Origin of the sequence: Rhodococcus sp. B7740 (genome assembly GCF_000954115.1) — a bacterium.
GTDB lineage: Bacteria > Actinomycetota > Actinomycetes > Mycobacteriales > Mycobacteriaceae > Rhodococcoides.
The window spans coordinates 3391159-3506501 of the sequence record NZ_CP010797.1; the positions used below are offsets into that span (position 1 = coordinate 3391159).

Genomic DNA, 115343 nt, shown 5'->3' on the forward strand with positions numbered 1-115343 from the left:
GTTCGGCCGGGAAGCGATCCTCCGGTGTCGTTGCCTTCGGCGTCGTAGAACCGGCCGCCGATCTCACCGACCGCACCGAGTCGACGCAGTTCGTCGAGCACCTCGAGGTCGATGAAGCTGCCCTCGAACAACGTGGTGGACGTGGAAACGGGACCGATGCCGTACATCATCACATCGGCATCGGTCCCGGCCTTGAGGGCGCGTGAGATCACCGAATCCTGCTCCAACGCAACAACCGTCGCCTGATCTGCGTACAGCGGCGCATTGAGCCTGATGGGTGTCGCCTGCAGGTACGCAGCACACCGCCCGAGCGTGTATTCGACGCCGGTCTGGTAGTCGGCCGAGGTGATGGAACCGTCGAGTTGCACCACCGCAGCACATTTGGTGGATCGCGTCTTCAAAGAGCTCGCAACCGCCACCGTCTCGGGTCCCCAGGTGAAGCCGAGAACGTCCTGATCCTTGAGGCGACGCGAGAGCAACGTCGCCGCCGCGCGACCCAGGGACCCGTAGCCGGCATCGGTGCCGTCGATGACGTCCGATACGACGAGCACCTCGGTCAATCCGAACTGCGCCTCGAGTTCCCGTTCGAGTTCGGCGTGGACGGTGCCCTGGAGATCGTCGGGAACGTTGATCTCGATCGTCACCAGACCCTGGGTGCGAGCCCGTGCAACGAGCCGGCCTGCTGTCGGGCGCGAGACGCCGAGCTTCACGGCGATCTCGGCCTGAGTCGCGCCTTCGAGGTGGTACATGGTTGCGGCGCGCAGAGCCAGGCGTAGATCCTCTCCGGACCGCGAAGGCTTCGCTCCCCCGGTGCCGGACGTCGATCCGTCCATGTCCGCCTCCCTGAAATATGAGCAGATGCTCAACTCGTGTTCATCTGCTCACTAAGCTAACATTAAGGTGTGATCTACACAACACCCCCTCGCCACCAGCGACCCGTGCCACAATCCATGCAGGCCAGCGTCCTGACCGGAGTGCAGGAGATACGACTCGAAGAACGGCCCGTCCCCACGCCCGCGCACGACGAGGTCCTCGTGCAGGTCACGGCAGTCGGAGTGTGCGGTTCCGACGCGCACTACTACCGCGAAGGGCACATCGGCGACTACGTCGTCGACGGTCCGCTCGTACTCGGGCACGAAGCAGCGGGCGTCATCGTGGCCGTGGGCTCCGAGGTCTCCGACACCCGCGTCGGGCAGCGCGTGTCCATCGAGCCGCAGCGCCCCGATCCCACCAGCGCACCGTCCCGGGCAGGCCGCTACAACCTGTGCCCGGCCATGGAGTTCTTCGCGACGCCGCCCATCGACGGCGCGCTCGCGGAGTACGTGCTGATCCAGTCGACCTTCGCCCACGACGTCCCCGACGACATCTCCGACGAGGCCGCAGCCCTTTTCGAGCCACTGTCGGTCGGCATCGCATCGGCCCAGAAGGCACGCATCTCCGCAGGCTCGAGCGTGCTCATCGCGGGCGCGGGTCCCGTCGGGCTCGTCACCGCGCAGGTCGCGCGCGCATTCGGTGCCACCGAGGTGATCGTCACCGATATCGACGCTTCCCGCCGCGCCAACGCCGAGAGATTCGGCGCGACGCGCGTACTCGACCCAGCCGCCGAGGACGTGCGCGCACTGACGGTCGACGCCTTCGTCGACGCCTCCGGTGCGGCCCGAGCGGTGGTCGACGGCATCCACGCTGTCCGACCCGCAGGCACGGTCGTCCTCGTCGGCATGGGCGGGTCGGATTATCCGCTGCCGATCTCGCGGATCCAGAACCGAGAACTGCTGCTCACCGGCGTCTTTCGCTACGCCAACACATGGCCGATCGCACGCGCGCTGGTGGCGTCGGGCATGGTTGATCTCGACGCGATGGTGACGGCGCGGTTCGGACTCGACGGCGTCGAGGATGCACTGAACGCCGACCGACAACCCGGAAGCATCAAAGCCGTAGTGATTCCAGGACTTTCGAAGGAGACCAACGCATGAAGTTGAACTCGCAGAACCTCGCCGACTTCATCGAGGACGTCGCCGTCCCGACGTACGACCGGTCCGAGGTGACGGTGGGCATCGTGCATTTCGGCGTCGGCGGCTTCCATCGAGCGCACCAGGCGATGTACGTCGATCGTCTGCTCCAGCAGGGGCAGGCGATGGACTGGGGAATCTGCGGCGTCGGGGTACTGCCCGGCGACCGGCGAATGAACGACGTCATGCACGCTCAGGACTGCCTGTACACGTTGGCGCTCAAGCATTCCGACGGCACGTGGGACACCCGAGTCATCGGTTCCATCGTCGAGTACCTGTTCGCGCCGGACGACGCCGAGGCCGTGATCGAGAAGATGGCCGCCGAAACGACCAAGATCGTCTCGCTCACCATCACCGAGGGTGGCTACAACTTCTCCGCAACGACGGGCGAGTTCGACGCGGAGAATCCGGCGATCGTCGCCGATCTTGCCGAGGGTGCTGTACCCGCAACGACATTCGGGCTCGTCACCGAGGCGTTGGCTCGACGCAAGGAACGCGGCATGACGCCCTTCACCATCATGTCCTGCGACAACATCGAGGGCAACGGCCATATGGCGCAGTCGACGTTCACGACGTTCGCGCGACTGAAGGATCCGGCGTTGGCCGACTGGATCCGGGCAGAAGGCGCGTTCCCCAATTCGATGGTCGATCGCATCACACCGGTCACGACACCGGAAGTGACCGAACAGCTTTCGCTGCGGTACGCCATCGACGACCAGTGGCCCGTCGCGGGCGAGCCGTTCACGCAGTGGGTGCTCGAGGACAACTTCACCCTCGGCCGTCCGCAGCTGGAAGATGTGGGCGTGCAGGTGGTCGAGGACGTCACCCCCTACGAGCTGATGAAGCTGCGGTTGCTCAATGCCAGTCATCAGGCGCTCGCGTACTTCGGTTACCTCAGTGGCTATCGCCTCGTCCACGACGTGTGCCAGGATTCGCTGTTCTCGGAGTTCCTGCTCGCCTACATGGACGAGGAGGCAACCCCGACGCTGCAGCCGGTCCCCGGCATCGATCTGACCGACTACAAGAGGACGCTGATCGAGCGGTTCTCCAATCCCGAGATCCGCGATACCGTCGCGCGCCTGTGTGCCGAGTCCTCGGACCGAATTCCCAAGTGGCTCTTGCCTGTCATCCGCAAGAATCTCGAGACCGGCGGTGAGATCGCCCGCTCCACCGCAGTGGTGGCCAGTTGGGCTCGCTACGCCGAGGCCGTCGACGAGTCCGGCGAGCCCATCGAGATCGTCGACCAGTTGAAGGATTCACTGGTGCCGATCGCGCAGAGTCAGCGCGAGAACCCCACGGCCTTCATCGCGAACCGCGCAGTGTTCGGGGATCTGATCGACAACGAGCGCTTCGTCGCCGAGTACACGAAACAACTGTCGTCTCTGCAGGAGCAGGGCGCGCGAGCGACACTGGAATCACTCAGGTCGACTCACTGAATCGCTCGGCGTCTCGAACCTGACCGGAGACGATGACGGTATCGCCTGCGCCGATCACCGTGTCTGCCGTGGCGTAGGTGAATCCTTCGCCCTGACGCTTGACCGCGACGACGGTGACACGGTGCTTGGTGCGTATCCCGCTCTCGCCCAATTTCTTTCCGATGATGGAAGCGGGCGGAGAGGTCTTGATCATGGCGAAACCGTCGTCGAATTCGATGTAGTCCATCATTCGGCCACGGACCAGGTGGGCGACGCGCTTGCCCATGTCGTGCTCGGGCCTGACCACATGGTGCACGCCGATCTGGGTGAGAATCTTGGCGTGCGCGTTGCTGAGCGCTTTGGCCCAGATGGTCGGCAGCGACAGATTCACCAGTGCCGATGCGGTGAGCAGGCTGGCCTCGAGGTTGGACCCGATGCCCACGACGGCACGGTCGTACTCGTGCACCGACAGCTGTCGAAGAGACTCCTCGTCGGTGGTATCGGCCACCACAGCGTGAGTCAAACGGTCTGCCACGCGTTGTACAACGGCGTCGTCACTGTCGACGCCGAGCACCTCGACCCCCTGGTCCATCAGTTCCAGAGCGAGCGACTTACCGAAGCGGCCGAGACCGAGAACGACAACGACGTCGGAGGATGGTTTCCTAGCCAATGAACGGCCTTTCCGTGGGGAGCGTGTAGCGCCGGCCGCGGTCGCGGGCGGCCAGAGCGCTGACCAGGGTGATGGAACCGATGCGACCCAGATACATCAAGGCGATCAGAATCACCTGACCCCAGCCGGGCAATTGTGCGGTGATTCCGGTGGACAGGCCTACCGTCGCGAACGCCGACACGACCTCGAACAGCAGGACGTCGAGGTCGAAGTTCGTGCCCGCGAGCAATGCGACGACCGGCAGCATGACCAATGCGACCCCGATCAGCGCGACGGTCAGTGCCTGTCGCTGCACTCGCGCGTCGATCCGACGATCGAACACCGTCACCTCACGATCACCGCGAATCTCGGCGAGGATGACGAACAGCAGGAGGGCGAACGTGGTGACCTTGATGCCGCCCGCTGTGCCGCCGCTGCCACCGCCGATGAACATCAGGACGTCGGTGACGAGCAAGGTCGCGTTGTCGACGTCGGCGTAGTCGACACTGTTGAACCCTGCGGTACGGGGCATGACGCCCTGGAACGTCGCGACCAGCATCTTGTCCCAGAGCCCGAATTCGCCCAGGGTTCTGGACCACTCGAAGAGCAGCACGACTGCCGGTCCGAGAATCAACAGAATCCCGGTGACGGTCAGCGTCATGCGAGTGTGCAGCGACCATCTCTTACGTGCCCGAACGCCGCCTGCACGTGCGCGGAGGTGGCGGGCGATCTCGAAGAGAACCGGAAATCCGATGCCGCCCAACACGACCGCGATCAACAGAGGAATGCAGATCCACGGATCGGTGGCGAACCCGATCATGTTGTCGCTGAACAAGGCGAAGCCGGCGTTGTTGAACGCGGAGACCGCATGAAAGGTCCCCAGCCAGAGTGCGCGCCCGAGAGGCTCGTCGTATCCGATGAAGAAGCGCGCCGCCAGGGCGATCGCGACGACACTCTCGATGATCAGACTGGTACGGAACACCCCGACGACGACGCTACGAACGTCGCCCAGCCCCGATGTACGAACCTCTGCGGCTGCGTTGAGCCTGCCTCGAAGTCCTATTCGGTCGGCCAGAACCAGACCGACCAGGGACGCGATCGTCATGATTCCGAAGCCGCCGATCTGGATCAGACCGAGGATCACGCCCTGCCCGAAACCCGACCAGTACACCGGGGTGTCCACCACGATCAGACCGGTCAGACTGACAGCCGAGGTGGACGTGAACAACGCCTGCAGAAAACCGGTCTCGCTGCCGGGGACGGTGGCCGCCGGCAGCATCAGCACACCCGCACCCAACGCGATGGCGAGCGCGAATCCCGTGGCCATGACCCGGACCGGGGTGGGCCGGAAGATTGCGGACCAACGCGATGCCTGGTGAGCGTCTGTCACCCAGGAGACAGTACCGGTGGGACGAGCCGCTTCGCGGCACGTGCACGAAACTTCGTAGCAGGGGTCGAGTTTCCGCTCACCTGCGCGTCAGCGCACCACAGCCTTCGCAACGGTCCACGCACGACCCTGCTCACTGAGCGTGAAGCCCAATCCCGGACGTGCAGACAGATGCATGCGCCCGTCTCGGGTCTCGAGGTGCTCGTCGAACAGTGGGTCCAACCAGTCGAAGTGCTCCACCCACGTCTGCAGTGGATACACCGCCGCGAGATGCAGGTGGATCTCCATGGCGAAATGCGGCGCGAGCTGCAGATTGTGATGCTCGGCCAGCGACGCCAATTTCAGGAACTGCGTGATTCCGCCGATACGCGGAGCGTCGGGCTGCAGGATGTCCACCGAACCGGCCTCGATGAGGCGGACGTGCTCGCCGACGCTGGCCAACATCTCGCCCGTCGCAATGGAGGTGTCGAGGCTGCGAGCGAGCTGCGCATGCCCCTCGGCGTCGTAAGCGTCGAGGGGCTCCTCGATCCAGACGAGATCGAACTCTTCGAGTATGCGGCCCATCCGCTGCGCCGTCGGCCGATCCCATTGCTGGTTGGCGTCGACCATCAGTGGGACGTCGTCGCCGAGAAACTCACGCACCGCAGTGACGCGGGCGATGTCGGTACGCCAATCCGGCTGTCCCACCTTCAGTTTGATACCCCCGATCCCGTTCGCCAGCGACATGGCAGCGTTCTCCATGACCTCCTCGATCGGCGTGTGCAGGAACCCGCCCGAGGTGTTGTACGTCTGCACCGAATCTCGTGACGACCCGATCAGCTTGGCCAGCGGCAACCCAGCGCGCTTGGCCTTGAGATCCCACAGCGCGATGTCGATCGCCGCAATCGCCTGCGTGGCAACGCCACTGCGGCCCACCGAGGCACCGGCCCACACCAGCTTGGTCCAGATCTTGCCGATGTCGTTCGGATCTTCTCCGATGAGAGCCGGGGCGATCTCCTGGGCATGTGCGAACTGGGCAGGTCCGCCGGCGCGCTTGGAGTATCCGAACCCGATTCCCTCATGGCCCTGTTCGGTACGAATCTCGGCGAACAGGAAGACCACCTCGGTCATCGCCTTCTGCCGACCGGTGAGCACCTTGGCGTCGCTGATCGGATTCTTCAGCGGTAGCACGATCGAGGACAGCGTCACCTCCGCGATGCGGTCGATGCTCGCGGCCCCGGGGGCCAGCGCCGTGATCGCTGCATTCGGGGCAGAGAGTCCGGTGGTGGGCTTGTCGACGTCTACGGTCATCTGCAACTCCTGAAATCGTCGATTACGTTGCTTCACAGACTATTTCGACGCGAAATATACGTCCAACACCGTTTACCGGCGGATCGATGCCGCCAGTGCATCGATGTTCGACGCGATGTCGGCAACCCGGCCGACGAACGTGTGATGCGTGACGCCCGACGAGTGGGGTGTCATCAGCACGTTGTCGAGATCGCGGAAAGGCAACGAGCTCGGCTCTCCCAACCCGTCGAGACCCGGGTAGCGGTACCAGACGTCGATCGCGGCCGCGGCAATCCGTTTGCGTGACAACGCGTCGAACAGCGGCTGTTCCTGCACCAGGGGACCACGACCGACATTGACGAGTACCCCGTCGGCGCCGAGCCTTCCCAGTTCGTCGGCACCGATCATGCCGCGGGTGTGCTCGTTCAGCGGTGCAGAGACCACGAGGACATCGGCGAAGTCGGCCAGCTTCCCCAGATCATCTGTCGTGGAGTGCCACTCAAGACCCTCGTCCGGTGCGTGTCCACTACCGGTGACTGCTGCCCCCACCGCCCCGTAGGTCCGGAACAACTGCCACGTCCGCCTACCGATGTGTCCGAAACCGACGAATCCGATACGAGCACCGCTCAGCGAGAGAGGTTGCGCGATTCTCGGGTCGTAGACCGAGGTGGCGAACACTCCCGAGCGGAGTGCGCGGTCCTGCTGCAGGAACTGTCGCCGCAGCATCACCGTCGCCGACACGACGTACTCGGCGATCGACTGCTCGTGGTGAAAGGTGTTGCACACCTGCACATCGCGCCCCAATCCGGAGCGGTCGACATTGTCCGTTCCCGCGCCGGCAACGTGCACCATCCGCAGCCTCGGCGCAGCGGCACCCATGGCCGCACTGAACTTGCCGCCGACGTACACGTCCGCATCGGCAAGCTCCTCGACGACGCGACTCTCGTCGAACGGAACACACCAGACGACCTCGGTGCCGACGGGTAGCCCGGCCTCGAACTGCTCACGATGCGGCAGAACGTTGCGATCGCCGACAACGATCTTCATCGCACCAGAGCCGGTCGCTTGCTGTCGAACGTCCATCCCTCGATCAGGTACTGCATGCCGATGGCGTCGTCGCGGGCACCGAGCCCCTCCTTCTGGTACAGCTCGTGTGCCGCGTCGATCCGTTCGAAGTCGAGTTCCACTCCGAGGCCGGGCTTGTCGGGGACTGTGAGGTAGCCGTCCTCGATGGTGAACGGCTCATTGGTGACTCGTTGCCCGTCCTGCCAGATCCAGTGAGTGTCGATGGCGGTGATCGTGCCAGGAGCTGCGGCGGCGACATGGGTGAACATGGCCAGTGAGACGTCGAAGTGATTGTTGGAGTGCGAACCCCACGTCAGGCCCCAGGCGTCACACAGTTGCGCTACGCGCACCGAACCGGCCATCGTCCAGAAGTGCGGGTCGGCCAACGGAATGTCCACGGCACCGGACCGGATGGTGTGGCCCATCTCGCGCCAGTCGGTGGCGATCATGTTGGTCGCTGTCTGTAGACCGGTGGCGCGCTTGAACTCCGTCATCACCTCACGTCCGGAGAAGCCGCCCTCGGGTCCCACGGGATCCTCGGCGTAGGCGAGCACATCGCGCAGTCCGCGGCAGGTCTCGATCGCATCCTTCAGCAACCACCCGCCGTTGGGATCCAACGTGATTCGCGCCTCCGGGAACCGTTCGGCAAGGGCACGTACCGCAGCGGCTTCCTCGGCCGCCGGCAGCGCTCCACCCTTGAGCTTGAAGTCCTGGAATCCGTACCGCGCCTGCGCGGCCTCGGCAAGGCGCACGATCGACTCGGGATCCATGGCCTCCTCGTGCCGGATGCGCATCCAGTCGTCGGCTCCGGCGGCCTCGTCGTCCGCACCGCGGTAGGCGAGGTCGGTCTTGTTCCGGTCGGCGACGAAGAACAGGTAGCCCAGAGCCTGCACCTTCTCGCGCTGCTGCCCGTCCCCCAACAGTGCTGCGACACTGACACCGAGGTGCTGTCCGAGCAGATCCAACAGCGCCGATTCCACTGCGGTCACCGCATGGATCGCAATCCGCAGATCGAACGTCTGCGCCCCGCGGCCACCGGAATCCCGATCGGCGAACGCGCGACGCATCTCGGCGAGAATCGCGTTGTAGTGGCCGACGCCCTTGCCCTCGACCAGCACGCGCGCATCCTCGAGAGTCTTCCGAATCGCCTCTCCTCCCGGCACTTCGCCGACGCCGGTGCGCCCGTCCGAGTCGGTGAGCACCACCAGATTGCGAGTGAAGTACGGTGCATGCGCACCGCTGAGATTGAGCAGCATGTCGTCGTGGCCCGCGATGGGTACCACGCGCATCTCGCTGACGACGGGGGTGCTGGTGTGGACGCTCATGTCCGACCTTTCCTCACATACTTCCGGTGACTCTGCTCACAGGAAACACTAGGGCCGCGGATCGATGCATGTCCAAGACCATCTACGCATCGACCGATGCAGTAGAGGTATCGGCATCCGCAGCCGGTGCTCATCGGGCCTGGCAGCAACATCGATACCGAGACTGAATCAAATGCGACTTTTTTCGACTTGGACATGTATCGATCGGCCTTCTAGCGTGGTGATCTATGAGCCAGGTCACGCCCTGGTGTCAGCGCACGTACCGCACCACAGCCCTAGGAGTCACCCCATGACAGCGTCGACGACACAGTCCACCAACCTCACCGGCCGGATGATCATCGCCGGCGTCCCGGTCTTCGGTGCCGGCACGCAGATTCACGGAGTCGACCCAAGCACCGGCGAGGATCTCGAACCCGCCTACGGTCACGGCAACGACACCGACGTCGAGAAGGCCTGTGCCGCAGCAGCCGAGGCGTTCGCCGACTACCGCGCCACGTCCTCGGAGACCCGCGCTCAGTTCCTAGAGACCATCGCCGACAACATCGCCGCCCTCGGCGACACTCTGATCGAGCGCACCGTTGCCGAGTCAGGACTCCCGTTGGCCCGCATCACCGGCGAGGTCGGCCGCACCACCGGACAACTGCGCCTGTTCGCTTCGGTTCTGCGCGAGGGCAGTTGGAACGGTGCCCGCATCGATCCGGCACTGCCCGAGCGCACGCCACTGCCCCGCCCCGACATCCGCCAGCGGCAGATTCCGTTGGGCCCGGTTGCGGTGTTCGGGGCCAGCAACTTCCCGCTCGCCTTCTCCGTTGCCGGCGGCGACACCGCTTCTGCGCTCGCGGCAGGCTGCCCCGTGGTGGTCAAGGCCCACGATGCCCATCCCGGAACGTCCGAGCTGGTCGGTCGAGCAATCGCCGACGCTGTGGCCTCCACCGGAATGCCCTCGGGCACATTCTCACTCCTGTTCGGCTCCGGCCGCGGACTCGGTACCGATCTGGTGACCGATCCGCGCATCAAAGCCGTCGGATTCACCGGATCCCGTTCGGGTGGAACGGCCCTCGTGGCCGCGGCGGCCGGTCGTCGCGAGCCCATCCCGGTGTACGCGGAGATGAGTTCAATCAACCCGGTGTTCGTCATGGACGGCGCACTCGCCTCCCGCGGGGCCGAACTCGGCCGCGCCTTCGTCGCATCGCTCACGATGGGCTCGGGGCAGTTCTGCACCAACCCCGGCCTCGTGATCGCCGTCGACGGCCCGGGCCTGCAGTCCTTCACCGACGCGGCCACCACAGCGGTGCAGGAATCGACCCCCACCACGATGTTGACCCCGAACATCGCGTCGAGTTACGCGGACGGTGTCGCCACGCTGTCCGGTTCGGTCACCGAGATCGCCCGTGGTACCGAAACGGACGCTCCGAATGCCTGCCGCGCAGCACTGTTCGACACCGACGCCGACACGTTCCTCACCTCCGAGGCCGCGCAGGCCGAGGTCTTCGGCTCGTCGAGCCTCATCGTTCGCTGCACCGATGCACAGCAGGTCCGGGATGTCGCCGCGCTGCTCGAAGGCCAGCTGACCGCGACCGTGCACGCCGACGAGTCCGATCATGCCGAGGCAGGCAAGCTCCTCTCGGTTCTCGAACTCAAGGCCGGGCGCATCCTGTTCGACGGATGGCCCACCGGCGTCGAGGTCGGCCACGCGATGGTGCACGGCGGCCCCTTCCCCGCCACGTCCAACTCCCGCACGACATCGGTCGGATCGCTCGCCATCGAACGCTTTCTGCGTCCTGTCTCCTACCAGGACGTACCGAATTCCCTGCTGCCCAGCGCAATTGCGGACGGCAATCCCGACGGGATCTTCCGCCGCATCGACGGCCGGCTCACCCAAGACTGATCCACCCCACCCACATTCTCGAGGAGATCCCCATGCTCGACGGCGTCCTGTTCTTCCCCGTCACCCCGTTCACCGCTTCCGGTGAAGTCGATTACGACCTGCTGGCCGCTCATATCGCGAAGGGTGTCGACGCGGGACCCGGTGGAGTGTTCATCGCCTGCGGCACCGGCGAATTCCACGCCCTCGAAACCGAGGAGTTCGGCAAGATCGTGCGCACCGCAGTCGACGTCGTCGCGGGTCGCGTGCCGGTCTACGCCGGTGCGGGCGGATCCGTCGCCCAGGCAAAGGCATTCGCGGCGAGCGCGAAGTCGAACGGTGCTGACGGCATCCTGCTGCTCCCTCCCTACCTGGTGACGATGCCGCAGGCCGGTCTGGTCAATTACACCAAGGCCGTTGCCGGTGCATCGGATCTGCCGCTGATCGTCTACAACCGCGGCAACGCCCGCTTCACCGAGGACTCGGCCGTCGAGGTGGCGCAGCTGCCTACTGTCGTCGGATTCAAGGACGGCACAGGGGATCTCGATCAGGTCGGCCGCATCGTCCGCGCGGTGCTGGACGCGCTGGAACCGTCGGGCAAGTCTTTCCAGTTCTTCAACGGTCTGCCCACCGCGGAGGTCTCGCAGCAGGCATACCGCGCGATCGGGGTCACGCTGTACTCGTCTGCGACGTTCGCGTTCGCACCCGAACTGGCCCTGGCGTTCTATCGTTCGCTCGACAGCGGCAACGACGAGCTCACTGCCGCACTGCTTCGCGAGTTCTTCCACCCGCTGGTTCGCCTGCGCGACAAGGTTCCCGGCTACGCCGTCTCTCTCATCAAGGCGGGCGTGACGATGGAAGGGATCGAGGCAGGCCCGGTTCGTCCGCCACTGGTGGACATCAGTGCCCCGCACCTCGAGGAACTGACCGCGATCGTCGCCGCCGGCCGGGCCGTGTTGGCCGACGAGCTCGCGGTGCACTGATGCAGGATCCGGTCCTGATCACCGGCGCTCGGATCACCCCGATCGCCTTCGTCGATCCTCCGTTGCTCAACACCGTCGGCGTGCACCAGCCCTACGCACTGCGCGCGATCATTCAGCTCGACACCGATGCCGGTGTCGTCGGCCTCGGTGAGACCTACGCCGACACTGCGCATCTCGCCCGACTCGACGCGGCCGCGCAGGCCATCACCGGCCTGGATGTGTTCGCACTCAACGCCGTTCGAGACGCTGTCGACACCGTACTGGGGACGCTGTCGATCACCGGCGGAGACGGCGTTGCAGGAATGATCACCACTGCCAGCACCACCGACCGAGTGTTCTCACCGTTCGAGATCGCCTGCCTGGACGTGCAGGGGAAAGTGCTCGGTCGGCCGGTGTCGGATCTGCTCGGCGGGAAGGTTCGCGATTCGGTTCCGTTCAGTGCGTATCTGTTCTACAAGTGGGCAGCGCATCCCGGTGGACAGCCGGACGAGTGGGGCGAGGCAGTCGACCCGGCCGGTCTGGTACGGCAGGCCCGAAAGATGATCGACGAGTACGGCTTCGAGGCCATCAAGGTCAAGGGTGGTGTCTTTCCGCCCGACGAAGAGATCGCCGGAATCAAGGCACTACGGGAAGCGTTCCCCGAGCTGCCGCTTCGGCTCGACCCCAACGCGGCGTGGACGGTCGACACGTCCATCCGCGTCGCGGCCGAACTCGACGGCATCGTCCAATATCTGGAAGACCCGACTCCGGGGCTGGAGGGTATGGCAGAAGTCGCGCGGGAGGCGAAGATGCCTTTGGCGACCAACATGTGCGTCGTCGCATTCGATCACCTGAAGCCGGCCGTACGGAAGGACTCGGTTCAGGTGGTGCTGTCCGACCACCACTACTGGGGAGGTCTGCAGCGTTCGAGGCTGCTCGCCGGAATCTGCGAGACCTTCGAGATGGGCTTGTCGATGCACTCCAACAGCCACCTCGGCATCAGCCTGGCCGCGATGGTGCACCTCGCTGCGGCAACGCCCAACCTCACCTACGCCTGCGACACTCACTGGCCGTGGAAGGACGAGGATGTCATCGTTCCGGGTGTCCTGAACTTCGTCGACGGGGCAGTGGCCGTTCCTACGGCCCCGGGTCTGGGCGTCGAGATCGACGAGGATGCTCTGGCGGCGCTGCATCAGCAGTACCTCGATTGCGGGATCCGGGATCGCGACGACACCGGATACATGCAGAGCATCTATCCGAGCTTCCAGAACACCTGCCCGCGCTGGTAACGCGAGTCCCTGCACCCGCACAGCGCTAAACTCGCCCGAGGTCGTGGGGATCTGTGCGAGAGGTTAGTCCTGTGAACAGTGGCTGGCAGTATTCCCCTGCCTCGGTGGCTCGTACGTCCGGAGTCAACTGTCTGGTCAGCGGCCTTGTCGGTGTCACCTCGATCGCGACAGAAGGTCCTCGGGCCGCTCCGATCCTGCTCGCACTTGCGGTGTCGTGGTGCGGACTGGGCGTGTACATGATCGCCGCGGCACCGGTGCTCTCCCGTCGCCTGTATCTGATGATGCACCTGTCGGGACTGACCAGTATCGCGCTGTTCTGCACCGCAGCGGGCGGGCACACCGTCGCACTGTCCGGAATCTTTCTGCAACTGCTGCTGGTGACGCCCGCCTTCATCGTGCTTCCTCATCGCGTCGCACGTCGGACGACCGTGCTCAATGCGCTCTACATCGCATATCTGGGCATCGTGGTGGGAGAGATCGATCCTGCGCTGGTGATCAACGCCGAGCTCGTGTTGATCGCGATCGCCATTTCTGCGGCGTGGGTACAGAGCGTGGCGTCGAACTCCGAGATCGACCACCTCACCGGGCTCTCGAATCAGCGACGGCTCAGCCGTGAACTGGATGCGCGGCCCGGCACCAGAGGCAGTTCGAGAATCGATGCGATCGCTGTCGTGGACATCGATCGGTTCAAGGTGATCAACGACGACTTCGGGTACGCGGCAGGCGATCACGCACTCGAGCTCGTCTCGTCCGCTCTCCGCACGTGCCTGCCTCGGCAGTACCTGCTCAGCCGCTCCGGCGGCGACGAGTTCACGGTGCTGTGTACGTCGGGCTCGATCGCGGAGTTGAGCGCCGCCGTCGACTGCGTCCGGGCCGAGCTGCCGTCGGATCTGACGATCTCGGTGGGAGTGGCGGGTAGGCAGGGCACCGAGTCCGCCCGCACCACTCTCGGCCGAGCCGATCGGGCGCTGTACGAATCGAAGAACCTCGGCCGAAATCGCACGACCGTCCACGACTAGGTCAGCTCGAAGCACCGACCTTGCGGAACAGCAGATCGATCATCGTCCGTTTCGATGCCTCGTCCTGCGGGTGTGTCAACATGGCCTCGATGACGAAGACGATCATGCGGGTCGCCGGCTCGATGTCGGTGTCGGCGACCCCGTCGTTGCGCAGTTCGACGGCGATCCACTGCTCCCACAGCGCATGAAAGTCGTTGTGCCACTTGTCAATATAGGCCGAGACCGAAGTGCGCGAGTGGACCGTGTCGACCAGTCGGTGATATCTCTCCAGCTCGTCCACGACCCAGAGAACCTGCTCGGTCACCGACTTGTCGGCGAGGGCAACGAACCGGCTCAGTGCGTCGGCATGGATCTCGTCCAGCACGCCGACCAGTAGCTCGTCCTTGTCACCGAAGTACCAATAGATCGTATTGGTCGTCACTCCGGCAGCGGTGGCGATCCGCCCCATCGGGGTGTGCTCGTAACCGTCGTCGACGAACAGCGACCGAGCTGCGTTCACGATCTCGGAACGCTTCTCGGCGCGATCGACGGGTCGACGGTTGCGCGGCATTCCACGATCCTATCTTGATCGACATTCAAGAGGCTGCTAGCTTCTTGAATGCCGATCAAGAATCCGAAAAAGGGACGACCGACATGAGTGCCGACAACCAGACCGGATACACCCGAACCGACGAATGGTTCGACTCGGAAGGGGTCCGTTGCGCCGTCGCGGTGTACCGACCCGCCGAATCCAGCGGGGATACCCCTGCCGTCGTCATGGCCCACGGCTTCGGCACCCCACGCGTCATTCGCCTCTTCGCTTACGCAGAGGTCTTCGCCCGCGCCGGTTACACCGTTCTCGTCTTCGACTACCGGCACTTCGGTGACAGCGACGGGGAGCCGCGACAGCTGCTCGACATCGGCAAGCAACTCGTCGACTGGCGCAACGCCGTCGCCTACGCACGAACACTCGAGGGCGTCGACTCGGATCGCATCGTCGGTTGGGGTACTTCCTTCGCAGGCGGACACGTGCTCACTCGGGCCGGCGCAGGCGAGAACTTCGCGGCGGTCATCGCCCAGATCCCACACGTGGACGGAATCGCGGCCGTGCGCGCGACCGGGCCTCGGCGCACTCTCCAGCTGGCCCCGTCAGCGGTGATCGACCGGATCCGCGCACTGCGCGGACGATCACCCCGATACGTGGACTCGGTCGGCAATCCCGGTGACCTGGCTGTCATGACCTCACCCGACGCCGTTCCCGGACGCGACCGACTCCTCCTCGAATCAGGCCTGAGCGAGGGCGACTACCCGGAAAACGTTGCCGCACGGATACTCCTGCGCATCGGGCTGTACTCACCCGGCCGCACCGCGTCGTCCATCCGATGCCCGGTGCTGTTGCAGATCATGTCCGACGACGTGGTCACACCGGCGTACGTCACCGTGAAGGTCGCAGCGAGAATTCCCGACGCCACCGTGCACATCCACAAGGGCGGACACTTCGATCCCTATGTGCAACCGTTGTTCCCCACCATCGTCGACGAGCAGCTCGCGTTCCTGAAAAGAGTTGTGCCGGTGCAGTAGAGCTACCGCTCGGCAGGGTCGGTGTTCGTCAACGGGGCGACGATATTGGCGAGCATGGTCGCGATGGTGGCGACGACGATGCGTCGTTCCGCGGCGTAACCGCTCTGGTACCAGGTCATTGCGGTGTGGCTGATGCCGCCGATCGCGGCGGTGGCGAGCAGGTCGATATCCACATCGGGCCCCGACTCCACGTCGCCCGCGAACGTGCGGAGGTAACCGAGCAACAGCGTCCCGAATTGCTGCATCACCGTCAGATACGTCTGCTCGACGCGCGGACTGACCCCGAGCACCTCCATCCACACCACCCGAGCCAGGTGTGGGTCCTCGACGACCCGAAAGAAGGGATCGAGCAACTGTTCGGCGGCGGCTCTGAGGTCGCCGTCGGAATCGATATCCGCCATCGTGTCGGACACCGAGTCGGTCAGGTGTGCAATGCATTCCGCGTACACGGCAAGCAGGAGATCCTCGGTCCTGTCGAAGTACTGATAGAAGTGCCGGTCGGCGATCTTGGCCTCGCGGCACAGTCCGCGCACGGTGGCCGCTCGGTATCCGACGCTGCCGAACACCCGCAGTCCGGCATCCAGCAGTTGCCGCCGCCTTCGGTCGTCGCGGTCGGCGGCACTCTCACCGCCGTAGGCCCGACCGGCCGCTTCGGACACCGAGCTCATGACCGTCGGGCATCCAGTTCGGCAGTCAGACGGATCAATTCGGCGTCCCGCTCCATCGTGGCGTCCATGATCGGGTTCACGATGCCGCGCAGTATCGAGATCGGAATCCAGCGGCCGGGTACGGAAATGCGCGCAGCTCTTCGTCCGATCCCTCGAACGGCGACCCGGGCGAGCTTGTCCGGGGTGATCGGGCGGAGCAGCGGCGTGGGGAAGGCGCGGTCGATCATGGCTGTCGCGACGTCGTCGCCGCCGAATGCGACCTCGGCGATCGGCGTCGCGACCCATCCCGGATACAGCACTCCCGCTGTCGCTTTCGTGCCCGCAAGTTCCGCGCGCAGAGCACGCCCGAGCTGTTCGACCGCTGCCTTCGATGCCGCGTACGGTGCATTCGCCAGGCCGTTGAGGTACGCGTACGTGGACGAGGTGATCAATACGTAGCCGCCTGACTCGACGATGTGTGGGAGGGCGGCACGCACCGTGTTCCACACGCCGATCAGGTTGACGCCGATGACGCGCTCGAAAACTCCGTCTTCGACGGACCGTATGGTCGATGCCTGTGCACCGCTGGAGATTCCGGCGTTGGCCATCACGATGTCGAGCGTGCCGAAGGTCTCGATCGCGGTGGCGACGGCCGCGTCGAGCTGCTCCCGCACGGTGACGTCGGCGTAGGCGATCGCCACGCGCTGGTTGCCCAGTTTCGCCGCCACAGACTCGAGGTCGGTCGATTTCATGTCTACGAGGACGATCGACGCACCGCGTCGATGCAGCGCCGACGCAACGGCGGAACCGATGCCGCCTGCTGCTCCCGTGATCAGCGCTACCTGGCCCGAGTGATCCTTCATGCCGACACCTCGTCTTTCGCGGTCGCCTCGGTGGGCGAGAAGTGAATGTGGTGTTCCTGCGGACGAAATCGCTTGGCCCACCGGCGGAAGGTGAAGCTGAAGCCGGGGAACATCGCCACGACGTGCCCGGATTTGGATTGATACCAGCTGTGGCAGCCACCGTCCTTCCAGACGGTGCCCTCCATCTCACGGTGAATCTTGTCGGTGTAGGCCTGTTCTGCATCTGCAGCGACCTCGATCGCCAGCGCCCCACTGTGCCTGACGGCGTCGATCGCCCGCACGATGTACTCCATCTGCGCCTCGATGAGGAAGATGGCGGAGGTGTGACCGATACCGGTGTTCGGTCCGGTGACGACGAAGAGATTGGGAAAGCCGGGAATCGTGGTGCCGAGGTAGGCGCGCGGGTACGGATCCCAGACCTCGGACAGGGCCCGGCCGTCGCGTCCGATCACCGGGTACGAGATGACGCCGTCGGTGGCGTCGTATCCGGTGGACCACACCAGCAGATCGACATCGACGTGTTCGCCGGTGGTGGTGACGATTCCGGTTTCGGTGATCTCGGCGATACCGTCGTTCCTGTCGTGCAGAGTGACGTTCGATTTCCCGAGTGCCGGATAGAGCGTGTTGGACAGCAGCACTCGCTTGCAACCGATGGTGAAGTCCGGGGTGACCTTGGCCCGAAGTTCGGTGTCCGGAACCTGAGACTCGATGTGTTTCAGAGCAGTTCGCTGGGCTACGGCTTTGAGCATTCGCCGCGAGTACTTGAAGCCGATGATGCGGGTCTCGAGGGTCCAGTAGATGCCGGCGCGAACCGCCCTTCGAATCGGTTCGATGCGCAACAGCTTTCGCTGGATCGCCGTGAATTCACGATCGTGGCGCGGCATCACCCAGTGCGGGGTGCGCTGAAAGACGTGCAGCTGCTCCACGTCGGGTTGGATCGCGGGGATCACCTGTGCGGCGCTGGCACCGCTGCCTACGATCGCCACTCTCTTGCCGGCGTGGTCGTACTCGGTGTGCCAGTCGTTGGTGTGGAACTGGGTGCCCTGGAACTTCTCTCGCCCGGGGAACGGCGGTACGACGGGTGTACTGAGTGGTCCCGACGCGTTGACGACGAACTTCGCCGCGTAGTCACCCCGCGAGGTGGTGATGGTCCAGTGGTCTCCCGCCCATTCGATCTTCCGGACGTCGGTGTCGACATGCGTACGAGCCGGCAGACCGTTCGATTCGAGCACGTGGTCGGTGTATCGCTCCAGTTCCTCGCGTTCGGCGAACATGCGCGACCACTCGAACGGCTCGGAGGCGATCGAGTACAGCGGACTCTGCACGTCGACGGCTGCGCCCGGGTAGCGGTTCTGCTTCCACGTGCCGCCGAGGAAAGGACGCCTCTCGAGAATGACGAAGTCGTCGATCCCGCGATCGAGCAAGGCCTTGGCGGCGCACTGGCCACCGAAGCCGCTGCCGATGATGACCACACTGTGCATCTGCATATCGACTGACCCCTCCCACGGGCGCGGCATCCGATGACGCGCGTCATCACTTTAAAGTGATGACGCGTGATTCCGCAATGGAATCGAGTCGACCCGCGACAGGTCACCGACGGGCCGCGTACCGCACCAGGGACGCCCCCGACGGAAATGCTCTGCACTCCAGGAGGCGCAACCACTGCGACGGAGTTCCGTCGAACAATCGTTCGCCGTGCCCGCGCACGTAAGGGAACTGGAACAACCGGTATTCGTCCACGAGGTCCAACGCGATCAACTCCCGACACAGGGTGATACTCCCCGTGCAGACGATGTCCGATCCGCTCGAATTCTTGATCCTCGTGACCTCGTCGATCAGTCGGCCGGACAGCACGGTCGAGTTCACCCACCCGGGGTCCGTCAGCGTCGAGGACACGACGTACTTCGCGACGCGGTTCAGGTGATCGGTCACACCGGTTGTGTCATCGGTTTTCGGACCCCAGTAGTCGCGCATACTCTCGAAGGTCGAGCGCCCCACCAAGAATCCATCCGACTCGTCTCTCTGCGCGGCCAGCGCCGCGTCGAGCTCGGGGTCCCCGCCTGCCCGGGCGAACCAGTCGTCGGTCGCCTCGATGACTCCGTCGACAGTGATGTTCTGTGTGATCACCAGTGAGCGCATGCTCGACGTGTACCACCTCAACCGCACGTCCGAATCACGATCGCCCGAAAATGGTCGAAGACTGCGCCTCCGCGCGTGCGCAACCGTTGGTGTGCGGACCGGGGTCGACGCAGGTCGAGACCCACCCGTAGCGTTGGACGCATGTCGCGATCACCACGTAACCGGAAATCCCCCGCCGCTCCGAGAAAGCGAGCCTCTTCCGCACTCCAGGCCGGGCACCTTCGCGTGATCGCAACCGGCGGTCTGGGCGAGATCGGCCGGAACATGACCGTGTTCGAGTTCGACGGAAAACTGCTCATCGTCGACTGTGGTGTGTTGTTCCCCGAGGAGCACCAGCCCGGCGTCGACGTCATCCTGCCCGACTGGAGTTGCATTCGGGATCGCCTCGACGACGTCGTGGCGATCGTCCTGACGCACGGACACGAGGACCACATCGGCGGCGTCCCGTACCTGCTGCGCGAGCGCGGTGACATTCCCGTCATCGCGTCGCGGCTGACGCTGCACTTCCTGGCCGCCAAGTTCGACGAGTTCAAGGTCTCGACGACGCTGATCGAGGTCGAAGCGGGGCAGACGCGTCAGGAAGGTCCGTTCGAGCTCGAGTTCGTCGCCGTCAACCATTCGATCCCCGACGGCCTCGCTATCGCCATCCGTACCGACGCAGGCCTGGTGCTGCACACCGGCGACTTCAAGATGGATCAGTTCCCGCTCGACGGTCGCATCACCGACCTGCGTAGCTTCGCGCGCCTCGGCGAGGAAGGGCTCGATCTTCTCCTCGTCGACTCGACCAACGCCGAGGTTCCCGGGTTCATGGTCTCGGAACGTGATCTGGTCCCGGCCATCGAGAAGGTGTTCCGCGAAACGTCGGGACGCGTGATCGTCTCGAGCTTCGCCAGTCACGTCCACCGCATTCAGCAGGTGCTCGACGCCGCGCATGCGCAGGGCCGCAAGGTTGCGTTCGTGGGGCGATCGATGGTGCGCAACATGAAGATCGCGACCGATCTGAGCTACCTCGACGTACCCGACGGGCTCGTGGTCGATCTGCCGAAGCTCAACCGGCTTCCGGCGCACAAGATCACGCTGATCTGCACCGGATCGCAGGGCGAGCCCCTCGCCGCCCTCTCGCGGATGGCGTCGGGCGAACACCAGATCAAGGTGGGCGACGGCGACACCGTACTGATGGCCAGCAGCTTGATCCCCGGTAACGAGAACGCGATCTACCGCGTCATCAACGGTCTCGTCGAGAAGGGTGCACGCGTGGTGCACAAGGGAAATGCCAAGGTGCACGTCTCCGGCCACGCCAGCGCAGGCGAGCTCGTCTACTGCTACAACATCCTCGAACCCGCCAATGTGCTTCCCGTCCACGGTGAAGCGCGACACCTACGCGCCAATGCCGATCTCGCGATCAGGACCGGCGTACCGCGTGATCGTGTGCTGATCGCCGAGAACGGAAGCGTCATCGACCTGTTCGACGGCGTCGCTCAGATCACCGGAAGTGTCCCCATCGAACTGATCTACGTCGACGGCAGTGCCGTCGGTGGGGTGACCGAGGATTCGTTGGCCGAGCGCCGGCTGCTCGCCAACGAGGGCGTCCTGACCGTCATCGCCATCGTCGATCCCGATACCGGCCTGCTGGTCGACGACGTCGACTTCATCGGACGCGGATTCGCGCACGAGGCCAACGCTTTCGACTCGTTGGCCAAGGCGATCGGCAAGACCCTCACCCGCGAGAGCGACGTGAACGTGGCCTCCCGCGAGCACATCGAAAAGCGCATCGTGCAGGAGTCGGCGCGCTGGGCCAAGCAGACCCTGGGCCGTCAGCCCCTCATCGTTCCGGTCGTCGTCGACGGCTAGAGCACGTCTTCTCGGTGACGAGGTGAGTGACCACAGGAAAGCCGCGCGTGGAACGGCTGCTGCCCGGTACGCCAGGGTCGGTCTGTCGTGCCGGGTCGCCGGTCCCCGCCCGATCCGAGCAAATTGTGCGTTCGGCCCCTGTGGATGGTTCCTGCCCCTAGAGTCGTGTGAATAGCTCCGGTAACGATCCGGAACGTCGACCGGGGGGTCTCGATGGGGAAGTACGCGAAGTTCGGCCGTCGGTATGCGGCGGTGGTGGCTGCGGTGTCACTGGTGGTGTCGGGCGGGCAATGGTCGGCGGCTGCCGATCCACTCGGCGATTTCCAGAATCCACCGCGCACCGCCGAATCGATCGCCGCGACACCGCTCGACGATCCGTGGGTCGTGCCGCCGCCCGGATACGAAACAGCCGCTCCCGGAACAGTTCTACGGACCCGTAGCGTCACCGTCGGACCACTTGTCACCCCGGTCACCACCACCCAACTGCTGGTCGCCTCGACCGACGCGAAGGACCGCCCCGCTGCCATCGTCACCAGCGTCATCGTCCCGACCGCGCCCTGGACCTCGCCCGGTCCGCGCCCTGTTGTCGCCTACAACATGGCCATCGATTCGCTCGGTGCCACGTGCGAGCCATCGTGGACCATGCAACGCGGCATCGCTCCGGAATTGGCACCCGTGCAGCTGCTTCTGGCGCGGGGCTACGCCGTCGTCGTCACCGACCATCAGGGGCCGCGCCATGCGTACGCCGTCGGACCGATGGCGGCACATGCCGTACTCGACGGTCTGCGCGGAGCGGTCACGACCGCCGCGATCGGCCTCGATCCGACTGCGCCCCTGGGCATCACGGGCTATTCGGGCGGGGCGATCGCATCGGGCTGGGCCGTGCAGGAGGCTCCGGCCTACGCCCCCGAACTGAACATCGTCGGCGCAGCGTTCGGCGGAACGCCCACCGACTTCGCGCTGCTCCGTCAGTCCATGAACGGCAACGCCGCGTCGGCGGTGTTCCTCGCGGCAGCGATGGGCGTTGCGCGCGAATACCCCGAGATGCTCTCGCTCTACAACGACGACGGGTGGCGGCTCGCACAGGCGTCGAAGGACCTGTGCATCGTCGGGATCGCTCCGTTCGGAATCGTTGCTCCGATCCGTATCGAGTCACTGTCCATCACTCCCGATGCGTTCAATTCGCCGCTGGCGCTCGCGATTGCCGATCGGAATCGATTGGGAGACGGCGGAACTCCGACGGCACCGGTGTTCATATATCACGGACAGCAGGAGTTCTGGATTCCGAAGGAAGGTCCGGAGGCCGTGTTCGACAAGTGGTGTTCACGCGGAGCCGACGTCCGCCTCGAGGAATACCTGGGTGAACACAGCATCGTGGCCGGCACCGGAGCTCCCGCTGCGTTCGCGTGGTTGGACGACCGCCTGGCGGGAATTCCGGTTCGACCCGGATGCAGTAGCTTCGGCCGCTAGAGCCGAACCTACTCGCTCCGGACTGCTGCTCCGCGAGTCGACAGCACCTCGGTCAGCTCCTCGGCGTAGGCGAGCTGCCGCCGCAGCGTGCGGCAGCTGTCCTCGGCCTTGGTATGACATTCACGAACGAAGGCCGCGGCCGACGACCTCGCGTCGTCGGCCGCGTTCTCGTCTCCGAGGATGTCGAGGGATTCCAGGAGCTGTTTCATCTCGGCCAGGGTGAAGTCGAGCGGCTTCATCCGGCGGATGACGAGCAGACGCTCGACGTCGGTCTCGGTGTACAGCCGAAAACCACCGGCCGAGCGAGCAGAGGGGGTGACCAGGCCGACGTCGTCGTAATGACGAACCGTGCGGATGGACAGCTCGGTGCGTTGAGCCACCTGTCCGATCTGCATGTGTGTGCCGTCGTCTGCCATGTGCCGCCTCTCCTCGCCCGAGCGTCCACCCTAGTCAGTGCTCGCCGCCCAGGTTTCCACTGAGACGATCGTGCCGCTCGACCGACGGCGCGTTCATACCGACGATCTTCACCGTCTTGCCCTTCGCCGCGTACTTGGTGGTGATGGCGTCGAGAGTCGCCACGGTCGAGGCGTCCCAGATGTGCGACTCGGACATGTCGATGACGACGTTCTTCGGATCTCCGACGTAGTCGAACTGATAGATCAGATCGTTGCTCGACGCGAAGAACAGCTCGCCCTTCACCGCGTAGACGCGCGTGTCCTCGTCCGGATGAGCCACATCGACCACCTCGGTCAGGTGCGCAACCCTCCTGGCGAACAGCACCATCGCGGTGACGACACCGACGACGACGCCGTAGGCCAGGTTGTGGGTGACCACGGTGACAGCGACCGTGACAACCATGACGAGAGTTTCGCTCTTGGGCATGCGCCGCAACGTCTTCGGGTGAATGCTGTGCCAGTCGAAGGTGCCGACCGACACCATGATCATCACGGCGACCAGCGCGGCCATCGGAATGAGCGCGACGATGTCACCGAGCCCGACCACCAGGATCAGCAGGAAGGTGCCGGCGAGGAATGTCGAGATACGGGTTCGAGCACCGGAGACCTTGACGTTGATCATGGTCTGGCCGATCATCGCGCAGCCGCCCATACCGCCGGTGAACCCGGTGACCAGATTCGCCACACCCTGACCCCATCCCTCACGAGTCTTGTCGGAGTGCGAATCGGTGATGTCGTCGACGAGCTTGGCCGTCATCAGTGATTCGAGCAGACCGACCAAAGCGATCGCGAGCGCGAACGGCGCGATGATCGACAGCGTGTCGAACGTGAAGGGCACGTCCGGTATCAGGAACGACGGCAGCGAGGACGGCAGCTCGCCCTCGTCGCCCACGTCCGGGACGGCCAGCGCGAAGACGAGAGTGACAGCGGTGAGTATCACGATCGCGATCAGAGGTGCAGGCACGACGGAGGTGAGCTTCGGTAGGAAGAACATGACGAGCAGTCCGGCCGCGACCATCGGGTACACCAACCACGGCACCCCGATCAGGTACGGCACCTGCGAGGTGAAGATCAGGATCGCCAGCGCGTTGACGAATCCGACCATGACGCTGCGCGGGATGAACCGCATGAGTTTGGCGACACCGAGGACGCTCAACACGATCTGCAGGACGCCGCCGAGAATCACCGCGGCGATGAGGTAGTCGAGGCCGTATTCACGGGCCAACGGAGCGACAACCAGGGCGATCGCACCGGTGGCCGCAGAGATCATCGCCGGTCGGCCACCGACGATGGAGATGGTGACGGCCATCGTGAACGACGCGAACAGCCCGACGCGCGGATCGACACCGGCGATGATCGAGAACGAAATGGCTTCCGGGATCAACGCCAGCGCCACCACCAGCCCAGCGGGAACCTCGGTTTTCAGTCGCCTCGGTGAGCGCAACGCACCCAGCACCGAGACGTCTTCGACAGCGGTGGCAGGCACCTGGGCAGCTCGAGACACGACAACTCCGTTCGATGGGTGCGAGGGACTGCGACAGGTACAGCGTCCGCTCCGCCGGCAACTCTACTCTTACCGGAGAGAAGGTTGTCAATCGTCGGGGTTTCCACGAGGTGCGCTAGATTCATACGAGAAACACGCCGAAACTCCCCAGCGCGATGCAAGGAATGAATGGATGTTCTCGCTCAACAGGCTGTCCTGCTTCATCGCTGTCGCCGAGGAGTTGCACTTCGGCCGGGCTGCCGAGCGGCTGCACATGACACAACCGCCGCTGAGCAGGCAGATTCAACAACTCGAGAGCGAAGTGGGAGTGCAGCTCATCGACCGCACGAGCCGGTCGGTCACCCTGACCGCCGCGGGCCTGGCGTTCCTTCCCGAGGCTCGACGCATCCTCGACCTCGCCGAGGGCGCATTGCTGACGGTGCGACGTGTGCCCACCGGAGACTTGGGGACCGTGGTCGTCGGATTCACCGGCGCATCGGCGCACGCGGTGCTGCCGCAGTTGCTCGACGCCGCACGCGACAAACTTCCCGACGTGAAACTTGTTCTGCGCGAGATGGTCTCGTCGGTGCAGATGGAATCCTTGGCCGTCGGCGATCTGGATCTCGGATTGGCCAGGCCACCACTCAAGCGGCCGGGTATCGCATCGCGGCCGGTGCTGCACGAGTCGTTGATCGCCGCCATGCCCCACGACCACCCTCTTGCCGAGAAGGCCGAACTGACGGTGGAGGACTTCGACGAGCAGCCGATCATCATGTACTCACCCGTCGATGCGCGGTACTTCCACGAACTGCTGATCAGCACGTTCACCATCGTCGGCGTCACCCCGCGCTACGTGCAGTACGTGACCCAGGTCCACACCATGCTGGTCCTCGTTCGCTCGGGCATCGGATTGGCACTGGTGCCGGAGTCCGCGTCGACCATGCGTCCGAAAGGTGTTGTGTTTCGGCCGGTTCGGACCGTCAAGGAACGGCCTGTCGAGCTCGACGCAGCCTGGCGGGTGGACAACGACAACCCGGCGCTGCACCGTTTCATGACCGATGTACTGCCGACGCGTGAGTGGTCGTGATGCGCCGCTGATCGAGTTGCCGAGCGTGCCCGAAACCGCAAGTGAGCGCCCTTTTTACCGACTGCGCGCCCCCGATCAGGTCATAGCGGGGGCGCACAGTCGATAAAAGCGGTGTGAGGTCCCCGTTTGCGTGATCGATGTGATTCGACACGGCAGGACCCGCCGATGACGCGCACTCAGCGCGGCAACCCCACCGGCGGCTTGACGGCCGTCACCGGGCAGTGGGCCTCGAGCAGTACACGCTGAGAGATGCTGCCCATGAACAATTTTCCGACGGGTGATCGACGCCGGATGCCGATGACGACGAGCTGAACCTGCTCGTCGAACGAGAGGTCGATCAGATTGTCGGCATGCGAGCGGCCTGCTTCGTTGTCGTGGATCTTCGTCGTGACACCGAGCGCCGACGCCTCCTCGCGAGCCGATTCGACGGTGGCAGCGAAGTCCGCCTCGCCTGCGCTGTCGTTCTCGGCCACGATGAGCAAGTCCGTTTCGCGCATGAGTGCCTCACGAAACGCGAAGGGCAGTGCGCCTTTTCCTTCGATGGTCGGCGAGTAGCCGACGACGACGGTCACTTCGTCACCGGTGTGACGAGGGTGCCGTCGGCCAGGAAGCGATCGAGGTTCTCGAGCGTGAGCGCTTCCATCGCGGCGCGGGTCTCCACCGTCGCGCTACCCACGTGCGGCAGCAGCACCACGTTGTCCATCGCCACCAGAGCGTCGGGCACGTTCGGTTCGTGGGCAAAGACGTCCAGGCCGGCACCGGCGAGCTGCCCCGCTGCAAGCAACTCGATCAGCGCTTCCTCGTCGACGACGCTTCCGCGCGCCACGTTGATCAAATAACCCTGCGGCCCCAGCGCTTCGAGCACAGCTCGGTCGACCAGATGCGCAGTTCCCGAGCCGCCGGACGCGGCGATGATCAGCACGTCGACGTTCTCTGCGAGCGCTCTCGGGCCGGCAGCGTAGACATACGGCGAACCGTCGATCTCGTTACGATTGTGGTACGAGATCTCGCAGCGAAACCCTCTGAGCCGATCGGCAATTGCCGAACCGATGCGGCCGAGTCCGATGATTCCGACGCGCGTGCCGGTGACCTGACGCGTCAGTGGCGTGTTGCCCTCGGCGGGCCAGCGGCCGGCACGCACGAATCGCTCGGCGGACGAGAGCCCGCGCACGGTATCGATCAGCAAGCCGACAGCCAGGTCCGCCACGCAATCGGTCAGCACGTCGGGGGTGTTGCTCACGGCGATTCCGCGTTCGGCTGCGGCGTCGACGTCGGTGGTGTCGTAGCCGACACCGAAGTTGACGACGGCTCCGAGCTGGGGCAACCGGTCCATCAGCGCAGCATCGACTCCGGTCCGGCCGGAGGTGACGACCGCGGTGATCGAACTGCCGTGTGCGGCCAGAAAGTCCTCGCGCTCGTCGCCCTCGGGAAGAACCAGCGCGTCGTACTCGGAAACCAAGGTGTCCATCAACGACGGTTTGAGTGGTCCCACTCGGAGCACTCGACCGCCCTGTTGCGAATCCTGCTGCGACACAGAGGTTTTCTCTGAGCTGACGGTGACCATTGTTCTCCTCGCGAGATGGTGGAACGTGCGCGTTTCCTGTACGGTATGCCGCTTCTCGAATACCTGTCCAACACGGAAATAACATGGACCGATACCCAAACGGCATGAACGACGCATTGCCGATGCCGCCTCGACTACCCCGACCTGCATCGGGCCTGGTCAGTCCCCCATGCCTGTGACCCAAACCCCATCGAAGCGTCCGGTGTGACCCACGAAACTGCTCGAAAACCGGTTTTCGTCCGGTTGACGATGAAGATCGCACGCTCCTACCGTGTGTCTACCGTCACAGATTCGGCTGCGACATGCAGACGCGGATCCTTTTTCCCACTGGAGGCCACCATGAGCCCTGCACTCTTCGTGCAGCAGGGACGGAACCATCGCGTCATCGCATCAGCCGTTGGCGCACTGTCACTTTCGTTGATCGTGAGCGGCTGCACAGTCGCCAACTCCAACAACGGTGGAGCCGCTCGCGCCGACACCCTGCGCATCGTTCTGCCGCAGGAACCGCCGACCCTCGAGGCGTGCGATGTCTCGCTCACGTCGGTCGGGGTCGTCACCCGCTCGAACATCACCGAGCCCCTCATGGAACGCAACCCCAGCACCGGCGATCTCGAGCCCAAGCTCGCCGACTCGTGGGAACAGACCTCCGACACGGAGTGGACGTTCGCGATCCACCCCGGCGTGACCTTCAGCGACGGCAGTCCCTTCGAAGCCGAGGACGCCGCGTTCTCCATCGACCGCACGGTCAATTCGGAACTGGGCTGCAACGTCGAAGGTTATGTGTTCGGTGACGCGAACCTGGTGGTGAACGCGGTCGATCCGATGACACTGACTGTGCAGTCCCCGGAACCCGACCCCATCCTGCCGCTACGTCTGTCGTTCGTCGAGATGGTCCCACGCACAGCCAGCTACACCGAGCGCGTGCGTGAACCGATCGGAACGGGACCGTTCGCGATCGAACGCTGGGACTACGGACAGAAGCTCTCGCTCGTACGCAACGAGACCTACTGGGGTCCGAAGCCCGAGTACGCCAGGGCCGAATACCAGTGGCGCAGCGAGGGAAGCGTCCGCGCCTCGATGGTGACCAACGGCGAGGCCGAGATCGCGACATCGGTCGGCCCGGAGGACGGGGCAGGTGACCTGGGAGTCGCTTACCCCAACAACGAGACGACGGCGCTCCGCATCCAGGCGGCGCAACCGCCGCTGGACGACATGCGGGTGCGGCAGGCGATCAACTACGCGATCAACCGCGGCGGCATCGTCAAAGCGCTGTTCCGCGGACTCGGCTCGCCCGCAGCACAACTCATCTCCGAGGGCGTCGTGGGATTCAACGAGGACTTGACGCCGTGGCCCTACGACATGGACCGGGCCCGCACGCTGATCGACGAGGCCCGCGCCGACGGCGTACCCGTGGACACCGAGATTCGACTCATCGGGCGCACCGGACAGTTCCCCAAGATCAACGAAACAGTCGAGGTGATCCAGAACTCGCTGTCCAAGATCGGCATGAACGTCAAGATCGAAATGATGGATGCCGCCGGCACTGCCGAATATCAGGAACGCCCGTTTCCGGACGTCGGGCCCTACCTGCTGGTCATTCAGCACGGTAACCAGGCCGGCGACTCGGCCTTCACCGTCGACCAGTACTTCACCAGCGACGGATTCCAGAGCGCCTACGGCACAGCGGAATTCGACAGAGAGATCGCCGCGGCGGGCGCACTGACCGGAGAAGACAGGCAGGACGCGTACGCGCAGGTGTTCGCCGACGAACCGAAGGACATCATGCAGATGGCCTACATCGCGCACATGAACGGTGTGCTCGCCAAGGCGTCCTCGGTCGACTACACCCCCAACTCGGCCACGGTCGACGAAATGCATCTCGCCGCGATGACTCGCGCCGATACCGAGAGGCCCTGACATGTTCAGATTTCTCCGCAGACGGATCTACACCAGCCTCGTTCCGCTGTTCGTCGTCCTGCTCGGCGTGTTCTTCCTCGCTCGGCTCACCGGCGACCCCACCAGCCTGTACCTACCCGAGTCGGCAACTCAGGCCCAGCGCGAGGCGTTCCGCGCCACCAACGGCTTCGATCAGCCGGTGCTGACGCAGCTGCTGGACTACTTCAAGGGCGTCGTGCAACTCGACTTCGGGCAGTCGCTCCGTACCGGCGAGGACGCGTCGGCGATGGCACTGCGCGCATTCCCGGCGACACTGCAGCTGGCGTTCGCGACGATGTTCCTCGCGATCCTCGGCGCCGTGATCATCGGCTGCTGGGCCGCGTACCGGCCCAACTCGCTGGCCGATCGCATCTCGAGCCTGCTGTCGATGACCGCAGCCAGCATTCCCGATTTCTGGTTCGCCATCATGGGCGTCTACGTCTTCGCCATCCTGTTCGGCTGGCTGCCCACCTCCGGTGTCGACAACGGAATGCTCTCCTGGATACTGCCGATCGCGACTCTGCTCATTCGTCCCCTCGGAGTCCTCACCCAGGTGGTGCGCGGCGCAATGGTCTCGGCACTGTCGGCACCGTACGTGCGACTCGCGAGAAGCAAAGGGGCAGGCGATCTCCGGGTCGTCACCCACCACGCCCTGCGTAACGCAGCCGCACCGGCGCTCACGGTCGCAGGCGACCTGATGGTGGGTCTCGTCAACGGAGCGGTGGTCGTCGAGGCCATCTTCGGCTGGCCGGGCATCGGAAAACTGATGATCGACGCCATCCTGCAGCGCGACTTCGCGGTTCTCCAGGCGGCCGTGCTGTTGACGGCGGTGTCCATCTTCGTGCTCAACATCGTCATCGACGCCTGCTATGCACTGCTCGACGCCCGGGTTCGCGACAAGGTGAAGGTCTAGGAGAAACTGATGTCACTCGACTTCGAAGCACCGAAAACGTCCGAGCCCGAGGATGTTCCACCCCAGAGTCCGGTGGAAGCCCGCAAGGCGTCGGCCCCGCTGTGGAAGCTGCTGCTACGCGACAGGGTCGCCACCGTCGCCGCCGCGATCCTGGTGCTGGTCTTCCTCACCGCGGTCTTCGGCCCGATGCTGGTCGGCGACTCGGCGACCGATCAGGACCTCGACCGCTCCAACCTGCCACCGTTCACCCTCGACACCGGGTGGATGAACATCCTCGGCACCGATCCACTGGGCCGCAGCATGCTCGCCCGGTTGATCGTGGCCAGTAGAACCACACTCTCGGTTGCCGTTCCGGCCGTCATCCTCTCGGCGATCATCGGCTCGTTCATCGGTATGTGGGCCGGCTTCCATCGAGGCTGGCGCGAGACCGCGGCGATGCGCGTTGCCGACGTGATCCTGAGCTTCCCGTCCCTGCTGATGGCGGTCGTCGTGCTCTACGTGTTCTCCCCCAGCGCCGCCAACATCGTTCTGGTCCTGACGGTCACCCGCATCCCGATCTACCTGCGCACCGCCCGCGCGGAGTCGGCCGAGCTGCAGAGTCGGTTGTTCGTCGATGCCGCACGAACATTCGGCGCGAAGAGCGGATCGGTGATCAGACGCCACGTGGCCCCCATCCTGCTACCGACCCTGCTCACCGTCGCGACCCTGGACTTCTGCTTCGTCATTCTCGCCGAGTCGTCACTGAGCTTCCTCGGCATCGGCATTCAGCCGCCGGACGTCTCGTGGGGCCTGATGGTCTCGCAGGGCCGCACCTACCTGCAGACCGCGTGGTGGCTCTCGTTCTTCCCCGGTCTGGCCATCGTGCTGACCACCGTCTCGGCCACCGTGCTCGCCGCCTGGGCGCGCATCGCCACCGATCCAGCGCAGCGCTGGCGACTCAATGTGCCCCGCTCCAAGCGATCTCGCCTGCTCCCCGTACGAAAGGTCGTCTCATGAGCGCACCGGCAACCGCACCTCGACGCGCCGATACCGGCAGCGTGGCCCTGGACGTGCGTGGACTGACCGTCGATCTGCGGACCCCGTCCGGCGTCATCCGCGCCGTGGACGACGTCACCTTCACCGCCCGCCGCGGCGAAACCCTGGCCCTGCTGGGTGAATCCGGCTGCGGCAAGTCCATGACGGCACAAGCCATCGTCGGGTTGCTCGAACCGATCGCAGACATCACCGGCGGTTCGGTCGAGATGGGCGAGATCGACCTGGTGACGGCCAAGACCAAGGTGCGACGCACGGTCGCGGCCACCGAACTGGCCATCGTCTTCCAGGACGCACTGACCGCCCTCAATCCGGTCTACACCGTGGGAACCCAACTGGCCGAACCGTTTCGGATCCATCGCGGCATGTCCGGCAAGCAGGCACGAGCGGAGGCCATCGCGCTGATGGCCCGCGTGGGTATTCCCGAGCCCGAATCCCGTGCCGACTCCTATCCCCACCAGTTCTCCGGCGGCATGCGTCAACGCCTGCTGATCGCGATGGCCGTCGCACTGAGTCCGTCGGTACTGCTCGCCGACGAACCGACCACCGCCCTCGACGTGACGGTGCAGGCACAGATCATGGCGCTGCTCAAGGAACTACGCACCGAACACGACATGGCCGTCGTACTCATCACCCACGATCTCGCCCTGGTGGCCGAGGAGGCCGACCGAGTCGCGATCATGTACGCGGGCAACGTCGTCGAGACCGGACCGGTGTCCGAGGTGTTCGGCGCACCGCGACACCCGTACACCAAAGGCCTGTTGGATTCGGTACCCGTCCAGGCAGTCCGCGGTGAGGATCTGAAGTCGATCGGCGGCACCCCACCGGACCTGCACTCCATTCCCGACGGGTGCGTCTATCAGGCCCGCTGCCCGTTGGCCCGCGAGATCTGCATCAGTACTCGTCCCCCGCTCGAATCCGTCGGCAGCGGCCGGATGTCGGCATGCCACTTCCCGAACGAGGTATCCAGCCATGTCTGAGCAACTGTTGACCGTCCGCGGCCTGAACAAGACCTTCGACGTCGGCCGCGGCAAGCTCCGCGCCCTCGACGCCATCGACCTGGACCTGCGACGCGGTGAAACCCTCGGCCTCGTCGGCGAATCCGGCTGCGGCAAGTCCACTCTCGCGCGCACCCTCATGATGCTCGAACGACCCGACTCGGGCACCGTCGCGTTCGACGGCACGGATCCGTTCGCGCTGCGCGGCAAGGAACTGCTCGCGTGGCGTCGGCGGGTACAGATGGTCTTCCAGGACCCGTACGGTTCGCTCAACTCGCGAATGACCGCCGGGGACATCATCGGCGAGCCATGGCGAACCCACAAGAGCCTGTACAGGACTCGACGCGACCGCTCCGCGCGCGTACGTGAGCTGCTGCATCTGGTGGGTCTTCGGCCGAGCGACGAGAACCGCTTCCCGCAGGAATTCTCCGGCGGTCAACGACAACGCCTCGGCATCGCGCGCGCTCTGGCACTGAACCCCGACGTGATCATCTGCGACGAGCCGGTCTCCGCACTCGACCTCTCGGTACAGGCGCAGGTGCTCAACCTGCTCAACGACCTGCAGAAGCAACTCGGCATCTCGTACGTGTTCATCTCGCACGACCTGTCGGTCGTCCGACACGTCGCCGACCGCGTCGCGGTGATGTACCTCGGCCGCATCGTCGAATCCGGGCCCACCGAAGCAGTGTTCGACCGTCCGGCTCACCCGTACACAGCGGCATTGATGTCGGCCGCACCCACACTCGACGCGTCGACGCGCGGGACGAAGATCCTGCTGAAGGGCGAGGTACCGTCGCCGCTGAACCCGCCGTCGGGATGCCGATTCCGCACGCGCTGCTGGAAGGCGACCGAGCTGTGCGCCAGTGAGGCACCCCCGGTGGCGCTCGACGCCGACGAGGCCGATCACATCGCCGAATGCCATTACCCGCTCGCAGCAGGCAATCTCGGCCTCGTCGCTGCCGGGACGTGATGTCGACACACCTGAGCATCACCGGCTTCGTCGTCGTCGCCCTGGCCATCTTTTTCGCATCGGCGATGCAGGCGTCGATCGGATTCGGCATGGGCATGCTCGCCGCGCCGATCGTGGCGATCGTCGACCCCGGCCTCATCCCGGCAACCCTGATCATGCTCGCCGTCGTCGTCAGTGTGCTCGTGCTGGTTCGCGATCGCACTGCCCTCGACCTCTCGGGTGCCGGGTGGGCGCTCGCCGGTCGCCTCCCCGGTTCGGCGGTGGGCGCATTGCTGCTCGTCCTGCTGCCCGAACGCGGACTGGCGATTCTGCTGGCACTGGTGGTGCTGGGCGGTGTCGCACTGACGTCGTTCGGCTGGGTCCCCCTGCCGCACAGACGAAATCTGATGGTGGCCGGGGCCGCGTCGGGAATTCTGGGAACGGCCACCTCCATCGGCGGGCCGCCGATGGCGCTGGTGTGGCAACGCAACACCGGGGCCGAGCTGCGCAGCACCATGAGCTGCTTCTTCCTCGTCGGCTCACTCATCTCGCTGGCGGTGCTGGCAGTGGCCGGGGCAGTGGACACCCACACCGCCACGCTGTTCGTGTTCCTGGCCCCGGCGACTGTTCTCGGCTTTCTGCTGTCGCGGGTGGTCAATCGAGTTCTCGATCGCCGACGCCTGCGGATCATCGCGATCACCGTCTCCGCCGTCGGCGCGCTCGTGCTCGTCGCCCAGCAAGTTCTCACCCTGTTGTGAGACTCGACGCGTCACGTGTCGCATCGGCTCCATTGGGTAGTCGGTCCGAATGACTACGAACAACACGCGCGCGCTGATCGTCGGTGCCACCGGTATTTCCGGGCAGGCCCTGTGCCGCGCCGCACTCGATGCAGGCTGGACCACCTACGGACTGAGCCGCAGCGGCAGTGTCCCCATCGACGGCGTCGTCCCCGTGGCGGCCGATCTGCTCGACCCGGCCTCGCTCGAGGAAGCACTGAAGGACGTCCGCCCCGAGGTCGTGTTCTTCACCGCCTGGATGAAGAAGGACTCGGAGCAGGAGAACATCGAGGTCAACTCGGCAACTCTGCGCAACGTGCTGAACGTGCTCGGCCCCCTCGACTCGGTGAAGCACGTCGCGTTGATGACCGGACTCAAGCACTACCTCGGACCGTTCGACGCCTACGGCGAGTCCGTGATGGCCGAGACCCCGTTCCACGAGACCGAGGATCGACTCGACACCCCCAACTTCTACTACGCGCAGGAGGACGAACTGTTCGCCGGTGCCGAGAAGTTCGGATTCGGCTGGAGTGTGCACCGCGCCCACACCATCTCCGGCTTCGCCGTCGGCAACGCGATGAACATGATGCTCACGCTGTCCGTGTACGCGTCGATCTGCAAGGAACTCGGCGAGAAGTTCGTCTTCCCCGGCTCCGAGACACAGTGGAACGGGCTCACCGACCTCACCGATGCCGACCTGCTCGCCGAGCAGATGGTGTGGGCCGCAACCGACGACAACGGACACAACGAGGCGTTCAACATCGCCAACGGTGACGTCTTCCGCTGGCGCTGGCTGTGGCCGCAGTTCGCCGCGCACTTCGGCGTCGAGCCCGAGGGCTTCGACACCGAGCCGCGCCCCCTCGAACCCCGCATGTCCGACGCGGCCGCCGCGTGGAAGCGCATCGCCGACAAGCACGATCTGGCCGAAAGCGACGTCACCCGGCTGGCGTCGTGGTGGCACACCGACGGTGACCTCGGCCGCGACATGGAATGCCTGACCGACATGAACAAGTCCAAGAAGGCAGGGTTCCTGGGCTTCCGATCCACCCCGGATGCCATCGCCTCGGTGATCCAGCGTTACCGGGATGCGCGCCTGATTCCCTGAATGCCTGCGGCAGTGGTGCGGTTAAGTGCTCTCTGCGGCATTCAACCGCGCCACTGCGGCTCCGCCGCATACTCGGCGTAGCGCTCCCGCACCGCCGGGGTCGGGTCGGCCTCGTAGGACTGGGACGGTGCCTGTGCCCAGGTCGGCGGCTCAGTGGTGCCGGCCAACGTCCACGCGGCCTGACGCGCGGCACCGTCGGCGACGTATTCACCCGGCTCGGGCACGGTCACCGGAACTCCGAGAATCGCCGGAGCCAATGCCCGCAACGCGGCGGACTTCGCGCCGCCGCCGATGAGTAGCACCCGTTTCGTCTCCACACCTTGTGCACGCAGGTGGTCGATACCGTCGGCCAAACCGCACAGCAGTCCCTCGATTGCGGCGCGCGCCAGGTGGCCGGGCGTCGAATTGTTCAGTCGCAGGCCGTGAATCGCGCCGGATGCATCGGGACGGTTGGGGGTGCGCTCACCCTCGAGGTACGGCACCAACACCAGGGCATCGCTGGTCGTCGACAGCGCCAACCGAGACAGTTCGTCGTGGTCGACGCCCAGTAGACGCGCTGTCGCATCGAGCACCCGGGCAGCGTTGAGGGTGCATACCAACGGCAACTGCCGGCCGGTGGCGTCGGCGAATCCGGCGACCAGACCCGAACCATCGGCTGCCGCAACCGATGTCACGGCCGATACGACACCGGAAGTGCCCACCGAGACCACCACGTCACCGGGCTGGGCATCGAGGGCGAGGGCCGCGGCGGCGTTGTCTCCGGTACCCGGTCCGATCAGTGCACCGCTGCGGAGTCGGCCGATGGTCTCGTTCGGTGCCGCGACCCGCGGAAGCTGCGGGTTGCGGCCACGAAAACCCAACTGCAACAGATCGGTTCGATACTCGTTCGAGGCGGCGGAGAAGTACCCGGTGCCGCTGGCGTCGCCCCGATCCGTGGCCAGGGAATCGAGCCCCGATGCGCCGCCGAGCTCCCAGCTGAGCCAATCGTGCGGAAGACACACGGCCGCAGTGCGATCGGCGTTCTCCGGCTCGTGATCGGCGAGCCAGCGCAGCTTGGCTACGGTGATCGAGGCCAACGGAACCACTCCGACGGCGTCGGCCCACGCCTGCCCGCCGTCGACGCCGGTCTCCTTCCCCAACTCCGACACCAAGTCGGTTGCGGCCTGCGCCGACCGAGTGTCGTTCCACAGCAGAGCGTTACGGACCACAGTTCCCGTCTCGTCGAGACACACCATGCCGTGTTGCTGCGCACCGACCGATACTGCGTCCACATCGTCGAGTCCGCCTGCTGCCGCCACTGCCTCGTCGAGCGCATCCTTCCAGCGCTGCGGGTCGATCTCGGTGCCGTCGGGATGGGAGGCTCGCCCCTGGCGCACCAACTCTCCCGATTCGGCATCACGAACGAATACTTTGCACGATTGGGTGGAGGAGTCGATTCCTGCAACGAGAGCCACGATGAGCGGTCCTTTCCTACGCAAGTGTGACTTGGACCCTACCCGCGGTGTTCGGCTGCCTCGGTCACGACGGTGCGTGCATAGGCGATGGCCTGCGGGGTGGTCTCGAAAACACGGCGCGCCTCGTCGTCCTTGGTGGTGAACACACCCAGCGCAGTCAGCGGTCGCAGGTGTTCGGGTTTGGCCGCGGAGATCAGGACGGTGATGTGGCGGTGTTCGAGTTCGGTGATCGTGTCCTTGAGCACGATGGCTCCTGTGGCATCGATCGTGGTCACTCGTGACATGCGCAGGATCACCACTTTCACGTCCGACACGTCGGCGAGCTCGAGCAGAAAGCTGTGCGCGGCTCCGAAGAACAACGCGCCGTCGATCCGATAGGCGACGATGTGTTCGCGAAGCAGATTGCCTTCTTCCTCCGAGACCGCGTCGAGTGCATCCAGAGGCACCTGCTCGACCGTGGCCGATCGCGCGACCGCGCGCAGTGCGAGCACCGCAGCGAACCCGACGCCGACCGCCACGGCCGTCACCAGGTCGAAGACGACCGTGACGAGAAAAGTCGACGCCATCACCACGGTGTCCCCACGACCGGCGCGGGAAATTGCTCGGATGGAGGCAGTTTCGACCATGCGTACCGTCGTCGCCAGGAGCACCCCGGCCAGAGCCGCGAGTGGAATGTCGGCCACCAATCCCGCGGCGGAGTACATGATCGCGGCGAGAATCACGGCGTGAGTGAGCGCGGCGAGCCTGGTGCGCGCTCCGGATCGGACGTTGACGGCGGTGCGGGCGATGGCACCGGTGGCCGGGATCCCGCCGAACAACGGCGCGGCGATGTTCGCCAGGCCTTGCCCGAACAGTTCACGGTCCGGGTTGTGCCGGGCACCGACGCCCATCGAGTCCGCCGCGGTCGCGGACAGCAGCGATTCCAGGGCCGCCAGCGCTGCGACGGCCAGCGCCGGAGCCAACAACGCCGTCACGTCACCGAGGTGGAAGAAGCTCAGGTTCGGAGCGGAAAGCGACGACGGGATGGTGCCGATGCGGGCGATGTCGAGGTCGAACAATCGGGTGACGACCGTTGCTCCGGCGACCGCGACCAGAGAGAACGGGATCTTCGGAGCCAGTCGGCCTCCGACGAGCATGACGATCGCGACGGTGACGGCCACGGCGGGTGTCAGGACGCTCGCGTGCGAGACGAACGAGCGCGCCGCGTCGAACGCGGATTGCCACACCTTCTCACCCTCGGCGTCGGTGATACCGAGGGCCGACGGAACCTGTTGCAGCGCAATGACGACGGCGATGCCTGCGGTGAACCCTTCGATGACGGGTGCCGGCATGTACCGGACGGCTCGACCGACGCCGGCCGCGGCGAGCACGAGCAGGATGACCCCGGCCATCAGCCCGACGGCGAGTACGCCGGTCGGACCGTACTCGGCGACGATCGGGACGAGCACCACCGTCATGGCACCGGTCGGTCCGGACACCTGGAACCGGGATCCGCCGAACACCGCGGCGACGACTCCCGCGATGATCGCCGTGGTCAGGCCGGCCGCGGCCCCCAGCCCGGTACTGACGCCGAAGCCGAGCGCCAAAGGCAGCGCGACCAGGGCCACGATCAGACCCGCCAGCAGATCCGCACCGGGCGCGCGGAAGGCGGGTTTCCACTCGCTCCATCTGGGCAAGAGGGCCGTCAGAGCCCTGGAGGCGTCGGTCTTACGGTCGGATTTCGTCGGTTCGGACATGTGACGCTCTCTGAGAACTCATCGATCCTGGTCCAGTTGATTGCTAAGTTTAGCAAGTAATGAATCAGGTGAACAGCAACGTGAGCCAGACCATCCGAGACCGTCGAGTCAGGTGCGCGCCCCGGACTCGCCCTCCAGCAACTCGGCCTGGTTGGCCACCACTCCCGTGAGTATCTCCCGCGCAACGAGCAACAGGTCGGCCACCTTGGGCGACGTCAGCGTGTAGGACACCGACAGGCCTTCCCGAGTGCCTTCGATGAGACCGGCGCGCCGCAGGATGGACAACTGCTGAGACAGATTGGCCGGCTCGATGCCGATTTCCGGAAGCAGCTCGGAGACGGCATGCTCGCGCTCGCTCAGCAACTCCAGTACCCGAATGCGCGCAGGATGCGCCAATGTCTTGAAGAAGTCGGCTTTCATTCTGTACAGCGGCCGGCTCGATTCCGTGGCCATGAAGTCCTCCCGTGGCACCCGCCGCCGCGCAGCAGGCTACTTGCGAACACTAGCAACCAACGCACGGAAGAGAACGTCCTCCCTGCTCGTCCCGAAACTCGGCTACCTTCTCTCCCATGAGCGGAGAACCCGAAGAATCCACCGACTTCAGGCTCACCGTGGCCACCGCGGCCCTCGACCTGTTCTCCGTCAAGGGCTACGAGTCGACGACGGTGGACGACATAGCCGGTGCCGCCGGAATCTCGCGTCGGACATTCTTTCGCCAGTTCCGCGCCAAGGAAGACGTCGTCTTCGCCGATCACGAAATTCTACTGGAGCAGGCCGGTGCGTTTCTCGAATCGAACGAGGGCGATCCGTGGCGGGCCGTGTGCGATGCCGCGCAGTTGGTGTACGAGCGGTTTTCCGAGTGGCGGGACATGTCGCGCCTGCGTTACCAGGTGGTCCACAAGATCCCCGCCCTGCGTGACCGAGAAATCGTCACCGTGTTTCGCTACGACAGACTCTTCGTCGAATATCTGCAGCGCGTTCTGCCCGATCACCCGCACCTGGAAATCCTGCAGTTCTCGGCCACGGTGACCGCAACGCACAACTACATCCTTCGTCGGATGATTCGCGACGGCCTGCCGACGTCGGTCGAGGATCTGCGTTCGGCACTCGCGCAGGTACGCGCGCAGTTCTCCGGTGAGATCGTCGTCGCGTCATTCCCCCGAGGCACGTCCGTCACGAAAGTCGTCGACGCGTTGGCCGATCACACAAGCGCCTGATCGATCCGGACCGAATGGCACTGAGTGCCGGATGTCGAAGACCCGGCCTTGATCAGGTCCGCATTCGGTCGTACACTGGGGTAACCCTTGGCACTGAGTGCCCCCTCCGGGCAGTGCTACCCCCGACACACCGAGGAGCGTGGCCGACATGGCCGGAAATCCCGACTTCGATCTGTATCAATCGCCCGAAGAGCACGACGAACTGCGCGCGGCCATTCGGGCCCTCTCGGAGAAGGAGATCGCTCCGTACGCCAAAGAGGTCGACGAGGACTCCCGCTTCCCCGAGGAAGCACTCAAAGCGCTGAACGCCTCGGGCTTCAACGCCATCCACGTTCCCGAGGAATACGACGGCCAGGGTGCCGATTCCGTCGCCGCCTGCATCGTCATCGAAGAGGTCGCCCGCGTCTGCGGCTCGTCCTCACTGATCCCCGCGGTCAACAAGCTCGGCACGATGGGGCTGATCCTCAAGGGCTCCGAGGAACTCAAGAAGCAGGTTCTGCCGTCCCTGGCCGGCGGCGCGATGGCGTCGTACGCCCTGTCCGAGCGCGAAGCGGGATCCGACGCGGCCAGCATGCGCACCCGCGCCAAGGCCGACGGTGACGACTGGATCCTCAACGGCTCCAAGTGTTGGATCACCAACGGCGGCAAGTCCGAGTGGTACACCGTGATGGCCGTGACCGATCCCGACAAGGGTGCCAACGGCATCTCGTCGTTCATCGTGCACAAGGACGACGAAGGATTCGTCGTCGGACCCAAGGAGAAGAAGCTCGGCATCAAGGGCTCACCCACCGCCGAGCTGTACTTCGAGAACTGCAAGATTCCCGGCGATCGCATCATCGGCGAGCCAGGTACCGGCTTCAAGACCGCGCTGGAAACGCTCGACCACACTCGCCCCACCATCGGCGCGCAGGCCGTCGGCCTGGCACAGGGCGCCCTCGACGCAGCCATCGCATACACCAAGGACCGCAAGCAGTTCGGTACCTCGATCTCGAGCTTCCAAGCAGTGCAGTTCATGCTCGCCGACATGGCGATGAAGGTCGAAGCGGCTCGACTGATGGTCTACAGCTCCGCAGCCCGCGCCGAGCGCGGCGAGAAGAACCTCGGGTTCATCTCCGCGGCAGCGAAGTGCTTCGCCTCGGACGTGGCCATGGAGGTCACCACCGACGCCGTGCAGCTCTTCGGCGGAGCCGGTTACACCACCGACTTCCCGGTCGAGCGCATGATGCGCGACGCCAAGATCACCCAGATCTACGAGGGCACCAACCAGATTCAGCGTGTCGTCATGTCGCGGGCGCTGCTCAAATGAGCGACATCGACCTGGTAGGCGTCATCGGTGGCGGCACCATGGGAGCCGGCATCGCCGAGATGTGCGCTCGCTCCGGCAGTTCGGTACTGATCCTGGAGACGAGCCAGGCGACGGCCGACGCCGCCGAAGCCCGTCTCGACAAGTCCTTCGCCCGCGCCGTCAAATCCGGTCGCATCGACGCCGACGCAGCCGAGAAGGCCCGGGCCGCAATCACGTTGACACTCGACATGAACGACTTCGCCGACCGCGACCTCGTGGTGGAGGCGGCACCGGAGATCGAATCGCTCAAGCTCGATCTGTTCGGCAAGCTCGATTCCATCGTCAAGCCCGAGGGAATCCTGGCGACCAACACCTCGTCGATCCCGGTCATCAAGATGGCCAACGCGACCAAGCGTCCCGACAAGGTCGTCGGAGTGCACTTCTTCAACCCGGTGCCGGTACTGCCGTTGGTCGAGATCGTCGTCAGCCTGCTCACCAGCGAAGAGACAGTGTCCGCGGTGACGGATTACGCCGGCAACACGCTGGGCAAGAAGACGATTCGCGCAGGCGATCGCGCCGGATTCATCGTCAACGCGTTGCTCATCCCGTACATGGTCTCGGCCATCCGCATGCTCGAGTCCGGCTTCGCCAGTGCCGAGGACATCGACGAGGGCATGGTCAACGGTTGTGCACACCCCATGGGCCCGTTGCGCCTGACGGACACCGTCGGCCTCGACGTCACCCTCGCGGTCGCCGAGTCGCTCTACGCGGAATTCCGCGAGCCGCACTACGCCCCGCCGCCGCTGCTGCAGCGCATGGTGGACGCCGGAATGCTGGGCCGCAAAACCGGTAAGGGTTTCTACACGTATTCGTAGTAGGCCCCCGCGTCTGCGTGAATGGTCCATTCACCCCCATCAGGGCCGGTGAATGGACCATTCACGTCTTCCGAAAGGCGCACACTGGAGTCGTTCCACGACACTGGGAGGCTTCATGAACATCGATCTCGACGGCCGGACCGCATTGATCTCCGGCTCCAGCCAAGGCATCGGTCTGGCCATTGCCACCGAATTGGCCCGCGCGGGTGCACGCGTCGTCCTCAACGGCCGCAGCGCGTCGGCGCTCGATTCGGCCGAGGAACAGTTGCTGAAGGACGTGCCCGGTGCGCGGGTGATCGTCGTGCCTGCCGATCTGGCGACGGCCGACGGGGTGGAGACGCTGGTCGAGAAGGTCCCCGTTGTCGACATTCTGGTGAACAACCTCGGCATCTTCGGAGCCAAACCCGCCCTCGACATCGACGACGACGAATGGCGACGTTATTTCGAGGTCAATGTGCTCTCGGCCATTCGACTCATCCGCACGTATCTGCCTGCAATGACCGAGGCAGGCTGGGGCCGAATTCAGAACATCTGCAGCGATTCCGCGGTCGTCATTCCCGAGGAGATGATCCATTACGGAATGACCAAGACCGCCCTGCTCGCGGTGACCCGTGGATTCGCGAAAGCTGCTGCAGGAACCGGCGTTACGGTCAATTCCGTCATCGTCGGACCCACCCACACCGAGGGTGTCGAGAAGTTCGTCGGCGAACTCGTCGGTGACGAACTGCCCTGGGACGAGGCACAGGCGCAATTCATGAAGGAACACCGGCCCCAATCGCTCATCGGACGCCTGATCGAGCCGAAGGAAATCGGCAACATGATCGTGTATCTGAGCTCGGAACAGGCTTCCGCAACCACAGGTGGCGCACTGCGCGTCGACGGCGGCTACGTCGACTCGATCCTGCCCTGAGACCGGACACGCTCCCCCTCCGAACCCTGTCCGGTCGGTCACAGTTTGTGGCCGACCGCATCGGGGCATGCGTCGATCACACGGAATCGAGCAGAGGTTCCTCACGCAGTACGTTGCACTCGAAGGACGATTCCCCAGTGAGCGATCAGTACACCTTCACCAACCCCGTCACGCAATACAGTCAGGACGGCTTCCCCGAACAGCACCAGGATCCGCCCGGTCTCGCGGCAGATCTTCGGCCCCTCGCCGACCACGGTGAGCAGACGTACCGTGGATCCGGCCGACTGACCGGCCGCAAGGCCCTGATCACCGGTGCCGATTCCGGAATCGGACGTGCAGCAGCGATTGCCGTCGCACGCGAGGGTGCCGACGTGGTGCTCAACTACCTGCCGTCGGAGGAAAAGGACGCGCAGGAAGTTGCGCAGTCGATCCGCGACGCCGGCCGAACCGCGGTCCTGGCACCGGCAGATATCACCGACGAACAGGCCGCGCGCGGAATCGTGCGCACCACCGTCGACGAGCTCGGTGGCCTCGACCTGCTGATCAACGTGGCCGGTAAGCAGCAGTTCGTCGAAGACCTGGCCGACCTGACGTCCGAGCAATTCGACCAGACGTTCAAAACCAACGTCTACGCACTGTTCTGGATCATCCAGGAAGCGGTGCCCCATATGCCCGCTGGGTCCACCATCGTCAACACCAGTTCGATCCAGGCGTACACACCCTCACCCGGTCTGGTGGATTACGCGACCACGAAGATGGCCATCAACACCATCAGCAAGGCGCTCGCGCAGCAGTTGGCACCCAAGGGAATTCGCGTCAATGTCGTTGCGCCGGGACCGTTCTGGACACCGCTGCAGGCCGCCGGCGGGCAGCCGACCTCGGCACTGCCGGACTTCGGCAAGGAAACACCGCTGGGACGCGCCGGGCAGCCCGCCGAGATCGCCGGTGCCTACGTCTACCTGTCTTCGGCCGAATCGGGCTACGTCTCCGGCGAGACATTGAACGTCAACGGTGGCATGCCGACGCCGTAGTCGACATCCGTTCTGCGTGAATGGACCATTCACACCCGTCTGGGCTCGTGAATGGTCCATTCACGCATCTGGAGAGGTCAGTCCTTCGGCCCACCGGCGGCGTAGACGACCTGACCCGAGATGAAGCCGGCGCCCTCGCTGACGAAGAACGATGCCAGATGCGCGATGTCGTCGGGGTGACCGACGCGATTGACCGGAATCTGTGACGCCGCAGCAGCTTTGAAGTCCTCGAAAGGCATGCCGACACGTTCTGCGGTGGCCGCCGTCATCTCCGTCTCGATGAACCCGGGGGCGATGGCGTTGGCGGTGACACCGAACTTGCCGAGTTCGATGGCGAGGGTCTTGGTGAAGCCCTGCATTCCGGCCTTGGCGGCGGAGTAATTGGCCTGGCCGCGGTTGCCGAGGGCGGACGTGCTCGACAGGTTGACGATGCGACCCCATTTGGCGTCGATCATGTGCTTCTGGACCGCGCGGGTCATCAGGAACGATCCACGCAGGTGTACGCCGAGAACGGAATCCCAGTCCTGCACCGTCATCTTGAACAGCAGGTTGTCGCGGGTGATGCCTGCGTTGTTGATCAGTACGGTCGGCGCACCGAACTCGCTCGCGATGCGATCGACCGCAGTCTGGACCGATTCTTCGTCGGCGACGTTCGCACCGATGGCCACTGCCTGCCCACCGGCAGCCTGGATCGCGCCGACGGTGTCGCTGCACGCGGCCTCGTCGAGGTCCACCACGGCGACTCCGAAACCATCCTTGGCCAGCCGCTTCGCCACCGCAGCGCCGATTCCACGCGCACTACCGGTGACTACGGCCGTCTTGATCTGATCACTCACGAATATCTCCTGACGAACGCCGAATCGAATTACCTGTCATCTGTTTCTACCAACCCCGCCGGCGCAGTCAGTACGCAGCCACCGCACCGTCGAGCGCCTTCTGCATTCCTTGCGCCACCACCCGCGTGATGTCGATCGGCTTCTCGGGCAGTTCGGTGATAGGTGAATCGATGTAGACGCTCGCCCGCTTCACTCTCGGCGCACCGGGGCCGTAGCTCAGACCGATGCAGATCAGCACCGGCTCGACTCCGAGCTTGCGCGCCCGCATCGCGATGTGTCCGATACCGCTGCCGACGTGCTGCACCGTCGTCGGATCCTCGAGGTTGCAGGTCCCCTCGGGGAACACTGCGAGGTCGTCGCCCCGCTTCATGCGCTCGGCGCTGACATCCATCATGCGGCTGCCCGCAGCGCTGACCGCGCGCATTCCGTGATTCTTGCCGCGGAAGACAGGGATTCCACCCATCATGTCGATTCGCTTGCGCTGCTTGGGTTCCTGGAACAGCTCGTCCTTGGCCAGTACCCGAGTGCGGCCGATGACCGGACGCAGCGGCGACGACCATGCCGCCGCTGCGAGCGTGTACGGATCGTTCTCGGTCAGATGATTGACCGCGATGAGCAGACGCGTGTTGTCGTAGACGAGACGACGCAGCTCCTCACGGGCACCGTCGGGATACGACACCCGCGGGCGGAAGCGTCGGGCAAGGGTGGCATAGGCCAACCTCGCGACCTGACGATTCTGCTGGTGACGCAGGTAGAAGTCGTACACGGTCACATCGTTTTCGAGAATTACCGCAGGCCGATCCATGACGCGAGCTTAGCCTCACACCTGCTTCGAGCCCATAGCCCGGATCCCGACGGCAAGTCCGACCACCGCAGTGGCCGCGGCCGCGACGACACCTGCCGGCACCGTCGAACTCGCGAAGTCGCCGGCGAACAGAGCACGTTCGGCGTCCACGAGATATCCGAGAGGGTTGATGTCGACCAGGAACTGCATCCACCCCGGTGCGGCCGTCAGCGGCAGCATCGTGCCCGACAGTATGAGCAGTGGGAACATCAGTGTCTGCTGGATGGACCAGAACACCCAATCCTGTCCGCGCACAGCCAGAGCCAATGCATAGGACAGAGCGCCGAGTCCGACGCCGAACACACCGAGCAGCACGATTCCGACGGCGGCACCGATCGGATTCACGGACAGGCCGAGCGGCAATGCCACCAGAACGATCAGCACGGCCTGAGCGGCCAGCGGCACCATTTCCTTGAACGCGCGCCCGACCAGCAGCGCCGATCGCGGCAACGGTGTCACCAACATTCGTTCGTGAGACCCCTGCTGCAATTCGGCCAACAGATTCGAGCCCGTCATGGACGTTCCGAAGATGGTGATCATCGCAAGCACACCGGGAACGAACCAGTCCCACACACTTCCGGCCCCGAGACCGGGAACATCGGTGAGCAGCGGGCCGAACAATGCCAGGAGAATCAGCGGTTGGACGAGACTGAAGATGACGGTGAACGGATCGCGAACCATCGGCCGCAGTTCGCGGCCCATCACCAACGTGCTTCCGGAGAGTACGTTCATCGGAGTTCTCCTGCCGTGCCGGCGCTTTCGAGTGAAGGCGTGGCCGCCGCAGCGCTCTCGCGAAGGCTGCGCCCGGTGAGACCGAGGAACACGTCGTCGAGGGTCGGCCGCGTCATGTCGGCGGTCATTACTTCGATACCGTGGGATTGACTCAGACGCACTATCTGCGGCAGAACCACCTCGGCGCGCTCGACTCGGATATTCAACCGCGAACCCGCAACCGTCACGTCTCTGACTCCGGCCACACCGCCGATCAACGCAGCCAGCGCCGACGCGTCGGACACGGTGAGGACCACCAGATCGCCTGCCAGTTCGGACTTGAGCGCCGTGGCGGTGTCATCGGCGATGACGGTGCCGCGGTCGACGACGATCACCCGCTCGGCCATGGAATCGGCCTCGTCGAGATAGTGCGTGGTGAGTACGATGGTGGTACCCATCTCGCGTCTGAGCCGGAGAATGTGGTCCCACAGGTTCGCTCGGCTCTGCGGATCCATTCCGGTGGTCGGCTCGTCGAGGAACAACAGGGGCGGTCGATGCACCAGCCCCAGCGCGATGTCGAGCCGGCGACGCTGCCCGCCGGAAAGGGTCGAGACCGTACGGGCAGCGAGCTCGCCGAGCTCGAGCGCCTCGATCAATTCGTCTGCGCGACTGCGTGATCGGGGACGTGACATGCCGTAGCACAGGCCCTGCACGACGAGCTCGTCGCGGACGCGTTGATTGTGGCCCGCGCCGTTGCCCTGCCCCACGTAGCCGAGGCTGCGCCGGACGCGATCTCGATCCTTCGTCACGTCGAATCCGGCGATTCGCGCCGAGCCCGAAGTCGGTGACAACAGGGTGGTCAGCATGCGCAGCGTGGTCGACTTGCCGGCCCCGTTGGGTCCGAGCAGCGCCACCAGTTCTCCCTCACCGATCGCCAGATCGATGCCGCGCACCGCCTCCACGGTCTTCTTGCCTTGCCGGAAAGTCTTGGTCAGTCCCGATGTTTCGATCATGTGTGACGCCCCTCGTCGTAGCGGTGAATCCCTACGACGGAGACGCTAGAAACGATCGCGGTCAGGTTCGGTCCGTGTTGCCGGGCCGACGAGAAATCAACCGAATACGGGAAACTTTCGCTTGCTGGCGAGGGCGTCCATCCCGGACTGGATGCTCGCACGTACCTCGTCGTACTTGGCGTCGACGTACGCCTCGTCCTCGCACCGAGCCGGATCGTGGTCCAGTTCCACCGGCGGCATGAAACGCGTACGAATCTTCGCGGGCAACGGAATCTGCGGCAACGCGGCGGGCGCGATGATCCACGGAAGAGAGATCGCGATCGGGAACACCTTCAACCGTGCGATCTTGTCCAGCTTGAGCACCTTCGCCAGCTTGTCACCGCGGATCAGCACCGGCATCGCGTCGGCCCCACCCACGGTCGCCACCGGCACGATGGGTACACCCGTCCGGATGGCGAGCTTGATGAAGCCGGTTCGGCCGCCCAGCGTCGCCTCGTCTCGCTTGCTCCAGGGCCGCAACGAATCGACCTCACCACCCGGCCACACGATGACGTCCCGGCCCTCGGCCAACGCCGTCGACATCGAGTCCGGTGCCGCGGGCAGCACGCCCATGGATCGAAAGACTTTGCCGATCAACGGGAACGCCATCAGTGCATCGTGCGCAGTGCCGTGCAGAATCCGCTTCTCGCCGAAGTGTCGCCACCATTGCGCGCCGACCGTCCACGCGTCCCACACGAACGGCGCACCCGAGTGCACCCCCACGACCAGCACCGGCGGCTCGGGGATGGTCTCCCAACCGTCGATCTCCATTCGGAAGTACCGATCCATCACCCCGTTCCACAGCCGCTGCTGACGGTCCATCGCGACGGTGTTCTGGTCGTCGAGGTCCCAGCCGCCTGCACGTTCGGCAACAACGGCTCCGAGACCACCGGACGAGTTCGCCCGTCGCTCCTTCATCTTCATCCGCGCAGCGGCGGCGTACCGCTGCGCTTGCTCGCGCAACTGCTCCTTCGTCGGCTCCCCCGTCGAATCTCCGGCGCCGTCCCCACCCGTTACGTGATCCCCATCACTCATACTCGCACCGTACTCCACAGCACCCGAGTCGACCGACGACCGGAGCTCGTAACCCCACGCGGCTTGCAGACTGTCCGATATGGTCGAAATTCGAGCCGAACGAACGAGGTAACCCCCATGGATCCGATCGAACCGGCATACGGAACGACTGTCTTGCTGCTGATCGCAGCCGCAGCTGTAGCAATCTTGCTGTTCCTCATCATGAAGGTGAAGCTGCACGCCTTCGTCTCACTCGTCCTGGTCAGCGCGGTCACCGCTGTCGCGGCGGGAATTCCGCTGGCGGACGTGCCGTCGGCCCTGCTCTCGGGCTTCAGTTCCACACTCGGATCTGTTGCCCTACTCGTCGCCTTGGGTGTGATGGTCGGCAGACTGCTCGAAATCACCGGTGGCGCACAGGTATTGGCGGATACCCTGATCAACCGATTCGGGGCCAAGCGCGCACCGCTCGCCCTCGGTGTCGCCGCACTGATCTTCGGCTTCCCCATCTTCTTCGACGCCGGCCTGGTCGTCTTCCTGCCGATCATCTTCACCGTCGCCAGACGGTTCGGCGGATCCGTGCTGCTGTACGCCCTCCCGACGGCAGGCGCTTTCGCCGCGATGCACGCCATCGTTCCCCCACACCCCGGTCCCGTCGCAGCCACCGAACTTCTCGGCGGCGACATCGGATCGGTGCTGCTGGTCGGCGTCCCCGTCGCCGTCGTCTCCTGGTTCGTCGGCTCCTACCTCGTCGGCACGCAGCTCGGCAAGCGGTTCCACACCCTGCCCGCCGACCTCTTCTCCGACGGCGCAGCCGACACCGAGGAACACGACAAGGAAATGGCCGGCCTCCGAGACCCCGCGCCGAAGTTCGGTGCGGTGCTGTTCATCCTGCTGACGCCGCTCGTGCTGATCTCGCTCAACACGGTCGTGAACACGTTGACCACCTCGGGTGTGCTGACCGGGGACGAGACCTGGGCGGCGGCGCTGACGCTCATCGGTCAGACCCCGATAGCGCTGCTCATCACCCTGCTGCTGGCCCTGTTCATCCTCGCGCCGGGACGCTTCCCCGTAGCCGACGGTGCCAAGTACATGGACCAGGCTCTCGGACCCATCTGCTCGATCATCCTGATCACCGGTGCCGGCGGCATGTTCGGTGGAGTACTGCGCGCCAGTGGCATCGGGCAATCCCTCACCGCCTCGTTGTCCGACATCGGGTTGCCGATTCTGCTGCAGGCCTTCCTGATCGCCACCGCACTACGCGTCGCGCAGGGTTCGGCGACCGTGGCATTGACCACCACAGCCGGGCTGATCTCGGTGCAGGTGGCCGAGCTGGATCTGAGCAACTTCAAGATCGCACTGTTGGTGTTCGCACTGGCCGCCGGAGCGACCGTCCTCTCTCACGTCAACGATTCCGGCTTCTGGCTCGTCAGCCGCTTCTTCGGCATGGACGAGAAGACGACCCTCAAGACCTGGACCGTCATGGAAACCACGCTCGGATTGGCGATCTTCGCACTCGCGTCGCTGCTGTGGGTGGTGTTCTAGCGGGGCGAGACGTGACCCGATGATCGACACTCGGCTCACTCATCGGTGGCGCACTCCGTCACTGTCGATCGCGCTTGGGTTGCCAACGAGCTGCGCGCTCGCCGATCGATGCGAGCCGAGCAGTCTCGTGCACTCGAGCGGCACGGGTCTCCGGCCGCTTGGCTGTGGCGATCCACTCCAGAATGCCGCGACGCGCGGACGGAGGGAATCGGTTCCAATTGTTCTCCGCGTCAACGTATTCGGAGAATGCAGCCGCAAGGTCGTCGGGAACGATCAGATCCTCGACTTCGTCGAGTACGGTCCACGATCCGTTGGCCACGGCAGCCTCGACGGCGCGCTCCCCCGCCGGGAGCATCAGACCTGCTTCACGGAGGGCTTCGACGCGAATCTTGTTCGGACGGGACCACGCGCTCGCGGGTTTCCGGGGCGAGAAATACAACATGGTTCGCTGGTCGTCGAGCTTGCGGGGTCGACTGTCGACCCACCCCACCGCAAGGGCTTCCGACACGGCGTCGTCGTAGCTGATCGCCGGCTTTCCGGTGGCCTTCTTCCACGACACCAGCCACGCAGATTGCACCGTCGCGTGATGTTCGGTCAGCCATGTCCGCCACTGCGCACGTGTCTCGGCATGCACTCTCGGTGCGTCGTCCATGACGGCCATGCGTACCCCTTCCCTCACTGTCTTGAAGGTCCGTCATCGGCTCGAAGACTTTGCACTCGATTATGCTGCGATCGTGGGCGACATTCCCTTCGGTGTCGTGTCGACGGCGCGAGGCATCGGTGAGTGACCGCATCCGGTTCGACGGAGTGCTCGAGCCGATGACGTGGGGTAAGAACACGTACACCATCATTCGTGTACCGACTCGTTTGGTCGAGGCGGCGGAACGGTGGCCGACTCGCCGGATCGACGGTTCGATCGAGGGCTCGAGTCTCAATCTCGGTCTCAACAAGGCAGATTCGAATGTGATGCCCGGGTCCTTCGTCTACATCGGTGTAGGTCTTCAACGCCGGTTGGGCATTCGCCCCGGTGATCTGGTCTCGTGCGAGTTCGAGCCGGCCGACCCCGATCTGGTGCCGGTTCCGAAGGACGTCGCGGAAGCGATGGAGGCGGCACACTGCACATCCGCGTGGGAGCGGAAGCGGCCGAGCGAGCGACGTCAGTTGTTGATGCCGATCGACAACGCGGCGCGCGAGCAGACCCGAGCGGCCCGAGTCGCGTGACTTGTGAAGCTGCTGACCGACAGTTCGTAGACGGGTCCCAGCTGTGGATTAGGGTCCACCGCAGTCGTTACAGCAGGCGGATGGTCGAGCACGTGCGACCGCCGTTTCGTGCCGATTGCGGACCCTGACCGTCGTACACAGGTGCGGAGGACGCGCAAGCAAATGCCCGTGCTGTTCAGTTCACTCGTCGGCCTCGAGCACGCATCCCCCTGGCGGAAGCTCGAGGACGATGACGTCGTGTCCCTCTCCGGTGACGATTGCTGTGAAGACCGTTTCCGCTCCATCCATCCACACCCACCAATTCATGTTCGCACCCCGCAGGCGCGGCACCTGACGATAGACCGCTCGGGCGTCCTCGACCACGGCACTCGGGTGCAGCCTCCGAGCGGTATCGATGACGGTGCGGCGCACGTAGTCCAGATCGATCAGATCGTCGTCGCCCGACAGCTGGGATGGCCGAAAATCGATGAGCGGGAATGGTACTCGAACGACGGGAAGAGTAGTGGCGTAGGCCATCGACCCCTCCGAGAACGCGGGGTCGCCCCATTCGAGCACGCCGTCCACGAACGAGGGCGTCACGTCGTCGTAGATCGCCGATCCCGTCTCGACGCTGCGGTGCAACGCTGCAATGAATTCGGCCAACGAGTCGAACCATGGCGCACCCTGGTCAGCGGAGTCGTATGAGAAGCTGCGAATACAACCTCGCCGGGCACCCGGGCGTGTGTCGATGTAAAGTGTTCCGCCCGAACCGTCTTCGGCGAACGGAACATACGCCGGGACGAACATCTCCGCCGTCTCACCTGCCTCCTGGGCAAGGACTTCGGCCGGCCAGTCCTCACCCAGATCGTCGATCGGATGCGGATTTTCGAGACTGAACCTGTGCCGATCCACCGCTCGGTCGAGCGAGTACAGAGTGAAGTCCGGCAATACGGATCCGGCCGGCACATACTCCTCGCCGTAGGTTTCGTGCTGCCCGTCGTGCAACCCGTAGAACTCGCGCAACTCCTCCGTCCACGGCGTCGTCGCGCGTTCAGCGGCCTCGCGCTCACTCACAGACCTTGGCGGCCGAATCGACGCAGCGGTGATCGGCGCGCGTTCACGAAGCGTCGCCATGTACGCCGTCCATATGTCGGTGAGGTTCACGACTCGAACCTAGACGAGCATCACTGCACCGGCATCAGAATTCGCCACGCGCCCAATGCCAATGAGCCGACGGTGACGAGCAGGAACAGCCCGACCCACACGATGCCGGGCAGGAAGGTCAGTCGGGCCAGCTGATCGGCGTCGGAGTCCCGAGCCCGTCCTGCGCTGCGCGATTTCTGCAGTTCGAGCACGGGACGCGGACCGGCGATCAGCAGGAAGAACGTGATGAAGTACGCCGCGGCGACCTGTTGCTCTCCGGTGCCCCACCAGGACACGACGAACAGGGCGGCCCCGACGGTGACCAGGGAGAGCAATCCGTAGATGTTGCGAATCATCAACAGCATCAACGCGATCGAGACGATACCGATCCACAGCACCGCGGACGCATGCTGAGTCCCGAGCACGAACGCGGCACCGAGACCGAGTAGCGACGGCCCCACGTAGCCCGCGAAGGTCATGGCGATGACGCCGAGCCCGGTGGGCTTGCCCTTCGAGATCGCGACGCCCGAGGTGTCCGAATGCAAGCGCAGGCCCATCAGCTGACGACCGGTGATCAGTGCGACGAACAGGTGCGCACCCTCGTGCGCGATGGTCACCACGTTGCGCGCGATCCGCCACGTCTGCGGCAACACGACGATGACGAGTGCAATCACAGCAGCAACTTGGACGATCCATACCGGCGGATCAGGACTCACCGCGGAGATGCGGTCCCAGAATTCGTTCACACCCAAGTATGCGGCTTCGCCGCAGTGACATGGTTATGTGCCGCTGAGGGCACATAACCGCACCACTGCCGCAGGCACTACGACGCGCGCGACTCGGCCTTCGCACGTTCGCGGGCGAAGGAGCGATCACGCATCTCCTCGAACTTGGTGGCCTGACGCTCGAGGTCTTCGAGGAACGCGGCGAGTTCCTCGCGCTTGTTCTCGCCGCGGCCGGTGAAGTCATTGCGCTCGAACACGCTCCACTTGCGCAGGACCGGCCAGACGACGTCCTCGAGGTGCTGACGCAGGTCGTAGATGCCGTGCTTTGCCATCAACACACCGTTGCGGCGGAAGTTCGGCATACCGGCACCGGGCATGACGAAGTTCATCACGATGTCCGAGACCGCCTGCAACGTCTGATCGGGCGAGATGTCCATCGCCGCGCCGGTGATGTTGCGGTAGAAGATCATGTGCAGGTTCTCGTCGGCGGCGATGCGCTGGAGCATGCGGTCGGCGATCGGATCGTCGCAGACCTTGCCGGTGTTGCGATGCGAGACGCGGGTGGCCAGCTCCTGGAACGTCACGTAGGCGACGGAGTGCAGCAGACCCACCCCTGCACCGGCAGGCGACGCATATCCGTTGGTCATGTGGATCATGCGGGCTTCTTCGAGGGCGACGGGATCGACGCCGCGGGTGACGACGAGGTAGTCGCGCATGACGATGCCGTGCCGGTTCTCCTCGGCGGTCCACCGGCCGACCCAGGTGCCCCAGGCACCGTCCTGGGAGAAGTTCTCGGCAATCTCCCGGTGGTAGGACGGCAGGTTGTCCTCGGTGAGGAGGTTGGTGATCATCGCGGCCTGTGCGACGTCGGAGAGCTTGGACTGCTCCGGGTCGTAGTCCTGGCCGCCGAGTGCGGCGAAGTTGCGACCTTCGTCCCACGGCACGTAATCGTGAGGGTGCCACTCCCGAGCCATGGACAGGTGACGGTTCACATTGTCCTCGGCAGTGGGCACCAGCTCTTGCAGAAGCTCGAGCTGTGTCAGATCCCTGGCCATCGACATGCCTCCTCGCGTTGACGTCGGCTCGCCAGCCTAGGGCGATCGATGCGTCGTGCGGGGTGCCTTGCCCGGATTCTGTTAGAGGTCGCAATCACCGGCGAGGCCGAGTGGTGCGATTTCACAGCTCACCGAGTGGCGAGATTCGATACGGGGGTTGCGAGAGTCGGTGAACGGAACACCCAGCCACGAAGAGCGAGGAATCGGGCAGCTCCGAAGATGCCACTCACGGCGACCACGACCAGAACCTGTACGTACGTCGGTGCCGCCGGGAACAGGATGTGCATTGCGGCCAGTGAGGCGGTGCTCAGACCGAGCCCGATCAGGGCCAGTCCTCCGGCTTCCCACTGAGTCTGGAACCAACCGACTCGACCGGTCGCATGGAAGGTGTGACGGCGGTGCAGTTCGTTGGCCAGGACGGTACTTGCGGCCACACCCGCGAGGTTGGCGGTGAACGATCCGAGGGAAGCGAGCGCGACGAACAACAGGGCGTACACACCGTTGCTCGACACCCCGACGATCACGAACCGCGTGAACTGAGCGAGCACCGACTCCCCGAGCATCCGCGACCTGATGCGGGGCGCACAGCCCGACGAACCGGACGCAGCTGGAGCTTTCAGGGAAATGCTCACGAGGACTCCAGTTGTAGAACCGGAAGCGTCGGTCGGCGCTTCGACTCGATACAACTCCGCGCACCGACGAATCGGTCTCGGGCGTGACGGAAGTCTCAGGCTTTCGTGGAACTTTCTTCCCGGGCGCGCTTCTTGCGGTCCAGGTCGATGTTGAGGCTGTCGGGCTTGATCGATGCGACGAACAACACCGCAACGAGCACGACCACTACGACGATGGTGACGACGACCACCGCGATGCCGAAAATTGCCAAAATACCGTTCATGTCCTGCCTCCCGTGTCAGGCAATACGGTACTTGTCGTAGACGGGCCGGTCGACGTCGCCCCTCGTGCGTCGCAGTTCAACTCACCAGGCGCGCTACGGCCCGCATCGGCAACGACAGCCAGGTGGGCCGATTGCGCGCCTCGTACAGAACTTCGTACACGGCCTTGTCCAGTTCGTATGCACGCAACAGGTCGGCCTCCTCACGGGGATCGTGCCCGGCCACCGAGGCGTATCCGTCGAAGAACGCCGAGATGCTCCGCGCCGCCCACTGCTCGGCCCGCTCACGCGCCGACTCGTCCTCGGGGCGGTCGACCAGCAGGTGATTGGCGGCGTAGTCGAACGAGCGCAGCATTCCTGCGACGTCACGCAGCGCGCTGTCCATCTGCCTACGCTCGGCCAGGGTCTTGGCCGGCTCACCCTCGAAATCGATGAGCAGCCACCGTTCGGGAGTGCCCAGCACCTGACCCAGATGCAGGTCGCCGTGGATGCGCTGCACCGTGGTGCTGTTCGACGCCTCCGCCCGCGAGATCAGCGCGGTCGCCGCCGGGATGTACTGCGCGATCTCCGGCACCACCCGTGCCACTCCCGAGATGCGGGCGAGGATCTCCTCGACGGCAGTGGATTCAACCGTCCGCTCGGCGGTGCCCAACTTCGATGCCAAATCATGGTGTACCTGCGCCACAGCTGCTCCGATTCGATGCGCGTCCGAGGCGAAATCGGCCGGCAGTTCTTCGATCGGTGTCTGCGGGGAATCGAACACCTCCTGCACGCTGGCCAGCGCCGCAGTCCAGCCTTCGGCGGAGTTCGCGGCGAAATCCTGGGCCATGCCGAGCGTCGTGGGTTCACCGCCGACTTCGGCTTCGAGCCAGCCGCGAAGCGGCGCGACGTTGACGCTCCCCGCCGCCGCCAACGCGCGATGCAGTTCCACATCGGGGCTGATTCCCGGCGGCACCTGACGAAACAGCTTGAGCAACAGCAGATCACCGAGAATCACCGAGGTGTTGGACTGCTCTGCCCCCAGAACCCGACCGCGCAGACCGCTCGGCACACTCGAACCGTCGACGATCTTGAATTCGATGCTGCCAGTGGCTTTCCCGGCGGCAAGCGCATCGCCGTACAGGGCGATGATCTCGGGGTCGCGTAAACCGTCGAACACGGCCACCTCGCCTGCCACGGGCAGGGTCCACGGTCGGAGATCGTCGGTCAGCTCGGTGCGGAACCCCAATGGCACCTGGTAGGTCTGCGTCACGGCGGTGCCGTCCTGCGTCAGCTGCACCTCCACCAGCAGATGCTCGGCCGCGAAATGCGGCTCGTCCAGGAGCACGTCGCGCGCGACGATGCGCACCGCTCCGACCGTCGAACCCTTTGCGCCGAACCACCGTTGACCTGGCAACCACGCCGCCAGAGCATCCTCGAGCTGGGGTTCGATCGTGCGTGCCACACTCGAGCTGGAACCGACCATGAGAATCTCTCGCCGCCTTCGGGGGAGTTTGCGGAGCTTGTGACCGTACTCAGCGAAACCTACCCACTCCCGGCGACGCTCACACACCGACCGCAAAGACACCCGAACGTTATGCAGGTCGTACGCCGGTGCACGGACATACTCGTAGAGTGGTCACATGTCCGCTCCACTGACCGCCCACATCGACGTACACCGTGCCGGTGATCGATCGAAAACCCGTGTGTCCTGGCTGGACTCGAAACATTCGTTCTCCTTCGGCCAGCACTACGACCCCGACAACACCCATCACGGACTGTTGCTGGTCAACAACGACGACATCGTCACCGCCGGTCAGGGTTTCGAGACACATCCGCATCGCGACATGGAGATCGTCACGTGGGTGATGCAGGGTTCACTGGTGCATCAGGATTCCATCGGACACTCCGGAATCATCCATCCCGGCCTCGCGCAACGAATGACCGCGGGCAAGGGCATCATGCACTCCGAGAAGAACGACTCCTGGAGCATCGACGGCAACAGGCACACCGAACCCGTTCGCTTCGTGCAGATGTGGGTGCTCCCGGACAGCCCCGGTGCCACACCCGGATACGAACAGCTCGAGATCGGCGACGAACTACTGCGCGGCGGGTTGGTCACCGTCGCGTCGGGAATGCACAAGCACCGTGATCGGGCAGCGATCACCATCGGCCAGAAGTCGGCTGCACTGCACGCGGCAAGGTTGTTGCCCGGAGCCTCCGTGACCGTGCCCGACGCCCCGTTCGTGCACCTGTTCGTCGCGCGCGGCACCGTCACGCTCGAGGGGGTGGGCGAGCTCTGGGAGGGTGATGCAGTCCGCATGAGTTCCACTGGCGGACAACGTGTTACCGCGACCGAATCGGCCGAGGTACTCATCTGGGAGATGCATTCGCGGCTCGGCGGGTGACTCACCCGTTCGATGACAAGTTGATCACGGGAGCACGTGGCTCCTGTGTGCACCGGGCCCACCCACATACACTCCGAGCGTTCACGATCGCCGATATCGGAGGTACTCAACGTGTCGAATCAGAATCCGCCGCCCGGAAACTATCCCCCGCCCGGAAACTACCCTTCACCCGGTGAGTACCCCCAGCAGGGCGGCTACCAACAACAGCCACCGGCACCGAAGAACACCGTCGGCACGGTGGCTCTGGTCCTGGCGATTCTGGGTGTGTTGTTCTCCTGGACCATCGTCGGCGGCATTCTTCTCGGCCTGATCGCCATCGTTCTCGGCTTCGTCGGACGTTCCAGGTACAAGAAGCGCACCGCCACCAACGGCACCGTGTCACTCATCGCGATCGTTCTGGGTTTCGTGGCCGCAGCGCTGTCGATCGTTCTCGTCGTCGTCGGGGTCGGCCTGTTCAACGCAGTCGGTGGACAGGACTTCACCGACTGCCTCAGCAACGCAGGCAGCGATACTGCCGCACAACAGCAATGTGCCGACGAATTCCAGCAGAACGTCGAGAACCAGTACGACGACTCCACACCGAACTGAGCCGCCGCGTCAGGCACTCAGGTCTCGGTGCCTGACGGAGACCGATCACGTCGAGGCGTCGAGCCCGCCACGACCACCTGATTGCCGCCCTGCTGCTTGGCTTCGTACATCGCCGCGTCGGCTCGCCGCAACAGCAGCGTGGTGAGTTCCACGATGTCGAAATCGATGTCCTCGGAAATCGGATACGTGCAGTGCGCGACGCCGATGCTCACCGTCAGGGGTGCGGGGTCCTCCGCGGAATGCGCGGCGCAGCGATACTTCTCGGCCAGTGCGAGGGCCTGGTTCTCGGCCGATTTGGTCACCACGGCGAACTCTTCACCGCCCACCCGCGCAACCAGCACACCGTCCGTCGTCAACCGACGTGCGACGAGTTGCAGGGCCGCGTCCCCCTGGTGGTGACCGAATCTGTCGTTGATCGACTTGAATCGGTCCACGTCGACGACCATCACCGACACATCGTTCGCCCCCAGGAAATACACCGGTAGTGCCTCGTCGAGCCCGCGCCGGTTGCGCACTTGAGTGAGCGGATCGAAGTTGGCCGCCTGCGCCTGTACCTGCAGTTTGAGAAGCAGGTACTGGAAGAACGTGGGGCCCATGAACGTGATGGGCAACAGCACCACCAGTTGCGCGACGGCCAATCCGGGATCGGTGTCGGGTGAGAGCAGGATCAGCACGAAGAAGAGCGTCACGGCCGTCCCGGCCCACAGCAAGTGCAGCGCCATGACTTTCGGACTGTGGAAGAGCTGGACGTACACGCTGTTGGCTGCGAGCATCGCGAGGGCCAGGAAGGTGGTCTGGGGCGATCCGTAGGACAACAGAACCAGCGTCACTCCGACGTCCGAGTACACGGCGAACAACAGAGACACCCGCTTCGATGGCCAGGGAGCTTTCAGCCAGGCGACACCGACCGCGAGCGTCGACACGATCGCAACCACGATGATCGACCGGCCGACAGGCGAGGTCGGCGGGGAATCGGTGAGCAACAACAGTGCGGCAGCGGCGAGTCCGTACGAGAACGTACTCAAGGATGCGGCAAGGCGATAAGGAGCGAGCGCACCGTGCAGCCCGAGGTAGCTCACCACCGACTCGTAGCTGTGCGGCTGGTTCCACCATGTGCGCAGGAATGTCGAGTGCACGTAACCTCCATGCGCGTTCGGCTCAGAGATCACGGACCCGACAGGACGCCACCATGTCGGACCGGGCCGGACAAATCGGCCACACCCGATGCTATCGGACGCACATCACCCTCGGATGCCTCTTTGTCGGAACGCTGTGAAACCTCCCATACCGACGACGATGGCGATCACGACGAGCCATCCGATCGGCGCGAATTCGACTGCCGCTCCCGGCAATCGCGGAACATGAGTGAAGGGCGAGAGATCGAGCCACGGCTGAGGCAGGCCCACGACCGACCCGACCTGGCCGACGGCGACGAAGCCGCCCAGAACGGCCCACAGGACGGTCGCGAATCGGGGGACAGCGCCGAACAGGGCAAGGCCGATGGCCGTCACCACCCATACGGCCGGGAGCTGACCCAGTGCGCCGCCGACGACGGACGGCAGTTCACCCGAGACATCGCCGGTCGCCGACCCGTACGTCAGCCCGATGGTGAGGCCGACGACCAGCAGCAGCCACGCCGGGCCGAGAACGGCCAGGAGTAGGTGCCCTGCCAGCCAGCGGATCCGCGAGACGCCGGTGGCGAGAACGATCTCGGCCAGACCTGCCTCTTCCTCGGCGTGGAGCCGCAGCAGGGCCGACACCGAGTAAGCCGCCACCATGATGCCGACGATGCTCAGCACGGCCGCAACGAACGATTGTTCGAGTGTGGTGCCGCCGAATTTTCCGAGCGCGTCGCCGATAGCAGTACTGCTGCCGAGCTGGTCGTCGATCCCGTCCGTGGACGCTCCGACGACAGTGCCGAACAGGGCGAGCCCGACGGTCCAGACGACGATGGTTCCGCGAGAGAGTCGCCAGGCGAGAGCGACGGGACCGGACAGTGACGGAGCGGCGGCCACCCGCCCGCGGCGCTCGGCCCGCAGCCCACTGCCGAGATCGCGTCGACTCGCTGCCACGAATGCCGTGGCACAGAATGCGGCTGCCGCCGCCGGCGACAGCAACAGCGGCCACCACCTCTCGTCGGCGAACGGCCGCACCTGCGCCGACCACCCGATCGGCGAGAACCACGACAGGGTTCCCGAGCCGATGTCGCCGACAGCTCTGAGAACGAACGCTGCGGCCAGCACGCCGAGGGCGTAACCGCGAGCCACCCGAGCTCCCGACGCCACCTGCGCCGATACTGCCGCACAGCCGACGAAGACGATCCCCACCACGGCGACCGACGCCCCGTACGCGACGCTCCCGGCCACCGGCAGGCCGAACGCCCACAGCGAGAGAGACGACAACATTCCCGTCGTCGCCACCGCGCCGCCCGCCAACGCGATCGCCGCGGCCAACCCGGCGTAGCGACCCACCGCCGTCGATCCGATCAGCTCGGTTCGACCCGCATCCTCCTCACCTCGGGTGTGACGAACCACAGTGAGGATCGCCGCCAGCGGAACCAGCGCCAGCACCAACCCCGAACGCCAGGACACCAGAGCTCCCAGGTCACTACCGAAGATCGGGCCGACGAGCGCTGCCTGCGCGGGCGCCGACAGAGTCCCGAGGTAGAACGCCTGACGATCCGCCGCCGTCGGATACAGGCCCTCGAAGCTGACCGCGTACAGCAGCGGCAACGCCCCGAGCAGAACGATCCACACCGGTGCCACCAGACGATCGCGACGCAGATACAACCGCAGCAACGCGCCGGTTCCTGTCAGAGCCTTCATGCGTAGTACCTCAGGAACAGTTCTTCGAGTGTCGGAGCGGAGCTGACCAGGCTGCGGACTCCGGCGTCGGCCAGCACGTGCATCGTCGCCGCAAGGGCCTCGTTCTCCACCGTGCAGGTGACCGAGGATCCCGCGACTCGGACGTCGGACACCCCCGCGAGCGTGGTCAAACCGTCGGGCATGCGCTCGAGATCGGCGGTGACCGTCGTACGAGACAGGTGTCGCATCGACGCCAGAGTTCCGGTATCGACCGTCCGCCCGTCCTTGACGATCGTCACCGAACTGCACAGTGCATCCACCTCGGACAGGATGTGCGAGGACAACAGCACCGTGACTCCGCGTCGGGCAGCATCTTTCACACAGTCGCCGAAGTGCTGCTCCATCAGCGGATCGAGTCCCGAGGTGGGTTCGTCGAGGACGAGCAACTCCACGTTCGACGCCAGAGCCGAGATCAGCGCCACCTTCTGGCGATTGCCCTTGGAGTAGGTGCGGGTGCGCTTGCCCGGGTCGAGGGAGAACCTCTCGATCAGCTCGGCGCGGCGAGCAGAGTCGATGCCTCCTCGCATTCGGCCGAGCAGGTCGATCACCTCACCGCCGGTCAGCGACGGCCACAGCGTCACGTCACCCGGCACGTAGGCCAGGCGTCGATGCAGCGCTACGGTGTCGGTCCAGGGGTCGCTGCCGAGCAGCCGCACGTCGCCTTTCGTCGCGCGGATCAGACCCAGCAGGATGCGGATCGTCGTGGATTTGCCGGCTCCGTTGGGACCGAGGAAGCCGTGCACCTCACCGGTCGGTACGTGCAGCGACAGTCCGTCGAGCGCCCGAACCGAACCGAATTTCTTCACCAGGTCGTCCACTGCGATTGCGTCGGTCATTCTTTCGCCTCCAGATACGTGTCCAAAGCTCGGGAGTCGGTGAACAGTCCGTCGGTGTAGAGCTCGAGCGCGGGCAACATGACCTCGTGGCCGAGGGCGCTCAGTGCCTCGCGGAAATCGACGTCGGGGCCGGCCATCTGCACGTACAGCAGTAGTCCGCCGACGTTCTGTCGCGTCAGGAATCGGGCGCGTGCCGCGGGGTCTCGACTGGGGGTGAATCGGCCGTCGCGGACTCCTTCGTCGATGTAGCGGACGGCGTCGTCGACCATGTGCTCGAACAACTCTCGCGCCAGCGCACCGCCCGAGGAGAAGCTCCGCACCATGTAGGCGACCAGCGGCGCGTACTCGTCGATCCGAGCGAGCTGTTCCATCATGCCTGCGGGCGCAGCCGAGGCGGTCTTCGATTCGCGGATCACTCGCAGAACGTGCTCGTCGCACGCTGCGCGCAGCCCGTCCTTGGACCCGAAGTGGTGATTGAGCAGCCCGGGAGAGACTCCTGCCGCGGTGGCGATGGACCGCACGCCTGCGGTGAAGCCCTGTGAGCCGAAGACGCCGATCGCGGTGTCGCGGATTCGTGCCCTGGTGGTGAGATCCTCCGATACTGAACGCATGTACAGCACATTAAACACCCGTTCAATCGAGCGCAAGAGTGTAAAGATGGACGCATGACTTCAGTAGTGAACTCGGGCATCGATCTCAGCTACCAGGACGAGAACACACGCGCACAGGACGACCTGTTCGTGCACGTCAACGGCAAATGGCTCGAGGAGTACGACATCCCGGCCGACCGCGCAGTCGACGGAGCATTCCGCACGCTGTACGACCGCGCCGAGGTCGACGTACAGACCATCATCGAAGAATCGGCCGCCGCGAACCCGCCCGCGGGTAGCGACGCGCAGAAGATCGGCGACCTGTTCTCGAGCTTCATGGACGCCGACCGTGCCGAGCAACTCGGCGTCACCCCGATCGCCGACGAGCTCACCGCCATCTCCGACGCCACCGACCTCGTCACCCTCGCAGGCGTTCTCGGCTCCCTGCAACGCACGGGCGTCGGCGGTGCAATCGGCCACTACGTCGACACCGACGCCAAGCAGTCCGATCGCTACCTGGTCCACTTCAGCCAATCCGGCATCGGCCTGCCGGACGAGTCGTACTACCGCCAGGACGAGTACGCCGAGATCCGTACGAGCTACCTCGAGCACATCTCGAAGATGTTCGCGCTCAGCGGCATCGAGTACGACGCGCAGACGGTGTTCGACCTCGAGCAGAAGATCGCCGCCGGCCACTGGGACGTCGTGGCCAGGCGTGACGCCGAGAAGAGCTACAACCTGGTCGATTTCGACACTCTGGTTCAGAACGGTGCCGGATTCAATTGGGCTGCATGGATTTCCGGGCTCGGTGCCACTACCGAGCAGTTCGCCGAGATCGTCGTGCGCCAGCCACCGTTCCTCAGCACCTTCGTCTCACTGTGGACTTCCGAGGACATCGAGGCATGGAAGGCGTGGCTGGCCTGGCGCGTCGTGCATTCGCGTGCGCCGTTCCTGACGAGCGCGATCGTGGACGAGAACTTCGCGTTCTACGGAACGACGCTGACCGGTACCGAGGAGAATCGCGAACGGTGGAAGCGCGGAGTCTCCCTGGTTCAGGACGTGCTCGGGGAGGCCGTCGGCAAGCTCTACGTCGAACGCCACTTCCCGGCCGACTCCAAGGCCAGGATGCAGGTGCTCGTCGAGAACCTCACCGAGGCGTATCGACGCAACATCTCCGAGCTCGAATGGATGAGCCCGGAGACGCGTGAGAAGGCCTTGGACAAGCTGGGCAAGTTCACCCCCAAGATCGGCTACCCCGATCGGTGGCGCGATTACTCGAGCGTCGAGATCAGCGCCGACGATCTGCTCGGTAACTACCGCCGCGGCTACACCGCGGACTACCAGCGCGACCTCGACAAGCTCGGCGGACCCGTCGACCGTGACGAGTGGTTCATGACGCCGCAGACCGTCAATGCGTACTACAACCCCGGCATGAACGAGATCGTCTTTCCCGCAGCCATTCTGCAGCCACCGTTCTTCGACCCCGAGGCCGACGACGCGGCCAACTACGGCGGTATCGGAGCCGTCATCGGTCACGAGATCGGCCACGGATTCGACGATCAAGGCGCCAAGTACGACGGTGACGGCAACATGGTGGACTGGTGGACCGACAGCGACCGCACCGAATTCGGCAAGCGCACCACGGCCCTGATCGAGCAGTACAACGAATTCGAACCCAAGGCACTGCCCGGCCACAAGGTCAACGGCGAGTTCACCATCGGCGAGAACATCGGCGACCTCGGTGGTCTGTCGATCGCGGTTGCCGCCTACGAGATCTCGCTCGAAGGCAAGGACGCGCCGGTGCTCGACGGTCTGACCGGCCTGCAGCGTGTGTTCTTCGGGTGGTCACAGGTGTGGCGCACCAAGGCACGCGATGCCGAGGCAATCCGTCGACTCGCCGTCGATCCGCACTCGCCGCCGGAGTTCCGCTGCAACGGCGTCGTGCGAAATCTCGACAGTTTTCACGAAGCATTCGACGTACGGCCCGGAGATGCGCTGTACTTGGACCCGGGGAAGCGCGTCAAGATCTGGTAGCAACAGGCTGGTACACAACGGGGAGGGGACATCGGATGAAGGAATTCGCACGCTGGCTGGCCGCACACGGGGTGGTTCGCCTCGCGGCCAAACGGGGGGCGGCCGCAGGTGATCGGCAAGCGATGCTGCTGGTCGATCCGGCGACCCGGGCCGATCCGACACCCGTCTACGAGGAGTTGCGCGCCACCGCGCCGCTGGTGAAGACACGGATCTCGAACATCACCGTGCACCACCGGGTGGCGTTCGACCTGTTGCGCTCGGACGATTTCCGCGTCACCCAGCTGGGCGCAACCCTCCCCGGGCCGCTGCGCTGGATCGAGGCGCACACCCGGTCCGGTGCACTGCACCCGATTCTGCCGCCCTCGCTGCTCTCGGTCGAGCCACCCGACCACACGAGGTACCGCAAGCTGGTGTCCTCGGTCTTCACCGCCCGCGCGGTGAAGAAGATGCGCGATCAGGTGCAGGAAACGGCCGATGCTCTGCTCGACGAGCTGTCCGACGGTTCTCCGGTCGTCGACATCGTCGATCGCTACTGTGCGCGTCTACCGGTCGCGGTCATCGGGCGCATCCTCGGAGTGCCGGTGAAGGACAATCAGCGAGTCCTCGAGTTCGGCGAGATGGCCGCACCCAGCCTCGACATCGGATTGTCGTGGTCTCAGTTCAAGCAGGTCGAACGCGGTCTGATCGGATTCGACGCCTGGCTGTCGCAACACATCGCCGGATTGCGTCGCAATCCCGGTGACGATCTGATGAGTCAGCTGATCGCCGCGGAGGACGAGGGCGTCGGCCTCAACGACGAGGAGCTCAGGGCCACCGCAGGTCTGGTGTTGGCTGCGGGGTTCGAGACGACGGTCAATCTGCTCGGCAGCGGGATCCGACTGCTGCTGGATCACCCCGACCAACTGGCTGTGCTGCAACAGGATCCGTCACACTGGCCCACGGCTGTCGACGAGATGCTGCGGATGGAGTCTCCCGTACAGCTCACGGCCCGCATGGCCAAGCGCGACGTGGAGATCGAGGGAGTGACGGTGCACGCGGGCAAGCTCGTCGTGCTGGTGCTGGCCGGTGCCAATCGGGATCCGCTGGTGTTCGAGGACCCCAATCGCTTCGACGTCACCCGCGCCAATGCCGGTAAGCACCTGTCGTTCTCGGGCGGACGGCACTACTGCCTCGGCGCTGCACTGGCCAAGGCCGAATCGGAAGTGGGCCTCAAGACCCTGTTCGACCGGTACCCTCACCTGCGGTCGGCAGGCGAGGGAACCCGTCGCAACACCCGCGTCCTGCACGGATGGGCCACGCTCCCGGTCAATCTCGGCGAGCCTGCTACGACAACCGCAGGCCTGTAACGGAATCGAAGAAGAACAGCTCGTCCAGCTTGGGTACCAGCCGAACGGTTTCGGCCAGTGCGATGGACAGCTTGCGATCGACTCGGACCGACATCCTCCCGGATGCGGTGGTCCACCCATCGATCGTGGCGGGTGCGGAGGCGTAGACGAACGACTCCGCACCCAGTTCCTCGATCAGCTCGACGGTCAGGTACAGGCCGCCGGCACTGTCGCCGACCAGATCCCACGATTCCGGTCGCACGCCGACCACGACCCGCTCGCCCGCCGAGGACGGGACGGGAATGCGCAACTCACCGAGTACGGCCGCGCCGTCGCGCACGGGGGCGTCGACCAGATTCATCCCTGGTGACCCGATGAATCCGGCGACGAACGTGTTGACGGGATTGTCGTACAGCTCCCGCGGCGCAGCGATCTGCTGCAACTTGCCGTCCAGCAACACAGCGACGCGATCACCCATGGTCATGGCCTCGACCTGATCGTGGGTGACGTAGACCGTCGTGGTGCCCAATCGTCGCTGCAGACCGGCGATCTGAGCCCTGGTCGACACCCGCAGCTTGGCGTCGAGGTTGGACAGGGGCTCGTCCATGCAGAACACCTTGGGTTGACGCACGATGGCGCGCCCCATGGCTACTCGCTGTCGCTGTCCGCCCGAGAGCTTGCCGGGCTTGCGGTTCAGCAACGGCTCGAGCTCGAGCATCTTCGCGGCAACGAGTACTCGTGCTGCGGTGTCGGACTTGCTCATTCCTGCATTGCGCAGCGCGAAGCCCATGTTGTCGCCGACGGTCATGTTGGGGTACAGCGCGTAGTTCTGGAACACCATCGCGACATCCCTGGCCCGCGGGGCCAATGACGTGACGTCCACTCCGCCGATGTCGATGTGACCGCTTTCGACGGACTCGAGACCGGCGAGCATTCGCAGACTCGTCGACTTCCCACACCCCGAAGGTCCGACGAGAACGATGAATTCACCGTCCGCGATGTCGAGTTCGAGGTTGTCGACAGCGAGCGAATCGGCACCCGGGTACCGGTGCGAAACACCGGCGTAGTGAACGGCGGCCATTACTTCGGCAGCTTCGGGGTGATCTGGCGGTCGATGATCTGCTGCAACTGATCCGAGACGGATGCGAATGTCGTTGCGACATCGGCATTCTGCAACGCGATCTGCTCGAGTCCACTACCGATGATCTTGTCGCCGCCGGGGACGAACACGCGGGCGTAATCCTGCGAACGCGTCAGCGCCAACTGGTCCACGGCCGTCTTCGCGTTGGGGTTCGCCTCGAGGAATGCGATCTCCGACGGGTCCTGCTGCGCAGACTTGCGGACCGGCATGTAGCCGGTGTTCTGGGAGAAGTACGCGGTGTTGGCACCGTTGGTGACGAAATCGATGAATTTGAGCGCGTTGACCTTTCGCTCGTCCGAGATCTTCGCCGGAATGGCCAGACCGGCTCCGCCGGTGGGGCAACCTGGGGTCCCCTCGGTGGCAGGCAGGAACGCGGTACCGAACTCGAACGCCGCCCCGCCCTTGATGGTGGACAGGTCGCCGGTGGAGGCGATGGTGGACGCGATGATGCCGGCGGCGAAGTCGTTGGCGATGTCGTTGGAGACCGCGGCGTACTTCTTGATGTGGATCATGTCCTGCAGGAACTTGCCTGCCGCAATGGTATTGGGGTCGTCGAACTTGAGCTCGAACTGATCGGAGTACGATCCCCCGAACGTCCAGATGGGTCCCTCGAACGTCCACCCGAGGTAGTCGACGGCGTTACCCCAACCGTGAGCGAGCTTGCCGTTTCCGACGACGGCCTGGATGCGCGGGCCCCATTCGTCGAACTCCTGCCAGGTGGCCGGCCCGCGATCGGGCAGTCCGGCCTGCTGCCAGACGGCCTTGTTGTAGTAGAACAGCGGCGTCGAGCGCGCGTACGGCAATGCCCAGTGGCTGCCGTTCCAGTTGTAGTCTGCCAGCAGCGAATCCACGTAGTCGGACTGGTCGACGCCTGCCGCGGAGAAGTGCTCGTCGAGCGGCTCGATCGCACCGGTGAGGGCGTAGTTGAACCACCAGACGTCCGAGAGCACGACGACGTCGGGCACATCGTTGCCGGACAGCGCCGCGTTGAACTTCTGCGACACCTCCTCGTAGTTCTTGCCACCGTCGATGAGATTGACCGTCAGGCCGGGGTTCTCGGCCTGGAAGCGCGAGATCAGTTCCTTCTCGAACTCCTGGGACTTGCCCGGGTGGTTCGACCAGAAGTTGATGGTGTTCGCGTCGCCTTCGACAGCCTCGCCGCCCGACCCACCCGATCCGGGGCCGCTGCACGCAGCGAGGGCTGCGGCGGCCGCGGCCGCACCGGTGAGCGTGAGGAAGCCACGCCGATTGATGATGTGTGCCATGGTGTTCGACTCCTGATAGTGAGGTGAATCAGCCCTTGACCGCACCGGAGGTGAGGCCCTTGATCATGTGGCGTTGCAGGACGAGAAAGACGAGAAGGATCGGCAGAATGGTCAGCACCGTCGCGGCCATCACCGCCCCCCAGTTGGTGTAGCCCTCGCTGTTCTGGAGCAGCGTCAACCCGACCGGAAGCGGTGCGACGGACGAGTCGTCGGACATCAGGAACGGCCAGAGGTACTCGTTCCATTCGGTGACGATCGTGATGATGGCGAAGGCGACCATGGTCGGGCCGGACAGCGGCAGGATCACCCGGAACATCAGCCGTACCGGTCCGGCACCGTCCATCCGCGCGGCCTCGATGATCTCCGGTGGCAGCGACAGGAAGTGGTTGCGCATCAGGAACGTACCGAAGGCGACCCCCGCCAGCGGAATTATGATGCCCTGGAACGAGTTCCGCCACCCCAACTCGGAAATGAGCGAGTAGTTGGAGATGACGGTGATCTGATTGGGCACCATGAGGGCGGCGATGATGACGAGAAAGACGACGTTCTTGCCCGGGAAGCGCAGGAACACCAGTCCGTAGGCACTGAGAACCCCGAGGACGAACTTGATGGACGACACGGCCGTGGTGATGATGATGGAGTTGCGCAGATACGTGAAGAACGGCACCTCCGTCGTCGCCTCGTCGTAGTTCTGTGGATGGAACACGCTGGGCCACCACGTGACCGGCTGAACGTAGATGTCGGGTCGATCCTTGAAGGAGGTGATCAGGATCCAGAACAGTGGCAGCCCGATCATCAGCAGGACGGCGACCATGGCCGCGTATCCGAGGATGTTCGCGCTGCGTCGCGCACGTTGCTGGTCGCGCGGCCCCGGCACCTTCTCCGGCATTGCCGTCCGAGGCCTGTTCGTCACTGTCATCGTTGATCGTCTCGATCCATGATTCGTACCTGCACGAGGGTGACGATCAGCAGGACGAGGAACAGGATCGTCGCGACCGTGGCACCGTAGCCGGCCCGGAAGTTGCGGAACGTCTCCTCGTAGACCTGGTAGACCATCGTGGTGGTGCCGGTGCCCAGCGGGCCACCACGCGTCATGACGTTGATGATGTCGAAGACCTGGAGCGAGTTGAGCAGCACCGTGATCGACAGAAAGAACGTCGTCGGGCGCAGTTGCGGCAGAAGCACTTTGCGGAACGTGGTCCAGCGGCTCGCCTGATCGATCTCGGCCGCTTCCATCAGTTCCTTGCGCACACCCTGCAGAGCCGCGAGGTAGATGACGAAGGTGTAGCCCAGGTTCTTCCACAGGTACGTCACGGTGATCATGACCATCGCCCACTTCGGGTCCTGATAGAAGTCCGGGACGGTACCGAGGCCGAAGCGTCGCATCAGATCCTGGACGAGCCCGAAGTTGGGGTCGAAGACGAACTGGAATGCGATACCGATCGCTGCACCCGAGATGACGTACGGAGCGAACACGGCGGAGCGAACGAAGTTGCGGCCCCTGAGCTTTCGATCGAGCAGCAGCGCCAGCACCAGGCCGAGAACCAGTGAGCCCACCACCGCGGCGACCGTGAACACGACGGTGTTGCCGACGATCTGCCAGGTGTCCTCGCGGGAGGCCCACTCGCGGTAGTTGTCGAATCCGACGAACGTGGACGTGGGCGAGGACAGGTTCCAGTCGAAGAACGAGAACTGGAAGTTCTCCACCAGCGGCCGATACGTGAACACGCCCAGCAGAACCAGATTGGGGCCCACGAGAATCAGGAACAGTGCGTAATCGGTCCACGGCCGCGAGAAGAATCGCTTCTCGCGTGCCGTGGGCAGCACTCGTTCGGTTGTTGCACTCACCGCGAGGACTGTGCTCAGTCGCGGCTAACGAATGGTGAACTGAGCCCGAACGCTCACCGTCGTACAGACCAACCTATGTGAGCGGAACTTCGTAGTGGGCTACGAAGTTCCGTGCACATGCGGCGAAGCCGCTCTAGCGGTTCCAGTCTCCGAGACCGTCGGATCCGCTGAGGGTGCCGCCGTCGGTGTTGACGACGATGACCGGGTCGCCCTTCTGGGCGTTCTCGAAGAACCATTTGCCGTCTTCGGTGCTGACGTTGAGGCAGCCGTGCGAGGCGTTGGAGTAGCCCTGCTGCGACTCCGACCACGGAGCAGCGTGCACGAAGATGCCGCTGTAGGAGATGCGCGTCGCGTACTCGACGTAGGTGCGGTAGCCCTCCTCGGAGTCCACGGGGACGCCGTAGGTGGACGAGTCCATGTACATGTCGCGGAACCGTTCGCCGACGATGTAGGTGCCGTTGGGGGTCTCGTGCCCGACCTTGCCCATCGAGGTGGGCATGGTGCGGACCACCTCGCCGTTGCGGGTGACGGTGATCTGCTTGGTGTTGTCGTCGGCCGTGGTGATGATGGAGTCGCCGGTGGAGAATTCGGCCTTCGCTCCGCCCGCCTCGACGGTCACCTGGGTGTGCGCCGGGTAGAACTCGTTGGGCAGCCACCGGACCTGGGTGTCGTTGATCCAGTAGAAGTGCCCGGGTACGGACGGGTTGGTGGTGACGCGGATGGCGCGCAGCGCCGCGTCACGATCGCCGATCGCCTCGTCGAAGCGGATGGCGATGGGCTGCGCGACTCCGACGACCTCGCCGCCCGAGGGGCTGATGCTCGGATCGGAGAAGTTCGCGGGCGCGAGCTGCGGGGTGAGCTGCTGCGGCGCGGGTGCAGCCGGATCCGACGATCCCGGCATCCCGGGGATGGAGACGTCCGGGCCGCCCGGCCACAGTGGCGCGGCCTGTGCCGAACCGAATGCGGCGGACGCGGCAAGGGCTGTACCTGCAACGATCGCGCCGATACGGGCGAATCTGCGTGTGCGAACCGGTGATGCCATGTAACCCGACCATCCTTCGTGCTGCGTCGCGACACCCGCGAACTGTGCTGCCGCGGGGCAACGCCCATTAACACATACCGCCCCGACATTTGCTAATCGGATATCCCCGAAACGGACGAAAGAAACCACCGGTACGGGTATCTTCTCGCAACCGGTCCCGGAGCCGTCTCACCAGGCTGCGGCGGATGTGTCGGCAGCCGGGGAACGGGTATGTGCGATGGGAGCACATCCCGTCCAGACACCGGCGGTTTCCGAAACGGACTCTTCTTCGTCCGGTGTCCGTAAAGGGTGGACCGTGATCTCCGATGCTTTCCCCCGTACCCCCGTCACCCACATCGTCGTCGTCGTACCCGCGCACAACGAGCAGGATCTGCTCGACGCCTGCCTGACCGCCCTGGTACGAGCACAAGGCCGAGTCTGCGATGTGGCCTCGGTGTCCGTCTCGACGATCGTCGTGCTCGATGCGTGCACCGACGACTCTGCGCACATCGCAGCACGTCACCCGTCCGTGTCGGCTCTCGAGGTGGCACACCGCAACGTCGGCGCGGCCAGAGCTGCCGGATTCGCGACGCACGGCCCCGAACACAGCGCATCGACGTGGTTCGCCACCACCGATGCCGACACCCGGGTGGGTGAGGACTGGCTGCTCGGCCATCTCCGACACGCCGCCGAGGGCGCTCGGGCAGTGGCCGGAACGGTGGCAGTCGATTTCGAGGGTCACATCGAGGAGAACCTCGGGTTGCGGTCGTCGTACGACGCGCACTATCGAAACGAGTTCGGCCACCCACACGTGCACGGTGCCAACCTCGGCGTCCGAGCGGCGGAGTATCTCTCCATCGGCGGATTTGCACCTCTGACCACCGGCGAGGACCACGATCTGGTCCGACGCCTCGAGCTCGGCGGCTTCGAGTGCCGTCGGGTGTGCGACATTCCGGTCACGACGTCGGGTCGGCTGCGCGGCCGAGCGCCCGACGGCATGGCCGGATTCCTACGTGCCCTGGAGGCCACCGCATGAGCGAGACCGGTTTTCTCGAATCCACCGACCGAGCCGACGTCGACACCGGACTGCGCGCCGCGTTCTTGGCGTTCGAGGCGGACGGTCGTCTCGACCTCGCGCTGCCCGGCTCGGGGTACACCGATCTGCGCTGGCAATCGCTCGCCGCCCTGAGTCGGCACAACACGGTGTTGGGCCGGTGGTCCGAAGCGCATACCGACGCGATCGCGATCCTGCACGAACTCGACGGCCCGACGCCACAGCGTGGGCAGATCTGGGGAGTGTGGGCTGCGGAACCGCCTGCTCCGATTCTCGAAGCGGTGCCGGGTGATTCGGGCTGGGTTCTCACCGGGACGAAACCGTGGTGCTCGGGTGCGTCATTGTGTACCCATGCGCTCGTGACTGCGCGCGTGGAGGGCAGCCCTCGGCTGTTCGCCGTCGACCTGACGCACCCGGGCGCAACTCCTGTACCGAACACGTGGCATGCGGTGGGGATGAGCGAGAGCGATTCCGGCTCGGTAGCCTTCGACCGTGTCCCTGCCGTTGCGGTCGGCGGCCCGACCGACTACCTCACACGACCGGGCTTCTGGCACGGGGCGATCGGGGTGTCGGCAGCCTGGTTCGGGAGCGCATGCGCGGTGGCGGACACGCTTCATGCTGCCGTCCGCGACAGACCCGATCCGCACCGTACTGCACATCTCGGTGCCATCGCGGCCGCACTCGGAGCGGCGTCGAGCGCACTGACCACCGCCGCAGCGGAGGTGGATGCCGATCCGTTCGACCGATCCGGTCGCGCCCGAACCCGGGCCCGAATCGTGCGGGCTGTGGTCGAGGATGCGGCAACTCAGTGCATCGACCGCGTCGGTCGCGCTCTCGGTGCAGGCCCGCTGTGCAGCGATTCCCAACACGCCCGACGCGTCGCAGATCTCACCGTCTACCTGCGGCAGAGTCACGCCGAGCGCGACCTGGAAGCCCTCGGGCACGACATCGCAGAGGAGGACAACCCTTGGTAGAGAACGCATTCGATGCCGAAACCGATGTCGGCACAGCCGAATCGGACTGGATGTCGGCCGACTGGTCCATTCCCGGCCTGCAGTGGAAGGACGTCCTCACCATGGTCGTCGTCGCCCCGCACCCGGACGACGAGGTGCTCGGCGTCGGCGGCCTGCTCTCTCTGGCTGCGGCATCGGGCGTCGATGTTCGGGTGGTCGCCGTGACCGACGGCGACGGCTCCCATCCCGGTTCCCCCACCGTCACGGCAGAGGATCTGCGTGCGCGTCGCCCCGCCGAGTCCGAGCGCGCGTTGGCCGAATTGGGGATCGACCACTCCCCGATCCGTCTGCAGATCGCCGACGGTGACGTCGAGAACCACGAGAGCGCGGTGGCCGATGCGCTGATGCCGCTGCTCGACGCCACCCCCGGCACCTGGTGTCTGACGCCGTGGCGCGGGGACGGCCATCCCGACCACGAAGCCACCGCGCGGGCCTGTCTCACCGCGGCGAACGCCGTCGGGATACCGGTGGTGGAGTACCCGATCTGGATGTGGCACTGGGCAACTCCGAATCATCCTGCCGTGCCGTGGACACGTGGACGCCGCATCGACCTGCCGCCGCACACCCTCGACGCCAAACGAGCGTCGATCGAGCAGTTCGATTCGCAGATCCGCCCATTGTCCGATCACCCTGCGGACCGAGCGGTGTTGCCGCCGCACATATTGGCTCGGTACCGGCGACCGTTCGAGGTGGTGTTCGCGTGAGCGAGGGTTCTCGGACAAGCCTCGGCGCCGAGTACTTCCGCACCGTCTATGCGGACAAGGACGATCCGTTCATGCTCGACAGCAAGTGGTACGAGCGTCGCAAATACGCGCTGACCATGGCCTCGCTGCCGAAACCGCAGTATCGGCGCGCGCTCGAACCCGGCTGCTCCATCGGGGTGCTCACCGAACAGTTGGCGATCCGGTGCGATCACGTGGTCTCGACCGATGTGGTGCACAGCGCCCTCGATTCGGCACGGAGGCGCGTAGGTGACACTGCTGCAGTCGAATTCGCGCTGTGGTCGCTGTCCGACAACTGGTCGACCCTACCCACATCCGAAGCGACGTTCGATCTCGTCGTCATCAGCGAGGTCGGGTACTACCTCGACGCCGACGACCTGTCGTCGGCGATGAGGCGCGTCGTCGAGCACCTCGAAGCCGAGGGCACCCTGGTGGCCGCACACTGGCGTCACGACGTGGACGACTACCCGATCTCGGGTGACCGCGTTCACGAGATCATCGCCGCCACACCGGGATTGGCACTACTGAGTCGCTATCTGGACGAGGACGTCCGGATCGAGGTCTTCGTCGCCTCGGACGGCCCGGCCGTGTCGGTCGCGAGCACCGACGGCCTCGACGTGCGGTGAATCGACTCAGTCGGACGATTCGGCCGCGTCGGCGACCAGCTGCGCGGCGAGGTCGGCGAGCTTGACGTTGGTGTCCTGCGAGAGCTTGGCCAACAAAGCGAATGCTGCCTGCGAGTTCAGGTTGTAGCGCTCCATCAGCATGCCCTTGGCCTGACCGATCAGGTCTCGGCTCGTCAATGCCGCCCGGATCTGCTGTTCTTCACGCGCGGTGGAGAACGCGATGGCCGCGTGCGCAGCGAACAGCGAACCGATCGATTCGGCCTCGGCCGAGAAGGCGTTCGTTCGGGTGGAGTGGAGGTTCAACGCGCCGAAGTTGAAGCCCTCGACGTAGAGCTGGAAGCAGATCATGCTCTTGACACCCAGCGCCGAGGCGGCGACGGTGAACTGTGGCCAGCGAGAATCGCTGTCCATGTCGTCGATCCTGATGGTGGTCTGTTCGATCGCCGATTCGAGGCAGGGACCTTCGCCCAGCTGCTCCTGGATCGTGTCGCAGTGGCCCGCCACCTCGCCGACGAGGGCCGCACTGTGCACGAACTTGCCCTGCAACACCGTCGTGATGGACGCGAATTCGGCGGACGGGATGTTGGCCACCGCCGCCTCGGTGATCGTGGCCAGGACCCGATCGGGATCGGAGTGCTGGCGACGTAGTCTCTCGGCGACCTCGGCCAGTCGTCGGCTGAGCTCGAAGTCCGTGACGCGCGGATGGGCGGTCGAGTCCAGTGTCTGCTCGCTGATGGCGGTCACCTCGTCCTGCTGCGCCGGGGCGCGTCCCGGTATCGGCGAAGTGCCGACACCACAGGATACGCCCCGGCTGCAAAACTGCGAGGACCGTTAGCCGGGCATCAGAGTGTGCTGGGGGCGATCAGCGAGTGGACGAATCCGATCTTCTTCACGACGGTCGCAGGCAGCACGAACGGGTAGAGGTCCTGGTGGCCCATCGACCGGTTGATCTGGTTCAGTGCCCACGACAACGGCAGCCACCACTCGATGATCTGATCGAAACCGACGTCACCCGGCAGCGGGCTCTCCAGCGTCGAACCGGCCGGGGCCATACCGAAGGCTGCAGCCGTGTCGAGCGTGTCGCGGATGTGGAGATAGTGCGCGAACGTTTCGGCCCAGTCCTCGGCGGGGTGCATGGTGGCGTAGGAGGAGACGTAATCGTCCTCCCAGTTGGCCGGCGCACCCTCGCTGTAGTGGCGATCGAGTGCGGCCTGGTAGTCGGAATCCGGATCGCCGAAGAGCTCCTCGAACGCCGCACGATGCTCACCGTTGCCGACCAGCACCATCTGGTAATAATGGCCGATCTCGTGACGGAAGTGTCCGACCAGGGTGCGATACGGCTCGGACATCGCCACACGCAACTGTTCGCGGTGCACGTCGTCGCCCTCGGCGAGGTCGAGGGTGATCAGACCGTTGTCGTGTCCGGTCATCACCTGCTGGTTCGCGCTCGAGAGCAGATCGAACGTCAGTCCCGTCGTTTCGTCCTCGTCCCGGCCGACGATGGGCAGGCCCAATTCGGTCAGTTCGAGTACGACTCGACGCTTGTTGGTCTCGGCGTCCGCGTAGGCGGCCATCGCGTCGACGTCGTCGTCGGCGGGGCGAGTACGCGTGAGTCGGCACGACACGCAGAGATCGTCGCTGTCGTCGGTGTCGACGAGCCAGTTGCAGCGCGCAGTGTTGAGGTTGGCGCACATCTTCCACGTGGTGCCGTCCACCTCGGCCTCGGCGACGCCGTCGTCGGCCTTGTCGGGGAGCACCAGCAGAGCTCTGCTCGGCAGATGGAAGCCGAGCGCGCTCGAGCAGCTCAGACACAGTGAGTTCTCGAACGACAGCTTCTGTCCGCATTTGCGGCAGATGAAATCACGCATGGATGTTCCTTCGTGGCAGGGGTGAGTCGGGCTCGTATTCCCGTTTCCGGACGGACTAATGCCGTTCGTCGAATATGTTGTGTACATCTCCCTCGCCGTGCGGCGAGTTCGACAGCGCAATAACGTTACTCTGCGGGCTGTCACCTGCAAGGAAGCAAACCGTCGACCCACACGTTGGTACAGACTGCTTCACAACACTCTTCGAGAGGATGCGGGCCGCAGATGGCAGATCAGATCACGCCGACGAATCGGCCCATGGCACGTTTCGCCGAACGGATCTCGCGGGCCCGCGGCGAGAAGAACAGCGAAACCCTGGCGGCGGGCTTCCTGCTCGCAGCGACACTGATCGCGCTGATCTGGGCCAACTCACCCTTCGGCGAGACCTACCAGTCGTTCTGGCACACCGAACTCTCCGTCACCGTCGGCGAGCACGGCATCTCCCTCGACCTCGCCCACTGGGTCAACGACGGGCTCATGGCGTTGTTCTTCTTCGTCGTCGGGCTCGAGGTCAAGCGTGAGTTCGCGATGGGTGAGCTCACCGACCGATCTCGTGCCGCCATCCCGATCGTCGCGGCGGTTGCCGGTCTGGCCGCGCCGGCGTTGCTGTTTCTCGCCTTCAATCCGTCCGGGCCCGCCGCCCAGGCATGGGGCGTCGTGATCTCGACCGACACCGCGTTCCTCCTCGGGGCACTCGCCGTCCTCGGCCCGAAGAAGGCCGCTCGGTTGCGCATCTTCCTGCTCACGCTCGCTGTCGCGGACGATGTGGGCGCGCTGGCGATCATCGCCTTCTTCTACACCGACAACCTCGACGTGGTGCCGTTGGTGCTGGCGTTCGTCGGTCTGGCGCTGATCTTCCTACTGCGTCGGCTCGAGGTGTGGCGCGGCGTCGGGTACTTCGTCGTTGCAATGTTCACCTGGGTTGCGATGTACGAGTCCGGAGTTCACCCCACCCTCGCGGGAGTGATGATCGCGTTGATTCTTCCGGTCTATCCGCCGCGCCGCACCGAGGTGGAACGCGCGGCGGATCTGACACGCGCGTTCCGGCAGTCGCCCAATCCCGAATACGCCCGAGCCGCCCGTCTCGGACTCGATCGCGCGGTGTCGGTCAACGAACGTCTCATGCGGCTCTACCAGCCGTACACGGCCTTCATCATCGTGCCGATCTTCGCGCTCGCCAACGCCGGAGTCGTGCTGAGCTCGGACACTCTGAAAGCCGCGTCGACCTCGACGCTCACCTGGGGCATCATCGCCGGTCTCGTTCTCGGCAAGCTGGTCGGAATCACCGCTGCATCTGCTGTTTTCGCGAAGTTGAGACCGTCCTCCCTGGCTCCAGGACTGACGCTCTCCCACATCGCAGGCGGTGCCGCGATGTCCGGAATCGGATTCACGATTTCGTTGTTCATCATCGATCTCGCGCTCGACGACCCGTTGCTGGCCGACGAAGCACGGGTCGGCGTGTTGGTGGCCTCGGTGATCGCCGCACTGCTCGGCTGGGTCCTCTTCCGGATCGACGAGAAGATTCATCCTCCGAAAGCCGAAGCATCCCTGCGCATTCTGCGTCCGGTCGACGCCAAGCGCGATCACATCCGCGGCCCGGTGGACGCACCACTGACCATCGTGGAGTACGCGGACTTCGAATGCCCGTTCTGCAGCAAAGCAACCGGCAGCGTCGCCGAGGTACGCAAGCACTTCGGCGACGACCTTCAGTACGTCTACCGGCACCTGCCGCTCGACGACTATCACCCACACGCTCGCTACGCGGCATACGCCAGCGAGGCCGCAGCCGCGCAGGGCAAGTTCTGGGAGATGGCCGACGTGTTGTTCCGTAACAGCGACGCCCTCGAGCCCGACGACATCGACGGCTACGCACGTGAACTCGGCCTGGACATGGACAGATTCGAGGACGACATCCGCACCGGCGACTACGTGGTACGCGTCGAGGACGACGAACTCGACGCCACCTCCTCGGACGTCGACGGCACCCCGACGTTCTACCTGGGACGCGGCGACAAGAACCTCACCCGACACATCGGACCGTACGATGCGGCGACATTGATCCGGGAGCTCGAATCCATGTGATCGTGGGCAGGGTGGAAGAAATTCACACTCCACCGAAGCCGACCGGCCGGTATGCTGCAGTGAGGCGTACAGAACCGAGGTGGAGGGGATCGACCGTGGACGCAGAATCCGCGCGCGCGGTAACGGGAGCGATCGCACTGACACTGTTCGTGCTGTCGCTGACGGTATGGGTGACCGCATTGGCGACCAAAGACCCGGAGCAAGAACCCAATTCGCTGATCGGCATCAAGACGCGGGCAACCAAGTCCAGCAAGAAAGCCTGGGTCGCCGGCCATCGAGCCGCGTATGCGTACATGATGGCAGGTGCCACCCATTGCCTCGCATCAGCGGTGTCGATCGCAGGGCTACTGGTCCTGGGCTCGGTCCCCGCCACGACCATGCTGACGCTCTCGGTGGTCCTGGCACTCGGCGGAGCCGTCATTCTCACGACGAGCGGCATCAAAGCCGACCGCGAAGCGAAACGACACGTGGGCACGGTGTGGTCGACCTGCTCGAGGATCAGCTGTCCGTGCGATTCCCCTCCGCATCCCAGTGCTCGGCAACCTTTTTCGAGGGCTGCACTCGTGGCGGTTCTCCGGGCATCTTGGGGTAATCGGGCGGGAAGTTCAGCTCTCCGCCGGGCAGGGTTTCCCACAGGTGCAGAAGAGGTTCGAGGGAGTAGGCCTGCTCGTCCATATCGGCCCACGGGTCGCCGTCCCGAACAAGCTCCGCCACCGTCACGAGGTTGTATTCACGTGGATCGGTGACGTCGGCCAACTGTGACCACGCCATCGGAGTGCTCACCGTCGCGCCCGGTCGAGCCCGCAGACTCCAGGCGCTGGCGATGGTTCGGTCGCGGTTGTTCTGGTTGTAGTCGATGAAGATGCGTTCTCCGCGTTCCTCTTTCCACCAGTTGGTGGTCACCCCGTCGTCGCGTCGTTCGAGTTCTCGACCCAGACCGATGGCCGCGTGACGCACCTGCTCGAAGGTGTACTGCGGCTCGATGCGAACGTAGATGTGGATACCCCGATTCCCGCTCGTCTTCGGATATCCCCGTAAGCCCAACTCCTCCAACAGCTCTCGCGTCACATCGGCTACTCGCAGCGCGTCCGAGAACGTGGTACCCGGTTGTGGATCGAGATCGAGACGCAACTCGTCGGGATGGTCGACGTCCGGTCGACGGACCGGCCACGGATGAAACGTCAACGTACCCATCTGCGCCGCCCACACCAGCGACGCGGGTTCGGACGGACACAGTTCCTCGGCGGTGCGCTTGCTGGGGAACGCGATCTTCACCGTCTCTATCCACTCGGGAGCGCCCTTGGGCAACCGCTTCTGGTAGAAGCCGTCGCCGTCCTTGTCCTGGGGGCCGTGGGCCAACCGCATGCCCTCGCGATAGCCGTCGGGCCACCGTTCCATCGCGGTGGGGCGGTCTCCGATCGCCCGCATCAGCGGCTCCCCGACGGCCGCGAAGTACTCGCACACCTGCAGTTTGGTGATCTCCGGAGTACGTTCGGTCGCCTCGTAGATCACGCGATCGGGGCTCGACACTCGTACTTCGCGCTCGCCGACCTGCACGAACGCGGGAGGCGTTTTCGCGGCCATGTCTATCGTCCCCCGGCAATCACGTCGGCAACGTCGTAGCGCACCGGAACCTCGAGCTGGTCGTAGGCACACGAGCGTGGATCACGATCGGGCCGCCAGCGTAGGAACCTGGCCACGTGCCGCAGCCGCGCCCCTTCCATCTGGTCGTAGGCCACCTCGATGACCCGCTCGATGCGCACCGGTATCCAGTTGCGGTCGTTGGACGAATTCCAGCGGGTCGCCTCACCGTCGTACGTGACGTCGTCACCGAGTCGGAGCGGTTCGAGTTCTTCGAGCAGTTCCAACCGGCGCTTGTCGGTGAACGCCGACGCACCGCCGATCATCCGCAGATCGTCGCCATCGTAGAGACCGAGCAGCAAGGATCCGATACCGTTGCCGGACTTGTGGATTCGATAGCCGATCAGCACGCAGTCCGCGGTACGCGCATGCTTGATCTTGATCATCTCGCGCTTGTTCGGCAGATAGATCCCGTCGAGTTTCTTGGCCACCACACCGTCGAGCCCGGCACCTTCGAAACGCTCGAACCAGTCCTCGGCCACGGCCGCATCATCGGTGGCGGAGGTGACGAAACAACTCGGGCCGCCCGTTCCCACCGCGTCGAGCAATCTCGCGCGGCGGGTCGAGAACGGCTCGGCCGTCAGATCCTCGTCGCCGACGGCCAACAGATCGAAGCCGATGAACTGCGCCGGAGTCTTCTCCGCGAGCATCGTCACCCGACTCGCTGCGGGATGAATCCGTTCGGACAGCGACTCCCAGTCGAGGCGCGTGGAACCGTTCTTCTCGCGCGGTACGACGATCTCGCCGTCGACGACGATCTTGTCGGGTAGCTCGGCCTTGATCGCCGCCACCAACTCCGGGAAGTAGCGGGCCAGGTCCTTGCCGCCGCGTGACCCGAGCACCACCTCGTCTCCGTCACGGAAGACGATGGCGCGAAACCCATCCCATTTCGGCTCGTACGACCACACCGCAGGCCCGTCCTCGGGCTGGGCGGGCACCACTTTCGCGGCTTTGGCGAGCATCGGTGCAACCGGCACGGCAAGAGGAAGATCCACGCAGTTCATCCTGCCTCATGCAGCCGACAAGCGAGTCGGATATTTTCTACACGAGCACGGTCGATGGACACGGCACGCTCGAACCTACGAGGGCAGGACTCACCATGGCGTCATCCAACCGTTCGGTCCGCGCTCTCGTTCTCGCGCTGTCGTCGTGCGCGGCCCTGCTACTCGGCGGGTGCGCCTCGGAGGTGTCCGGCACCGCCGTCGCGATCTCCGGTGCCACCATTCCCGCCACGACGACCACCACCCCTCCCACCACCCCACCGACCACCGACATCGACGACGGCGGCAGTGTCGACATCGACGTGGAAATCGGCGAGTGCGTCAACCTCGGCGGCACCGTCGACGAGGCGGCCATCGCCAACGCGACCTGCGGATCTCCGCAGTCCAACTACGTCGTCTTCGCCAAGACGCCCACCTCGGCCGAGTGCCCCGAGGACGCCGATCAGTACTACTACGAAACCTACTTCGACATCGAACAGGGAGCGCTGTGCCTCGACATCGACTGGCAGGTCGGTGGATGCATGGACCTCGTCGGTGAATTCGCCCAGCGGATCGACTGCGCCACCCCCGGTGCCGACACCCGCCGCGTCGTGACCATCCTGCAGGGCACCTCGTCCGTCGACGACTGCCCCGACCCGGCGCAGTACGGGTTCGAGAAGGACTCACGCAACTTCGTCGTCTGCGTCGAACGGTTGTGACCTCCCCGGAGATCTCGGTCTCGAGCGCTCGGGGGCGCTGGATCGTCGCAGCAACGGTCCTCGGGTCGGCGCTGGCGATGCTCGACGCCACCGTGGTCAACATTGCGCTGCCGGCCATCGGCCGTGATCTCGGTGCCGGTGTCACGGGTCTGCAGTGGACGCTGAGCGGCTACACCCTGGCACTGGCGTCGCTGATTCTGTTGGGGGGCTCCCTCGGCGACCGGCTGGGTCGCAGACGGGTGTTCGTCTGGGGCACGGTCTGGTTCGCGGCCGCATCGGTACTGTGCGGGCTCGCCCCCAGTATCGAGGTGCTGATCGCGGCGCGACTGCTTCAGGGTGTCGGTGCGGCCCTGCTGACGCCGGGGTCGCTCGCACTGATATCGGCGTCGATCAAGGCCGAGGATCGAGGAGCCGCGATCGGTCTGTGGTCGGGATTGGGCGGCGTCGCGTCTGCGGTCGGTCCGTTGCTCGGGGGCTGGTTGGTCGACGCCGTCGGGTGGCGTTCGGTGTTCCTGATCAATATTCCGCTCGCCGTCGTCGTTGTGTGGGTGGCGGCGAAACACGTTCCGGAGAGCCGGGATCCGCATGCGGCCGGTCGGCTCGACGTACCGGGCGCGGTGGCGGTGGCGGCAGCATTGGGGCTGCTGACCTACGGGCTGATCGAATCACAGTTTCCGGCAGTGCTTCTCGGCGTCGTGGCCGTCGCTGTGTTCGTCGTGATCGAGCGACGCTCACACGATCCACTGGTCCCGCCGTCGCTGTTCGCATCGCGAGTGTTTCTGGCGGCCAATCTCGTGACGTTCGCCGTCTACGCGGCCCTGGGCGGAGTGTTCTTCCTTCTGGTGCTGCAGCTGCAGTTCGCCGTGGGTTACTCGCCCATAGCGGCCGGAGTGGCCACGCTACCGATCACCGCTCTCATGCTGGTGCTGTCCGCTCGCGCGGGGCGCATCGCCGGACGCATAGGTCCGCGTATTCCGATGACCGTGGGACCACTGCTGGCAGCGCTGGGGTTGGTGCTCATGCTCCGCATCGGGCCCGGCTCCACCTATGCCACGGATGTTCTGCCCGCGGTTGTCGTCTTCGGGCTCGGCCTGTCCGCTCTGGTGGCTCCGCTGACCGGAGCGGTGCTGGGCGCGGTGTCCACCGATCGCGCCGGAATCGCGTCGGGCGTCAACAACGCCGTGGCTCGCACCAGTCAGCTTCTCGCCGTGGCCGCGCTACCTGCGCTCGCGGGTATCGCCGGGTCCGATTACTCTGCGGCGGAAGCGTTCTCGGACGGCTTCCACACCGCGATGCTGATGTGCGCCGGACTGCTGGTGATCGGTGCCGCCATCGCGGCGGTGATGATCCGCGGCAGCGCCGAGGACGCGTCGGACTGCCCACCGCACTGCGATATCGGGACTCCACCGGTGGCACGTCGACGGTCCGCCTGACGGACACCGAGCGTCTCGTGGACCGATCCGTTCAGGGGACGACGAGCACGGGGCAACCCGCATGATGAAGCACGTTCTGTCCCACCGAACCCGGTACCGTGCCCCGGCACCGACCGCGGCGACCCACGACCAGCAACTGCGCGTGCACCGAACGCTCACGCAGGTGCCGCGCGGCCGAGCCGACGGTCGCTCGGACGCTCGTCTCCACATCGTCGAACTTCTCACCGAGCTGCTCCACGACCTCGAACAGCCACCGTCCCTGCTCCACCTTCAGCGCACTCCAGTCGACGCTGTCTGCATGCGGACCCGAGGGTGCTTGCAGAACATGGTGCACTGCCAGGGGTGCACGCAGACTGCGGGCGTACTCGAACGCTGTGAGCAACACGGCCTCCGCCCGATCGGAGCAGTCGACCCCCACCTCCACCGGTAACGCACCGTTCTTCGATTCCGCCGTCGGCGTTCGGAACACCAGGACCGCCGATTGCGCACCGTCGCAAATTCTGACGGTCTCGCCACCGAGGACGGTGCCGTCGGAACTACTCGATCCGACCACCACGAGACTGGCCCACTTCGATATCGTCGCCATGAACGGCGCTATCGGCCTGCGGGTCAGAACGGTCTCCACGTCCACCGATGACGCTGTTCCGTGCACGACGCTTTCGGCCTCGACGAGAATGTCCTGGCCGGTCGACCGAAACGCCTCGAACAACTCGCGGCCGTCGGAGCCGACCGTGGACCCGGGAAACCACTCGGTGTTCGGAATGGCGTGCACGAGCGTCACGGGGATGTTCTCGTCGGCCGCGTACCGAGCGACCCACGCGCACGCCTCCAGTGCGGTTGCCGATCCGTCGATTCCTACGTAGACGGGCCACGGTCGATCGTCTGAACTGGTCACCACGCATCGGTCCTCTCGTTGTGCATCCCACCGACACGGACGATGCCGGTCGGCGCGCGAGCGCAACAGGGGACAAAGTCCTCGGTTCGAGTGTTCGGTCCTTCCCGGACTAGCCGTCACCTCTCGATACGACGACCTTGAGAGCACCGGTCTCCGCTGCTCTGCCGAACACGTCGTACGCAGTGCCGAACTCCGCCATGGGGAACCGGTGGGTGATCAGGGCACCGGGATCGAGCTGCCCGGCGGACGCGAGCGCGGCCAGTACGGGGGTCGAGCTGGTGTCCACCAGCCCGGTGGTGATGGTGAGGTCACGAATCCAGATGTCCTCGAGATGCAATGTCGCAGGAGAACCGTGCACTCCGATGTTGGCCACGTGCCCACCCGGTCGCACGAGCTCGACGGCCGACTCGAACGTGTCGGGGATCCCGACCGCTTCCATCACCACATGCGCTCCCAACCCACCCGTCAGGCCGTCGACGACGACAGCGACATCCTCGCGGCTGCTGTTCACCACCGTCTTCGCTCCGAATCGCGCGGCGGCGGCAAGCCGACTGTCGTTCGTGTCGACGGCAACGATGTGGCTGGGAGAGAACAGTTGTGCCGTCATGATGGCCGCAAGACCGATCGGGCCCGCTCCCACGACCACGACGACGTCTCCCGGCCGAACCCGGCCGTTGAGCACTCCCACCTCGTATCCGGTGGGGAAGATGTCCGCGAGCATCAACATCTGTTCGTCGCTGAGGCCGATCGGTACCGGATGAGTGGAGTTGTCCGCGAACGGAACTCGAACGAACTCGGCCTGGACGCCGTCGACGAGATGGCCGAGAATCCAGCCGCCCCCGCCGAGGCACTGTCCGTAACGGCCGGTACGACAGAACGCACACGAGCCGCACGAGGAAATGCAGGATACGAGCACTCGATCACCGACACCGACGCGGGAAACCGAGCTGCCGACCTCGACCACCGTTCCGACTGCCTCATGCCCCAGTACACGTCCCGCCTGAGTTTCCGGGACGTCACCTTTCAGAATGTGCAGATCCGTTCCGCAGATGGTGACCGCGTCGACTCGCACGATCGCGTCGGTCGCGCTTGCCACAACCGGGTCGGGGACTTCGTCCCACGAGATGACACCGTGTCCTCGAAAAACCATCGCGCGCATTTCGACTCCTGTGTTCGTCGGAGATTCTTCGGACGATGCGAGTGCGCAATCAGCGCACGACGAGTACCGAGCAGTCGGCGTGGTGAACGAGGTTCTGGCTGACCGATCCGAGAACGGCGCCGCGGAGGGCACCTCGGCCTCGGCACCCGACGACCACCATCTGCGCCGACGCAGACATCGCTCGCAAACCTCGTGTCGGGCTCGACTGGGCACTCACCGTCGTGAGCTTCACAGCCGGGTATTTCTCGTGCATCTTCTCCACATGAGTTCGCAGCCAGCGCTTCTCGTGCTCGCGCACCTCCTGCCAGTCGATGTACCCGGCACCCATTCCGATGCCGGCCTGGGCTGCGAATCCCCAGTAGTTGACCGCGACCACCGGAGCGCCCATGTTGTCGGCCATCTCGAGGGCGATGCCGAGCGCTCGATCGGACTGTTCGCTACCGTCGATCCCGACCACGATCGGGCGGCCCGCATCGGCCCGGTCTCTGTCGATGCGGAGCAACAACACCGGGCAGTGCGCGTGCGTGATGACGCGCAAAGTGTTGCTACCGAGCGTCAGATCGCGGATCGCGCTCGACTTCCGCGATCCCAGTACCACCATTTCTGCGCCGACGTCGGCCACGTACGACGCGATGGTGCCGTCGACACCGACGGTTTCCACCGATACCGCGGGAGCTGTGTGGTGTATCTCGCCCTCCGCCCGGACCAGGTGTTTGCGTCCAAGAGCCCGGAGGTCCCTTTCCAACGCGCCGCCGTCGACGAATGCCGCCGACCCGTACCAATCCCCCACCGGGACAGCGTGAACGAGTCGTACGGTCGCGTGGACCTTCTCTGCGTACGTCGCTGCCCACCGAGCTGCTGCCTCGGCCTCGGCCGAGCCGTCGATACCCACGACGATGGGAAGGTTTCGGCCTCCGGATTCACTCATGTCGTCTTCCTGTCTCGATGTCGCCGGTCGTGGCCCGGTCACGCATCACCGTGATGCGCTGCGGTTCGGTCGAATCGACAGTAGAGGCGCATCCGACGCCTCGGGAGGGCATTTGGTCCGCGATGGGGGTGGCCGAGGTCCCTCGATCCGTTCTGCCGAATCGTCCTATGCGACAGCTCATGTCACCGCGCAGTGAGGGCCCACACGATACGGTCGGCCCACCGGTCGATGTCGGCCCAATCTCGCGCATCGCCGTACCGGCCACCGAGCCTCACGCCGACCCACCTCGGCTCCGCCCGCGGTCGGTCACGAAGCTCAGCCATGCACGATCCCACTCTCGCATGCGAGCACGTTCGTCGAAGTGCCTTCCCGTCGCGAGCACCGTGATCACGACGAGCGTGGATCCCAGCCAGAAGCCTAGAGCGGCAGCGACACTCGACACGACATTGGCTGTCGAGGTGGCCGGCTCCGCGACTCGATCACCCTGGGCATCGATACGCGTCTCGACGGTGGCACCCTTCACGGTGCCGTCCGGAACCCGGACCTCGTCGCTGTGCTTCTCGCCCACCGGCCATTCCCAGACGATCGTCGCGTAGAGCTCGACCACGGCCATGACCGAGTTCGGTTCCGATCGCACCGTGGGTTCACCGGTCACCACGGCGTCGACCTGTCGAGTGGTGGCGCTCGTGCGCGCCGACTGGGCCGCCAGATCGAGATAGACCGATGATCCGACCAGAGCCGCACAGGGAATCAGCGCCAGGACGACCGATACCGCAACGGCGAACAGCACGGCGGCTGCCCTGTCACGTCCGCGCATCAACGGATTCGAACTCCACGGTGCCAGATGCCACCAGCGAGCAACGTCGTATCCGAACATAGTTATCGCCCACTCTCTTACGGCATTCTCTTGCAGCACTCCGTGTGTGACGGTCGAAGCCGAACGGCCCCGGTCATCGGCGAAAGAGCGCGGACACCTCGTCGAGATCGATATCGGTCCGGCAACCGCTGGGTTCCAGTTCGACGTAGAAGGTCTCGTAGCCGCGCGGGTCTGCGCCGCGCTCTCCGGTGCTGCGCCGCTCGAACACCCGCGCGCCCGGCCACCGATCGAGCACGGCTGTTCGGAGGATGTGCCCGTCCGGCGAGACCCCGCTGAGCGGTCCGTATTCGGCGATCATCACCGCGTGGACGACACCGCCGATCGAGGCGGTGGTCACCGGGAACACCATCGGCCCTCGCGCCGTCGGGATGTCGACCGTGATGGAGTCGGAATCGACCAGTACCGGACTCGGTGCCGGTCGGCCTTCCCTGTCGGTCATGGTCGAGGTCTCCGCTCTGGTCCGATCACCTCGACGGGACGTGGCGTCACATCGGCCCCGCGGAGACGTGCCCCGGAGCCGCGTGCGACCTCTGCGCGGTGTGTCGGCCTGCACGCAGACTCACTGCGGCCAGCACGAACATCGCGGCTGCCGCGCCGCCGGTGACCGCGGCCCACCCGGCCACACCGGACGCGAGCAATGTCAAGAAGAGCCCGACTGCGGCAACAGCACACACCAGCAAGACTTCGGCGAGTACGTTCTCGGCCTCTGCCAACACGGTATGCCCGTCGTGTCCGTCGTGCGATCGATGCTTCATCTCGAACTCCTCGTCTCGATGATTCGGTAGTCCCGACATTGCCGTCTCTCGCGTGCGATGGGCAGGGCCGAAAGTCCCGATGTGTCCGGCATCGGGCTCGATCTTCGGCCACGCCAGGCGAAGATGACCAAGGACCCTTGCACCACCTCTGTCGCGGGTCCGACCATCGGAACATGAGCACAACACATTCGAGCGATGCCGAGATCAAGAGTCGCGTCGAACTCGAACTACGTTGGGAGCCGGATCTCGACACCACGCATATCGGTCTCGCCGTCACCGACGGCAGCGTCATACTGTCCGGCGAGGTTTCGGACTACTCACAGATCGAAATGGCCGAGCGTGCAGCGTGGAAGGTCCCCGGAGTGATCGCGGTGGCCCGAGAGATCGAGGTGAGAAACGACATCGGACCGATCAACGACTCGGATCTCGCCCGCGCGGTGGCCGCCGAGCTCGCCGGCACCGCAGAAGTACCGTCGCACTCCGTGCACACCACCGTCACACACGGGTGTGTCTTCCTCACCGGCACGGTCCTGTGGGACAGCCAGCGAGCAGCGGCCGGTCATGCGGCGGCGACGGTCGACGGTGCCCGCAAGGTCGTGAACTCGATCGAGGTGAGCCCCTCTGCTGCAGCAGAATACGTCTCCTCGCACATCGTGGCCGCGCTCGAGCGCCATGCACGCGCCGAAGGCGAACGAATATCGGTTTCGGTCGACGGTGTCGGAAACGTGGTGTTGGAAGGGGTGGTGCGCTCGGTCGAGGAAGGCGAAGAGGTCGAACAGGCGGCCCAGAAGGCACGGGGGGTATCGACGGTCAGCAACCGACTCCGCGTCGCCGATTGAGCAGAACACTCACCCACCGAACCTCGGACAGGAGACACCACCATGAGGACACTGGTCGTCTGTGAATCGATGTACGGCAACACGAAACACGTTGCCGAGGCCATAGCCCGCGGAGTCCGGGCGGGCGATGACGATCGAGTCGACGTCGTGCCGGCGAGGATCGCTGCGGAGTGCGATCTTTCGCAGTACGACCTGCTCGTCGTCGGGGCTCCAACCCACGTTCACGGACTCAGCACACAGAGAACACGCGATGCCGCGGCACGTGCGGCATCCAACGCCGAGAAAGGTCTGCGGGTCGAAGCGGACGCCTCGCATCCCGGCGTACGCGAATGGTTGAAGACGCTCGAGCCGTCGAGAGGTCGGATGGCCGCCTTCGACACTCGGCTCGATCGATCCCGACTGCTGACCGGTCGAGCGTCCAAGACGATCAGCAGGCGGCTACGACACCTCGGCTACAGTCCCGTGGCCGAACCGGAGAGCTTCGTCGTCGACGATCACACGCGGCTCGAAGCACACGAGGTCGAACGGGCCGAGCAGTGGGGTCGAGCACTGCGCCTCAGCGCCGCGTCGACGTCGAACGGATGAGTCCATATCCCCTGCTGTCCAGCGACATCGGAAGAAGTCGCGCTGGACCAGCAGTGCTGGACCAGCAGTATGGCCCGGTCCGATGCCGCGTGTCATTCCAGGTGATGCTGGTCGTCCGCAACAGGGCAGCGAGTCAATTCGACCCCCGAAACCGATGTGGGGGTGACCTCGAGCAGTCTGTGCATCGGCGGACCGTCCGAATGTGGTCGCGGCAGCAGTTGTTCGAGCACTTCGAGTCGAACGTCCACAACTGCACGGGCGATGCCGTGTATCACCACCGTGGAGTCGGTCGCACGGGCACCGTCCTCGTCGTCGACCTCCAGGACGACCGAGGAATCGAGCACACTGCATCCCAATCGCGACCGCCCCTCGGCGTAGAAGTACACCCGGGTCCCGACCCAGACGATCGGCACCATGTCGATGGTGGGCCCGAAGTGGTCGTGGCCGATCAGCCGCGCAACAGTTCCTCGCCGCGCGAGCCGAAGAGCACTGGCGGAGTCGAGAATTCGTCGACGATCGTCATTGCCGTGCAGACGATTCGGTACGGTGCGGTTCGTCATCGATCTCGGCAGATCATCACCGGGCAGTGGGCATGCCTGGTGAGGTTGCTGCTGGTCGATCCGAACAACGTTCTGGCGACCACCCCCCGTCCGTGACTGCCCACCACCACGAGCCCGGCCCGCCTGGACAGTTCGATCAGAATGTGCGCGGGATTGCCGCGCCGCACAACGTGTTCGACGGTGACATCGGGATACTTCTCGCTCCATCCCGCGAGACATTCGGCCAGTACCAGTCGCTCGTCGCTCTCGCCGCCGTCGGGCGATCCAGGCATGGACAGTGGCGTGCCCTGGGACAACGAATTCCACGTGTGCGCGGCGATCAGCGGGACCCCGAACAACGAGGCAAGATCGAACGCCTGCTCCACCGCGGCCTCACTCGTCGCGCTGCCGTCGATACCCACCAGGACGGGCGCGTCGTCGGACTCTGTCCCCTGCCTCCACACGACCACCGGACACAATGCAGAGTTCGCGGTCTTCTGCGCAGTGCTCCCGAACAGCGTCGTCACGATGGGACCCGAACCGGCGTTGCCGACCACGACCATGCGCGCGGTGCGCGAGAGCTCGACCATCATCGCCGATGCGGCCCCCTCTTCCACGGAGGTGGTCACTGTCACGACCGGATGCCGGGCGAGTACCGCGGTGGCGACTTCGGTGACGACACGCTCACACGCTCGACGCTGCTCGTCCCACACCTCGACGGGAATTGCCAGGGCCGCCTCACCCATGTACAACGCCGGTTCCTGCACCGCCCCTGCCACATGCAGAGGCGAGTTCGTTCGCTCGGCAACGTCGGCCGCCCACTGAGCCGCCGACGTGCTACTGGGTGAACCATCCACGCCGACAACGATTCTCTGATGTTGCGCCAGGATCATGATCGATTCCCTATCCATCACACGGGCCGTGCGACTGTTCGTCCGTTCCGGATTCTCGGTCCATTGCACTACGTGGCGGCCGAGGGACCACAGAGCATTAGGTCCTCACTTTTCGGATCGGAACGTCGCCTTCGGCGGGTCGTCCTGGAACCGAGCAGGGACTTCGTGCCCTACAACCGGAGACGGCCGTGACGTTGGAATGGCAGAACCCCTCCGACACGGGTCGGGCCCTCGATGGATGCGGAGAACGACGACATGACGTACGCACACACTGCACCGACGGTCGATTCGACACCGAAGGTCAACGAGCACGCGTCCACGATCGCCGTGGGAATCGATGGTTCCGACGGATCGATCGGGGCGTTGGCCTGGGCCGCGGGAATTGCGCGCACCACCGGGTCGAAGCTGCACATCGTGCATGCCCTCGGAGTGCACGGTCTCGGCGTGCACGGTCTCGGAGTCTCTCGCTCCGAGGGACGCAGGTTGCTCAGGGCGGCGGCTCACACAGTGGACCGGATTGCGCCCGACGTCGGCGTCGACACCGTTCTGACCGATCAGACCATTGCACAGTATCTGCACCATCGGTCGTCGGCGGTGATCGATCTCGCGGTGATCGGGGTGAGAAGTTCCACTCCGACGAAGGATGCATTGTTCGGGCACAACGCAACTCGCATCGTTGCGGGGATTCGCTGCCCGATCGTCGTGTGGCGACCGTACCCCTTCACGATCCGTTGCTCCTCACCGATCGTGGTCGGCGTGGACGAGTCCGAGTCATCCATTCATGCTCTCGCGCTTGCCTTCTGGTTCGCCGAGACGTGGGGCTCGCCGGTGCACGCACTCCACTTGTCCTCGCACAGCTCGCTCGACTGGCTGCGCGCGCGGACCGGTGAGGTTGCCGCCCGCCATCCGCACGTCGATCTGCACCTGCATTGCCTCGGCACATCGACCGCCGAGCAACTCCGTAGAGAGTCCGTCGACGCGCGACTGGTGGTGGTCGGCAGCCACGGCTGCGGCCTGGCCGTGGGAGCAGTGCGTGGCTCGACCGTTCAGCGCTTGGTCCGCTCCGCACGCGGACCACTCCTGGTTGTTCCGTAGGCAGATCCGACGCGCACGACGACGGCAGGCGGAGCGGTTCGGCGCCAGGACGTTCCAGCAGCGGGATGATTCAGTGCGCTCGATCTCGACGCGCTCGTGTGGAATTGTCGGCGGCGATCGACAGCACCGACGACACTGCTCGTCGCGGGGTCCGGCGGGGAGAGCCGGTCATGGGAACGCCGATCCGAATGAGAACTTGCGGTACTCCGCCCCGCGGCGCGAGGGATTCGACCACACGACGGCTGCCGGACTGTTCGGTCATGTGCGTCAACGGGCACGTCGCCAATCCGTCTGCTGTCGCCGCGAGGAGGATCGACGACAGAGCTTGTCCGCACTGCAACCAGTCGATGCGTCCGTCCGATGCAGTACTGAGCAGAACCACAGTGGACTCGTCGGTGACGTACTCGCGTTCGACTGTTCTGTCGGCTTCTCGCGGTTCGGGAAACCGCCGGTTGATCGGCACTCTCGACGCTTGCGCGCGGCTGATCAGCGCTTCGGGCGGTATGCCGCCGGACTTCATCGAGTGGCCCGCCCACCACCTGATCTCCGCCTGATACGTCGCATCGTACTTTCGCACTGCCGCACTGAGTTCGGATGCCTTCGCCAGCGTCGTCCTGGCCTGACTCGACAGGACGGTGATTGCCGTGTCGTAGCGCGCACACGCCTGAAGCACGTACCGAGTCAGGATTCGATCGTCGCCTACCGGGCCGAACGTCCGGCGATCCGAGTGGCGGCGATTGATCGCAGTCAACAGGTCGAATTCGTGGGACCGAGGATGCGCATCGTGGACGAAATGCACATGCGCGAGGTGATCCGACCTGCCCGCCGAGGGCAACAGGTCGATATCGGTAGACCAGCGAAAGGCAGCGGCGGCCCGACGAAGGTGGTCGAGCGCGGCGCCACAGCTGATCACCATCTGACGCTCGGTGGGGTCGATGACGTCCAGCAGCCGGCTCGGATCGGTGAACAGATCGAGCCCGCGATCGGAATACACCCACCTCCACGGCTGACTGTTGTGCACCGACGGTGCCCGACAGGCCAGTTCGACCAACATCTCCACCACGGCCGAATCCGGCTGTTCGTTCATCTTCTCTCCTCGAACGTGCACCGCCAGGCGATGACTGCCCCTCACTGTCGGCCTCGCACGCGTTGGCCGACAGAGCCTTTCGTCACTCGTAACAGGGCACTAAGGCGATGAGGTCCAGGTGGCAGGCGGTACTAGGATGGCGAAACCAGCACACCGAGGAGATGCCGTGATCACAGTCTTTCTGGTGGACGACCACGAGATCGTCCGACGTGGACTGATCGACCTGATCGAGTCCGACCCCGACCTGTCCGTGATCGGGGAAGCCGGGACGGTCAGCAACGCACTGGCGCGCATACCCGCCCTGCGCCCGGACGTCGCAGTTCTGGACGTACAACTCCCCGACGGAAACGGGGTGGAACTGTGCCGCGACCTGATGACCGCCTTGCCCGACCTGAAGTGCTTGATGTTGACCTCGTTCACCGAGGACCAAGCGATGCTCGACGCGATCCTCGCCGGTGCCAAGGGATACATCGTCAAGGACATCAAGGGAATGGAGCTGACCGCCGCGATCAAAAGTGTCGGACAGGGCCGTTCGCTGCTGGACAATCGTGCCGCCGCAGTGCTGATGGAGAAACTGCGATCGGCCGATCGGCCCGCCGTCGGACCGGCTGCCACGTTGACCGACCAGGAGCGAGTTCTGCTCGGACTGCTGGGGGAGGGACTGACGAACCGGCAGATCGCCGAACGGATGTTCCTCGCCGAGAAGACCGTGAAGAACTACGTCTCGCGTCTGCTGGCGAAGCTGGGTATGGAGCGACGGACGCAGGCCGCCGTCTTCGCGACCACGCTCGAACGCTGACAGCCCGGCCGAAAGGCGCGCATACTGTTCGCGTGGTCGGTGAGCAGGTCGACACCGGAGGCTCGTACCCCGGCGAGTTGAGTGGACCCCTGTCCCAAATGCGTTTGCGCGAGCTGTTCAGGGAGGTACAGGAGCGGCTGGAGAAGATTCTCGACGCGCGAGAGTACCTCGATGGGCTCCTCCACTCGATGTTGGTGATCACCGAGGGCCTCGACCTGGAGGACACCCTGCAGACGATCGTCACCTCTGCAGCCCAGCTCGTCGACGCGAAGTACGGTGCGCTGGGAGTACGCGGACACAACCGCGAGCTCAGCGCGTTCATCGTCCATGGAATCGACGACACCACCGCTGCGGGGATCGGTCCCCTTCCCACCGGGCACGGTGTACTGGGGTTGCTGATCGACGAACCTCACGCCATCCGGCTCTCGCGACTGTCGGACCACCCGATGTCGGTGGGTTTTCCTCCCGGGCACCCCCCGATGAACACCTTTCTCGGTGTCCCCATTCGCGTGCGCGAGGAGGTGTTCGGAAACCTCTACTTGACCGAGAAGGCGAACGGCCGATCCTTCACCGAAGACGACGAGGCCGTCATTCAGGCGCTCGCGTCGGCTGCCGGCGTCGCGATCGAAAACGCGAGACTGTACAGCGAGTCTCGGACCCGCCAGCTGTGGATCGAGGCCACGCGCGACATCGCGACCGCTCTGCTCCGCGGCACCGACACCGATCAGGTGCTGCACACGGTCGCAGAGAAGGCATTGATCCTCACCTCGGGTGAGTTGTCTTTCATTGCCGTGCCCCGTAATCCGAACGACAACTCCGAGGACGTCACCGAACTCGTCATCGATATCGTCGCCGGTGAAGCGACTTCCGAGGTCCTCGGAAATGTCCTGCCGGTCTTCGGATCGACATCGGGCACATCCTTCCGAAGCGGCACTCCCATTCGAGCGTCGAAACTCGAATACAACGCCACCACGGGCTCGGACGCGATCTACGGACCCGCTCTCATCTCTCCCCTCCGTGCATCGGGCCGTGTGACAGGCGTCCTGGTCGTACTGCGCCGACTCGGCCAGGAGCCGTTCGACGACGGTCAGCTGGAGCTGGTGTCCGCGTTCGCCGATCAGGCCGCCGTGACGGTTCGAATGGCCGATGCCGCCCGGAGGCTACGAGAGTTGGATGTGCTCGCCGAGCGAGATCGCATCGCCCGAGACTTGCACGATCGCGTCATACAGCGGATCTTCGCAGCCGGCTTGTCGCTCCAGAGCACGGCCCAACGCTCCGGTGAACCCGCGATCGCGGCACGCCTGTCCGTCACGATCGACGACCTCCAGGACACGGTGCAGGACATCAGGACGGCGATCTTCGACCTGCAGACCGCAGGTTCACCCGTCGGCTTCCGACGCCGGGTCGAGGACGTCGTCCGGGAAATGACCGAGAGTTCGGGCCTGCGGACATCCCTGAACGTGACCGGCCCCGTGTCGGTGATCGAGCCGGCCCTGGCCGCCCATGTTCTGGCCGTCGTTCGCGAGGCGATCAGCAACTGCGTGCGGCACGCACACGCGACCACCGTCGCGGTGTCCATCTCGGTCGGCGACGACATCGTCGTCACCGTGTCCGACGACGGGGTCGGTATTCCGCCCGACGTCGATGCCAGTGGGCTCGACAATCTGCGGTCACGTGCCCGCGAGTGCGGGGGCGAGATGACGATCGACTCGGGCGGTAGCGCGGTCGGAACGACGTTGAGATGGTCGGTTCCGCTGCCCTGACGGTGTCGAGCACTCATGTGTCATCCGATCAGGATTTCGGTGACCAACGGCCCTCGTGCGAGTGGAGTTCGGTGACCTAGCGTCGAACGGACCCACTCCGAACCACCGGGTCGACACGACATTCCGCTTCGACTCCGTTGAACGAGTGTCGTGCACTTGTCGACCATCGGCCCCGGAGACCTCGATGCACACCCTCGTCGACCGCAGTCTTATCGTCGTCGGTACGGACGGCTCGACCACCGCACTCGGAGCCGTCCGGTGGGCGGCAGGCGAGGCAGCGGCGCGACAGGTCCCATTGAGAATCGTGCACGTGGCACCGCCGCACGATCCGGACCCGATGTTCGGAGCACCGGACCCCGAGCGCGACTTCGGCGGAGACGTTCTCCTGGATGCGTCGGCTGCCGCACTCGAGACCGCACGCGATTGCGTCATCGCGCCGCAGTACAGACGGGGCGATGTCCGCTCCGTACTGCGTCGTGAGGCGTCGGACTCCGGGCTGCTGGTGCTGGGATCGGTCGGACGGGACAGATTGGGTTCTCTCCTGCTCGGATGGACGGCGACGGAACTCGCCGTCACCGCTCCCTGCTCGGTCGTGTTCGTGACATCGCATCCGGACGTGACTGCACCGACGGCGTCCGTCGTATCGCGCGTGCGTCCGGTGCTGGCCGTTCTCGGCGGCGCGGAGGACACGTGGGGCGAGTGGGACATGATCGTCGCGGCGGCAGTTCGGGAGGCCCGCCTGCGTTGCACCACCGTCCTCCTCGCTTCCTCGGCAGACCCCCACGGCGGACGTACCGGACCCGACCTGTCGGAACGAATCGCCCAGTGGCACGAAGAGGGACCCGATGTCCGAATCGACTCGGTCAGCAGGAGAAGAAACCTGCCCGAATTTGCCTTGTCGCTGTCGCACGCAGCTCGATTGGTGGTCGTCGGCCCACCCGAACACGACCGAGTTCACCCACTCGGCACCATGGGTAGGACCGTCCACACCCTGCTGCACAGCTCCGGTCGGCCGGTGATGATCGTTCGCAACAGTCCGATCGGAGAGCCGAGGTCCGCCGCCGACGCATCGCCTTCCTCGCTGTCCGCAGGCCACACCGACTGACGATGCCGAGCGGATACGGGTTTAGGCTTGATCGCGACAGCAGCCCGGGACTCGAGGTTGCGAAACGACCAGCAGTTCAGGAGCGTCATGACGACCCCGCAGAATCCGTCGGAAGAGAAGAATTCGCCGAACGACCCCACTGCCGCCGAGGTCGACGTCAAGCCACGCAGTCGCGACGTCACCGACGGACTGGAGAAGACCGCCGCCCGCGGCATGCTCCGCGCCGTCGGAATGGGCGACGACGACTGGGGCAAGTCCCAGATCGGTGTCGCGTCCTCGTGGAACGAGATCACCCCGTGCAACCTCTCGCTCGAACGTCTGGCGAAGGCAGTCAAGAAGGGCGTCCACGCTGCCGGTGGCTACCCGCTGGAATTCGGCACCATTTCGGTGTCCGACGGAATCTCGATGGGACACGAGGGCATGCACTTCTCGTTGGTCTCACGTGAGGTGATCGCCGACAGCGTCGAAACCGTCATCAGCGCAGAACGTCTCGACGGTTCCGTCCTGCTCGCCGGTTGCGACAAGTCGCTGCCCGGAATGCTCATGGCCGCAGCACGTCTGGACCTGGCGAGCGTGTTCCTCTACGCAGGCTCCACATTGCCCGGCTTCGCCACGCTGTCCGACGGCAGCGAGCATCAGGTGACGATCATCGACGCCTTCGAGGCCGTGGGCGCGTGTTCGCGCGGACTGATGTCACGAGCCGACGTCGACACCATCGAACGCGCCATCTGCCCCGGCGAAGGTGCCTGCGGCGGAATGTACACCGCGAACACTATGGCCAGCGCAGCCGAAGCGATGGGAATGTCGTTGCCCGGCAGTGCATCTCCCCCGGCTCCCGATCGTCGACGCGACGGATTCGCACACGCCAGCGGCGAGGCCGTCGTCGATCTTCTGCGACGCGGTATTCGCACCAGCGACATCCTCACCAAGGAAGCCTTCGAGAACGCCATCGCCGTCGTCATGGCATTCGGCGGCTCGACCAACGCGGTGCTGCACCTGCTCGCGATCGCCCACGAGGCGCAGGTGGATCTGACCCTCGCCGATTTCACCCGCGTCGGCGCGAAGGTGCCGCACCTGGCCGACGTCAAGCCCTTCGGCAAGCACGTCATGACCGACGTCGACGCGATCGGCGGAGTTCCCGTGGTCATGAAGGCTCTGCTCGACGCCGGCCTGATGCACGGCGACTGCATGACGGTCACCGGAAAGACCTTGGCGCAGAACCTCGCTCACATCGCACCCCCGGACCCCGACGGCAAGGTACTGCGCGCACTCGACAAGCCGATCCACCCGACGGGCGGCATCACCATCCTCGAAGGATCGCTCGCCCCCGGCGGGGCCGTGGTCAAGTCCGCAGGCTTCGACTCCGACGTCTTCGTCGGCACCGCACGAGTTTTCGAGCGTGAACGCGCGGCCATGGACGCCCTCGAAGACGGCACCATCGCAGCGGGCGACGTCGTGGTCATCCGCTACGAGGGACCCAAGGGTGGGCCGGGGATGCGCGAGATGCTCGCGATCACCGGAGCCATCAAGGGTGCCGGACTCGGCAAGGACGTCCTGCTGCTCACCGACGGCCGATTCTCGGGCGGCACCACGGGCCTGTGCGTCGGACACGTGGCACCCGAGGCAGTCGACGGCGGTCCCATCGCCTTCGTCCGCGACGGTGACCAGATCCGACTCGACGTGGGCAAGGGCACCCTCGACCTGCTCGTCGACGCAGCCGAATTGGACACCCGCGCACAGGGCTGGGCACCACTGCCGCCCCGCTACACCCGAGGAGTACTGGCCAAGTACTCCAAGCTGGTGGGTTCGGCATCGAACGGTGCGGTGCTGATCTAGCACTCACCCCCTGACCCCCCGTTTGCGTCAATGGACCACTGCATACGTCTGAAGAGTGCAAGGGTCCATTGACGCAGCGATGCGCCGAGTGTCAATGGACCACTGCATACGTCTGAGGAGTGCAAGGGTCCATTGACGCAAACGGGGCGGGCGGGCGGACAGTGAAGAGCTACAGCGGCATTGCCCACATGGAGCTCGAGCGTTCCTTGAATGCGGTGCAGTTCGCTTGTTGTCTGCTGGCCCGTTGGTAGAAGGTCTGCAGCGGCGAGGTCGGTTCGACCGGCTCCGGTGCGGGTGCAACCGGAAGGTCGCTCAGTTCGAGCGCAGCGTCGAGAGCTTCCTCGGCCTCGACGCGTCGGGTGCGCGCCAGGTTGGACAGGGCGAGCTGGTGGATCGTCACGCGGTCACCGGACTTGCTGTCCACCGTGGCCTGCCGGGCGACGGAGGCGTCGAGTTCGTACACCTTCGAGGCCAGCTGATAGATGCTGGGACGCTCGAGCTCGGCGTCCACCAGAGCCGGCTCGGCCACGATGCGCGTAGCCGGCGGTGCGGTCTCCTCGGCGATTCGCAATGCGTGTCGTGCACCGGATTTCTGGGGCTTGGCCGACGGCCGCTCGAGGAGTTGTTCGAGCTCGGCGACCTCTCGATCTGCTGCCGGATCCTTGGCCGGCGGTGCGACGAAGGGGACGATTGGCTCGAACGCGATCTTCTCCGACGACGCCGTCGCAGTCTTGGCCGGGATGAGCAGCGCCACGATCACGGTGCCGACACCGAACATCACGGCGGCAACGACACTCGTGTGCACCACCGCGTCACCGAACGCCGCAACGGCATTGGCTTCGAGATTGTCGGCGAACCCGCTGAGGAATGCATTCTGGTCGCGGATGACGTCGGAGACGATCACCGCACCGGCCAGCGAATCCTGAGACGCGGCAAGCCCTTCCGCCGCCTGCCCGGTGTACTGTCCGTTCGGTTGCTTGCCGGGGAAGGTCTGCAGAAACCCTTCGATTCCCTGACGGTAGGACGCGGCGAGCACCGATCCGAGCACAGCGATGCCGAGCGATCCACCGAGTTCGAGGGCGGTGTCGTTGAGGCCGCCGCCGACCCCGAGCTTGCTGTCCGGGAACTCGCCCATGATGGAGTCGGTGCAGGGCGAGACGGACAGGCCGATTGCGAGACCGAGCAGCGTCAGTACGGGAAGGAAGTCGGAGTACGTCGCCGTCGCGTCGATCCCGATGAGCGAGACGACCGATAGCGTTCCCACGACCATGCCTGCGGTGACGGTGATGCGGGGTCCCAGTTTCGGCGTGAGCCACATCGTGATTCCGGATCCGACGAAGACTGCCCCGGCCAAAGGCAGGAGGTGAATGCCGGTGGACACCGGACCGAAACCAAGTGCGAACTGGAGGTATTGCGCGACGAAGTAGATGGCACCGAAGGTGACGAGGAAGAAGATCAGCACCGCCAGGGTGGCTCCGCTGAGGACGCGGGACGAGAACATTCGGACGTCGAGCAACGGATTGGGATGGCGCAGTTCCCATCCCACGAAGCCCAGGACCGACAGCAGCCCGACGAGCGCGAAGTACAACGGCCCGACCGTCCAGCCGAAGTGCATCCCCTCGATGATGGCGTACACGATGGTCGACACGGCCAGCACTGACAGCAGACCACCGATCCAGTCGATCGCACCCGGGTCGACGGCCCGTGACGGCGGGACCAGTACGACGGCTCCGACGATGGCGGCCAACGCGATCGGAACATTGATCAGGAACGTCGAATGCCAGGTGTAGCTCTCGAGAAGCCAGCCCGCCAACAGCGGCCCTGCCGCGATCGCGAGTCCCGAGGTGGCCGCCCACACGGTGACCGCGGTGGCGCGCTCCCGCTTCGGGAAGGTCGCCACCAGCAACGACAGTGTGGCGGGCATGACGATGGCAGCGGCCACACCCATGACGATGCGGGCCAGGATCACCCCGAGGGTGGCATCGGTGAGCGCCCCGGCCACCGAACCGGCGACGAAGATGATGAGACCGATGATCAGAGCGCCACGGCGGCTGTAGCGATCTCCGATCACACCGCACAGCAACATCAACGACGCGTAGGGGACGGTGTAGCCGTCGATCACCCACTGCAGGTCGCTGCTCGTCAGGCTCAGGTCGAGTGTCATCGCCGGTGCGGCGACCAGCAGTGACGTGTTGGCCATGACCACGATCAGCAGGCTCAGGCACAGCACCACCAGCGCCGACCAGCGTCGCGGGTACGGCTTGTGCATGTCTTGGACAGGCGTCATCGCAAGCAGTGTCATCGTGTGTTCCCCCCCGTTGGCAAAGTGCGAGACACACCTTGCACAGTGCTGTGCAGCTTAGGAAGCATCGGCTAGGATCGGCAATCTTTTGTGGCGGCAGCCACACTGGCCGCCCGCGATCGTGCTAGATGTTGTCCTGTGCGCAAGACGACGGAGTCGAGTTCGATTGCACGGGACGCAGCAGCGCCGCCCGTGCAACGCCGTGACGCCCGATCCAACCGAGCGCGAATTCTGCACGTTGCGCAAGGGGTCCTGGCAGACAATCCCGATGCGACCATCAACGATGTCGCCGCTGCTGCAGGAGTGGTCCGGCGAACCGTGTACGCCCACTTCGCCTCTCGCGAAGCTCTGATCGACGGTATCGCCCTGGAGGCAGCGGACAGCATCTCGGCCGCACTCGGCCGGGTTCCCGCCGCGGACGAATCGGCCGTCACGGTGTTCGTCCGGCAGACACTCGCTCTGACACGCGTCGGCGATCAGTACCGACTGCTACTCGCCGTTGCGCGAACAGATCTGGGACACAACAGTATTCACGATCTCCTCGGACCGATGCGAGAATCGGCCGCCGCCGTCATCCGGCGCGGCCAGCGCGAGGGTGTGTTCTCCTCGTATCTCGCCGCAGAAGTACTGATCCTCAACATCGAGGCGATCGCACTGTCGATCCTCGATGCCACCAACGCCGGTGCGATCGGCGACCCGGCGGGAGCGACGACGACGTCGAGCCTGGTGCTGCTGGGAATCGCGCCGGACGACGCCGAACGCATCGTCGCCGACATTCGGTCGTCCGACTCGTCGGCCCGCGCCCGCTGAGAGCCTCACCTACCCCGCGAACGGCGAAGGCCCCGTTCGCGCAACACATCGCGCGAACGGGGCCTTCGGTCGAAACCAGGTGGAGCTAGGGAGCCGGGACGAACCCTGCGCCGAGTCCGTTGCCCTGATCGACGTTGCGAAGGATCGCGTCGAAGTTGGTGCCGACCTCGGGTCCGAAGCACGCCAGGCCGAGGTAGGCGTTGACCATGCCGACGAGGGTGTTGCCGACGACGACCGGGCTGCCCGAGTCACCTTCGACGACGCACAGCTGAGCCCAGGTCTCCTGCGACTGCAGAATGTCGCCGTACGCGAGTCCGCAGGTGTTGCCGGTGGTACGGCCTTCCTTGCAGACGATGTTCGGGAACGCCGTCGGCGGGCCGACCTGAGAGATGGTCACATTGCCGACGCGGTTGATCGGTGCGACCTTGTCACGCTGGAATTCGATGAGGGCGTAGTCGTATTCCGGGTTCGAGAACGCGATGCGGCCGACCTCGCCGAGGGAGGTGTCGTATTCGGGAACGATGGAGGCACCCGCCTGGCCGCAGTGGCCGGCGGTGAAGCCGACCAGGTTTCCGTTGCGGTCGTTTCCGATCGTCGTCAGCGTGCACTCGGCCTGGCCTCCGACGATGATTCCCGAGCCGCCGCCGAGAGCAGCTGGAGCGGCCGCGGATGCGGTCCCCACGCCGACGCTGGCTACGATTGCAGCCGCCCCCACGACGACGAGCATGAATTTCTTGAACATGTACTCCCTCTCAGCGGTGTCGGCAGAACCCTAGCAACAACAGGTGTACGAACACGAGTGAGTCGTTCATACGTCCTGCTCGAGGGCGGCAAGCGTCGTGCGCGCCTCTTCGAGTTGCCGGCTCAGTTCTGCAACGCGCCGTGCGGCCTCCTCGCGCGCGTGGGAGATGACTGCCTCGACTGCGTCGCGTGCCGTGGGATCGCCCAACTCCCGAACAGCGCGGCTCACCGACTCCGGGCTCACCGGTTGCGCTTTGGTGGGCCGCTTCGCACCCTGGGTCACCGTGACCGACCAATCGTTGTCGGCGCCGGCATGAATGGTGACGCTGATTCCGCCCGGTGCCTTCTTGACTCGACGGGGAGAAGAACTCTGCGGTGACGCAGTCTTCGGTTGTTCCACCGCCGTGGGCTGTACCGGTTCTGCCTTGGGCGCTACCGCCGCGGGCGCGGGTTGCGGCTCGGCTCTTCTCACCGGCGGAGCCGCCGAGGTCTTCTTGGCAGGTACGCGCTTGGCCGGCGCAGGCGGAGTTGCCGCGTTGCGGGTGATGCGCAGTTCCTCGGCTTCGTAGGGCAATTCGTCGTTGACGCCCTTCGGGCTGATCGTGACCGTGTTGCCGTCGATCGACACGACCTTCGCCGAGGTGCCGTCGGGCAGCCCGAGGCTCGGGTTCGGTTCACGGAGATAGACGGTGGCACGACGCCCCTCGGCCAGCGCCGCCGCCAGTGTCGTCAGATTCTCGGGGGTCAACGAATCGTTCACGGCGCGCCCACGGGGTGGCATTCGACTACCGACCTTTCTCGAAAGTGTTTGCGAATACTGTCGCACAGATGCAGGTGAGATGCGGCCGGGCAGCGCAGAGCGCGTCGGATCGACGCATCGAGAGGCAATTTGTCTGTTAATCCAAGTAACTGTAACCACAAGTAACTGTTACTTGGATTAACACTTAGATTGAGGGTGACCGAGAAGGTCGATGACTCTGACCCTATACGACAGCCGTCACGCGCGCCGCCCGAGCCCACTCCAGGTGTCGTCGACCCTCACCGAGTACCGGCCGGTAGCTGCCCGACTCTCGGGGAGTTCGGCATCCGGGAACCACCCTCGCCGAACCACCCTCGCGCGCGGTTTCTGCCGCGTAGCCTGGCGGCGTGCCTTCTTGCGGAGGTGCGGAACAGGAGTCTCGATGTACCACCTCGACGCGGACGAACAGTCGCTCAGCGACGGTCCGCACGTGTATTTGCTCGACGCCAAATCCACCCTCGAGGTGCAGGCTCTGAATCAGTGGATCGACGCCACCACACCGGACGGCGAGCCCCGTCCGCCCTCGGTTGTGCTCTCGGGTGAGGCGAGAACGTCACTGTCGGACAGTGTTCGCGGGTACGCCGACGATCCGCTGCTCATCCCGCTGCGGGTCACGTTGTCCGATCGCAAGAACGGCATTCTGCACCGCATCTTCGCGCCCCGTGGTCGGTCCAAGCCCACCCAGGTATGGCAGCGATGGGTGGCAGGCGACGACCCCGACCACTCCGCGGTGCTGGTCGGGGAACCCGCGACACTCAGTGATCTGCGAGAGCGGTTCGAACGCGGTGGCGGCACGTCCCTGTCGTCGTTCATTCTGCGTCAGGCCAGTCTGGCATTGGACAAGGCCGAGCGCGGCGTCATCGGCTCCGAGTACAAGATCCCGCGCTTCGTCGTCGAGGACATGACGGAGCAGAAGAAGTTCCGCGACGGGATCACCGAGCTCGCGGAAGAGGTCGGCCAGGATCGCGAGGCCGTCGACAAGCGCGTCCAGGACATCCTGGGCGAGATGGTGGCAACCGAGACCCGTCGTGCAGTCGAGATGTGGGGAACCCTCGGGGCGTACTTCTCGCGGGCGTACAAGGTGGACGTGGACCGCGATCAACTGCAGAAGGTGCGCGAGCTCAACAAGAACTATCCGTTGGTGTTCCTTCCCAACCACCGTTCCTATCTCGACCCGCTCGTGCTGCGTCCGGCGCTGCTGGCCGAAGGTCTGCCGCTCAACCACGTCATGGGCGGCATCAACGTCGGCTTCTGGCCGCTGGGTCCGATCGCCAAACGCAGTGGCGTGGTGCTCATCCAGCGGAAATTCTCGGACGCGATCTACAAGTGGACGCTGCGCCAGTACATGAGCTTCCTGCTGAGCAAGCGGTTCAACCTCGAGTGGTACATCGAAGGCGGCCGCAGCCGCACCGGAAAACTCCGCCCGCCGCGGTTCGGGTTGTTGACCTATCTGGTCGACGCACTCGAGACCAGCGATGCCGAGGACGTCTACCTGGTTCCGACGTCGATCACCTACGACCGCCTCCACGAGGTCGGTGCGATGGCCGAGGAGTCGCACGGAGCGAAGAAGCAGGCCGAGGGTATTCGCATGGCCATCGGCTACATCCGGGCGCAGGGCACGTTGCGCGGCAACGTGTACCTGAACTTCGGTGAGCCGATGTCGGTGGCGTCGATCGTCGCCGACAATCCCGACAAGCGGGTGGCGGTGCAGAAGATCGCGCTCGGCGTCTCCCACGCGATCAACGACGCGACTCCGGTGACGCCGGCGGCGTTGGTCACCATGGCCCTGCTCGGCATCGAGGATCGCGCTCTCAACGTCAACGAGATGTGGGCGATCATCGCCCCGCTCGCGCGCTACATCAAACGCCGCAACCTGCCCACCGCGGGCGGCGTGGACATCGCCGACGTCGATGTCGTGCGCTCGGCCGTCATCGCACAGGTCAACGCCAACGTCGTCAAGCGTTTCGACGACGGCCCCGAGCCGCTGTTCTACCTGGCCCAGGACAAGCATCTGGTGGCAGCGTTCTTCCGCAACAACGCCATCCACTTCTTCGTCATGCGCGCCATCGGCGAGTTGGTGGTGCTCCCGACCAGCGGCGACTCGACGCCGTTGACCCAGGAATCTCTGTGGCAGTCGGCGCTGCAGTTGAGAGATCTGCTCAAGTTCGAGTTCTTCTTCGGCGACAAGAAGGACTTCGGCGAACGGCTCGAATCCGAGGTCGATCTCATCGATCCGGACTGGCGCACCCACATCAGCGACCCCGATTACGCTGCGCGACAACTTCAGTCGCAGGATCTGCATCTGGCGCACCGCGTGTTGCAGCCGATCTTCGAGGCCTACCAGGTGGTTGCCGATCAGCTGATGTTGCTGCCCCAGAGCGGTGAGTTCGACAAGCCGAAGTTCATCACCGAATGCCTCGGTGCTGCTCAGGCCAGACGGCTTCGTCAGCAGCTCGATCACAGCGAGTCGATCTCCGGCGAATTGTTCGACACTGCACTGCAATTGGCGGAGAATCGCGACCTGGTCGATTCGAGCGCAGACGGTATCGCCCGCCGCCGCAGGGCATTCGCGCTCGAGATCGACGAGTGGGCACGCAAGGTGCGCACGATCCGCGACATGGCGCACCGCATGCTGCGCGAGGTGGATCCGATCTCGGCCCCCGAGGAGAACAATTCATGACCGAATTCGACGATCGACTCATCGCGATCGCCGCCGCTCCACCCGGCCGAGACACCGTGGCATTCTTCGATCTCGACGGCACTCTGATCAACGGGTTCTCGGCCCGCGCAGTGTTTCTCGAACGACTCAAGACCCTGGACGTGACGGTCAAGGAACTGTGGGAGATATCGAGCGCCGTCGTCGAGATGCGGATGCGTAACTCTCCGGTCGACAACCTGATGGGCAAGGCAGTCCGCGGCCTCGAGGGCCGTCGGGAAGAAGACCTGATGGAGCAGGCGTACACGCTGTTCCGCAACGAGATCGCGCCGATGATCTACCCACAGGCCCGCGCGCTCGTCGAAGCTCATCGCCATGCCGGGCACCGATTGGTGATGGCCACCTCGGCCACGCCGTATCAGGCTCTGCCCGTGCAGCAGGACATGATGTTCGAGACTCTGCTCTGCACCACTCCGGTGGTCACCGACGGGATACTCACCGGCGAACTGGTCGGCGATTCGTTGTGGGGCCCGCGCAAGGCACAGGCCGCGATCGACTACGCCGAGCGGGAGGGCATCGCACTGGCCGGCTGCTTCGCCTACTCCAACGGCGGCGAGGACGTGCCGCTGCTCGAGGCCGTCGGGCGACCCGTCGCTCTCAATCCGGACCCGGAACTACAGCGGTACGCGGCGAAGAAGAAATGGCCGTCGCTGACGCTGGAGAGCCCCAAACGCGGCACCGACCTCACCTCGGCCGTACGCAGCACCGCCGCTCTCGGTTCGGTGCTGGCCAGCGCATCGATCGGACTGGGACTGGGACTGCTGACGCGCAGCCGCCGCAACGGAGCGAACATCACCAGCACCATCGCGCCGGACATCGCGTTGACCATCGCCGGCGTCAAGCTCGACGTGACCGGCACCGAGAACGCGTGGTCGGCACGCCCGGCGGTCTTCATGTTCAACCACCAGAGCACCGCCGACTCGATCATCGTCACCTCCATTCTCCGACGCGACATCACCGCGGTCGCCAAGCGAGAACTCGAACGCGACCCACGATTCGCACTGCTGGGCAGGATCTTCGACGTCGCCTACGTCGACCGCGGCGATCCCGCTCAGGCCCGCGAGGCGATGCGCCCGGCCATCGAGAAGCTGCACAGCGGCATCTCGGTCGCCATCGCGCCCGAGGGCACGCGGATGCCGACGTCGCGTCTCGGCCGATTCAAGAAGGGCGGATTTCACCTGGCGATGCAGGCTGGAGTGCCCATCGTTCCGATCGTCATCCACAATGCGGGCGACGTGATGTGGAAAAAGGATTTCACCGTCCATTCCGGTACCGTCAAGGTCACCGTCGGCGAGCCCATTCCCACCACGGACTGGGAACCCGAGAAGATCGACTCGTACGTCGACGATGTCCGATCCTATTTCGACAGAACGTTGGGATATGCCTGAGAACCAGATCAACTCGGTGGTGCAAGCGGAGATCGAACGCAATCTCCTGGGGGGCACGCCGAAGTACAACCGTTCCGACATCGTCAGCAAGTCGGGGCTGCCGCTCGAGCGGGTCATCGCACTGTGGATCGGCATGGGCTTTCCCATCCACACCGACACCGAGGCCGTCGTCTACACCGACGCAGACCTCGAGGCACTGAAGCTGATCACCGGACTCACCGAACAGAAGGTCATCAAGCCCGAGATGGAAGTCGCGATTGCGCGCACTCTCGGCCAGTCGATGTCCAGGCTCGCCGAATGGCAAGTGGGCGTGGTGAACTCTCACATCCTCGAGCGCATCACCAGTAACGACGAGGACAAGAACGACATCGACGCCATCCGGCGCAACGCCAGGGACATCGCGGCCGAGACTGTGCCCACCCTCGAAGCGCTCCAGGGTTACACCTGGCGTCGGCATCTGGCCGCAGCAGCGGGACGGTCCATCGCCGCTCCCGACGACGCCACCGACAGCCCCGTCATGGCCGTCGGCTTCGCGGACATGGTCGGCTACACCAGCCTGACGCGTCGACTCGACATCGGCGAACTGACGACACTGCTCGAGGAGTTCGAGTCGCTCGCCACCAATATCATTGCGCGCGGACGTGGTTCGGTGATCAAGAACGTCGGCGACGAAGTGATGTTCAGCGCACAGACGCCCGAGGACGCCGCGCACATCGCCCTCGACCTGCAGGACGCGTTCGCCGAGCAGGAAGACATGCCGGATCTGCGCGTCGGGTTGGCCTGGGGACCGGTTCTCGCCCGCTACGGCGACCTGTACGGCTCCGTGGTCAACATCGCTGCGCGCCTGACCAGTTCGGCCAATCCCGGAACGACTCTCGTCGACACAGTCATGACCGAAGAGCTGCGCCACGATTCCGAGTTCTACCTCAAATCGATTCGCTCACTACGGGTCAAGGGGTTCCACAAGCTCAAGCCCCACGGACTCAGGCGCAACAAGCGCAACGGTCAGCGCAGCGAGGAATAGAACTCGAGGTGTCGACGCGCGGCCTCGTCCCATGTCAGGCTGCGCGCCAGCGTCAGACCGGGTGACGGGTCCTGCGGGGTCGCGAGCGCACGTTCCAGTTCGGCCGCCATGGTCGCTGCCGTGGACGCGTAGGTAACACTGTCCCCGAACACTTCCCGCAAGACCGGCAGATCTCGCGCGACGACGGGAGTCGACGCCGCGAGAGCCTCCATGGCCGCCAGCCCGAAACCCTCCTTGGTGGAGAAGAACGGCAGCACAGCGGCCTGCGCCACGAGGTGCGGCAACTCGTCGTCGTCGACGGTACCGAGTATCACCGGCTCGATACCGAGTTCTGCTGCGCGCCGGTCGAACTCGGAACGGTAGTCGCGGTAGTCGAACAGCGTCTCGCCGCCGGCGAAGACCAGGCGCAGATCGTGCGCAGCAAGCCGGGCGAAGGCGTCGAGCAGATCGAGACTGCCCTTGCGTGGTTCTATACCCCCGACTGCGAGCACGTAGCGGCCGAGCTTCTCGCGCCAGTGCGATCGACCCGATTGCGCAGCCGCAGTGAACCTCTCGGCGTCGACGCCGTTGGGTATGACCGTAGGCTCGAATCCCCATCCGCGGCGAACATCGCTCGCTACTGCCGCCGACACACAGATACGCGCATACGGCGCTGTGATCGCGCGTTCGTGGCATGCGGCCAGCTCGGGCGTGGTGAACTCGTCCAGGTGATGGATGGTCCTGATGCAGCGGCCGACGGCATTGGCGGAAATGCAGTCCTGCGCGTGGACGATGTCGTAGTCGTTCGGTGTGAACGCCTGCCGCAGAACATCTATCGACCGCAGAATTCGTTCTCCGACGTTCTCTTCGTCCCGGTGCTCGAACGGGACCATTCTGATGTCGACGGCGGGGTCGACGGCACGGAAGAACGTGCTGTCGCCGCCGCGACCGAGAGACCACACCGAGACGTCCTGACCGGCGCGCGCCAGTGCCTCCGCCAACGCCAGCGTGTGCACCACTCCGCCGCGCGGCTTGGACGAGTACGTCAACAGGCTGATCTTCACTGGCCCGGCTTCTCCTGCAACAGATTCGGATAGGCATCCACCCGGCGTTCCGCCAGGTGATGCAGTCCCCGGCGGGCTCGGTCGACCTCGGCGTCGACATCGATCTCGTGCACCGCGAGCCCGCCCTTGGACCAGGTCCGCGCCAGTACGTCGCCACCGGGACCGACGATCTTCGCCTGACCCAGAAAGCGGAGGGACCCCATCACCCCGGTCTGATTGGACGAGACCAGCACCACCTGGTTCTCGGCCGCTCGGGCTGCGTCGTACAGATCGAACAGTCGGGACTGTCGATCGTTCGGCAGCGAGGACGCCCGATCTGTGACGCTGGCGGGCCACGCCGACAGCGCCGCAATGATTCTCGCTCCGTCGAGCGCCAACGTCCGCGCCGACTCCGGGAACGTCTTGTCGTAGTCGATCAGCATCCCCATCCGCCCCACCGGGGTATCGAAGGCCTCGAAGTGGTCACCGGCCGCGTAGGCGAGCGACTCCCCGAGCGGCTGATGCACCTTGCGGTGACTACCCAGAATGCCGTCTCCCGTCAGACAAGCGGCAGCGTTGTACCGCAACCCTTTCGACAGCTCGGTGTACCCGATGCAGATCGTCATGTCTCCGGCCGCGGCGATGATGGCGGCCAATTCCGGACCGTCGGGATCGAGGGTGGGCGGCAGTTCCGCGGGATCCGGATTGCTCAGGCTGTTGATGTAGCCCCCGAGGGACGCGTCGGGCAGCACCAGGAGATCGATGCCTTCTCGAGCCGCACTGGAGATGATCGTGGTGATCTTCAGTACGGCCCGGTCGACATCTCTCCCGAAATGTGCTGCCAGCGCGCCGATCTTGATAGGAGCCAACGGGGCTCAGACCATCTGGCTCTGCGGCTGCACTGAGCTTCGGGACTGTGCTGCACTGATCTCGAGACCGATCTGGTCGGCGAGGAACTGCGCGTCCCGGGCCACCGAGGCGAAGCGTCCCGAACCCCAGGTGTGCTGCCACGGCAGGCCGAGGAAGTACAGGCCCGGCACCGAGGTGACGCCCCGGTTGTGCGTCGGGTGCCCCTCACCGTCGAAGGTACCGACCTTCAGCCACCGGTAGTCGGTGCGAAAGCCGACCGACCAGACGACGGCCTTGATCTCGGTGGCGGCGAGGTCGAGTTCGGTGGTCTCGGTCTCCGGCCGCCACACCGGCACGTAGCGATCCTCGGTGGGGGCGCTGATTCCCTCGCGCTCGATGTAGGCGTCGATGTTGTCCTTGATGCTTTCGGCCACCCGATCCGCGGCATCGAGAGATGCCTCCAGGGTGGGTGCGAACTGCAGAACACCGTCCTCGACGCCGAGCAATCGGCCGTAGAGCTGCATCCCCTCGGTGGCGAATGCGCGCAGGTCGATGTCTCGACCACCGTCACGACCGGTGACGTAGTGGTTGGTGTTCTCGCGTTTGCCGACGCCACCGGGTTGATCTTCGATGGAGACATCGTAGACCCCCATGTCGTGCAACCAGGCGACACAGTCGCGGCCGCGATAGAAGCGTGCGACGCGGGGAGCGGTGCCGGCCACCAGATGAACACGTCGGCCGTCGAGGTGCAGGTCCTCGGCGATCTGAGCACCGGACTGTCCGGTGCCGACCACCAGCACGTCGCCGTCCGGGAACTGGTGGGATCCTCGGTATTCGGACGAGTGGATCTGGACGATGTCACGCGGTAGCTTCTCGGCGAACCGCGGGATGGTGGGGATGTGGTACCCGCCGACGGCGACGACGATCTGGTCGGCATGCATGGGGCCGTCGGACGTCTGCAGGTCGAAGCCGCCATCCAGGCCCTGCAGAGCTCGGTGGACAGAAACATGTTCTCGTACAGGCGCATCGAAGCTCTCGGCGTAACGGCGCACGAAGGCGTACACCTCGTCGCGCTGCATGAATCCGTCGGGATCGTCACCGTCGTAGGAGTATCCGGGGAGTGCGCACTGCCAGTTCGGCGTGACGAGAGTGAAGTTGTCCCAGCGCGAGTCCTTCCACTCGTGCGCGATCGTGTCGCGCTCCAACACGATATGTTCGATGCCACGCTGCGTCAGATGCCAGCTGATCGACAGGCCGGCCTGTCCGCCGCCGACGACGATCACTCGGTAATGCTCGACGATGTCTCCGGTCACAGCAGTTCAGCTCCCGACATACTCAGTACGCGAACGGCACCGGCCTCGTACGAGGTACTGACACCGTGGATCTCTTCCATCTGCTGCGCGGCCGAGGTGCACCGCATGCCGAACTTGGCGAGAACTCGATCGCTGGCGATCGTCAACGCCTCCGACGTCCGCTGTACGAACTCCGCCACCGGGTACTCCTGCCCGGGTGTCAGATAGTCGTGCATCACCAGAGACGGTGAATAGCAGGACTGTTCGCGACCATCGGGCCATCGGACGAGGAACGACATCTCAGGCATGGATCGGCTCCTTCGTGATGGTCCGATACACCGACGGGCGGCGATCACGAAGGTTGTACATGCCGCCGCCACGTGCCGCGCCGATGAGTGCTGCGACGTCGACGGTGGCCGTGGCCAAGCCCGGTTCGACGCCCGTTCCGGCGAGGATCTCTCCGCCGGGTCCGACGATCTTCGCGCTGCAGACGAATCGAAGCGATCCGAAGGTGCCTGCCTGATTGGCTGCGACCCAGACGATCTGGTTCTCGAGAGCGCGGGCTCGGTCGTAGATGTCGAACCGCTTTTTCCACCGGTCCTCTTCCATGTTCTCGACTGTCGCGGTGCGGGCCGTCGGCCAGGCGGAGATGGACGCGACGATCTCGGCTCCGTCGAGCGCGAGTTCCCGTGCTGCCTCGGGGAATCCCTTGTCGTAGCAGATCTGCATGCCCATGCGGCCGATCGGAGTGTCGAAGGCGGAGTAGCTGTCTCCCGCGTCGTAGCAGAGGTTTTCACCCAGCGGCTGATGCACCTTGCGGTAGGAACCCAGAATGCCGCTGCCGTCGACCGTCACGGCGGCGTTGTAGCGGGTATCGCCGTCCTTCTCGCAGAAGCCGAACGTGATGACGGTATCGCCCGCCATGTCGATGACCCGCCTGATCTCGGGTCCGTCGAGTTCGAGGGCCGGGGGAAGTGCTTTCAGTCGACGCTGTCGCGATTCCTCGGTCTCGTCGCCGCCACCGAGGCTCGGCAGGTAGCCGCCGAGGCAGGCCTCGGGTAGGACGAGCAGTTGGCTGCCGCGGTTGCGTGATTCCTCGAGCAGGGCGGCGATGGTGGCGTAACCCTGTTCCATGTCGCGACCGAACTCGGCTGCGGCGACAGAAATGGTGACGGGCTTCGGGTGGGTGGTCATGCTTCTCCCAATCCGGTCACGGTGGACGTGACCGCGCGAGTGGTGATTCCGTCGGGCCATCGCAGCGCGACGCCCGGAATGTCGGTGAGCTCTCCGCAGACTGCGGACAGGGCAGGTCCCGACGGTGCAGTGGGTGCACCGGGACGGTTCGCGGTGATCATCGCGAACCCTGGAAAACACGTGATCCATTCACCCATCGACGCTGCGTCGGGCTTCGGTATCGAGGCGATGTCGAGTACGGCACCGGTTCCGCTCGCCTCGGCGAGCATTCCGGTGGTGCCGGCCAGGCCCGCCATCGAGACGTCCTTGGCGGCCTTGGGTGCGGTGCGGGCAACGAACGACGCCATTTCTGTCAATTCGTCGGAGTTCCGGCGAGAAGACGAATCCCATTGCTGCCCATGGTATCCGCGCCTCCACTCGCCCTCGACGTCTGCGGTGAGCGTCAACCGATCGCCGACGCTGCCGCCGCCGGCACGCACCGGTCGAGAGGTCCGCCCGAGTGCGGTGACCGACAGCGATGACGGCACCCCGGCCTGAGTGTGGCCGCCGAGTACCGGAACCTGCCATGCCGCAGAGGCATTGGCGAGACCACGGATGATGCGGGTCAGCCGACTCTGGGTGGGGGCTCCGACGGAATCGAGCATTCCGACAGCGCGCGCACCCATCGCCGACAGGTCGTTCAGATTGACCAGCGCCGCGCACCAGCCGGCCCACTCCGGATCACGATCGACCATGGAAGGGATGATGGCATCGCACGCGGCGATCATGTCGCTACCTGGTACCGGAACGCCGTCGTCGCCGCGAAAACCTCTGGCTCCAAGCCCGAGTGGCTGCGCCTTCAGAGGTGCGAGCACCCCGGCCAGCACTGCCTTGGTCGACGAGACGAGCCGTTCGATGCGGTCGATCGGCCAGTACATCGCAACGTGCGGCGTGTTGGCCACCTCGACGTCGCCGCGGCGAATCCACCCGAGGCGGGTGAACAGTTGCTCGTTGCGCTTCTGCACCGTCGCGTCGAAGCGAAGTACGCCTCGACTCTCCGCATGGGCGCAGGCTGCCCGAACCAGGGCGGGCCCGACGCCGGACGTACGCGCCGCGGCGGAGACCACGAGGCGACTCCCGGCCCACCACCCCAGATCCGTTGCGGTACAGGGTGCCAGCCGCACTCCGCCGAGCACCGTACCGTCCCGAGCGGTGGCGACCAGAACGACTGCGCGGGGATCGTCGTCGACGTCGTCGTGATCGGTGCCGGCGAACAGGCCCTGCTCGGCAACGAAGGTCGCTCTCCTGAGGGCACGATAGGCGTCCAACTGTGCTGCGCTTTCGCACGGTTGGATGATGAACCTCGGCTCGACGACAGTGGTTGCAGTACCGGACAATCCGGCAAGGTCGCCCGCTTCTACGACACCGAACATGTCAGCCTCCCGCGTTCTGCAGAACGCTGCACGCACCGCATGCCGCGCAGCCTGCCTTCTGATCGGATCCGAGCATCGCCGCGGCCTGGAGTTCCTTGGCGACGCGTCGGGTGATGTTTTCGAGGACGTCCCGGTCGGGGGCACTCGCTCGGTCCACGTCCACCGCCAACGTTCCGGCGAGCGGACGGAAAGGAACGACGAAGGGGTAGACACCCATGTCGATGAGTTCCGCTGCCCCGGCCACCAATTCGTCCGGATCCTCGCCGAGCCCCACCAGAATGTACGTCGAGACCTGGTTGCGTCCGAAGACACGAACCGCTTCTCTCCACGCAGCGCGGTACTCGTCCATCGAGACCGATGCCTTGCCCGGCATCCACCGGCGTCGAACGTCGTCGTCGAGGGATTCGACGTGGATGCCGATGGATTCGGCACCGGCGTCGTACAGATCCTGAATTGTCGAGAGGTCGCCGGGAGGTTCGCACTGCACCTGGATCGGCAGCTGCGGAACCACAGCCTTGATGGCTCGCACGCATCGAGCCAGGTGACGGGCACCGCGGTCCTTGGCGGCCGAGGTGCCCGTCGTCATGACCATCTGCGTGACGCCGTCGAGGCGCACCGCAGCCTCGGCCACCTCGGCGAGCTGGGCCGGGGTCTTGACGGCGATCGTGTCGCCGGCGTCGAGCGAGGCTTCGATGGAACAGAAGCGGCAGCGTTGATCGGCGTCGTAGCGGATGCAGGTCTGCACCACGGTCGTAGCGAGAACACTGGTGCCGTGCAGCTTCGCGATCTTCTCGTAGGCGATACCGTCGGCGGTTTCCAGGTCGTAGAACTGCGGGCGGTCGACGGCCTGCACGTCGAGCCCGATGTCGTTGCCGTCGAACAGCACTCGACCCTCTTCGAGAACGTACGGACTGAGCGGATTGCGCGGGATGGCTGCGCCGAGGCCATCGATCGTGACATGCCCGTCGTCGCTCGGCCCGGCGCCTGCCGTTCTCGAGACCGGCGTGGATCCTCGGATACCGAGCAACGCCAGATCTACACGCGTACTGACCGACACGGTGCGCTCCTAGACCATGTAGGTCGAGTTGATGATGGCACCCTTGCGCGCGTAGTGGATCAGCGCGTCCTGCACGTCCAGGGGGTGGGCCGGGATGACGCCCTCGATCAGGTCCTCTTCGCGACCGCCGTGCAGGGCCAGTCCGAAGCGGCAGCAGAACACGGTGCCACCCTCGGCGATGAAGGTCGCGAGCGAATCGTTGATGTTCTGCTCGCCCGGGAACCCGGAGTCACCGGTGGTGGGAAAGCCGCGAGTGGCAAGGCAATTGATGGCACCGGGACCGTAGAAGTACATGGCCGACTCGAAGCCCTTGCGCAGAGCGCGGGTCGCCTGGAGTACCGCGACGAACGACACCGAGGACTCGTGCGCGATGCCGTGCACCAGCGTGAAGTAGCTCTCGCCGTTCTCGGCCTTGTAATCGGGGAAGATCTTGGTGGAGCCGTAGATGTTGCTGCCCTTGGGAAGTGAAGGGTGCGGAATCTCTTCGAGGGACTTCTTGATGTTCTCGGCGATGGACTGGTCGAGATCTGACACTGGTGTCTCCTGAGGTTCGCGGAACTGGCTGAATGCAGTGGGCAACTACTCGAGATGCGGTGGACACCGATGGCCACCTGAGGAAGAGAGGTCATGTCCGGCGAGAGAGCGGATCCTCTGCGGCCGTGGAACAAGTACAAGCCCCATCCATTTCCGATTGGTCACACCCGGAACAACGCCGTGTTTCGAGGGCCTCACAGTGTTGACGTGGCGTTACGCGGATAGTGTGGAGGCTGCATCACCCATCCACCACGAACTTGACGAGGAACTCGATGATCGGCGCCGTCACCGGCTTGTTGTATGCGTTGTCCCTGGTCGTCGGTGTCTGGGTGCTCGCGAAGCTCGTCATGAACCGACCGGTTCTGCTGAAGAACAAGTCCGATCGCGCACTGTTCTGGACCATCGCGGCCAC

At 64.9% G+C, this 115343-nt stretch carries 110 protein-coding genes and 1 pseudogene (2 of these 111 only partly in view); 48 read left to right on the forward strand and 63 right to left on the reverse strand.

Annotation, left to right across the window (positions count from 1 at the left end; genetic code table 11):
* Nucleotides 1-833: the 5' portion of a sugar-binding transcriptional regulator gene (locus tag NY08_RS15570; protein ID WP_045197341.1), read on the reverse strand. Its footprint begins 199 nt before the window's first position; the window shows 833 of its 1032 coding nt (coding positions 1-833); it begins with the start codon at nt 831-833; the stop codon falls past the left edge of the window.
* A gap of 117 nt (nt 834-950) precedes the next feature.
* On the opposite strand from NY08_RS15570, the gene NY08_RS15575 reads away from it, so the two are divergent.
* Entirely contained in the window at nt 951-1973 is a 1023-nt protein-coding gene (locus NY08_RS15575; protein ID WP_045197342.1) for an NAD(P)-dependent alcohol dehydrogenase, read from the forward strand.
* Nucleotides 1970-3445, forward strand: coding sequence for a mannitol dehydrogenase family protein (locus tag NY08_RS15580; RefSeq protein WP_045197344.1), 1476 nt, complete (start codon nt 1970-1972; stop codon nt 3443-3445). The genes NY08_RS15575 and NY08_RS15580 overlap by 4 nt, the downstream gene beginning before the upstream one ends.
* Here NY08_RS15580 and NY08_RS15585 read toward each other — a convergent pair.
* The 5 genes from NY08_RS15585 to NY08_RS15605 form a co-directional block, all read right to left on the reverse strand.
* The gene (locus NY08_RS15585) at nt 3429-4094 is read right to left on the reverse strand and encodes a potassium channel family protein (RefSeq protein ID WP_032396689.1); all 666 of its coding nucleotides are present in this window, start codon (nt 4092-4094) and stop codon (nt 3429-3431) included. The genes NY08_RS15580 and NY08_RS15585 overlap by 17 nt on opposite strands.
* Nucleotides 4087-5400 (reverse strand): TrkH family potassium uptake protein, encoded by a 1314-nt coding sequence (locus tag NY08_RS15590; protein ID WP_045197347.1) that lies wholly within the window; start codon nt 5398-5400, stop codon nt 4087-4089. The genes NY08_RS15585 and NY08_RS15590 overlap by 8 nt, the downstream gene beginning before the upstream one ends.
* 150 nt (nt 5401-5550) lie before the next feature.
* Entirely contained in the window at nt 5551-6750 is a 1200-nt protein-coding gene (locus NY08_RS15595; RefSeq protein ID WP_045197348.1) for an L-talarate/galactarate dehydratase, read from the reverse strand.
* Nucleotides 6751-6822: 72 nt separating this feature from the next.
* Nucleotides 6823-7776 (reverse strand): 2-hydroxyacid dehydrogenase, encoded by a 954-nt coding sequence (locus NY08_RS15600; RefSeq protein WP_045197350.1) that lies wholly within the window; start codon nt 7774-7776, stop codon nt 6823-6825.
* Nucleotides 7773-9119: an enolase C-terminal domain-like protein gene (locus NY08_RS15605; RefSeq protein WP_045197352.1), complete on the reverse strand. Its 1347-nt coding sequence runs from the start codon at nt 9117-9119 to the stop codon at nt 7773-7775. The genes NY08_RS15600 and NY08_RS15605 overlap by 4 nt, the downstream gene beginning before the upstream one ends.
* A 289-nt stretch (nt 9120-9408) precedes the next feature.
* On the opposite strand from NY08_RS15605, the gene NY08_RS15610 reads away from it, so the two are divergent.
* The 4 genes from NY08_RS15610 to NY08_RS25250 all read left to right on the forward strand — a co-directional run bounded on the left by NY08_RS15610 (nt 9409) and on the right by NY08_RS25250 (nt 14253).
* Nucleotides 9409-11007 carry an aldehyde dehydrogenase (NADP(+)) gene (locus NY08_RS15610; protein ID WP_045197353.1) on the forward strand — a complete coding sequence of 533 codons (1599 nt, stop codon included), beginning with the start codon at nt 9409-9411 and terminating at the stop codon, nt 11005-11007.
* A 32-nt stretch (nt 11008-11039) separates the two neighbouring features.
* Nucleotides 11040-11966 (forward strand): 5-dehydro-4-deoxyglucarate dehydratase, encoded by a 927-nt coding sequence (locus NY08_RS15615; RefSeq protein WP_045197355.1) that lies wholly within the window; start codon nt 11040-11042, stop codon nt 11964-11966.
* A complete protein-coding gene (locus tag NY08_RS15620; RefSeq protein ID WP_045197357.1) occupies nt 11966-13234 on the forward strand; it encodes a glucarate dehydratase family protein in 1269 nt (422 codons plus the stop codon). The genes NY08_RS15615 and NY08_RS15620 overlap by 1 nt, the downstream gene beginning before the upstream one ends.
* Nucleotides 13235-13338: 104 nt before the next feature.
* Nucleotides 13339-14253 carry a GGDEF domain-containing protein gene (locus tag NY08_RS25250; RefSeq protein WP_144407379.1) on the forward strand — a complete coding sequence of 305 codons (915 nt, stop codon included), beginning with the start codon at nt 13339-13341 and terminating at the stop codon, nt 14251-14253.
* A gap of 1 nt (nt 14254) precedes the next feature.
* Here the strand turns inward: NY08_RS25250 and NY08_RS15630 are convergent, their stop codons facing one another.
* The gene (locus NY08_RS15630; RefSeq protein ID WP_045197358.1) at nt 14255-14803 is read right to left on the reverse strand and encodes a TetR/AcrR family transcriptional regulator; all 549 of its coding nucleotides are present in this window, start codon (nt 14801-14803) and stop codon (nt 14255-14257) included.
* A gap of 83 nt (nt 14804-14886) precedes the next feature.
* Here NY08_RS15630 and NY08_RS15635 point away from each other — a divergent pair, with 83 nt between their 5' ends.
* Nucleotides 14887-15813, forward strand: a complete 927-nt coding sequence (locus tag NY08_RS15635) for an alpha/beta hydrolase (RefSeq protein ID WP_045197360.1) — start codon at nt 14887-14889, stop codon at nt 15811-15813.
* 2 nt (nt 15814-15815) lie between these two features.
* Here the strand turns inward: NY08_RS15635 and NY08_RS15640 are convergent, their stop codons facing one another.
* From NY08_RS15640 to NY08_RS15655, 4 genes are all read right to left on the reverse strand, one after another.
* Nucleotides 15816-16481 (reverse strand): TetR/AcrR family transcriptional regulator, encoded by a 666-nt coding sequence (locus tag NY08_RS15640; protein ID WP_052683839.1) that lies wholly within the window; start codon nt 16479-16481, stop codon nt 15816-15818.
* Complete coding sequence (locus tag NY08_RS15645; RefSeq protein ID WP_045197362.1) at nt 16478-17323, reverse strand: SDR family NAD(P)-dependent oxidoreductase; 846 nt, start codon at nt 17321-17323, stop codon at nt 16478-16480. The genes NY08_RS15640 and NY08_RS15645 overlap by 4 nt, the downstream gene beginning before the upstream one ends.
* Nucleotides 17320-18810 (reverse strand): flavin-containing monooxygenase, encoded by a 1491-nt coding sequence (locus NY08_RS15650; RefSeq protein ID WP_045197364.1) that lies wholly within the window; start codon nt 18808-18810, stop codon nt 17320-17322. The genes NY08_RS15645 and NY08_RS15650 overlap by 4 nt, the downstream gene beginning before the upstream one ends.
* Nucleotides 18811-18913: 103 nt before the next feature.
* Nucleotides 18914-19462 carry a dihydrofolate reductase family protein gene (locus NY08_RS15655; protein WP_032396707.1) on the reverse strand — a complete coding sequence of 183 codons (549 nt, stop codon included), beginning with the start codon at nt 19460-19462 and terminating at the stop codon, nt 18914-18916.
* A gap of 141 nt (nt 19463-19603) precedes the next feature.
* Here NY08_RS15655 and NY08_RS15660 point away from each other — a divergent pair, with 141 nt between their 5' ends.
* Nucleotides 19604-21313 (forward strand): ribonuclease J, encoded by a 1710-nt coding sequence (locus NY08_RS15660; protein WP_045197367.1) that lies wholly within the window; start codon nt 19604-19606, stop codon nt 21311-21313.
* 213 nt (nt 21314-21526) lie between these two features.
* Nucleotides 21527-22783 carry a lipase family protein gene (locus NY08_RS15665; protein ID WP_045197369.1) on the forward strand — a complete coding sequence of 419 codons (1257 nt, stop codon included), beginning with the start codon at nt 21527-21529 and terminating at the stop codon, nt 22781-22783.
* A gap of 8 nt (nt 22784-22791) precedes the next feature.
* Here the strand turns inward: NY08_RS15665 and NY08_RS15670 are convergent, their stop codons facing one another.
* Together NY08_RS15670 and NY08_RS15675 are read right to left on the reverse strand one after the other, a co-directional pair.
* Nucleotides 22792-23199: a MerR family transcriptional regulator gene (locus NY08_RS15670; RefSeq protein ID WP_032396710.1), complete on the reverse strand. Its 408-nt coding sequence runs from the start codon at nt 23197-23199 to the stop codon at nt 22792-22794.
* 34 nt (nt 23200-23233) lie between these two features.
* A complete protein-coding gene (locus tag NY08_RS15675; protein ID WP_045197371.1) occupies nt 23234-24742 on the reverse strand; it encodes a SulP family inorganic anion transporter in 1509 nt (502 codons plus the stop codon).
* Between the two features lie 172 nt (nt 24743-24914).
* On the opposite strand from NY08_RS15675, the gene NY08_RS15680 reads away from it, so the two are divergent.
* Nucleotides 24915-25808 carry a LysR substrate-binding domain-containing protein gene (locus tag NY08_RS15680; RefSeq protein ID WP_045197373.1) on the forward strand — a complete coding sequence of 298 codons (894 nt, stop codon included), beginning with the start codon at nt 24915-24917 and terminating at the stop codon, nt 25806-25808.
* 176 nt (nt 25809-25984) lie between these two features.
* On the opposite strand, the gene NY08_RS15685 is transcribed toward NY08_RS15680, so the two are convergent.
* Both NY08_RS15685 and NY08_RS15690 read right to left on the reverse strand, forming a co-directional pair.
* Nucleotides 25985-26380 carry a universal stress protein gene (locus NY08_RS15685; RefSeq protein ID WP_045197375.1) on the reverse strand — a complete coding sequence of 132 codons (396 nt, stop codon included), beginning with the start codon at nt 26378-26380 and terminating at the stop codon, nt 25985-25987.
* On the reverse strand, nt 26377-27372 hold the full coding sequence (locus tag NY08_RS15690; protein WP_082073834.1) for a 2-hydroxyacid dehydrogenase: 996 nt from the start codon (nt 27370-27372) through the stop codon (nt 26377-26379). The genes NY08_RS15685 and NY08_RS15690 overlap by 4 nt, the downstream gene beginning before the upstream one ends.
* A gap of 339 nt (nt 27373-27711) precedes the next feature.
* Between NY08_RS15690 and NY08_RS15695 the strand changes: the two genes are divergently transcribed.
* The 7 genes from NY08_RS15695 to NY08_RS15725 are packed head-to-tail and all read left to right on the forward strand — an operon-like array spanning nt 27712 to nt 35080.
* Entirely contained in the window at nt 27712-29289 is a 1578-nt protein-coding gene (locus NY08_RS15695; RefSeq protein WP_045200564.1) for an ABC transporter substrate-binding protein, read from the forward strand.
* A 1-nt stretch (nt 29290) separates the two neighbouring features.
* Entirely contained in the window at nt 29291-30220 is a 930-nt protein-coding gene (locus tag NY08_RS15700) for an ABC transporter permease (protein WP_032396714.1), read from the forward strand.
* A 9-nt stretch (nt 30221-30229) separates the two neighbouring features.
* Nucleotides 30230-31216 (forward strand): ABC transporter permease, encoded by a 987-nt coding sequence (locus NY08_RS15705; RefSeq protein ID WP_032396715.1) that lies wholly within the window; start codon nt 30230-30232, stop codon nt 31214-31216.
* Nucleotides 31213-32232 (forward strand): ABC transporter ATP-binding protein, encoded by a 1020-nt coding sequence (locus tag NY08_RS15710; protein WP_045197376.1) that lies wholly within the window; start codon nt 31213-31215, stop codon nt 32230-32232. Before NY08_RS15705 ends, NY08_RS15710 begins: the two co-directional genes overlap by 4 nt.
* Nucleotides 32225-33220 carry an ABC transporter ATP-binding protein gene (locus NY08_RS15715; protein WP_045197378.1) on the forward strand — a complete coding sequence of 332 codons (996 nt, stop codon included), beginning with the start codon at nt 32225-32227 and terminating at the stop codon, nt 33218-33220. Before NY08_RS15710 ends, NY08_RS15715 begins: the two co-directional genes overlap by 8 nt.
* On the forward strand, nt 33220-33957 hold the full coding sequence (locus NY08_RS15720; protein ID WP_082073835.1) for a sulfite exporter TauE/SafE family protein: 738 nt from the start codon (nt 33220-33222) through the stop codon (nt 33955-33957). Before NY08_RS15715 ends, NY08_RS15720 begins: the two co-directional genes overlap by 1 nt.
* Before the next feature lie 49 nt (nt 33958-34006).
* The gene (locus NY08_RS15725) at nt 34007-35080 is read left to right on the forward strand and encodes an SDR family oxidoreductase (protein WP_045197380.1); all 1074 of its coding nucleotides are present in this window, start codon (nt 34007-34009) and stop codon (nt 35078-35080) included.
* A 41-nt stretch (nt 35081-35121) separates the two neighbouring features.
* Here NY08_RS15725 and NY08_RS15730 read toward each other — a convergent pair whose 3' ends face one another.
* From NY08_RS15730 to NY08_RS15740, 3 genes are all read right to left on the reverse strand, one after another.
* Nucleotides 35122-36534, reverse strand: coding sequence for a xylulokinase (locus NY08_RS15730; RefSeq protein WP_045197382.1), 1413 nt, complete (start codon nt 36532-36534; stop codon nt 35122-35124).
* Between the two features lie 38 nt (nt 36535-36572).
* Nucleotides 36573-38270, reverse strand: a complete 1698-nt coding sequence (locus NY08_RS15735) for a SulP family inorganic anion transporter (protein WP_045197384.1) — start codon at nt 38268-38270, stop codon at nt 36573-36575.
* Nucleotides 38271-38378: 108 nt separating this feature from the next.
* Complete coding sequence (locus NY08_RS15740; protein ID WP_032397267.1) at nt 38379-38723, reverse strand: ArsR/SmtB family transcription factor; 345 nt, start codon at nt 38721-38723, stop codon at nt 38379-38381.
* A 116-nt stretch (nt 38724-38839) separates the two neighbouring features.
* On the opposite strand from NY08_RS15740, the gene NY08_RS15745 reads away from it, so the two are divergent.
* The 5 genes from NY08_RS15745 to NY08_RS15765 all read left to right on the forward strand — a co-directional run bounded on the left by NY08_RS15745 (nt 38840) and on the right by NY08_RS15765 (nt 43588).
* Complete coding sequence (locus NY08_RS15745) at nt 38840-39487, forward strand: TetR family transcriptional regulator (RefSeq protein ID WP_032396721.1); 648 nt, start codon at nt 38840-38842, stop codon at nt 39485-39487.
* A 148-nt stretch (nt 39488-39635) separates the two neighbouring features.
* Complete coding sequence (locus NY08_RS15750) at nt 39636-40793, forward strand: acyl-CoA dehydrogenase (protein WP_032396722.1); 1158 nt, start codon at nt 39636-39638, stop codon at nt 40791-40793.
* A gap of 5 nt (nt 40794-40798) precedes the next feature.
* Nucleotides 40799-41647: a 3-hydroxybutyryl-CoA dehydrogenase gene (locus NY08_RS15755; RefSeq protein WP_327205219.1), complete on the forward strand. Its 849-nt coding sequence runs from the start codon at nt 40799-40801 to the stop codon at nt 41645-41647.
* A 115-nt stretch (nt 41648-41762) separates the two neighbouring features.
* Complete coding sequence (locus NY08_RS15760) at nt 41763-42557, forward strand: SDR family NAD(P)-dependent oxidoreductase (RefSeq protein WP_045197389.1); 795 nt, start codon at nt 41763-41765, stop codon at nt 42555-42557.
* A gap of 137 nt (nt 42558-42694) precedes the next feature.
* Nucleotides 42695-43588, forward strand: coding sequence for a glucose 1-dehydrogenase (locus NY08_RS15765; RefSeq protein ID WP_032397268.1), 894 nt, complete (start codon nt 42695-42697; stop codon nt 43586-43588).
* A 77-nt stretch (nt 43589-43665) separates the two neighbouring features.
* Here NY08_RS15765 and fabG read toward each other — a convergent pair whose 3' ends face one another.
* The 5 genes from fabG to NY08_RS15790 form a co-directional block, all read right to left on the reverse strand.
* Nucleotides 43666-44424, reverse strand: a complete 759-nt coding sequence (gene fabG, locus NY08_RS15770; RefSeq protein WP_045197391.1) for a 3-oxoacyl-ACP reductase FabG — start codon at nt 44422-44424, stop codon at nt 43666-43668.
* A gap of 67 nt (nt 44425-44491) precedes the next feature.
* A complete protein-coding gene (locus NY08_RS15775) occupies nt 44492-45229 on the reverse strand; it encodes a lysophospholipid acyltransferase family protein (protein ID WP_032396726.1) in 738 nt (245 codons plus the stop codon).
* A 15-nt stretch (nt 45230-45244) separates the two neighbouring features.
* Nucleotides 45245-46000 (reverse strand): ABC transporter permease, encoded by a 756-nt coding sequence (locus tag NY08_RS15780; RefSeq protein WP_045197393.1) that lies wholly within the window; start codon nt 45998-46000, stop codon nt 45245-45247.
* The gene (locus tag NY08_RS15785) at nt 45997-46992 is read right to left on the reverse strand and encodes an ATP-binding cassette domain-containing protein (RefSeq protein ID WP_045197395.1); all 996 of its coding nucleotides are present in this window, start codon (nt 46990-46992) and stop codon (nt 45997-45999) included. The genes NY08_RS15780 and NY08_RS15785 overlap by 4 nt, the downstream gene beginning before the upstream one ends.
* Before the next feature lie 96 nt (nt 46993-47088).
* Nucleotides 47089-47949: a lysophospholipid acyltransferase family protein gene (locus NY08_RS15790; protein WP_235387253.1), complete on the reverse strand. Its 861-nt coding sequence runs from the start codon at nt 47947-47949 to the stop codon at nt 47089-47091.
* Nucleotides 47950-48183: 234 nt separating this feature from the next.
* On the opposite strand from NY08_RS15790, the gene NY08_RS15795 reads away from it, so the two are divergent.
* Nucleotides 48184-49587, forward strand: coding sequence for a GntP family permease (locus NY08_RS15795; RefSeq protein ID WP_045197398.1), 1404 nt, complete (start codon nt 48184-48186; stop codon nt 49585-49587).
* 58 nt (nt 49588-49645) lie between these two features.
* Here NY08_RS15795 and NY08_RS15800 read toward each other — a convergent pair whose 3' ends face one another.
* Nucleotides 49646-50248: a YdeI/OmpD-associated family protein gene (locus NY08_RS15800; protein ID WP_045197400.1), complete on the reverse strand. Its 603-nt coding sequence runs from the start codon at nt 50246-50248 to the stop codon at nt 49646-49648.
* A 119-nt stretch (nt 50249-50367) separates the two neighbouring features.
* Here NY08_RS15800 and NY08_RS15805 point away from each other — a divergent pair, with 119 nt between their 5' ends.
* Nucleotides 50368-50808: a YdeI/OmpD-associated family protein gene (locus NY08_RS15805; RefSeq protein ID WP_045197402.1), complete on the forward strand. Its 441-nt coding sequence runs from the start codon at nt 50368-50370 to the stop codon at nt 50806-50808.
* 180 nt (nt 50809-50988) lie between these two features.
* Here the strand turns inward: NY08_RS15805 and NY08_RS15810 are convergent, their stop codons facing one another.
* The 6 genes from NY08_RS15810 to NY08_RS15830 form a co-directional block, all read right to left on the reverse strand.
* Nucleotides 50989-51951 (reverse strand): SMI1/KNR4 family protein, encoded by a 963-nt coding sequence (locus NY08_RS15810; protein ID WP_082073836.1) that lies wholly within the window; start codon nt 51949-51951, stop codon nt 50989-50991.
* Between the two features lie 20 nt (nt 51952-51971).
* Nucleotides 51972-52676, reverse strand: a complete 705-nt coding sequence (locus NY08_RS15815; protein ID WP_032396733.1) for a M50 family metallopeptidase — start codon at nt 52674-52676, stop codon at nt 51972-51974.
* A gap of 77 nt (nt 52677-52753) precedes the next feature.
* Entirely contained in the window at nt 52754-53710 is a 957-nt protein-coding gene (locus NY08_RS15820) for an acyl-ACP desaturase (protein ID WP_045200570.1), read from the reverse strand.
* 128 nt (nt 53711-53838) lie between these two features.
* Nucleotides 53839-54273, reverse strand: a complete 435-nt coding sequence (locus NY08_RS15825) for a GtrA family protein (protein WP_143546551.1) — start codon at nt 54271-54273, stop codon at nt 53839-53841.
* 164 nt (nt 54274-54437) lie between these two features.
* On the reverse strand, nt 54438-54605 hold the full coding sequence (locus NY08_RS26285) for a hypothetical protein (protein ID WP_176459207.1): 168 nt from the start codon (nt 54603-54605) through the stop codon (nt 54438-54440).
* 76 nt (nt 54606-54681) lie between these two features.
* Nucleotides 54682-56067, reverse strand: coding sequence for a maltokinase N-terminal cap-like domain-containing protein (locus tag NY08_RS15830; RefSeq protein WP_045197406.1), 1386 nt, complete (start codon nt 56065-56067; stop codon nt 54682-54684).
* 157 nt (nt 56068-56224) lie between these two features.
* Here NY08_RS15830 and NY08_RS15835 point away from each other — a divergent pair, with 157 nt between their 5' ends.
* Nucleotides 56225-56989: a pirin family protein gene (locus NY08_RS15835; protein ID WP_032396735.1), complete on the forward strand. Its 765-nt coding sequence runs from the start codon at nt 56225-56227 to the stop codon at nt 56987-56989.
* A gap of 111 nt (nt 56990-57100) precedes the next feature.
* Nucleotides 57101-57577, forward strand: a complete 477-nt coding sequence (locus NY08_RS15840) for a DUF4190 domain-containing protein (RefSeq protein ID WP_230596931.1) — start codon at nt 57101-57103, stop codon at nt 57575-57577.
* A 17-nt stretch (nt 57578-57594) separates the two neighbouring features.
* Here the strand turns inward: NY08_RS15840 and NY08_RS15845 are convergent, their stop codons facing one another.
* The 4 genes from NY08_RS15845 to NY08_RS15860 all read right to left on the reverse strand — a co-directional run bounded on the left by NY08_RS15845 (nt 57595) and on the right by NY08_RS15860 (nt 61888).
* The gene (locus tag NY08_RS15845) at nt 57595-58713 is read right to left on the reverse strand and encodes a GGDEF domain-containing protein (RefSeq protein WP_045197408.1); all 1119 of its coding nucleotides are present in this window, start codon (nt 58711-58713) and stop codon (nt 57595-57597) included.
* A gap of 105 nt (nt 58714-58818) precedes the next feature.
* Complete coding sequence (locus NY08_RS15850) at nt 58819-60402, reverse strand: ABC transporter permease (RefSeq protein ID WP_045197410.1); 1584 nt, start codon at nt 60400-60402, stop codon at nt 58819-58821.
* Nucleotides 60399-61277: an ABC transporter ATP-binding protein gene (locus tag NY08_RS15855; protein ID WP_045197412.1), complete on the reverse strand. Its 879-nt coding sequence runs from the start codon at nt 61275-61277 to the stop codon at nt 60399-60401. The genes NY08_RS15850 and NY08_RS15855 overlap by 4 nt, the downstream gene beginning before the upstream one ends.
* Nucleotides 61274-61888 carry a TetR/AcrR family transcriptional regulator gene (locus NY08_RS15860; RefSeq protein WP_045200573.1) on the reverse strand — a complete coding sequence of 205 codons (615 nt, stop codon included), beginning with the start codon at nt 61886-61888 and terminating at the stop codon, nt 61274-61276. Before NY08_RS15860 ends, NY08_RS15855 begins: the two co-directional genes overlap by 4 nt.
* Before the next feature lie 54 nt (nt 61889-61942).
* On the opposite strand from NY08_RS15860, the gene NY08_RS15865 reads away from it, so the two are divergent.
* Nucleotides 61943-63901, forward strand: coding sequence for a M13 family metallopeptidase (locus tag NY08_RS15865; protein ID WP_032396737.1), 1959 nt, complete (start codon nt 61943-61945; stop codon nt 63899-63901).
* A gap of 35 nt (nt 63902-63936) precedes the next feature.
* Nucleotides 63937-65247 (forward strand): cytochrome P450, encoded by a 1311-nt coding sequence (locus NY08_RS15870; RefSeq protein ID WP_045197414.1) that lies wholly within the window; start codon nt 63937-63939, stop codon nt 65245-65247.
* Here the strand turns inward: NY08_RS15870 and NY08_RS15875 are convergent.
* From NY08_RS15875 to NY08_RS15895, 5 genes are all read right to left on the reverse strand, one after another.
* Entirely contained in the window at nt 65225-66307 is a 1083-nt protein-coding gene (locus NY08_RS15875; RefSeq protein WP_045197416.1) for an ABC transporter ATP-binding protein, read from the reverse strand. The genes NY08_RS15870 and NY08_RS15875 overlap by 23 nt on opposite strands.
* Complete coding sequence (locus tag NY08_RS15880; RefSeq protein ID WP_045197418.1) at nt 66307-67632, reverse strand: ABC transporter substrate-binding protein; 1326 nt, start codon at nt 67630-67632, stop codon at nt 66307-66309. The genes NY08_RS15875 and NY08_RS15880 overlap by 1 nt, the downstream gene beginning before the upstream one ends.
* A gap of 28 nt (nt 67633-67660) precedes the next feature.
* Nucleotides 67661-68521 carry a carbohydrate ABC transporter permease gene (locus tag NY08_RS15885; RefSeq protein WP_176459218.1) on the reverse strand — a complete coding sequence of 287 codons (861 nt, stop codon included), beginning with the start codon at nt 68519-68521 and terminating at the stop codon, nt 67661-67663.
* A 26-nt stretch (nt 68522-68547) separates the two neighbouring features.
* A complete protein-coding gene (locus tag NY08_RS15890) occupies nt 68548-69480 on the reverse strand; it encodes a carbohydrate ABC transporter permease (RefSeq protein ID WP_176459206.1) in 933 nt (310 codons plus the stop codon).
* 133 nt (nt 69481-69613) lie between these two features.
* Entirely contained in the window at nt 69614-70522 is a 909-nt protein-coding gene (locus NY08_RS15895) for a L,D-transpeptidase (RefSeq protein ID WP_045197420.1), read from the reverse strand.
* Between the two features lie 295 nt (nt 70523-70817).
* On the opposite strand from NY08_RS15895, the gene NY08_RS15900 reads away from it, so the two are divergent.
* From NY08_RS15900 to NY08_RS15915, 4 genes are read left to right on the forward strand one after another with little or no spacing between them, the layout of a single operon-like run.
* The gene (locus NY08_RS15900) at nt 70818-71537 is read left to right on the forward strand and encodes a glycosyltransferase (RefSeq protein WP_045197422.1); all 720 of its coding nucleotides are present in this window, start codon (nt 70818-70820) and stop codon (nt 71535-71537) included.
* Entirely contained in the window at nt 71534-72529 is a 996-nt protein-coding gene (locus NY08_RS15905) for an acyl-CoA dehydrogenase family protein (protein ID WP_052683840.1), read from the forward strand. Before NY08_RS15900 ends, NY08_RS15905 begins: the two co-directional genes overlap by 4 nt.
* Complete coding sequence (locus NY08_RS15910) at nt 72523-73272, forward strand: PIG-L deacetylase family protein (RefSeq protein ID WP_032396746.1); 750 nt, start codon at nt 72523-72525, stop codon at nt 73270-73272. Before NY08_RS15905 ends, NY08_RS15910 begins: the two co-directional genes overlap by 7 nt.
* Nucleotides 73269-73916 (forward strand): SAM-dependent methyltransferase, encoded by a 648-nt coding sequence (locus NY08_RS15915; RefSeq protein ID WP_045197424.1) that lies wholly within the window; start codon nt 73269-73271, stop codon nt 73914-73916. Before NY08_RS15910 ends, NY08_RS15915 begins: the two co-directional genes overlap by 4 nt.
* Before the next feature lie 6 nt (nt 73917-73922).
* Here NY08_RS15915 and NY08_RS15920 read toward each other — a convergent pair whose 3' ends face one another.
* Together NY08_RS15920 and NY08_RS15925 are read right to left on the reverse strand one after the other, a co-directional pair.
* Nucleotides 73923-74660: a GAF and ANTAR domain-containing protein gene (locus NY08_RS15920; protein ID WP_144407381.1), complete on the reverse strand. Its 738-nt coding sequence runs from the start codon at nt 74658-74660 to the stop codon at nt 73923-73925.
* A gap of 98 nt (nt 74661-74758) precedes the next feature.
* Nucleotides 74759-75784, reverse strand: a complete 1026-nt coding sequence (locus tag NY08_RS15925; RefSeq protein ID WP_045197426.1) for a zinc-binding metallopeptidase family protein — start codon at nt 75782-75784, stop codon at nt 74759-74761.
* A gap of 222 nt (nt 75785-76006) precedes the next feature.
* Between NY08_RS15925 and nhaA the strand changes: the two genes are divergently transcribed.
* Both nhaA and NY08_RS26735 read left to right on the forward strand, forming a co-directional pair.
* Nucleotides 76007-77863 (forward strand): Na+/H+ antiporter NhaA, encoded by a 1857-nt coding sequence (gene nhaA, locus NY08_RS15930; RefSeq protein WP_045197428.1) that lies wholly within the window; start codon nt 76007-76009, stop codon nt 77861-77863.
* A gap of 170 nt (nt 77864-78033) precedes the next feature.
* A pseudogene (locus NY08_RS26735) lies at nt 78034-78264 on the forward strand (SdpI family protein); the annotation flags it as partial.
* A gap of 97 nt (nt 78265-78361) precedes the next feature.
* On the opposite strand, the gene NY08_RS15940 reads toward NY08_RS26735, so the two are convergent.
* Together NY08_RS15940 and NY08_RS15945 are read right to left on the reverse strand one after the other, a co-directional pair.
* Nucleotides 78362-79447: a DNA polymerase domain-containing protein gene (locus tag NY08_RS15940; RefSeq protein WP_045197432.1), complete on the reverse strand. Its 1086-nt coding sequence runs from the start codon at nt 79445-79447 to the stop codon at nt 78362-78364.
* Nucleotides 79448-79449: 2 nt separating this feature from the next.
* Entirely contained in the window at nt 79450-80499 is a 1050-nt protein-coding gene (locus tag NY08_RS15945) for an ATP-dependent DNA ligase (protein ID WP_045200579.1), read from the reverse strand.
* A gap of 104 nt (nt 80500-80603) precedes the next feature.
* Here NY08_RS15945 and lppU point away from each other — a divergent pair, with 104 nt between their 5' ends.
* Together lppU and NY08_RS15955 are read left to right on the forward strand one after the other, a co-directional pair.
* Nucleotides 80604-81203: an LppU family putative lipoprotein gene (gene lppU / locus NY08_RS15950; protein WP_045197433.1), complete on the forward strand. Its 600-nt coding sequence runs from the start codon at nt 80604-80606 to the stop codon at nt 81201-81203.
* 77 nt (nt 81204-81280) lie between these two features.
* Complete coding sequence (locus NY08_RS15955; protein ID WP_442970845.1) at nt 81281-82636, forward strand: MFS transporter; 1356 nt, start codon at nt 81281-81283, stop codon at nt 82634-82636.
* Between the two features lie 31 nt (nt 82637-82667).
* On the opposite strand, the gene NY08_RS15960 is transcribed toward NY08_RS15955, so the two are convergent.
* From NY08_RS15960 to NY08_RS26110, 6 genes are all read right to left on the reverse strand, one after another.
* The gene (locus NY08_RS15960; protein WP_144407382.1) at nt 82668-83531 is read right to left on the reverse strand and encodes a universal stress protein; all 864 of its coding nucleotides are present in this window, start codon (nt 83529-83531) and stop codon (nt 82668-82670) included.
* A gap of 109 nt (nt 83532-83640) precedes the next feature.
* The gene (locus NY08_RS15965; protein WP_045197439.1) at nt 83641-84690 is read right to left on the reverse strand and encodes an alcohol dehydrogenase catalytic domain-containing protein; all 1050 of its coding nucleotides are present in this window, start codon (nt 84688-84690) and stop codon (nt 83641-83643) included.
* 49 nt (nt 84691-84739) lie between these two features.
* Nucleotides 84740-85618, reverse strand: a complete 879-nt coding sequence (locus NY08_RS15970) for a universal stress protein (protein WP_045197441.1) — start codon at nt 85616-85618, stop codon at nt 84740-84742.
* A gap of 271 nt (nt 85619-85889) precedes the next feature.
* Complete coding sequence (locus NY08_RS15980; RefSeq protein ID WP_032396755.1) at nt 85890-86495, reverse strand: Rv1733c family protein; 606 nt, start codon at nt 86493-86495, stop codon at nt 85890-85892.
* Nucleotides 86496-86568: 73 nt separating this feature from the next.
* Nucleotides 86569-86934 carry a hypothetical protein gene (locus NY08_RS15985; RefSeq protein ID WP_045197444.1) on the reverse strand — a complete coding sequence of 122 codons (366 nt, stop codon included), beginning with the start codon at nt 86932-86934 and terminating at the stop codon, nt 86569-86571.
* A gap of 46 nt (nt 86935-86980) precedes the next feature.
* The gene (locus NY08_RS26110; RefSeq protein ID WP_158462574.1) at nt 86981-87250 is read right to left on the reverse strand and encodes a hypothetical protein; all 270 of its coding nucleotides are present in this window, start codon (nt 87248-87250) and stop codon (nt 86981-86983) included.
* Between the two features lie 173 nt (nt 87251-87423).
* On the opposite strand from NY08_RS26110, the gene NY08_RS15995 reads away from it, so the two are divergent.
* Nucleotides 87424-88089, forward strand: coding sequence for a BON domain-containing protein (locus NY08_RS15995; protein ID WP_045197448.1), 666 nt, complete (start codon nt 87424-87426; stop codon nt 88087-88089).
* Between the two features lie 42 nt (nt 88090-88131).
* On the forward strand, nt 88132-88674 hold the full coding sequence (locus tag NY08_RS16000) for a flavodoxin family protein (RefSeq protein ID WP_045197449.1): 543 nt from the start codon (nt 88132-88134) through the stop codon (nt 88672-88674).
* A gap of 92 nt (nt 88675-88766) precedes the next feature.
* On the opposite strand, the gene NY08_RS16005 is transcribed toward NY08_RS16000, so the two are convergent.
* Nucleotides 88767-89234, reverse strand: coding sequence for a hypothetical protein (locus NY08_RS16005; RefSeq protein WP_045197451.1), 468 nt, complete (start codon nt 89232-89234; stop codon nt 88767-88769).
* Nucleotides 89231-90106 carry a universal stress protein gene (locus NY08_RS16010; RefSeq protein ID WP_032396761.1) on the reverse strand — a complete coding sequence of 292 codons (876 nt, stop codon included), beginning with the start codon at nt 90104-90106 and terminating at the stop codon, nt 89231-89233. Before NY08_RS16010 ends, NY08_RS16005 begins: the two co-directional genes overlap by 4 nt.
* Before the next feature lie 255 nt (nt 90107-90361).
* Here NY08_RS16010 and NY08_RS16015 point away from each other — a divergent pair, with 255 nt between their 5' ends.
* Nucleotides 90362-91201: a universal stress protein gene (locus NY08_RS16015; protein ID WP_158462576.1), complete on the forward strand. Its 840-nt coding sequence runs from the start codon at nt 90362-90364 to the stop codon at nt 91199-91201.
* Between the two features lie 70 nt (nt 91202-91271).
* Here NY08_RS16015 and NY08_RS16020 read toward each other — a convergent pair whose 3' ends face one another.
* Nucleotides 91272-92288 (reverse strand): Acg family FMN-binding oxidoreductase, encoded by a 1017-nt coding sequence (locus NY08_RS16020; RefSeq protein WP_045197456.1) that lies wholly within the window; start codon nt 92286-92288, stop codon nt 91272-91274.
* Between the two features lie 166 nt (nt 92289-92454).
* On the opposite strand from NY08_RS16020, the gene NY08_RS16025 reads away from it, so the two are divergent.
* From NY08_RS16025 to ilvD, 4 genes are all read left to right on the forward strand, one after another.
* Nucleotides 92455-93087 (forward strand): response regulator, encoded by a 633-nt coding sequence (locus tag NY08_RS16025; RefSeq protein ID WP_032396764.1) that lies wholly within the window; start codon nt 92455-92457, stop codon nt 93085-93087.
* A 98-nt stretch (nt 93088-93185) separates the two neighbouring features.
* The gene (locus NY08_RS16030; protein ID WP_045200580.1) at nt 93186-94850 is read left to right on the forward strand and encodes a sensor histidine kinase; all 1665 of its coding nucleotides are present in this window, start codon (nt 93186-93188) and stop codon (nt 94848-94850) included.
* Between the two features lie 184 nt (nt 94851-95034).
* Nucleotides 95035-95955, forward strand: coding sequence for a universal stress protein (locus NY08_RS16035; protein ID WP_144407383.1), 921 nt, complete (start codon nt 95035-95037; stop codon nt 95953-95955).
* An 87-nt stretch (nt 95956-96042) separates the two neighbouring features.
* Nucleotides 96043-97791, forward strand: coding sequence for a dihydroxy-acid dehydratase (gene ilvD, locus NY08_RS16040; RefSeq protein WP_082073842.1), 1749 nt, complete (start codon nt 96043-96045; stop codon nt 97789-97791).
* 169 nt (nt 97792-97960) lie between these two features.
* Here the strand turns inward: ilvD and NY08_RS16045 are convergent, their stop codons facing one another.
* On the reverse strand, nt 97961-100093 hold the full coding sequence (locus tag NY08_RS16045) for an MFS transporter (protein WP_045197460.1): 2133 nt from the start codon (nt 100091-100093) through the stop codon (nt 97961-97963).
* A 138-nt stretch (nt 100094-100231) separates the two neighbouring features.
* Between NY08_RS16045 and NY08_RS16050 the strand changes: the two genes are divergently transcribed.
* On the forward strand, nt 100232-100903 hold the full coding sequence (locus NY08_RS16050; RefSeq protein WP_052049897.1) for a TetR/AcrR family transcriptional regulator: 672 nt from the start codon (nt 100232-100234) through the stop codon (nt 100901-100903).
* 85 nt (nt 100904-100988) lie between these two features.
* Here NY08_RS16050 and NY08_RS16055 read toward each other — a convergent pair whose 3' ends face one another.
* Both NY08_RS16055 and NY08_RS16060 read right to left on the reverse strand, forming a co-directional pair.
* Entirely contained in the window at nt 100989-101645 is a 657-nt protein-coding gene (locus NY08_RS16055) for a hypothetical protein (RefSeq protein ID WP_045197462.1), read from the reverse strand.
* Between the two features lie 66 nt (nt 101646-101711).
* Nucleotides 101712-102425, reverse strand: coding sequence for a DUF6319 family protein (locus tag NY08_RS16060; RefSeq protein ID WP_045197463.1), 714 nt, complete (start codon nt 102423-102425; stop codon nt 101712-101714).
* Between the two features lie 400 nt (nt 102426-102825).
* Between NY08_RS16060 and NY08_RS16065 the strand changes: the two genes are divergently transcribed.
* From NY08_RS16065 to NY08_RS16075, 3 genes are read left to right on the forward strand one after another with little or no spacing between them, the layout of a single operon-like run.
* Nucleotides 102826-105123, forward strand: coding sequence for a glycerol-3-phosphate 1-O-acyltransferase (locus tag NY08_RS16065; RefSeq protein WP_045197464.1), 2298 nt, complete (start codon nt 102826-102828; stop codon nt 105121-105123).
* Nucleotides 105120-106547, forward strand: a complete 1428-nt coding sequence (locus NY08_RS16070; protein ID WP_032396772.1) for an HAD-IB family hydrolase — start codon at nt 105120-105122, stop codon at nt 106545-106547. Before NY08_RS16065 ends, NY08_RS16070 begins: the two co-directional genes overlap by 4 nt.
* Nucleotides 106540-107571 (forward strand): adenylate/guanylate cyclase domain-containing protein, encoded by a 1032-nt coding sequence (locus NY08_RS16075; protein ID WP_032396773.1) that lies wholly within the window; start codon nt 106540-106542, stop codon nt 107569-107571. The genes NY08_RS16070 and NY08_RS16075 overlap by 8 nt, the downstream gene beginning before the upstream one ends.
* Here the strand turns inward: NY08_RS16075 and NY08_RS16080 are convergent.
* From NY08_RS16080 to NY08_RS16115, 8 genes are read right to left on the reverse strand one after another with little or no spacing between them, the layout of a single operon-like run.
* Entirely contained in the window at nt 107553-108614 is a 1062-nt protein-coding gene (locus NY08_RS16080) for an MSMEG_0565 family glycosyltransferase (protein ID WP_045197466.1), read from the reverse strand. The two genes, NY08_RS16075 and NY08_RS16080, sit on opposite strands and share 19 nt — an antisense overlap.
* Nucleotides 108611-109462 carry a carbon-nitrogen hydrolase family protein gene (locus tag NY08_RS16085; protein WP_032396775.1) on the reverse strand — a complete coding sequence of 284 codons (852 nt, stop codon included), beginning with the start codon at nt 109460-109462 and terminating at the stop codon, nt 108611-108613. The genes NY08_RS16080 and NY08_RS16085 overlap by 4 nt, the downstream gene beginning before the upstream one ends.
* Before the next feature lie 6 nt (nt 109463-109468).
* A complete protein-coding gene (locus tag NY08_RS16090; RefSeq protein WP_045200582.1) occupies nt 109469-110743 on the reverse strand; it encodes an MSMEG_0569 family flavin-dependent oxidoreductase in 1275 nt (424 codons plus the stop codon).
* 8 nt (nt 110744-110751) lie between these two features.
* Nucleotides 110752-111042 (reverse strand): MSMEG_0570 family nitrogen starvation response protein, encoded by a 291-nt coding sequence (locus NY08_RS16095; protein ID WP_032396776.1) that lies wholly within the window; start codon nt 111040-111042, stop codon nt 110752-110754.
* On the reverse strand, nt 111035-111928 hold the full coding sequence (locus NY08_RS16100) for a carbon-nitrogen hydrolase family protein (RefSeq protein WP_045197468.1): 894 nt from the start codon (nt 111926-111928) through the stop codon (nt 111035-111037). Before NY08_RS16100 ends, NY08_RS16095 begins: the two co-directional genes overlap by 8 nt.
* Nucleotides 111925-113340, reverse strand: coding sequence for an MSMEG_0567/sll0787 family protein (locus NY08_RS16105; protein WP_045200583.1), 1416 nt, complete (start codon nt 113338-113340; stop codon nt 111925-111927). The genes NY08_RS16100 and NY08_RS16105 overlap by 4 nt, the downstream gene beginning before the upstream one ends.
* A 1-nt stretch (nt 113341) precedes the next feature.
* Nucleotides 113342-114397: an MSMEG_0568 family radical SAM protein gene (locus NY08_RS16110; protein ID WP_045197470.1), complete on the reverse strand. Its 1056-nt coding sequence runs from the start codon at nt 114395-114397 to the stop codon at nt 113342-113344.
* 9 nt (nt 114398-114406) lie between these two features.
* Complete coding sequence (locus tag NY08_RS16115; RefSeq protein WP_027495238.1) at nt 114407-114931, reverse strand: MSMEG_0572/Sll0783 family nitrogen starvation response protein; 525 nt, start codon at nt 114929-114931, stop codon at nt 114407-114409.
* A 272-nt stretch (nt 114932-115203) separates the two neighbouring features.
* Between NY08_RS16115 and NY08_RS16120 the strand changes: the two genes are divergently transcribed.
* A protein-coding gene (locus NY08_RS16120; protein WP_045197472.1) for a hypothetical protein crosses the window boundary here: on the forward strand, nt 115204-115343 show its 5' end (the start). 241 nt of this gene lie beyond the right edge of the window; only the first 140 of its 381 coding nucleotides appear in the window; the start codon lies at nt 115204-115206; its stop codon lies off the right edge, out of view.

Excerpts from the sequence above, each read along its gene's own strand:
- NY08_RS16045 (WP_045197460.1), bottom strand. The coding sequence starts at position 100,093 with ATGACACTGCTTGCGATGACGCCTGTCCAAGACATGCACAAGCCGTAC.
- NY08_RS15895 (WP_045197420.1), bottom strand. The coding sequence starts at position 70,522 with ATGGCATCACCGGTTCGCACACGCAGATTCGCCCGTATCGGCGCGATC.
- NY08_RS15880 (WP_045197418.1), bottom strand. The coding sequence starts at position 67,632 with ATGGCACACATCATCAATCGGCGTGGCTTCCTCACGCTCACCGGTGCG.
- NY08_RS16100 (WP_045197468.1), bottom strand. The coding sequence starts at position 111,928 with ATGACCACCCACCCGAAGCCCGTCACCATTTCTGTCGCCGCAGCCGAG.
- NY08_RS16070 (WP_032396772.1), top strand. The coding sequence starts at position 105,120 with ATGACCGAATTCGACGATCGACTCATCGCGATCGCCGCCGCTCCACCC.
- NY08_RS15710 (WP_045197376.1), top strand. The coding sequence starts at position 31,213 with ATGAGCGCACCGGCAACCGCACCTCGACGCGCCGATACCGGCAGCGTG.
- NY08_RS15655 (WP_032396707.1), bottom strand. The coding sequence starts at position 19,462 with ATGCGCTCACTGGTGATCACACAGAACATCACTGTCGACGGAGTCATC.
- NY08_RS15635 (WP_045197360.1), top strand. The coding sequence starts at position 14,887 with ATGAGTGCCGACAACCAGACCGGATACACCCGAACCGACGAATGGTTC.
- NY08_RS15780 (WP_045197393.1), bottom strand. The coding sequence starts at position 46,000 with ATGAACGTACTCTCCGGAAGCACGTTGGTGATGGGCCGCGAACTGCGG.
- NY08_RS15745 (WP_032396721.1), top strand. The coding sequence starts at position 38,840 with ATGAGCGGAGAACCCGAAGAATCCACCGACTTCAGGCTCACCGTGGCC.
- NY08_RS16095 (WP_032396776.1), bottom strand. The coding sequence starts at position 111,042 with ATGCCTGAGATGTCGTTCCTCGTCCGATGGCCCGATGGTCGCGAACAG.
- NY08_RS15630 (WP_045197358.1), bottom strand. The coding sequence starts at position 14,803 with ATGCCGCGCAACCGTCGACCCGTCGATCGCGCCGAGAAGCGTTCCGAG.
- NY08_RS15785 (WP_045197395.1), bottom strand. The coding sequence starts at position 46,992 with ATGATCGAAACATCGGGACTGACCAAGACTTTCCGGCAAGGCAAGAAG.
- NY08_RS16005 (WP_045197451.1), bottom strand. The coding sequence starts at position 89,234 with ATGACGAACCGCACCGTACCGAATCGTCTGCACGGCAATGACGATCGT.
- NY08_RS15800 (WP_045197400.1), bottom strand. The coding sequence starts at position 50,248 with ATGGCCGTCATGGACGACGCACCGAGAGTGCATGCCGAGACACGTGCG.
- NY08_RS16060 (WP_045197463.1), bottom strand. The coding sequence starts at position 102,425 with ATGCCACCCCGTGGGCGCGCCGTGAACGATTCGTTGACCCCCGAGAAT.
- NY08_RS15855 (WP_045197412.1), bottom strand. The coding sequence starts at position 61,277 with ATGACCGACGCAATCGCAGTGGACGACCTGGTGAAGAAATTCGGTTCG.
- NY08_RS26285 (WP_176459207.1), bottom strand. The coding sequence starts at position 54,605 with ATGAACGGTATTTTGGCAATTTTCGGCATCGCGGTGGTCGTCGTCACC.
- NY08_RS15665 (WP_045197369.1), top strand. The coding sequence starts at position 21,527 with ATGGGGAAGTACGCGAAGTTCGGCCGTCGGTATGCGGCGGTGGTGGCT.
- NY08_RS15600 (WP_045197350.1), bottom strand. The coding sequence starts at position 7,776 with ATGAAGATCGTTGTCGGCGATCGCAACGTTCTGCCGCATCGTGAGCAG.
- NY08_RS15790 (WP_235387253.1), bottom strand. The coding sequence starts at position 47,949 with ATGAAGGAGCGACGGGCGAACTCGTCCGGTGGTCTCGGAGCCGTTGTT.
- NY08_RS15705 (WP_032396715.1), top strand. The coding sequence starts at position 30,230 with ATGTCACTCGACTTCGAAGCACCGAAAACGTCCGAGCCCGAGGATGTT.
- NY08_RS16075 (WP_032396773.1), top strand. The coding sequence starts at position 106,540 with ATGCCTGAGAACCAGATCAACTCGGTGGTGCAAGCGGAGATCGAACGC.
- NY08_RS15955 (WP_442970845.1), top strand. The coding sequence starts at position 81,281 with ATGCTCGACGCCACCGTGGTCAACATTGCGCTGCCGGCCATCGGCCGT.
- NY08_RS15610 (WP_045197353.1), top strand. The coding sequence starts at position 9,409 with ATGACAGCGTCGACGACACAGTCCACCAACCTCACCGGCCGGATGATC.
- NY08_RS15820 (WP_045200570.1), bottom strand. The coding sequence starts at position 53,710 with ATGGCCAGGGATCTGACACAGCTCGAGCTTCTGCAAGAGCTGGTGCCC.
- NY08_RS15580 (WP_045197344.1), top strand. The coding sequence starts at position 1,970 with ATGAAGTTGAACTCGCAGAACCTCGCCGACTTCATCGAGGACGTCGCC.
- NY08_RS15980 (WP_032396755.1), bottom strand. The coding sequence starts at position 86,495 with ATGTTCGGATACGACGTTGCTCGCTGGTGGCATCTGGCACCGTGGAGT.
- NY08_RS16055 (WP_045197462.1), bottom strand. The coding sequence starts at position 101,645 with ATGTTCAAGAAATTCATGCTCGTCGTCGTGGGGGCGGCTGCAATCGTA.
- NY08_RS16065 (WP_045197464.1), top strand. The coding sequence starts at position 102,826 with ATGTACCACCTCGACGCGGACGAACAGTCGCTCAGCGACGGTCCGCAC.
- NY08_RS16030 (WP_045200580.1), top strand. The coding sequence starts at position 93,186 with ATGCGTTTGCGCGAGCTGTTCAGGGAGGTACAGGAGCGGCTGGAGAAG.
- ilvD (WP_082073842.1), top strand. The coding sequence starts at position 96,043 with ATGACGACCCCGCAGAATCCGTCGGAAGAGAAGAATTCGCCGAACGAC.
- lppU (WP_045197433.1), top strand. The coding sequence starts at position 80,604 with ATGGCGTCATCCAACCGTTCGGTCCGCGCTCTCGTTCTCGCGCTGTCG.
- NY08_RS15690 (WP_082073834.1), bottom strand. The coding sequence starts at position 27,372 with ATGGTCACCGTCAGCTCAGAGAAAACCTCTGTGTCGCAGCAGGATTCG.
- NY08_RS15595 (WP_045197348.1), bottom strand. The coding sequence starts at position 6,750 with ATGACCGTAGACGTCGACAAGCCCACCACCGGACTCTCTGCCCCGAAT.
- NY08_RS15735 (WP_045197384.1), bottom strand. The coding sequence starts at position 38,270 with ATGTCCGAACCGACGAAATCCGACCGTAAGACCGACGCCTCCAGGGCT.
- NY08_RS15680 (WP_045197373.1), top strand. The coding sequence starts at position 24,915 with ATGTTCTCGCTCAACAGGCTGTCCTGCTTCATCGCTGTCGCCGAGGAG.
- NY08_RS15865 (WP_032396737.1), top strand. The coding sequence starts at position 61,943 with ATGACTTCAGTAGTGAACTCGGGCATCGATCTCAGCTACCAGGACGAG.
- NY08_RS15620 (WP_045197357.1), top strand. The coding sequence starts at position 11,966 with ATGCAGGATCCGGTCCTGATCACCGGCGCTCGGATCACCCCGATCGCC.
- NY08_RS16105 (WP_045200583.1), bottom strand. The coding sequence starts at position 113,340 with ATGTTCGGTGTCGTAGAAGCGGGCGACCTTGCCGGATTGTCCGGTACT.
- NY08_RS15860 (WP_045200573.1), bottom strand. The coding sequence starts at position 61,888 with ATGCGTTCAGTATCGGAGGATCTCACCACCAGGGCACGAATCCGCGAC.
- NY08_RS15725 (WP_045197380.1), top strand. The coding sequence starts at position 34,007 with ATGACTACGAACAACACGCGCGCGCTGATCGTCGGTGCCACCGGTATT.
- NY08_RS15870 (WP_045197414.1), top strand. The coding sequence starts at position 63,937 with ATGAAGGAATTCGCACGCTGGCTGGCCGCACACGGGGTGGTTCGCCTC.
- NY08_RS15695 (WP_045200564.1), top strand. The coding sequence starts at position 27,712 with ATGAGCCCTGCACTCTTCGTGCAGCAGGGACGGAACCATCGCGTCATC.
- NY08_RS16035 (WP_144407383.1), top strand. The coding sequence starts at position 95,035 with ATGCACACCCTCGTCGACCGCAGTCTTATCGTCGTCGGTACGGACGGC.
- NY08_RS15825 (WP_143546551.1), bottom strand. The coding sequence starts at position 54,273 with ATGCTCGGGGAGTCGGTGCTCGCTCAGTTCACGCGGTTCGTGATCGTC.
- NY08_RS15965 (WP_045197439.1), bottom strand. The coding sequence starts at position 84,690 with ATGCGCGCGATGGTTTTTCGAGGACACGGTGTCATCTCGTGGGACGAA.
- NY08_RS15650 (WP_045197364.1), bottom strand. The coding sequence starts at position 18,810 with ATGCAGATGCACAGTGTGGTCATCATCGGCAGCGGCTTCGGTGGCCAG.
- nhaA (WP_045197428.1), top strand. The coding sequence starts at position 76,007 with ATGGCAGATCAGATCACGCCGACGAATCGGCCCATGGCACGTTTCGCC.
- NY08_RS15925 (WP_045197426.1), bottom strand. The coding sequence starts at position 75,784 with ATGCGTGATTTCATCTGCCGCAAATGCGGACAGAAGCTGTCGTTCGAG.
- NY08_RS15905 (WP_052683840.1), top strand. The coding sequence starts at position 71,534 with ATGAGCGAGACCGGTTTTCTCGAATCCACCGACCGAGCCGACGTCGAC.
- NY08_RS15850 (WP_045197410.1), bottom strand. The coding sequence starts at position 60,402 with ATGAAGGCTCTGACAGGAACCGGCGCGTTGCTGCGGTTGTATCTGCGT.
- NY08_RS15640 (WP_052683839.1), bottom strand. The coding sequence starts at position 16,481 with ATGAGCTCGGTGTCCGAAGCGGCCGGTCGGGCCTACGGCGGTGAGAGT.
- NY08_RS15985 (WP_045197444.1), bottom strand. The coding sequence starts at position 86,934 with ATGACCGACAGGGAAGGCCGACCGGCACCGAGTCCGGTACTGGTCGAT.
- NY08_RS15670 (WP_032396710.1), bottom strand. The coding sequence starts at position 23,199 with ATGGCAGACGACGGCACACACATGCAGATCGGACAGGTGGCTCAACGC.
- NY08_RS15715 (WP_045197378.1), top strand. The coding sequence starts at position 32,225 with ATGTCTGAGCAACTGTTGACCGTCCGCGGCCTGAACAAGACCTTCGAC.
- NY08_RS15605 (WP_045197352.1), bottom strand. The coding sequence starts at position 9,119 with ATGAGCGTCCACACCAGCACCCCCGTCGTCAGCGAGATGCGCGTGGTA.
- NY08_RS15700 (WP_032396714.1), top strand. The coding sequence starts at position 29,291 with ATGTTCAGATTTCTCCGCAGACGGATCTACACCAGCCTCGTTCCGCTG.
- NY08_RS16015 (WP_158462576.1), top strand. The coding sequence starts at position 90,362 with ATGACGTACGCACACACTGCACCGACGGTCGATTCGACACCGAAGGTC.
- NY08_RS15970 (WP_045197441.1), bottom strand. The coding sequence starts at position 85,618 with ATGAGTGAATCCGGAGGCCGAAACCTTCCCATCGTCGTGGGTATCGAC.
- NY08_RS26110 (WP_158462574.1), bottom strand. The coding sequence starts at position 87,250 with ATGAAGCATCGATCGCACGACGGACACGACGGGCATACCGTGTTGGCA.
- NY08_RS16020 (WP_045197456.1), bottom strand. The coding sequence starts at position 92,288 with ATGAACGAACAGCCGGATTCGGCCGTGGTGGAGATGTTGGTCGAACTG.
- NY08_RS15575 (WP_045197342.1), top strand. The coding sequence starts at position 951 with ATGCAGGCCAGCGTCCTGACCGGAGTGCAGGAGATACGACTCGAAGAA.
- NY08_RS15875 (WP_045197416.1), bottom strand. The coding sequence starts at position 66,307 with ATGGCCGCCGTTCACTACGCCGGTGTTTCGCACCGGTACCCGGGTGCC.
- NY08_RS16010 (WP_032396761.1), bottom strand. The coding sequence starts at position 90,106 with ATGATCCTGGCGCAACATCAGAGAATCGTTGTCGGCGTGGATGGTTCA.
- NY08_RS15995 (WP_045197448.1), top strand. The coding sequence starts at position 87,424 with ATGAGCACAACACATTCGAGCGATGCCGAGATCAAGAGTCGCGTCGAA.
- NY08_RS15615 (WP_045197355.1), top strand. The coding sequence starts at position 11,040 with ATGCTCGACGGCGTCCTGTTCTTCCCCGTCACCCCGTTCACCGCTTCC.
- NY08_RS15760 (WP_045197389.1), top strand. The coding sequence starts at position 41,763 with ATGAACATCGATCTCGACGGCCGGACCGCATTGATCTCCGGCTCCAGC.
- NY08_RS15750 (WP_032396722.1), top strand. The coding sequence starts at position 39,636 with ATGGCCGGAAATCCCGACTTCGATCTGTATCAATCGCCCGAAGAGCAC.
- NY08_RS15590 (WP_045197347.1), bottom strand. The coding sequence starts at position 5,400 with ATGGCCACGGGATTCGCGCTCGCCATCGCGTTGGGTGCGGGTGTGCTG.
- NY08_RS15940 (WP_045197432.1), bottom strand. The coding sequence starts at position 79,447 with ATGGCCGCGAAAACGCCTCCCGCGTTCGTGCAGGTCGGCGAGCGCGAA.
- NY08_RS15740 (WP_032397267.1), bottom strand. The coding sequence starts at position 38,723 with ATGGCCACGGAATCGAGCCGGCCGCTGTACAGAATGAAAGCCGACTTC.
- NY08_RS15885 (WP_176459218.1), bottom strand. The coding sequence starts at position 68,521 with ATGCCGGAGAAGGTGCCGGGGCCGCGCGACCAGCAACGTGCGCGACGC.
- NY08_RS15795 (WP_045197398.1), top strand. The coding sequence starts at position 48,184 with ATGGATCCGATCGAACCGGCATACGGAACGACTGTCTTGCTGCTGATC.
- NY08_RS15645 (WP_045197362.1), bottom strand. The coding sequence starts at position 17,323 with ATGAAGGATCACTCGGGCCAGGTAGCGCTGATCACGGGAGCAGCAGGC.
- NY08_RS15835 (WP_032396735.1), top strand. The coding sequence starts at position 56,225 with ATGTCCGCTCCACTGACCGCCCACATCGACGTACACCGTGCCGGTGAT.
- NY08_RS15720 (WP_082073835.1), top strand. The coding sequence starts at position 33,220 with ATGTCGACACACCTGAGCATCACCGGCTTCGTCGTCGTCGCCCTGGCC.
- NY08_RS15660 (WP_045197367.1), top strand. The coding sequence starts at position 19,604 with ATGTCGCGATCACCACGTAACCGGAAATCCCCCGCCGCTCCGAGAAAG.
- NY08_RS15830 (WP_045197406.1), bottom strand. The coding sequence starts at position 56,067 with ATGGTCGGTTCCAGCTCGAGTGTGGCACGCACGATCGAACCCCAGCTC.
- NY08_RS15775 (WP_032396726.1), bottom strand. The coding sequence starts at position 45,229 with ATGGATCGGCCTGCGGTAATTCTCGAAAACGATGTGACCGTGTACGAC.
- NY08_RS16000 (WP_045197449.1), top strand. The coding sequence starts at position 88,132 with ATGAGGACACTGGTCGTCTGTGAATCGATGTACGGCAACACGAAACAC.